97 protein-coding genes, 1 pseudogene and 1 riboswitch (1 of these 99 only partly in view) are annotated in these 102,512 nt (G+C 59.7%); of the genes and pseudogenes, 57 read left to right on the forward strand and 41 right to left on the reverse strand.

All coding sequences use genetic code 11. The annotated features are described in order from the left end of the window. The 15 genes from FYJ85_RS11310 to FYJ85_RS11380 all read left to right on the forward strand — a co-directional run. On the forward strand, positions 1-436 hold the 3' portion of the coding sequence (locus FYJ85_RS11310; RefSeq protein ID WP_154418609.1) for a hypothetical protein. 263 nt of this gene lie to the left of the window's left edge; 436 of the gene's 699 nt are visible here — the last part of the coding sequence; its start codon lies beyond the left edge, outside the window; the stop codon is at positions 434-436. Position 437: 1 nt separating this feature from the next. Then, entirely contained in the window at positions 438-863 is a 426-nt protein-coding gene (locus tag FYJ85_RS11315) for a hypothetical protein (protein ID WP_154418611.1), read from the forward strand. Between the two features lie 45 nt (positions 864-908). Beyond that, entirely contained in the window at positions 909-1,271 is a 363-nt protein-coding gene (locus FYJ85_RS11320) for a hypothetical protein (RefSeq protein WP_154418613.1), read from the forward strand. A gap of 2 nt (positions 1,272-1,273) precedes the next feature. Beyond that, positions 1,274-1,753, forward strand: coding sequence for a hypothetical protein (locus FYJ85_RS11325; RefSeq protein WP_154418615.1), 480 nt, complete (start codon positions 1,274-1,276; stop codon positions 1,751-1,753). 234 nt (positions 1,754-1,987) lie between these two features. Beyond that, positions 1,988-4,099, forward strand: a complete 2,112-nt coding sequence (locus tag FYJ85_RS11330; RefSeq protein ID WP_154418617.1) for a hypothetical protein — start codon at positions 1,988-1,990, stop codon at positions 4,097-4,099. 1 nt (position 4,100) lies between these two features. Then, positions 4,101-4,802, forward strand: coding sequence for a hypothetical protein (locus tag FYJ85_RS11335; RefSeq protein WP_154418619.1), 702 nt, complete (start codon positions 4,101-4,103; stop codon positions 4,800-4,802). A gap of 1 nt (position 4,803) precedes the next feature. Then, positions 4,804-5,184, forward strand: a complete 381-nt coding sequence (locus tag FYJ85_RS11340; RefSeq protein ID WP_154418621.1) for a hypothetical protein — start codon at positions 4,804-4,806, stop codon at positions 5,182-5,184. A 2-nt stretch (positions 5,185-5,186) separates the two neighbouring features. Continuing rightward, positions 5,187-6,353 (forward strand): hypothetical protein, encoded by a 1,167-nt coding sequence (locus FYJ85_RS11345; protein ID WP_154418623.1) that lies wholly within the window; start codon positions 5,187-5,189, stop codon positions 6,351-6,353. Between the two features lies 1 nt (position 6,354). Beyond that, positions 6,355-7,440, forward strand: coding sequence for a hypothetical protein (locus FYJ85_RS11350; RefSeq protein WP_154418625.1), 1,086 nt, complete (start codon positions 6,355-6,357; stop codon positions 7,438-7,440). Then, positions 7,437-8,438 (forward strand): hypothetical protein, encoded by a 1,002-nt coding sequence (locus FYJ85_RS11355; RefSeq protein ID WP_154418627.1) that lies wholly within the window; start codon positions 7,437-7,439, stop codon positions 8,436-8,438. Before FYJ85_RS11350 ends, FYJ85_RS11355 begins: the two co-directional genes overlap by 4 nt. A gap of 33 nt (positions 8,439-8,471) precedes the next feature. Then, the gene (locus FYJ85_RS23125; protein WP_235903183.1) at positions 8,472-9,746 is read left to right on the forward strand and encodes a hypothetical protein; all 1,275 of its coding nucleotides are present in this window, start codon (positions 8,472-8,474) and stop codon (positions 9,744-9,746) included. Then, complete coding sequence (locus FYJ85_RS11365; RefSeq protein WP_154418629.1) at positions 9,743-11,827, forward strand: hypothetical protein; 2,085 nt, start codon at positions 9,743-9,745, stop codon at positions 11,825-11,827. Before FYJ85_RS23125 ends, FYJ85_RS11365 begins: the two co-directional genes overlap by 4 nt. A 15-nt stretch (positions 11,828-11,842) precedes the next feature. Then, on the forward strand, positions 11,843-12,484 hold the full coding sequence (locus tag FYJ85_RS11370) for a hypothetical protein (RefSeq protein WP_154418631.1): 642 nt from the start codon (positions 11,843-11,845) through the stop codon (positions 12,482-12,484). Between the two features lie 11 nt (positions 12,485-12,495). Beyond that, entirely contained in the window at positions 12,496-13,326 is an 831-nt protein-coding gene (locus tag FYJ85_RS11375) for a hypothetical protein (protein WP_154418633.1), read from the forward strand. A gap of 5 nt (positions 13,327-13,331) precedes the next feature. After that, a complete protein-coding gene (locus FYJ85_RS11380) occupies positions 13,332-13,781 on the forward strand; it encodes a hypothetical protein (RefSeq protein WP_154418635.1) in 450 nt (149 codons plus the stop codon). A gap of 43 nt (positions 13,782-13,824) precedes the next feature. Here FYJ85_RS11380 and FYJ85_RS11385 read toward each other — a convergent pair whose 3' ends face one another. From FYJ85_RS11385 to FYJ85_RS11395, 3 genes are all read right to left on the reverse strand, one after another. Next, positions 13,825-14,025, reverse strand: coding sequence for a helix-turn-helix domain-containing protein (locus FYJ85_RS11385; RefSeq protein ID WP_154418637.1), 201 nt, complete (start codon positions 14,023-14,025; stop codon positions 13,825-13,827). Positions 14,026-14,108: 83 nt separating this feature from the next. Further along, entirely contained in the window at positions 14,109-14,384 is a 276-nt protein-coding gene (locus tag FYJ85_RS11390; protein WP_154418639.1) for a hypothetical protein, read from the reverse strand. A gap of 54 nt (positions 14,385-14,438) precedes the next feature. Then, positions 14,439-14,876, reverse strand: coding sequence for a hypothetical protein (locus FYJ85_RS11395; RefSeq protein ID WP_154418641.1), 438 nt, complete (start codon positions 14,874-14,876; stop codon positions 14,439-14,441). Between the two features lie 526 nt (positions 14,877-15,402). On the opposite strand from FYJ85_RS11395, the gene FYJ85_RS24420 reads away from it, so the two are divergent. Further along, complete coding sequence (locus tag FYJ85_RS24420; protein WP_206213126.1) at positions 15,403-15,711, forward strand: GIY-YIG nuclease family protein; 309 nt, start codon at positions 15,403-15,405, stop codon at positions 15,709-15,711. A 355-nt stretch (positions 15,712-16,066) separates the two neighbouring features. Next, a complete protein-coding gene (locus tag FYJ85_RS11405; protein ID WP_154418643.1) occupies positions 16,067-16,984 on the forward strand; it encodes an aldo/keto reductase in 918 nt (305 codons plus the stop codon). A 252-nt stretch (positions 16,985-17,236) separates the two neighbouring features. Here the strand turns inward: FYJ85_RS11405 and FYJ85_RS11410 are convergent, their stop codons facing one another. The 3 genes from FYJ85_RS11410 to FYJ85_RS11420 all read right to left on the reverse strand — a co-directional run bounded on the left by FYJ85_RS11410 (position 17,237) and on the right by FYJ85_RS11420 (position 21,457). Then, complete coding sequence (locus FYJ85_RS11410; RefSeq protein WP_154418645.1) at positions 17,237-19,657, reverse strand: GH39 family glycosyl hydrolase; 2,421 nt, start codon at positions 19,655-19,657, stop codon at positions 17,237-17,239. Then, complete coding sequence (locus FYJ85_RS11415) at positions 19,654-20,295, reverse strand: DUF1559 family PulG-like putative transporter (RefSeq protein WP_154418743.1); 642 nt, start codon at positions 20,293-20,295, stop codon at positions 19,654-19,656. Before FYJ85_RS11415 ends, FYJ85_RS11410 begins: the two co-directional genes overlap by 4 nt. Before the next feature lie 76 nt (positions 20,296-20,371). Beyond that, positions 20,372-21,457, reverse strand: coding sequence for a substrate-binding domain-containing protein (locus FYJ85_RS11420; protein ID WP_154418647.1), 1,086 nt, complete (start codon positions 21,455-21,457; stop codon positions 20,372-20,374). A gap of 396 nt (positions 21,458-21,853) precedes the next feature. Between FYJ85_RS11420 and FYJ85_RS11425 the strand changes: the two genes are divergently transcribed. The 4 genes from FYJ85_RS11425 to FYJ85_RS11440 are packed head-to-tail and all read left to right on the forward strand — an operon-like array spanning position 21,854 to position 28,929. After that, positions 21,854-22,966, forward strand: coding sequence for a GntR family transcriptional regulator (locus FYJ85_RS11425; RefSeq protein ID WP_154418649.1), 1,113 nt, complete (start codon positions 21,854-21,856; stop codon positions 22,964-22,966). Between the two features lie 13 nt (positions 22,967-22,979). Continuing rightward, positions 22,980-23,585 (forward strand): DUF1559 family PulG-like putative transporter, encoded by a 606-nt coding sequence (locus FYJ85_RS11430; RefSeq protein WP_106054321.1) that lies wholly within the window; start codon positions 22,980-22,982, stop codon positions 23,583-23,585. 29 nt (positions 23,586-23,614) lie between these two features. After that, a complete protein-coding gene (locus FYJ85_RS11435) occupies positions 23,615-27,670 on the forward strand; it encodes a beta-galactosidase (RefSeq protein ID WP_154418651.1) in 4,056 nt (1,351 codons plus the stop codon). Next, positions 27,667-28,929, forward strand: a complete 1,263-nt coding sequence (locus tag FYJ85_RS11440; protein ID WP_154418653.1) for an exo-alpha-sialidase — start codon at positions 27,667-27,669, stop codon at positions 28,927-28,929. The genes FYJ85_RS11435 and FYJ85_RS11440 overlap by 4 nt, the downstream gene beginning before the upstream one ends. Before the next feature lie 123 nt (positions 28,930-29,052). On the opposite strand, the gene FYJ85_RS11445 is transcribed toward FYJ85_RS11440, so the two are convergent. The 22 genes from FYJ85_RS11445 to FYJ85_RS11550 all read right to left on the reverse strand — a co-directional run bounded on the left by FYJ85_RS11445 (position 29,053) and on the right by FYJ85_RS11550 (position 55,122). Beyond that, complete coding sequence (locus tag FYJ85_RS11445; RefSeq protein WP_106054324.1) at positions 29,053-29,790, reverse strand: glycerophosphodiester phosphodiesterase; 738 nt, start codon at positions 29,788-29,790, stop codon at positions 29,053-29,055. 110 nt (positions 29,791-29,900) lie between these two features. Further along, positions 29,901-30,707, reverse strand: a complete 807-nt coding sequence (locus FYJ85_RS11450; RefSeq protein WP_154418655.1) for a helix-turn-helix domain-containing protein — start codon at positions 30,705-30,707, stop codon at positions 29,901-29,903. A gap of 6 nt (positions 30,708-30,713) precedes the next feature. After that, the gene (locus FYJ85_RS11455; protein ID WP_154418657.1) at positions 30,714-33,782 is read right to left on the reverse strand and encodes a glycosyl hydrolase; all 3,069 of its coding nucleotides are present in this window, start codon (positions 33,780-33,782) and stop codon (positions 30,714-30,716) included. Between the two features lie 36 nt (positions 33,783-33,818). Further along, the gene (locus tag FYJ85_RS11460; RefSeq protein ID WP_154418659.1) at positions 33,819-35,489 is read right to left on the reverse strand and encodes an ABC transporter permease; all 1,671 of its coding nucleotides are present in this window, start codon (positions 35,487-35,489) and stop codon (positions 33,819-33,821) included. Position 35,490: 1 nt separating this feature from the next. Beyond that, positions 35,491-37,068: an extracellular solute-binding protein gene (locus tag FYJ85_RS11465; RefSeq protein ID WP_154418661.1), complete on the reverse strand. Its 1,578-nt coding sequence runs from the start codon at positions 37,066-37,068 to the stop codon at positions 35,491-35,493. Positions 37,069-37,081: 13 nt separating this feature from the next. Continuing rightward, entirely contained in the window at positions 37,082-38,119 is a 1,038-nt protein-coding gene (locus FYJ85_RS11470; protein WP_106054329.1) for an ABC transporter ATP-binding protein, read from the reverse strand. A gap of 208 nt (positions 38,120-38,327) precedes the next feature. Next, positions 38,328-39,911 (reverse strand): glycoside hydrolase family 5 protein, encoded by a 1,584-nt coding sequence (locus tag FYJ85_RS11475; protein WP_154418663.1) that lies wholly within the window; start codon positions 39,909-39,911, stop codon positions 38,328-38,330. A gap of 23 nt (positions 39,912-39,934) precedes the next feature. Next, positions 39,935-41,032: a prepilin-type N-terminal cleavage/methylation domain-containing protein gene (locus FYJ85_RS11480; RefSeq protein ID WP_154418665.1), complete on the reverse strand. Its 1,098-nt coding sequence runs from the start codon at positions 41,030-41,032 to the stop codon at positions 39,935-39,937. A gap of 168 nt (positions 41,033-41,200) precedes the next feature. Beyond that, positions 41,201-42,211 carry a GntR family transcriptional regulator gene (locus FYJ85_RS11485; protein ID WP_154418667.1) on the reverse strand — a complete coding sequence of 337 codons (1,011 nt, stop codon included), beginning with the start codon at positions 42,209-42,211 and terminating at the stop codon, positions 41,201-41,203. Between the two features lie 397 nt (positions 42,212-42,608). Next, positions 42,609-42,902: a hypothetical protein gene (locus FYJ85_RS11490; RefSeq protein ID WP_154418669.1), complete on the reverse strand. Its 294-nt coding sequence runs from the start codon at positions 42,900-42,902 to the stop codon at positions 42,609-42,611. After that, on the reverse strand, positions 42,895-44,316 hold the full coding sequence (locus FYJ85_RS11495) for a hypothetical protein (protein WP_106054335.1): 1,422 nt from the start codon (positions 44,314-44,316) through the stop codon (positions 42,895-42,897). Before FYJ85_RS11495 ends, FYJ85_RS11490 begins: the two co-directional genes overlap by 8 nt. A gap of 85 nt (positions 44,317-44,401) precedes the next feature. Continuing rightward, on the reverse strand, positions 44,402-44,950 hold the full coding sequence (gene amrA, locus FYJ85_RS11500) for an AmmeMemoRadiSam system protein A (RefSeq protein ID WP_106054336.1): 549 nt from the start codon (positions 44,948-44,950) through the stop codon (positions 44,402-44,404). Between the two features lie 25 nt (positions 44,951-44,975). Next, positions 44,976-46,298: an LptF/LptG family permease gene (locus FYJ85_RS11505; RefSeq protein ID WP_106054337.1), complete on the reverse strand. Its 1,323-nt coding sequence runs from the start codon at positions 46,296-46,298 to the stop codon at positions 44,976-44,978. A 56-nt stretch (positions 46,299-46,354) separates the two neighbouring features. Then, positions 46,355-47,032 (reverse strand): peptide arginase family protein, encoded by a 678-nt coding sequence (locus tag FYJ85_RS11510; RefSeq protein WP_154418671.1) that lies wholly within the window; start codon positions 47,030-47,032, stop codon positions 46,355-46,357. Further along, entirely contained in the window at positions 47,029-48,951 is a 1,923-nt protein-coding gene (locus FYJ85_RS11515; protein ID WP_154418673.1) for a sensor histidine kinase, read from the reverse strand. The genes FYJ85_RS11510 and FYJ85_RS11515 overlap by 4 nt, the downstream gene beginning before the upstream one ends. A gap of 10 nt (positions 48,952-48,961) precedes the next feature. Then, positions 48,962-49,909, reverse strand: coding sequence for a bile acid:sodium symporter family protein (locus FYJ85_RS11520; RefSeq protein WP_106054340.1), 948 nt, complete (start codon positions 49,907-49,909; stop codon positions 48,962-48,964). After that, on the reverse strand, positions 49,906-50,526 hold the full coding sequence (gene gmhB, locus FYJ85_RS11525) for a D-glycero-beta-D-manno-heptose 1,7-bisphosphate 7-phosphatase (protein WP_338116705.1): 621 nt from the start codon (positions 50,524-50,526) through the stop codon (positions 49,906-49,908). The genes FYJ85_RS11520 and gmhB overlap by 4 nt, the downstream gene beginning before the upstream one ends. Beyond that, positions 50,471-50,887 carry a DciA family protein gene (locus FYJ85_RS11530; RefSeq protein ID WP_106054342.1) on the reverse strand — a complete coding sequence of 139 codons (417 nt, stop codon included), beginning with the start codon at positions 50,885-50,887 and terminating at the stop codon, positions 50,471-50,473. Before FYJ85_RS11530 ends, gmhB begins: the two co-directional genes overlap by 56 nt. A 9-nt stretch (positions 50,888-50,896) precedes the next feature. Further along, entirely contained in the window at positions 50,897-51,259 is a 363-nt protein-coding gene (locus FYJ85_RS11535) for a hypothetical protein (RefSeq protein WP_106054343.1), read from the reverse strand. Positions 51,260-51,307: 48 nt separating this feature from the next. Next, complete coding sequence (locus FYJ85_RS11540) at positions 51,308-52,438, reverse strand: UDP-N-acetylglucosamine--N-acetylmuramyl-(pentapeptide) pyrophosphoryl-undecaprenol N-acetylglucosamine transferase (RefSeq protein ID WP_154418675.1); 1,131 nt, start codon at positions 52,436-52,438, stop codon at positions 51,308-51,310. Continuing rightward, positions 52,438-53,682, reverse strand: coding sequence for an FtsW/RodA/SpoVE family cell cycle protein (locus tag FYJ85_RS11545; RefSeq protein ID WP_106054345.1), 1,245 nt, complete (start codon positions 53,680-53,682; stop codon positions 52,438-52,440). Before FYJ85_RS11545 ends, FYJ85_RS11540 begins: the two co-directional genes overlap by 1 nt. Before the next feature lie 12 nt (positions 53,683-53,694). Then, a complete protein-coding gene (locus FYJ85_RS11550; RefSeq protein ID WP_154418677.1) occupies positions 53,695-55,122 on the reverse strand; it encodes a UTP--glucose-1-phosphate uridylyltransferase in 1,428 nt (475 codons plus the stop codon). Positions 55,123-55,332: 210 nt separating this feature from the next. Between FYJ85_RS11550 and FYJ85_RS11555 the strand changes: the two genes are divergently transcribed. Further along, a complete protein-coding gene (locus FYJ85_RS11555; RefSeq protein WP_154418679.1) occupies positions 55,333-56,055 on the forward strand; it encodes a hypothetical protein in 723 nt (240 codons plus the stop codon). A 35-nt stretch (positions 56,056-56,090) separates the two neighbouring features. Here the strand turns inward: FYJ85_RS11555 and FYJ85_RS11560 are convergent, their stop codons facing one another. After that, positions 56,091-56,825 carry a type II secretion system protein gene (locus tag FYJ85_RS11560; protein WP_154418745.1) on the reverse strand — a complete coding sequence of 245 codons (735 nt, stop codon included), beginning with the start codon at positions 56,823-56,825 and terminating at the stop codon, positions 56,091-56,093. 207 nt (positions 56,826-57,032) lie between these two features. On the opposite strand from FYJ85_RS11560, the gene FYJ85_RS11565 reads away from it, so the two are divergent. Continuing rightward, entirely contained in the window at positions 57,033-57,611 is a 579-nt protein-coding gene (locus FYJ85_RS11565) for a flavodoxin family protein (protein WP_106054349.1), read from the forward strand. 20 nt (positions 57,612-57,631) lie between these two features. Beyond that, a complete protein-coding gene (locus FYJ85_RS11570) occupies positions 57,632-58,510 on the forward strand; it encodes a tRNA-dihydrouridine synthase (RefSeq protein ID WP_154418681.1) in 879 nt (292 codons plus the stop codon). Between the two features lie 48 nt (positions 58,511-58,558). Here FYJ85_RS11570 and serS read toward each other — a convergent pair whose 3' ends face one another. The 4 genes from serS to murI form a co-directional block, all read right to left on the reverse strand. After that, positions 58,559-59,806 (reverse strand): serine--tRNA ligase, encoded by a 1,248-nt coding sequence (gene serS, locus FYJ85_RS11575; protein ID WP_106054351.1) that lies wholly within the window; start codon positions 59,804-59,806, stop codon positions 58,559-58,561. Between the two features lie 23 nt (positions 59,807-59,829). Beyond that, positions 59,830-61,548 carry a serine hydroxymethyltransferase gene (locus FYJ85_RS11580; protein ID WP_273307033.1) on the reverse strand — a complete coding sequence of 573 codons (1,719 nt, stop codon included), beginning with the start codon at positions 61,546-61,548 and terminating at the stop codon, positions 59,830-59,832. Between the two features lie 40 nt (positions 61,549-61,588). Continuing rightward, on the reverse strand, positions 61,589-62,029 hold the full coding sequence (locus FYJ85_RS11585) for a low molecular weight protein arginine phosphatase (RefSeq protein WP_158704141.1): 441 nt from the start codon (positions 62,027-62,029) through the stop codon (positions 61,589-61,591). 92 nt (positions 62,030-62,121) lie between these two features. Further along, on the reverse strand, positions 62,122-62,931 hold the full coding sequence (gene murI / locus FYJ85_RS11590; protein ID WP_154418683.1) for a glutamate racemase: 810 nt from the start codon (positions 62,929-62,931) through the stop codon (positions 62,122-62,124). 180 nt (positions 62,932-63,111) lie between these two features. Continuing rightward, a riboswitch (adenosylcobalamin-variant (AdoCbl-variant) riboswitch) is annotated at positions 63,112-63,187 on the forward strand. 42 nt (positions 63,188-63,229) lie between these two features. Between murI and FYJ85_RS23130 the strand changes: the two genes are divergently transcribed. The 23 genes from FYJ85_RS23130 to FYJ85_RS11705 are packed head-to-tail and all read left to right on the forward strand — an operon-like array spanning position 63,230 to position 85,713. Further along, positions 63,230-64,072 carry a prepilin-type N-terminal cleavage/methylation domain-containing protein gene (locus FYJ85_RS23130; RefSeq protein ID WP_177995096.1) on the forward strand — a complete coding sequence of 281 codons (843 nt, stop codon included), beginning with the start codon at positions 63,230-63,232 and terminating at the stop codon, positions 64,070-64,072. A 3-nt stretch (positions 64,073-64,075) separates the two neighbouring features. Then, positions 64,076-64,477: a hypothetical protein gene (locus tag FYJ85_RS11600; protein ID WP_106054354.1), complete on the forward strand. Its 402-nt coding sequence runs from the start codon at positions 64,076-64,078 to the stop codon at positions 64,475-64,477. A gap of 14 nt (positions 64,478-64,491) precedes the next feature. Beyond that, positions 64,492-65,772 (forward strand): radical SAM protein, encoded by a 1,281-nt coding sequence (locus FYJ85_RS11605; protein WP_154418685.1) that lies wholly within the window; start codon positions 64,492-64,494, stop codon positions 65,770-65,772. Then, positions 65,769-66,698, forward strand: coding sequence for an ABC transporter substrate-binding protein (locus FYJ85_RS11610; protein ID WP_154418687.1), 930 nt, complete (start codon positions 65,769-65,771; stop codon positions 66,696-66,698). The genes FYJ85_RS11605 and FYJ85_RS11610 overlap by 4 nt, the downstream gene beginning before the upstream one ends. Beyond that, positions 66,695-67,705 carry a FecCD family ABC transporter permease gene (locus FYJ85_RS11615; protein ID WP_106054357.1) on the forward strand — a complete coding sequence of 337 codons (1,011 nt, stop codon included), beginning with the start codon at positions 66,695-66,697 and terminating at the stop codon, positions 67,703-67,705. The genes FYJ85_RS11610 and FYJ85_RS11615 overlap by 4 nt, the downstream gene beginning before the upstream one ends. Beyond that, positions 67,695-68,486 (forward strand): ABC transporter ATP-binding protein, encoded by a 792-nt coding sequence (locus tag FYJ85_RS11620; RefSeq protein ID WP_106054358.1) that lies wholly within the window; start codon positions 67,695-67,697, stop codon positions 68,484-68,486. The genes FYJ85_RS11615 and FYJ85_RS11620 overlap by 11 nt, the downstream gene beginning before the upstream one ends. Next, positions 68,483-69,748 (forward strand): sirohydrochlorin cobaltochelatase, encoded by a 1,266-nt coding sequence (locus FYJ85_RS11625; RefSeq protein WP_154418689.1) that lies wholly within the window; start codon positions 68,483-68,485, stop codon positions 69,746-69,748. The genes FYJ85_RS11620 and FYJ85_RS11625 overlap by 4 nt, the downstream gene beginning before the upstream one ends. Next, positions 69,745-70,440 (forward strand): precorrin-2 C(20)-methyltransferase, encoded by a 696-nt coding sequence (cobI, locus tag FYJ85_RS11630; RefSeq protein WP_206213128.1) that lies wholly within the window; start codon positions 69,745-69,747, stop codon positions 70,438-70,440. Before FYJ85_RS11625 ends, cobI begins: the two co-directional genes overlap by 4 nt. Continuing rightward, positions 70,437-71,423, forward strand: a complete 987-nt coding sequence (locus FYJ85_RS11635; RefSeq protein WP_154418693.1) for a nucleoside recognition domain-containing protein — start codon at positions 70,437-70,439, stop codon at positions 71,421-71,423. Before cobI ends, FYJ85_RS11635 begins: the two co-directional genes overlap by 4 nt. Beyond that, positions 71,423-73,957 carry a cobyric acid synthase gene (locus FYJ85_RS11640; protein WP_235903181.1) on the forward strand — a complete coding sequence of 845 codons (2,535 nt, stop codon included), beginning with the start codon at positions 71,423-71,425 and terminating at the stop codon, positions 73,955-73,957. Before FYJ85_RS11635 ends, FYJ85_RS11640 begins: the two co-directional genes overlap by 1 nt. Next, positions 73,958-74,488, forward strand: a complete 531-nt coding sequence (locus tag FYJ85_RS11645) for a cob(I)yrinic acid a,c-diamide adenosyltransferase (RefSeq protein WP_154418697.1) — start codon at positions 73,958-73,960, stop codon at positions 74,486-74,488. It abuts the gene before it with no gap. Next, positions 74,488-75,153, forward strand: coding sequence for a precorrin-8X methylmutase (locus tag FYJ85_RS11650; RefSeq protein WP_106054364.1), 666 nt, complete (start codon positions 74,488-74,490; stop codon positions 75,151-75,153). The genes FYJ85_RS11645 and FYJ85_RS11650 overlap by 1 nt, the downstream gene beginning before the upstream one ends. After that, positions 75,150-76,214 (forward strand): cobalt-precorrin-5B (C(1))-methyltransferase CbiD, encoded by a 1,065-nt coding sequence (gene cbiD / locus FYJ85_RS11655; protein ID WP_154418699.1) that lies wholly within the window; start codon positions 75,150-75,152, stop codon positions 76,212-76,214. Before FYJ85_RS11650 ends, cbiD begins: the two co-directional genes overlap by 4 nt. Continuing rightward, positions 76,211-77,446: a precorrin-6y C5,15-methyltransferase (decarboxylating) subunit CbiE gene (cbiE, locus tag FYJ85_RS11660; RefSeq protein WP_106054366.1), complete on the forward strand. Its 1,236-nt coding sequence runs from the start codon at positions 76,211-76,213 to the stop codon at positions 77,444-77,446. Before cbiD ends, cbiE begins: the two co-directional genes overlap by 4 nt. Continuing rightward, on the forward strand, positions 77,443-79,239 hold the full coding sequence (gene cobM / locus FYJ85_RS11665) for a precorrin-4 C(11)-methyltransferase (protein WP_154418701.1): 1,797 nt from the start codon (positions 77,443-77,445) through the stop codon (positions 79,237-79,239). The genes cbiE and cobM overlap by 4 nt, the downstream gene beginning before the upstream one ends. Then, positions 79,232-79,981: a precorrin-3B C(17)-methyltransferase gene (cobJ, locus tag FYJ85_RS11670; RefSeq protein ID WP_106054368.1), complete on the forward strand. Its 750-nt coding sequence runs from the start codon at positions 79,232-79,234 to the stop codon at positions 79,979-79,981. Before cobM ends, cobJ begins: the two co-directional genes overlap by 8 nt. Then, positions 79,965-81,359, forward strand: a complete 1,395-nt coding sequence (locus FYJ85_RS11675) for a cobyrinic acid a,c-diamide synthase CobB (RefSeq protein ID WP_206213130.1) — start codon at positions 79,965-79,967, stop codon at positions 81,357-81,359. Before cobJ ends, FYJ85_RS11675 begins: the two co-directional genes overlap by 17 nt. Next, a complete protein-coding gene (cbiB, locus tag FYJ85_RS11680) occupies positions 81,356-82,330 on the forward strand; it encodes an adenosylcobinamide-phosphate synthase CbiB (protein WP_106054370.1) in 975 nt (324 codons plus the stop codon). The genes FYJ85_RS11675 and cbiB overlap by 4 nt, the downstream gene beginning before the upstream one ends. Further along, entirely contained in the window at positions 82,318-82,902 is a 585-nt protein-coding gene (locus FYJ85_RS11685) for a histidine phosphatase family protein (protein ID WP_106054371.1), read from the forward strand. Before cbiB ends, FYJ85_RS11685 begins: the two co-directional genes overlap by 13 nt. Continuing rightward, positions 82,892-83,425: a bifunctional adenosylcobinamide kinase/adenosylcobinamide-phosphate guanylyltransferase gene (gene cobU, locus FYJ85_RS11690; RefSeq protein ID WP_106054372.1), complete on the forward strand. Its 534-nt coding sequence runs from the start codon at positions 82,892-82,894 to the stop codon at positions 83,423-83,425. The genes FYJ85_RS11685 and cobU overlap by 11 nt, the downstream gene beginning before the upstream one ends. Position 83,426: 1 nt before the next feature. Continuing rightward, positions 83,427-84,497: a nicotinate-nucleotide--dimethylbenzimidazole phosphoribosyltransferase gene (gene cobT / locus FYJ85_RS11695; protein ID WP_154418703.1), complete on the forward strand. Its 1,071-nt coding sequence runs from the start codon at positions 83,427-83,429 to the stop codon at positions 84,495-84,497. Continuing rightward, a complete protein-coding gene (cobS, locus tag FYJ85_RS11700) occupies positions 84,494-85,225 on the forward strand; it encodes an adenosylcobinamide-GDP ribazoletransferase (protein WP_154418705.1) in 732 nt (243 codons plus the stop codon). Before cobT ends, cobS begins: the two co-directional genes overlap by 4 nt. Continuing rightward, on the forward strand, positions 85,219-85,713 hold the full coding sequence (locus tag FYJ85_RS11705; RefSeq protein ID WP_106054375.1) for a 2-thiouracil desulfurase family protein: 495 nt from the start codon (positions 85,219-85,221) through the stop codon (positions 85,711-85,713). The genes cobS and FYJ85_RS11705 overlap by 7 nt, the downstream gene beginning before the upstream one ends. Here FYJ85_RS11705 and FYJ85_RS11710 read toward each other — a convergent pair. Next, positions 85,696-86,913, reverse strand: a complete 1,218-nt coding sequence (locus tag FYJ85_RS11710; protein WP_154418707.1) for a hypothetical protein — start codon at positions 86,911-86,913, stop codon at positions 85,696-85,698. The genes FYJ85_RS11705 and FYJ85_RS11710 overlap by 18 nt on opposite strands. A 150-nt stretch (positions 86,914-87,063) precedes the next feature. Between FYJ85_RS11710 and FYJ85_RS11715 the strand changes: the two genes are divergently transcribed. Next, positions 87,064-88,044 (forward strand): LacI family DNA-binding transcriptional regulator, encoded by a 981-nt coding sequence (locus FYJ85_RS11715; RefSeq protein ID WP_158704145.1) that lies wholly within the window; start codon positions 87,064-87,066, stop codon positions 88,042-88,044. Between the two features lie 130 nt (positions 88,045-88,174). On the opposite strand, the gene FYJ85_RS11720 is transcribed toward FYJ85_RS11715, so the two are convergent. Continuing rightward, on the reverse strand, positions 88,175-90,127 hold the full coding sequence (locus tag FYJ85_RS11720) for an ADP-ribosylglycohydrolase family protein (RefSeq protein ID WP_206213131.1): 1,953 nt from the start codon (positions 90,125-90,127) through the stop codon (positions 88,175-88,177). A gap of 62 nt (positions 90,128-90,189) precedes the next feature. Between FYJ85_RS11720 and FYJ85_RS11725 the strand changes: the two genes are divergently transcribed. From FYJ85_RS11725 to FYJ85_RS11740, 4 genes are all read left to right on the forward strand, one after another. Continuing rightward, on the forward strand, positions 90,190-90,558 hold the full coding sequence (locus tag FYJ85_RS11725; RefSeq protein WP_154418711.1) for a hypothetical protein: 369 nt from the start codon (positions 90,190-90,192) through the stop codon (positions 90,556-90,558). Positions 90,559-91,079: 521 nt separating this feature from the next. Further along, on the forward strand, positions 91,080-91,400 hold the full coding sequence (locus FYJ85_RS11730; protein ID WP_106051547.1) for a helix-turn-helix domain-containing protein: 321 nt from the start codon (positions 91,080-91,082) through the stop codon (positions 91,398-91,400). 2 nt (positions 91,401-91,402) lie between these two features. Next, on the forward strand, positions 91,403-92,650 hold the full coding sequence (locus FYJ85_RS11735; protein WP_154418713.1) for a type II toxin-antitoxin system HipA family toxin: 1,248 nt from the start codon (positions 91,403-91,405) through the stop codon (positions 92,648-92,650). An 85-nt stretch (positions 92,651-92,735) separates the two neighbouring features. After that, positions 92,736-95,084, forward strand: coding sequence for an AAA family ATPase (locus FYJ85_RS11740; RefSeq protein ID WP_154418715.1), 2,349 nt, complete (start codon positions 92,736-92,738; stop codon positions 95,082-95,084). Positions 95,085-95,392: 308 nt separating this feature from the next. On the opposite strand, the gene FYJ85_RS11745 is transcribed toward FYJ85_RS11740, so the two are convergent. Beyond that, positions 95,393-95,728: a helix-turn-helix transcriptional regulator gene (locus tag FYJ85_RS11745; protein ID WP_154418717.1), complete on the reverse strand. Its 336-nt coding sequence runs from the start codon at positions 95,726-95,728 to the stop codon at positions 95,393-95,395. 374 nt (positions 95,729-96,102) lie between these two features. Here FYJ85_RS11745 and FYJ85_RS11750 point away from each other — a divergent pair, with 374 nt between their 5' ends. Beyond that, entirely contained in the window at positions 96,103-96,714 is a 612-nt protein-coding gene (locus FYJ85_RS11750; protein ID WP_206213132.1) for a YagK/YfjJ domain-containing protein, read from the forward strand. A 205-nt stretch (positions 96,715-96,919) separates the two neighbouring features. Further along, the gene (locus FYJ85_RS11755; protein ID WP_154418721.1) at positions 96,920-97,576 is read left to right on the forward strand and encodes a hypothetical protein; all 657 of its coding nucleotides are present in this window, start codon (positions 96,920-96,922) and stop codon (positions 97,574-97,576) included. Between the two features lie 75 nt (positions 97,577-97,651). On the opposite strand, the gene FYJ85_RS11760 is transcribed toward FYJ85_RS11755, so the two are convergent. From FYJ85_RS11760 to FYJ85_RS11775, 4 genes are all read right to left on the reverse strand, one after another. Next, the gene (locus tag FYJ85_RS11760) at positions 97,652-97,963 is read right to left on the reverse strand and encodes a hypothetical protein (protein ID WP_154418723.1); all 312 of its coding nucleotides are present in this window, start codon (positions 97,961-97,963) and stop codon (positions 97,652-97,654) included. 117 nt (positions 97,964-98,080) lie between these two features. Then, a complete protein-coding gene (locus FYJ85_RS11765; protein WP_154418725.1) occupies positions 98,081-98,806 on the reverse strand; it encodes a DUF932 domain-containing protein in 726 nt (241 codons plus the stop codon). 4 nt (positions 98,807-98,810) lie between these two features. Further along, positions 98,811-99,614, reverse strand: a complete 804-nt coding sequence (locus FYJ85_RS11770; RefSeq protein ID WP_206213133.1) for a RecB family exonuclease — start codon at positions 99,612-99,614, stop codon at positions 98,811-98,813. Next, entirely contained in the window at positions 99,614-100,045 is a 432-nt protein-coding gene (locus FYJ85_RS11775; RefSeq protein ID WP_154418729.1) for a hypothetical protein, read from the reverse strand. Before FYJ85_RS11775 ends, FYJ85_RS11770 begins: the two co-directional genes overlap by 1 nt. Positions 100,046-100,110: 65 nt before the next feature. Here FYJ85_RS11775 and FYJ85_RS11780 point away from each other — a divergent pair, with 65 nt between their 5' ends. Beyond that, the gene (locus tag FYJ85_RS11780) at positions 100,111-100,392 is read left to right on the forward strand and encodes a BrnT family toxin (protein ID WP_154418731.1); all 282 of its coding nucleotides are present in this window, start codon (positions 100,111-100,113) and stop codon (positions 100,390-100,392) included. Between the two features lies 1 nt (position 100,393). Beyond that, positions 100,394-100,603: a BrnA antitoxin family protein gene (locus FYJ85_RS11785; RefSeq protein ID WP_106052074.1), complete on the forward strand. Its 210-nt coding sequence runs from the start codon at positions 100,394-100,396 to the stop codon at positions 100,601-100,603. 6 nt (positions 100,604-100,609) lie between these two features. Here the strand turns inward: FYJ85_RS11785 and FYJ85_RS11790 are convergent, their stop codons facing one another. After that, positions 100,610-101,893, reverse strand: coding sequence for a hypothetical protein (locus FYJ85_RS11790; RefSeq protein WP_154418733.1), 1,284 nt, complete (start codon positions 101,891-101,893; stop codon positions 100,610-100,612). A gap of 271 nt (positions 101,894-102,164) precedes the next feature. Between FYJ85_RS11790 and FYJ85_RS11795 the strand changes: the two are divergent. Further along, positions 102,165-102,512, forward strand: a pseudogene (locus tag FYJ85_RS11795) (IS982 family transposase); the annotation flags it as partial.

Here is a 102,512-nt window from a genome sequence, read left to right on the forward strand (position 1 = left end):
GAAGAAAACCGGCCGCCGGCGCTCCGCTAAACTGATGAGCCGCGGCGTATTCGAGGACCGGCGCAACGATCCGAACGAGCCGAGCTTTAAATATGAGCTGTTTGCGGCGGAGTGGCGCGGCCGGAACAAGGAAGACCGCAGCGCGGCGGCTATTTCCAAAGCGCTTCAATCCGGTTTGCTCGGCGTACAGGATTTGAAAAAAGTCGGAATCCTGATGGCCGGAGGCACGACCTACGCGGCATTATGGGGCTACCTGGTCGATTTGTTTTCTGCGACTTCGGCCGGTCGAAGTTGGCTGATCAACAATGAATCGGGCTATTGGAAGCCGTACAGCACCTTTTTCAAGGGAAATCGCAAGCAGATCAATGCGGCAACGCCGGAATTCAAATGGAGCGGCCGGCACGCTAAGACGCTGGCGAAACACAGCGGGAAATGACATGAAAACTTTGAATTTTGAATTTCAGCTTGAAACGGACCTGTTGAAACTGTTCGACTTTGCCGTCCCGAATCAATACACCTGGTCGATGCTTCCACCGAAACCGAAATATCCATCACTTGTCGTTCGTTGTGACCGGACGGAGCCGGAACGGGGTTTCGGGGATGCGGGCGTTCATTCGGCCGACATGCTGGTCCATATTCAGACCTATCGCGCAGATGACAAGCAGGGGATCGAGCTGCAACGGCTGCTGAATCAGGCGCGCGGCGTGCTGCTTGCGCCCCGGCTGGCGGAACGGCTGAACGCGGTAAGTGGATGTACGATTTTTGCAGCGGTGAATCTGGAAGGGTATGAAAACCCGGACTCCGAAATCCGAAGCTATACGCTGCAATTGCAAGTAAAATTTTCTCCGACAAAAGCGGACTGATTTTGACGTTTTTCCCGAATCTATAAACAAGAAGGAGATTTTATTATGGCAGGTGAAAGCAAAGTCGTGATTGTCGGCCTGACGGAAGGGCCGGTTTGGGGGTGTCCCGATTTGTCGTGGGGCAAGGGTCAGAGTTTGGATGTCGATCACAACGGCGATTCAAAGACGATGGAGGATGGACAGGGCCAGACCGTCGCCAAAGCCTACTACAATAACAAGGAAACTGTCAGCTATACGGTTAAAGTAGCCGGACAGGTCCCCGGCTTGAAACGCGGTAATGTGCTGCAGGTGGACGGCAAGCCGTACATCCTCGACAGTTGGAAAGACGGGAAGAAATCCGGTGACTTTCAGGAATACACCTTGAATCTCGAATCGTTCGAGAGCATCACGGTTACGGCGGGGGCATAATCATGGCGGAAACAAGATTGCCGGCGGGCGTTGATCCGATGGACCCGAAAATCATTGAAGAGATGCGTTCCGGCGCTGATCGGGTGGAGGCGGAGAACCGGCCGCCTGATTCTCTGGTGGAGGCACAGGACTTGACCGACACGCAGACGATTGCGGGTTTTCGCTGCCGGCCGATGTCGGCGGGGCTGTTTGCGCTGCTGGAACTGGTGAAAGCGCCGATTCTGTCATCCGATGCGGAAAAAGAGGGCGATATGCTGGACATGATGGTTATTATGTTCCTGCTGCTGTCCGATACGACCGACGATGAATTGGTCGAACTGGCCGAAGCTGGCTATCCGGTCTTGCGCCGGGCTACTCTGAAATGGTCGTTCAAGCTGGATATGGCAACGATGAGCGAAATTCAAGCCGCGTTACCGGTAATGCTCGAACGCTTTCAGAGCGCAATGGATTTATACGGCGGGGATGGTGATAAAAAAAAATAAGCAACTGGATTATCGATTACAGTGATATTCTGATTTCTGAATATCATTGGAGCCGGGAATATGTAATTTGGCGGCTGCCGTTTGCGACGGGGATTAAATATATCGCGTCAATCAGCGACCGTCTGACCGGTAAAAATCGACTTGAAGAGCGCTACCGGGAAAAGCTTCTGGAAGCGCTCGCAATTTATCAGGAAGATTTTAACGAGCGTCACGGCTTAGGGAGAAAAATAATAGATGGCAAGTGCAGTTCTGACCGGAGTGACGAAACTTAACATTTCCGGTATGCAAAAAGGGTTCAAAGAACTCAAAAAAACAGTGCAGCAGTTTCGGAAAGAGGTGGTACAGCCGTTTTCCGAAGCTGCCGGCGCATTGATGAGTTTTACGAAAAAAGCGCTTATTGCGGGGGCGGCCGTGGCTGGAATCGGCATCAAGGAGGCATTCGGAGATGAACAGGCGATTGTACAGTTTCAGGCGCTCGGAATGTCGATTCAGGACGCGAAAAAACGGTATGATGAACTGTCGAAACTGGCGCGCTCCCGCGGAGGCTCGCTTTTTCCTACCGGAACCTGGGCGGAGGCATCGCAGACGTTGCGGAACATGGGCGGAGCGGCATTGGACAATAACCAGATGCTTACGCTGCTCGGGGATGCTTCCGCCAAAAGCCGGCGGCCGTTGCTGGACGTGACGAAAACAGTTGGAGAGTTTTACGCGAAATTGTCCGGCGGCCAGAAGATCACCGAAACAGCGATTAAAATGTTTCGGGACGGCATTATCTCCGAAGCTGCGATGAAAAAAATCGTACAGGCGGAAAAGGCCGGTCAATCGCAAGCGGTCATCTGGCGGATGGTGACGACGGAATTAGGGCGTTCCGGCGGCGCTATGGCGCTGATGGCCTCGACCGGTTCAGCGCAGTTTACGCGCCTCCGTACCGTGATCGGGCAGACCTTCGGAACCGTTTTTGAAAAGATGGCGGACCGTGTAAAAGATGTGTTGTACCGGATCAATGAAACGCTTGACCGGCTGTTGTCGAACGGCACATTTGCACGATGGGGGCAGACGATTGGAGAATGGACGGAAAAAATCGTCAACAGTGCATGGCGCATTATTCTTGCCTGGCGGAATCTTGATGAAAACACCCGCACGCAGCTTACAAGTTTGCTCGGCGGATTTGTGGCGTTCCTGGTGGCGTGGAAAACCGGCTTTCTGTCTGCTATGGTGAACGGCATGATTGGACTTGGCACATTCATCGCGGGACACTTTGCGCTTATCCTCGGCATTGTCGCGGCGTTTGCAACGGCATTTCTCGGTTACAATCTCGGTAAAACGATTTATGAAAGTTTGTCGCCTGGCGGACAGGGAATGTTACAAAAATTCATGGCTTCTTTGATGGGTTTTGTTGACCTGATGAAAGCATGTTTTGTGACATTGTGGGAAATGGCGAAAGTTACCGGTGAAAATATTTGGGCGGCCATTACTGGCAAGGGAACCAATTTTTCCGGTGATTTTGATAACGTTATCGACAAATTCAAAAAGGAATACAACCGGATTCTGGATCAATACGGCCAGATTTCCCGCGATATCGACAAGGACACCGAAAAGCAGGACAAGAACAACGACGGTAGTAGTTTTGCAGACCGTTTTCTCGAAAACTTTCAGAAAAATTTCGATCCGAAAAAATGGTGGGACGATTTTAAAAAGTTCGGGGAAGGGATGATACCGGACAGCCTGAAAGAATTTTTCAAGCAGTTGCAGACAATGCAGGGTATTAAATTCCCGAAAATGCCGGAAGTGAAACCGCTGGACCAACAGTTGAATACAAAAGGCGTATTGCGCGATTTGTATATGATGTCCCGGTACACTTTGCGTGGCATCTATTCCATGCTGCCGCGGCCGCCTCGGAAAATAGTGAAAGAGGATACGCCGAGAGACACAAAAACGCAGACGCCGGGAAAGCCGGGCGCGCCGGAGAAGCCGAATACGCCGCCAGCAGTAACTTCGGATAATGAAAATCAAGTCACGTTGGCAAAAGTGGATGCAACGCTTTCTGATATCTGGTCTAAGCTGGACACTCCTATCGGCATTCTGGCGGAAATCCGGGATTCGGTTCGGCGTATTCAGGATGCAGCCGGGGCGTTGCCGCATCTGCCGTCACCTGGGGAAGCGGTAGCAGCCGCCAAGCGCGGCAGTGTCGATAATGTTCCGGCCGGCAGGAACCCCGGCGATGTTCAGCAGCAGGACCATACCGGGGAAGTTGTTGCCCGGCTCGACACTTCAAATCAGCTTCTATCGCAGATCGGGACCGGAGTAAACCGGCTCGGCGGAAAATTAACACCATGTTGGGGATGATATGATGAGCAGTACAGTGGTAGGACATAAGTTTGACACGCCGGTTTCGATGGCCGGTTATCCGTTGAAACGACGGGACGAAAACGGAATCTGGCAGAAAGAAGAGCGTTTCCGCATTCAGACCGGTTTGCAGGGAAATTACATTCCGGCGCATGGAAGTACCAATTCCGAAGGGATGGTAATCAATGGAGTTGAAATCAATGAAGGTTTGGAGGGCTTTCCGGGAATCAGCGAAGTTGCATTGACATGGAAATATCCGGACATCAATTCGACATGGAACGGATCGAGCAATGAATATGGAACGACCTACGAATCTGACGCGACCCGCGCCGAAAAACGTATCGAAGAACACCCGGATTGGCCGACATTGAGCGCCGACGACCAGACAACACTAAAAGGAGCTTTTTCAACGTTCGTACTTGTTACAATCACTTACCGGAAAATTCAGAAAAAGAAAAAGTCATCGTTCCGGTTTACCGAAGAAGAAATTGTCGGCAATGTGAACCAGACGGAAGCGCCGTCAGGATTGAGCGGCGCGACTGCTGCCAAGTGGATGAATTACGGAAAAAGTATCCGGTTCATTAAGGGGGATTCGGTCGAAATAACCGAAAGTTGGCAATATGACTGGTTCAACTGGAAAGGAGCCGTTACGCCGACCATGAAACTGACCGATATTGTAAGTTGGGTGAAAAGGAAAAAATAAGATGTTGACTCCGCCTTTGGTGCCGCGCTCTGGCGACCCTCTGGAAGCGTCCTGGGCCGCGCAATTGATTCAATGGATCAAAGATGCAGTTATACCGCGCAGCGACGGTGTAACGACCCGTGTTGACGGGAATATCATTACTGCGCTCGGCGGAAGTGGAGAAGCCGTTACGCAGAACATTGAACCGAATGTTCCTGTTAGAATCAATGGTGGAAATTCCCTGTCCGGTTATGCTGTCACGGTTTTCGGTAACGGGCTTGACCAGCCGGCAACAGGACAAGCAACTTTGTTTTTGGTTCAGACAAATTTACAGGCCGATGCACTGTTGCCGGGGGAAATTGTGCTTGCAAGTCGCAGCTATATGCAGGTTATCGGGGGCTGATTATGGCATATATTCTGTTGAAACCGCCGGTTCCCTATTTCAAGATCAAGGGACCGAATGGCGTGGAAACTGTGGAATATGCTTCAATATGCAACGATTACACAATGCCATACGTCCAAACAAACGGCAGCTTAGTGCATTACAAATCATCATATTGGGGTGGGCGTTACGTGTTGAGCCAGCTTCGCTATCTTTACCCGGCGTTATCGGTAAATGGTAGTTTTTATCCGTGGTACTTCACTGGGAAAGAAACATATCAATATACGAGTTGTCCAGATATCCCGGACAATTCCAGTTGGAGCGCCAGTTATTGGGGAACCATCGGCGAAATGGATATTACAATGCAAAGCCCGTATCCCGGCTTTTCTGATGCTATGGCCGGAAGTACAATCCGGATACCGGTTGAATTTATCAAAAAATTCAACGACGGTAATTTCGTCTGCGATGCTGAAATGATCGGAGAAACGACAACGCCGGTTATCGTATATCTGAATGTGGAGGCATATTTGCTGGATAACGAGCGGTACGGCAGCAAAGACTATGATTTTGAACGGAAAGCCAGTGAGGAGGAACGCGCCGGTCTGTATCGCTGGTGTGCAGTGAGAAACGGCCAGAAATATGAAAATGCGGCACCGTATGCGATTGGCAATCCGGTACATGGAATCACATCCGGTAAACTGAAAGAGAAGTTTGCTGGCGGTTTCTGGAATGGGGGGAATGGCGGCTATTCCAATATTTCCGGCGTTACCGAAGATGGAAAGCTGATCGGGACTGTCAGTTTCCGGCAAACCAATATTCAGTTAGAGGTTGATTCGCCGTTGATTTATCAGGCATTCCAGAACGCCAATGCAGCAGGAACAAAATTTGAAATACCGTGGCTGCAAAATGGCGTACAATACTTTATCGGGCTGTCCCCGGCTGATTTCACCAGCATCGAAGTATTGCAGCAGTTGAAAGGTCCGGTTTACGCTTTTTCCGGTTACATCAACAGCGATTTCGGCAATATGAAAACCACTTGGACCGGGGTAAATCTGAAGGACGGTGGCGCTTCCGGTGAAACGCTGATTACTGATTATGTCGGTCACACGTTGCGCTCGTATCATAATTGGGAAAGCACTCCCGGAAAATCTCCCGTTTACCTGGCCAATATCCAACAATTCAAGGTTTGATATGTTGCTTTCTACACGATGTGCATTCAATTTGCAGCGGTATAATATTTCCCAGACGCTGTTTTTGTACCTGGAACGCCGAAAGGGGCAAAAAGATCGCGGTTGGATCGGCAATACGGATAATGGTGTTTTCTGGCCGCTTGATCAATATTTTGCCGATGTGTGCCGCGGAAGTTATCTGTTGGAACGGAACGGCAGATATTACCGTTTCATTGCGGATGACGAAACCGCCCGGCGGCGGATCGGTAACAACAACTTTTACAAGGGACAGCAGAATTACGATTGCAAGGAACTTGGCTTGACCTTGCGGAATTGCAGCAATCAGGCGGATCGCTACCACACGGCGACCGGTTGGACGCTTGTGCCGACCGCGCATAAGTGGGACAATGTTTTTTATACTGCGGATTATACACAAAAATACGACCCCTACAACAGTCGGTATTGGCCGGTTGTCATGGATGAAAATTGCTGGTTGTACAATCAAAACAGTAACCGCTATGAAAATGTAGCGAAGAAAGACCCGTTTACGCAGGTGGTATACAACAATACCGGAACAGGATATTATGCAGTTGCCACCGGCACGGACAAGAAAAAGTATTTAAAGTGGATGAATCCATTTTCAAAATATATTGAATTGCCGCCGCCGCCCGGTTACGGGGAACAGGAGTTGTATGATAGTATCGGCGTTCCATACTGGCAGGATACGAGCGACGAAAACAGTTATATCACGATTACGCGAAATTACCTGGCTGACGGGACATGGGAACCGCTGTGCCTTTCCTCTTATCCCGGCAATATCGATGCCGCGTTAGGCGTGACGGGCTTTTATTCCTTTTGGTATAAAGATGAGGTAATCTATTGGGGGGATTCGGTCGATTCGGCAACCTATTTCCGTTGCGGACAGTCGCTTGAAAATTATACGGATTTGGTTTTCGAGCTGGTCAAAGACAAAAATGACAAGCGGGAATTCAAGCGCAGCCGGATTGTTGTTGAATTCAAGGGTTCCAGCTATAACATTGATTCAATTATCGGCCGGAGCAGCTATAAAGAAACGTTTTACATTGCGGGTACGGGTGTGGTGTTATGAAAATATTCGGGATTGATGAAACGTTGGATTGGTCAGAAGAGGCGCTGAACCCGCGTGACTGCCGTTATTGGAACTGGTTATGGGCAGCATTGCAGGAACGTTGCGCGGTGATTCAGCGCAACGATTTACAATCAAGCATCAAGCAGATGGGAGAACCGTTTACGCCCGGTTGTCCGATGAACTTCAACAAAATCGATATGCTGGAAACCAGTTTGATTACCGCCGCGCAAAACTATGCGTCACCGGACTATATCAATGATGACATGATCGGGGATCAAAATATCTGGCTGCGTTCCCCATTGTATTCGTATAATGATTTGTGCAATGAATGCGGCTATCATTTCGGCATGTATTCGGCGCGCTGGATGAGACCGGCTGCGTTAAAACATAAAATGCTGATGCTGAAAAAGCTGGTTCAAATGATGCGGTATTATTGGGATGACAGCAACATGTGCGGGACGGTGGAAAATCCGAATATTGCGATTCACATGAAGCGTACCGACCCGAATAAAATCACGTCATATCCGATTACGTTTCATGACGCAATCACCAAGACCACAGATTATTACGAGACCGGCTTTTTCGGTTTCGGCCTGATGTATAAATACGTTGTTGCAAATCAAGGCAACATCAATTGGAGCGCATATGGGACGTGTGAAATTACCGCGAAATTCAACCGGTACTGCTACGCATTCGATTATGTACTATACGTAATCAGCAGCCAATGCAAATTCAACAATCCGGGCGGCGGGTGGGGGGTGAACGGGAACTATAAAGATAACCTTTACCCGTGGGAGCCGGATAAGAAAGTGTGGGAACTTGCTGCCGGATCATGGCCGGCCGGAGAACGCTTTTTCTATCATGCCGACATGCCGCCGGAGAAATGGCCGGGCAAGCGGATTACTGCCCCGGAAACAATCAGACAAGAAGCTGTACAATACGTATATGCGGACGTTTACGGGTTGCTTGACTTTAAAAAATCCATGACTTATTTTTGACGTTTCGCCCCCTCCTAAAAAGGGGGCTTTTTCATGTTGTATGCCAACGTGGATACCAAACATTTCGTTCCGATTCCCGGTAATAACAATGTACAGCAGCCGGAGCAGCGGGACCAGATTATCTATGGGATGCGTGTCGCACTTCGGTTCAAGTTCTGCAATGACGACGGAACGCCGTTTGTCCTGAATGATTCTGATACGTTCTGTTGCGGCGGCGATATCAATTTCATCCATGACGATGATTTGATGTTTTACGCCGGGCACGATGATTGCCGGATCGTGTCGGCGGCGGATGGGGAAATCGAAGTCATGGTTGATTCGACTTCCGATGTGTTCGGGGCCAAAGCTAACCATAGCAATACCCTGATGTATATTCAGGTGAAGCGACACCGCGCCGGCGACCTCTTGGGCGAAACACTGTTGCAGGATACTGTTTATGCACAACCGGCAGTCATGACAACCGAGGGTGCGCCGACTGCCGCACAGCCGGAGTACACACCGACTGCCGGAATGCTGGCAATCATGCGCGCCGGAGAGGAAACGCAATTCGCTGTTGCTGCTGATGCGCCGGATTCGGAATGGAGCGGAGACGCGACCGCGGAAAGCCGTTGGAAGCGCTCGCGCAATCGTGCTGCCGGCGGGGAATGGAGCGACCCGGAACCGTTGCTCGGCGGACCGCAGGGCGACACCGGGCCGAAAGGCGACAAGGGCGACAAGGGCGACAAAGGCGATATCGGACCACAGGGGCCGAAAGGGGAACCGGGCAAGGACGGTGCAGACGGTGCAGACGGTGCAGACGGTGCAGACGGTGCAGACGGTGCCAGTTTCTATACCTACATTGCTTATGCGACCGCCGCGACCGGCGCAGGCTTCTCATTGTCTCCGTCCGGCAGGAAATACCGTGCCGAGATCGTTTCACCCGTGCCGCTGGACCCGCCGCAATTGGGTGACTTCTCCGGAGCTGAATGGGTGAAATTTGCGGGCGATGACGGTAAGAATTTTCAGGAAATCGCGGTTGCCGACACCGGACAGTCTGTTACGGCGGTTACTCGTATTGTGTTTGAAAATGCGACGGTCCGCGCCGGCGTGGACGGGGAAGTCATTGTCAGCATGAATGCACCCGGTCTGATGAACGCGGCGTTTACCGGGTACAGCCAGCTTAACGGCCGGACGAAATTGTCCGCCTGGATCAATGGCGGCGGCAGCGCCGGCGGCGGCAATTCCTCGATGTATGACAACTGCGACGCGCCGTTGCAGGTGGCAGCAGCGGCCAAAACCAATTATTCAATCTTCAAGGGGGAACTATGATTTTTTCCAATATCGATTTTGCAGTCGTCTATGTTGACCCGTCGAGAGAGACAGCCGGCGACGGCAGCACTCCGGAAACAGCGTTGAAAGACCTGCCGGCGACACTAGCGGAATTTGCGGACGGAACTTGTTACCTGATTCGGCGGACTGCCGCGGGCGCGTGCGTCATGCCCTCCGGGACCCGTTCGGATATTCTGAATCTGATCGTTGCTGGAATGCCGAAACCGGATGATTTGCTTTATGACATCGTTCCGGATGCAGCAAAAAGCGCCTGGGGAATGGACAGCGCCGAACATGCGAACGTCAAGAATATATCAGGCTCATCCGCCAGTTTCGGGAAAATTCGCAACTTTCTACTGCATCGGGTTTACCTGTTCCGGGAGAACTCAACCGCCAATTCGTATATTTTTAACTTCACGGAATCAAGCAGCTTTTACGCGAATTTCCTGTTTCAGCATTGCCGGTTCGGATATGCCGGCTATGAGTTGGATGCGGCAGACTTCACGACCGCAGCGCCCTACAACGCCGCGCGGATGTGCAACTATATCGGGATATATTACGCGAATTTGTGCAGCATGACCGATTGCGCGATGAATTTTGACGCTTACGCACACGGTATCTACTGTTACTATGCGAAAATCGTGCAGGTTGAAAACGTGGCAATTCAGGCGTTGGCGACCTCCCGCAGTAACAGTTACCGCGCGCTGTGCCTGTCAGACCGGCAGGAAGGCGGAATCGAAGCGACGGTTCGCGGCCTGACTGCGAATATCTGGTTCAACGGAACGGCGCAGTATGTGCCGTGTCTGCTGCAATTGATGGACTACCAGCAATCAGATATTTCCGAAATTACCGTGACGATGAACAAGGCGCTGGACGAAAACCGGCCGGCCTCGCTTATCATGTACGGATATATGTTCTATTTCTACTATCTGCGCGATTTTTCAGTCACGGATGTTTCGATCAGTCTGCCGCACCTATGGAATATTCAATCCGGGGCATCTGTTTTCCGAATGGAACGTTGCTATACCTGTTCGCAGGTCCCCGGATGCGTGCACGAAGTGCGGAACCTGGCGGTTACGCTGGCGGAGGCGGACGGTATCGGGGAATCGAACAGTTATGATGAAGTCAAAAGTTCAAGCAACAGCAGCTATCAAGCCGTCTACCTTGACTTCCGGCAGACCGAAACATCGAATTACTGGAAAGCCGTGGAGGTTGAAAATATCACGGTCAAGCATCCGCGCGGGCGGGCGCTTTATGCGGCGTACTGCCGGCTTGGAAACTGCACCCTGTCCGGTACGGCGGTATTCGTGGCGGCGCTGGCGGATGTCAATTCCCTGTCTAGTTGGTTTCCGGGCTATGCGCTTTATGCGTGCGACAGCTCGACGGTTCGCGTGCGGAATCTGGCGGTCAACCTGTCGAATCCTACCTATCCGGCCTTATCCGGGGACCCGGCAATCGGCAGCACTTACAGCGATTATTCATTTGTTTTCGTCGATGAAAGCAACGTCGCAATCCGGCCGCTGGAAAACAACAGCGATTACCGAGGGAAAAACTACATCGGTTTTGTCGGCAATAACGAGGCGGCGGCCGGGCATTTCGTCCAGCGGAATCCGCTCGGGCTTTGCGACACCTGGAACGTGTCCAGAACCGGCGGTTCTCCGGCGTGCCTGAAACTCTGGAACAATACGTACAACAGTGAAACCGATATGATGATTTTAGGCCGGCGGCCGTTTAACGGCATGGAGCTTTTACCGGAAACGACCGGCCGTCACCGTCTGAAACTGCATATCGCTTACAAAGGCATTGCCGATGCTTCGATGCTGTATCGGCAACTGATGCTTTCCGCGACGGTACAGGGGGCGACGCAACGCCGGGTATTTTGGAGCGCCGCGGGCCAGTGGCAGGAAGATGCGGCGGCGATATGGAACAACGATTCGGATTTGACGCAAAAAATGTTGGTTTTGCCGCTGGAATGGACCGAAACGTCGGTTGTGAATGTGCGGATTTATTTCAACTGGTACAGTCCCGCCGGTTTCGTGTACATCGATCCTGCGGTCGAATTGGAACAAGTAGAACAGTAAAAAGGAGTACGGAATATGAATGAACAGGACAAGCGGGAAATCGGTGAAATCGTAGCGGCGGCCATCGTGCAGCATGGCGGTTGCCCGCACGGAGTGAATGCCGCGACCGCACACGAACTGATCGATTTTGCAACGACCTGGCGACATTGCAAGCGTACCGCTATCGGTGCATTTATCGTTACGCTGATCGGCGCGGCCGGTACTGCGATTTGGGCGGGGGTGAAAGCGCTGGCGCACGTCGGAACGCCGCTGTTCCTGCTGGCCGGAGCGCTGCTGCTGGCGGCGGGCTGCAGCACGGACAAGCTGGTCGAATCGGTCAGTCAAAAAAGCGTCAGCCTGAAAGGTTATGGCGCGGTCAACCTGATTGACACCGGCTATAATCCGGCGACCGGCACGACTACGCCGTCGCTGAATTCCATTGTCGGCAGCACCCATTACAAAAGTACGATTGTGGCGCGGCCGGAGGGGACCGAAACGCCGGATTACATCGACTATGCGCGGGAGGAAAGCGCAAGTTTCTGGAACTCGAAAGCCAAAAGCACGACGACCAGTTTCACGATTACGGCATCCGGCAAAGAGGCGATGCAGTTCTATTTGATGAAAATTGCGGAAATGGAACGGCAACGGGACACGGCAGCGACCGCCGCGGAAAAATAGCCGGAGGCAGGATGATTTATGACCTTGAGAAAAAGCGCTTGGTCGAAGGCCGTCCGACCCTGCGCTATTCGGATAAGCTTGAAAAGTGGGAAATCGCGTTTTCCGGCAGGACGGTTTCACAACAGGCAATTATCTGGCGTGCTGCCGTGGCGCTTGACTATAAGGCAGAGAATGTGTTAATCCGGATTGATGACCGCCACATCATCCGACTTGGGAATATGGTCCGGCTGCTGATCGATACGCTGTACCTGCCGTTTTTGGCTGCGGTCGATGCGCGGCCGGAGGGGAAAACGTTGTATTTTGCACTGTACGGCATGGATGCAAACAGCAGGACGGTGGAATATATCGAGTTTCCAGTGTTGGGGCTTCCGGCGATTGACCCGCCGGGCCTGAATCCGAAGCCGCCGCAATCGGCACGGGATTATTACGACGCACACATGATTAATTACCTGTTTTGCTGCTATACCGCCGGAGAACGCAATATCTATCCGCAAAGCGGGAAAGTTGAATTTGAGTTTTCGCCGTGGGTGGCGCGTTACCGGTTGGACCTGGAAGCGAATACGCCGGCTCTTGAAGTCGTGTTCAGTACCGACACTGAACATATGCCGGAAACAAAAAGTTTCTGGTTCAACATCTGCAAACTTGGAACCGATAAAATTGCCTTTACAGATGTTCGATGGTTCGACAGGGAGAACGGGGCGGAAACCGAGACTTTGCCGCTTGATTTGAGCGCACCGGCAATGTATCGGCTGTTGTTTCACTGGCTGGATGCTTACGGCGACCAGAACGGATACTGGTACAATTGCCGCAAAGACAATAAAATCCAATTATTCACGAGGTGATGACAATGGAATGTTATGGAAAAAATTACGGGCAGATTGGGGAATGTGCCAAATGCAGACTTCACCGGTATTGCAAAACAGCCGCGGACCCGAAACTGTTGTCTGACTGCCGTACAGAAGATCAGGAATTGAGGGATATTATTATGAATAGGCGATTGGCCGAGCGGCGGGTGGTACGTTCAGTAGCGGCGGAAGAAGAGAAGCGTTACAGTCGGGCGGACATGATGGAGGTGATTGGTTTTATGGCGGCGCTTGACTTTCGTTCGCTGCAATTGGTCTGGTTGAAATTGAATTTGCCGAATGCAAATTTGAGTGAACTTGCAGAGAAGCGCGGCGTAAGCCGTCAGGCTATGCACAAAATGGTACAAAGACGGATCAAAGAAATTCCGGAACTGGAAAAATTTTTCACTTACCACAGGCGGAAACGTGCCGAGAGGAAAGTGAAAACCGCCTGAAAATCCGGAGACTATCACAGTCACCTGGTGCCCGTTCCGCCTTTCATCCTTTCGGCGGGGCGGGCGTTTTGGGAAAGCCATGTTCGATGGCATAATCGAGCGCCCGCAGGAAAAATGCGTTTGACTTCGACCATGCAGCCTCACCGGATCGGAACCGGGAAATCTGCGACTGTTGAAACCCGGTCAGTTTGGCGAACTGGTACGCCGTCATTTCGTGTTTTTTCAAAAAATCATCGATTGTCATAAATGGAATGCCCGGATTGGCCGCCGGGCGCGGAGCTGTTTGTTATTTTCGATACTATACCGCGTATTTGCTTGAGATGCAAATTACCCGTTGATTGCGTCTTTCAGCAGCCTGTCCAAGCTGCCGTCATTGAGTGAATAATAGAAATCTTTAAGGGGGGCGCTTATCACCTCTTTGCAATGAACATGGTATTCGCCTGTTCCCACAAATTCATGCGGCGTCATATCGATGTACATGATACGATACCAACCGTTGTTATGGTGGAAATCGAAATAGAATCTGTGTTTAGGGGTACAGCTCATTCTGTGAAGTTTTTCAAGAATCATATTGATCGTCTGAAGCTTTTCTGATTGTTTCATTTCTGCTTATTCCTTAATTGCGCCGGGGCGCGATGCCCGGCCAGTTACTTCCATTTACTTTTTGCGGCTTGAAATCAGGTGATCGACGATTGCTGTTTTGAGGTATAAGAGCTTGGAAAACTGTTCTTTGCGCCGCTTCCGGAGGTATTTTTCAAGCTCCATATTTTCTGTATCGACAATTTCCCGTTCGCATTCGATTATAGCTTGGTCAGCTCCCCAGATGCGTTGAATGTAATTTTCAAAGTCATTACAAAACGCTTCATCCTGAATGACACTTTCCCGATTTTCAGGACGTACCAGCAATTCAAACAGTTCGTCACGGACTTCCCCGGCTTCCGTTCGTCCTTTTTGGAGCGCCTCTTTTGCAAAGGTCAAATCGCAGGGGGTGCCGCCCATATTCAATAATACTCTTTTGGCGCTGCACTGTTTGCGTCCGGCCTTGATAAGCCGATACATCAAAACCTCAAGTTTATTTGTGAGTTCTTTTTCCATTTTATAACCTGCTTTCATTTTAATTTGGGGATAGGGGGCCGCCGGCATGTTACCGGCGGCCGGTTCAGCGTTTACCGTTCATCCGGGATGTACATTGTCATGGTCTTTACAGCCACTTCCAATGCTGCCGGATCGTTAAACGCTTCGCGGATCATTTTGATTATCCGCTTGAGCATTTCCGCTCCTCCTTGATTTTTGAACGCGGCAGGTTATATTAACCTTCGTCGCGTTCGTGGTTGACGCTTCGGGGCGACACGCCGGATTGAAGTCTGAACCACTTCACCCGGCACCTTTTTTCTATTCGATTTTCAATCAGCCTCTTTTCTCTCTCAACAATTATAATATACACTCAATACTTGCTAATATCAAGTATTGAGCATAAAAAAATTCATTTTTTCTTCAAATTTCTTTCCCCCGATATAAAAAACTCAATTCGGATTAGTTCGTTTAGGTCTTTTATGGCCCACCATCCTTCGCTCGACAAAGCCGAGCTACGGATGGCAAGCCATCCTTTTCCGCGAGCAAAGTGAGTCATCATGTTTTACGCTTACTCTATCCCCATCCCGCTGAATGCTGCATCGGAAGTACCGAAGATTTAAAATCACGCTTGATTAAGCATAGCGAAGGTGATGTCCCGCATACTTCTGAATTCACACCGTGGAAAGTGGAAGTGTATTTTGCTTTTGAAACCAGAGAGAAAGCCGCGGCATTTGAAGATGATCTCAAATCCGGCAGCGGTCATGCTTTCGCAAAGCGTCACTTTTCGTTCGAGTCGTTGATAGATTCCTTACAAAACTCGAACCGACTTTCTGAAAGTTCAAGATTCTTGGTATGAGCATGTTTATATTGGGCCACCATTTTTGCTTTTTTTACGGCGTTTTGAGCCCAAAACGAGTTCAGACCACCATTTTTATTTTTTGACCGCACATCATGCAACAAGGCGTTTGGGGTGTTCGTTGAACAGGAATTACGGCATTTTTACGGCACGATTCCGGCAAGCATAAGCTCAAGCAATTTCGGTAACGGCGGTACCGGAGTTCGTGCCCGGTTCCGTCAGGACGGCGCGAGCTGTTTTTCACGCAAAACCGCTCTTTGGAGGAAAAATTCCGGAACTTCACCTCGGGCCGTGTTTGACCGGCACTCCTTTTCGTGGTAGATTAAAACAATATCATTGTGAAAGGGAGTATTTTATGAAAAGCATCAATCTCGGCAACAGTGGACTCAAAGCCTCTGCCGTCGCGCTCGGCTGTATGCGTATCGCGGAACTCGATACCTCCGAACTGGAACAGCTGATCGATGCCAGCCTGGAAGCCGGCATCGACTTTTTCGACCATGCGGACATCTATGGCGGCGGGCGCTGCGAGGAACGGTTCGGCGAATATCTGCACACTCATCCCGATGTGCGTGACCGGATTCTCATTCAGTCCAAGTGCGGCATCCGGCCCGGCTTCTTCGACTTCTCGCTGCCGCACATCCTGCATTCGGTGGATCAGAGCCTTACCCGGCTTCAGACCGACCACCTCGATGTGCTGCTGCTCCACCGCCCGGATACACTGATGGAGCCGGAAGAGGTCGCTGAAGCCTTCACCCGTCTGCACCAGTCCGGCAAAGTGCGCTATTTCGGCGTCAGCAACCAGAATCCGTCGCAAATGGCACTGCTTCAGAAATATGTGCCGTTCAAGCTGATCGTCGACCAGCTCCAGTTCGGCCCCGCTCATACGCCGCTGGTCGATTCCGGACTGAATGTGAATATCAAAAGTCCTCTCGGCACCATGTACGATGGCGGCGTCCTCGAATATTGCCGACTCAATGAAATCACCATCCAGACCTGGTCGCCGTTCCTGTTCGGCTTTTTCGAAGGGGTATTCCTGACCTCGGAACGTTATGCCGGGCTGACCCAGACCCTCGGCCGGATCGGTGAACGTTACCAGCTCAGCCCCGGAGCGGCGGCGGTCGCATGGGTTGCGCGCCATCCGGCGAAGATCCAGACCATCATCGGCTCGACCAAACCGCAGCGGGTTCGCGAGAATACGCGCGGCGCTGATGTGGAGCTGACTCGCGAGGAGTGGTACGAAATCTACCGGGCGGCAGGCAATCGCTTACCGTAAGTTGAATTGTCTCAGGGAAGATGAGGTAGTGAATGCCGCTTCCTTCCGAGACTTGAAAAATTCGTTATTTTGAGGATGAGAGAAGATTTCCGGAAATCCTCAGGATGCTCCGCCATTTATTACTCTTGGACGAACGCGGCGGGTGTTTGAAGAAGAACCGGCCGTGTTCGTTTTTTCATTTTCACGGCAGTTTCGCCTGTGGGATGCGGATATGACTCCGACACCGGCGGCGGGCCGGTGCGGAGTGTCGGATCATAAACGCTCCGCCGGAGCGATTTCCACGCAGGTGACGGAATTGAGTTCCGGTTCCAGATCGATCAGCAGTTTGTCTCCGGAGAAGCGAAACTTTGTTACCGGTTCGGATTTCATCTCGCCGGCCTGCCGAAACGGCGTCACGTCAGGATGCGCGGTTATTGTGGGAGAGCCCGCCTCCCAGTAGGCCGCATGGGAGTTGGCGTGGCGGCTGTCGACGCGGATCAGCCGCGGAGCGATATTCCGGGAACGCCCGGTCCAGTCAAGCTCCAGGCGGAGCTTGGCTGCAGCGGTTTCTTCAGGCCGGCGTTCGTCGAAGGTGGTCAGCAGCACCCGGACCGTGCCGGTTTCGTCGACTCCGGCAATCGCGTCGAACGGATCGTTGGAGGAATTCACCGGCAGCCTCCGGCAGCCTTCGAAGCGGTTCAGGAGCGTCAGGGCGTTCAATACCGGCTTCGGAATCGCCGTTTTGGTGAAAAGGCCGAGACCTCCCTCAAAATGATGGTTGTTTCCTGTCCAGAGATGATCGCAGACGGCGAAAAAATAGGCGCGGGCCACCTTTTCATCCAGAAAAATCCGATTCGCCTTGACGAAGAACGCGGCATTGGTGACGGTATCGAGCCGGGAGTCGCTCATGGTGCTGGCATTGTACTCGGTAATGTATATCGGACGATTTTCCATCGGAGGGTATTCCGACGCAATCCGGCGCATCCGGCCGACGTCTCCGGCGAAGGTTCCCATGGAACCGATGAACCCGGCGTAAAGATGCAGCGACAATGCGTCGATTGCATCCAGTTTCCCGATGGCGCGCGCCTTTTCCAGGCAGCTGAAGAACCAGGGGGTCACTCCTGCCGCGCTCATGGTGCCGATCTGCAGCCTGATGTCGTGCTTTCGTTCAATCTCGGTCAGCGCATCCAGATATGCACCGAAGATTTCGGCGAATTCAGCTTCCGTTCCCTTGAAAAAATAACTTGCATTGGGTTCGTTCCAGCATTCGAAGGTCCATTCTGCGACGCATGCTTTTCCATACCGGTCAATCCAGTGGCCGACAACGGCCTGAAGAATGTTTCTCCAGATTTTCAGATCCCGGGGGGGATAAGGATGCGCGTAGACGTAATCATCGGGTCCCGGCATCACCGATAACTGGTTCGGAGTCGTTTCCACCGTCACCGTAAGCTGATAACCCAGCTCCCTGACGACATAGTCGAAGGTTTTGTCGAGCAGGGAATAGTCCAGTTCGAAGCTGCCGTCCGGCGCAATGCTCTTCACCAGGCGCTGCCCCTGCATGAATTCGCGCAGCCGCAGGTGGCGGACTCCGATTCTGCGGAGCTCCCTGAGGGCATGACGCATCGGCTTCTGGGCCGCATCGCCGGCAAAGGACATATCGGCGCATTGCCAGATCGGTGAAAACACCTCGCCCGGCTTTCCGGTTCCGATCCGGATTTTCCCCCCTTCGGCCCGATAGGGAGGCCGCACGGCGGCTTCTCCCCGGCGGATCACGGAAACGGCTCCGAGCCGGACCGTCCCTGTCGCTCCGGGAAAAATGCGCGACGCGATGGCGAAACTTTCCGTATTACGCGGCCAGCTGTCCGGTTCGAACGTCCGGCAATAGTATTTCCAGGGCAGGGCGCCCGCCTGAATCGGAGTCAGGTCGATGTGGCTGATCTCCTTCCCTTTCCGGTCAAACAGGAGAATCTGGACACAGGCGTAAGCCCATTCGGGCTGCCCCGCTCCTTTGCGCAGGTTCTCCTGCATTCCCCAGAGTCCGATCGTAAGCTGCTCGCCGCGATAGGCGAACCGGGGGGAAACGATCGTTCCCGCATCGGTCATTTCGAGCAGTTTCCCCCGGAAATGGCCGGTGTCGGAAAGAATGCGGCTCTTTCCGCTTTCCACCAGCCAATGGTCCCTTCCGAGTTCATTTTGAAAAAACGGGTCTCCGTTGATCGTGATTCCGTCCCCGGCCGCCAGTTTTATTTCCAGTGCTCTCAGGCGTGCTTTCTTCCCTGGGGCGCCGGAAATCTCGAGCCGGAAGCCGTCGCTCCCGGCGGGAGAATCGGCGACGGGAATGCGGAAGAGGAAGTTTCCGTCCTTTTCCGTCTGAACGGAACGGATTCCGACTTCGGTTCCCGGATCGCGGTGATTTCCGCCGCGGAGAAAATGAATCCGCAGCGTCAGGTTCCCGGCGGCAATGCCCCTCACTTCCAGCTCGCCGGGCGTCAGGGGAAAGTATGGCGTGACAACCGAACTGCCGGCTGAAAGCGAAAGTTCTCCATCCCGGACGGTCGTTTCTCCCCCCTGCGGAGACAGTATCTCGTTCCAGCCGGGGCGGGAGAAATCCATCTTCAAGTGAATCAATTCCGCGGCACCGGCAATCAGCATCGAGCCCAGCAGCGCCGAAACAAGGATCAGTTTCTTCATCATCGCGGATCGTCCATCATGTCTTTTTCTATTTCGTTGACGGCCAGCGAAGGCACATGCCCGTCGGCGAAGAGGCAGTTCATCATCCGGGCATGAAGAAAAGCACCGTAAAGCCGCAGTTCGGTATATTTGAGCGAAGCCCCGTCGGCAGGCACGATCGTGCCGCCTCCGGTCCGGAAAGAGTACTCCATGACCAGAAGCTGGTGCGCCGGGCGCTTCAGCGTATCGAGTTTGAAGAAGTCATCAGTGCTGTACCAGCCGTTCTTGCCCCATTGGCTGTTGCCGACCCGGCAGTAGGTGGCTGCCGCCTGAGCGGGGTCGGCGGCTTCGGCTGCTCCGGTCGGACAGAGCATGATCCCTTTCACTCCCGCCCGGACCGGCGGAATGTAACCCAGCAGTTCCAGATTCCAGAACCAGTATACGGAAGGAGTGTAACCGTCAATCCACCAGCGCAGAATATAAGAGTCGTAATCGCCCTTGTACTGCTCGATTCCAAGGCCGAGCTGTTTCAGGTTGTTGGTGCAGCTGATCGTGCGGGCTCTTTCCCGCGCCTGGTTCATCGCCGGCAGCAGCATCGCAGCCAGTATGGCGATGATTGCAATGACAACCAGCAGTTCAATCAGCGTGAAGAGACGTTTCATGTTCATTCCTTTCAACCTGTTAAGTTTTTCTTGGCTATCGCATTCATTCCGAAAAAATGTACAAGGCTCCGGAGTTTCATCGGCCGATATCGGCGACCGTATTGCCGTCAAGCCGGCGGCAGGCAATGATCCGCTGCGATGTTCCGTCCGGCTCCCGGATCAGGTTTCCGGCGGCTTTGCCGAGTTCGATCAGCGACGGGACGACCCGGGTGATCACATGGTCCGCAACCAGCAGCGGCGGGTCGCAGAAGGCGATGACCGACAGGTCCTCCGGTATTTTCCGTCCTGCCGCCAGCGCGCTTTTCAGGAAGCCGAGGACCGGGGTATTGCCGTAAATCAGGACAGCGGTAAAAGGCGTCGCATATTCCTCCAGCTCCTTCCACATCTTTTCGCCTTCGGCGGGCGTCAGGTTCGAATACTGCGCCATCAGCCGGGCGTCAGGTATGATGCCGTGCTCGGCAAGTGCCTTGATATATCCCCGCCTCCGGTTTTCGCAGGAGGGAAAGTGCGGACCGCGGCGGTCGACCAGCGCGATCCGGGTGTGACCGCGCCCGATCAGGTCGCTGACGACCTCATAAGTTCCCGAAACATAGTCGGTATCCACGCAGGGAACTGACTCGTCCTCGGCCTGTCCGACAGTCACGAAACGGATATTCGCCTCGCGCAGCATGTCGGTCAGCTTTGCGGAATAGTTGAAGCCCGCCAATATGGCGCATTCCCCGGGGAGGATCGTCCCGATGATCGTTTTCATGTCCTCGTATGAGTGCTCCGTGAAGTCCGCGAAATCAAGGCAGAGCCGCCAGCGGAACGGATCAAGCGCCGCGTGCAGTCCCTGCACTAGTCCGCTGATGAAAGGATCGCCTTCCCCGATTCGATAAGGATTGGCACAGATGAAGTGAACCACCCCCGCGGAAGTGCTTTCCGCAAGATTCGGCCGCGGTTCCAGCACGAACGTTCCCTTTCCCCGCACCCGTTCGAGCAATCCGTCGCTGACCAGCGAGGAGAGCGCCTCGCGTACCGTATTCTTACAGATGCCGAGTTCGCGGAACAACACATTCTCCGACAGAAACAGCGAACCGGGCGGATACTTGCCGCTGTTCAACTCCTGAATCAGATAATTGCGCACCTGATCCTTCTTGGACGGTGTTTCCACGATATTCATTCGGGTTCTCCTATAACTTTGCCGGCCTGAGCCGCTGTCTGCTGTTTTTACTCTTTTTTTATCGGTGGCAAGCTCAAATAACAGGTTGTTTGGTTCACCTATAATTATTATACCAAACTTTTCGTCTCATGTCAAGAGGGCAAGCTTTTTTTCCTGAAAAAAATTCAACTTCCTGATTCAGGGAGAAGCACCAGACTGCGGAGCCGGACGAAGGAAGCGGGTTTTCCCGCGCGGTTTGGCCGGGATGTCCGTTCCCGCCGCATCTCCGTTTCCGGTTTTCGCATGTGCGGGAACCATTTTTTTCGATAAAAGTTTGCTTTGCCTCTTGACAACGGTTCCCGTTTTTACTATAATTATATTGACATCAATACAAGTTGTATTTTTCAAGAGGTTCTGATGCTTTCCACATCAAAGTCGAAGTACGAACAGATTCAGACGGAGCTGTCCCTTCAGATCCGGCAGGGGATGCTGCGGCCGGGCGACAAACTTCCTTCCGAGCAGGAGCTGGCGGCCGCTTACGGCGTTTCGCGGCTGACCGTGCGCCAGGCGATCGGCGGGCTTGTGACTGCGGGGCTGGTCCTGCCGATTCAGGGGAAGGGCTCTTTCGTTTCGGAGAAATCGCAGCCCCGGGCGGAACTGAAGACCATTCATCTGCTCACCTCCACGTTCCATTCCCAGGCGGATGAGGACACCTTCGTAACCCCGTTCCTCTTCCATCTGGGAAGTGAAGCGACCCGGCGGGGGTATTCGCTCTGTCTGTCGCTGCTGCCGCGCCATCTTTCGTTCCGCGAGTTTCTCCGGAAGGGCGGAATCCCGCCCACTTTTGCTGACGGCGTCGTCCTGAGCAACATCAGTTACGATGCAGAGGATCTCATCATGCTTGAGCACGAACGCATCGCTTATGTCACCATGCCGTGGAAGGACCAGGTCCTGCGGGGGCCGCGCGTCGGTTCGGACGGCGTGGCGGGAATGCGCATGTGCGTGGAGAACCTGCTCCGGCACGGGCACCGGGAGATCGGGCTGGTCAATTGCCCGGTCGGTTTCACCGACTTTGAAAGCAACCTCGAAGCTTACGGGCGGACACTGGCGGCTTTCGGCGTCGAAATGAATCCCCGGAATATCGTCACCGCCTCTTCCATCAGCGAGGAGGACGGGCGCGCCGCGGCGGAACAGCTGCTGGCCGCCAATTCCCGGATTACGGCGGCGGTTGTTTTCGGCGACCGCGCCGCGGCGGGCTTCCTGCACCAGCTCGCCCGCCGGAACATCGATGTGCCGGGCGACTTTTCGGTGGCGGTGCACGACCGTTACCGCTGGATGGATTCGGCGTTCCCGTTTCGCCCCTCCGGAACCCAGCAGAACATCGAAGGGATCGCCCACGCGGTACTCGATGAGCTCGACCGGCAGCGCTCCTGCGGGGTCACCGGGGACTCCTTTACCCATATCGCTCCGGACTGGGTCGACGGCAATTCGATCGCCTTTACTTCATTCGGCATTTCAAACCTCTTATGAAAGGACACGCAAGATGAAGAAGCATTTCACGTTGATTGAGCTCCTTGTGGTGATTGCGATCATCGCAATCCTAGCGGCCATGCTGCTTCCGGCGCTCGCCCGGGCGCGCGACAGTGCGAAACAGAGCAGCTGCATGAACAATCTCAAGCAGATCGGCCTCGGCGTGACGCTTTACGTCGATCACTATGCGGGGATGCTGCCGCGGAAGTATTACGGCGCCGGCAACGACAACTACTGGGCTCACAATTGCATCAATTTCGTGATGGCGGGGCGTTATCCGCTCTATGACGGAGCCAAAGGCGACAAAATCTGGTCCTGCCCCGGTCAGGTGAAGACCTATTCGCTTCCCAACGTCAACGGCGAATATCTCGGGGCGACGAATTACGGCGTCAACCTGAATCTGGACCGGGACATGAATATGAGCCAGATGACGGTGTCCGCTTCGCAGGGAATCATCTTTCTCGACAGCCTGCATCAGGAGTGCAACCCCTGGATGGACGTTCGGAAACCGGCCCGGAACCATCCGGCCGGCAGCGCGGTTCTGTACCTCGACGGTCATGTGGCGATGGAGAACACCGAGCGTCTTGCGGGCGTCACCAGCCTCTTCAAACTGCGGTAGGCCGTTCAAGGCCGGGGAGCTTTTCAAACATGCGTAAATGGTTTTCTTTCTGTATTGGGCTTCTCCTGTTCGGCGCGGCGGCGGCGGAAGAGAAGCTTTTTGCCGAGTTCGGGGAGCTCGAGGCTCCCGTACTGTTTCCGAAGGGGGCGCCGGTTACGATCGATGCGCACGGCAACTATTGCCTGGACGGCCGGCCGCGTTTTCTGCTGGGGGCTCAGGTTCCGAACAAGATTGTCGGAAGCATGGCGCCGACACAGGGGTATCCCGATTCGCTGAAATGGCTCTACGAGCAGGTGATCGACTACGAAGCGGCGCAGCGGGTCGGTTTCGACACGTTGAGCTTCTTTGCCTCGGAGAAGTGGGTGAAGGAGATCGACGGCGGTTACGAAAGCTTCCTCTTCGACGATGAGACGCGCGATGCTCTGGACAGGCTTCGCCGCGAAATCGGCCTGCCGCTTCAGGTCGATTTCACCTGCGCGCCCTGGTCGCACGGCCTGTTCCTGGCAGCAAAGGAGAAATACAAAGATCAAATTCCGCTCTCCGCCTACAATTCGCGCGGCAGCATGAGCGACAGCAATCATTGGACTCCCTACTGCCTCGCCGATCCGGCCGGACGGGAGCTCTACCGCAAGATGTGGCGTTCCGGAGCGCAGGAGCTGAAGGCGTCGGGCGGCCGCGCCCTGATGTACGAGCTCTTCAACGAACCGGCCTATCATGATCCGTGTCCCGCCAACCGGAGCCGTTTCGTCGCATATCTCAGGGAGAAGTTCAAGACGGTCGATGCGGTCAACCGGTGCTGGGGCAGCAGCTACGCGACGCTGGAGGAGATCGGGGAGTTCCGGGACCGCACTGACCAGCCGGGGCTCTATGTCGAGTGGTCGAAATTCATGGAGCGGGAATTCCTGAATCTCTGCCGGGAGGGGATGGAGATCATCCGCTCGATTGACCCCGAGGCGCGGTTCTGCATTCAGCCCCCCGGCGCGGACAACTACCGGACGCTGCCGAAGAATCATGTCAACCTTTTTGAAATCAATAAATTCTGCGCGACGGTATCGACCTCGACCGGCGGCGGCATCTCGTTCGGGCGCGGTTTGCTGCGGAAGAGCGATGCGCTGATCGACACGCCGATGCCGGAGCCCGCTTTCCGGGAGGATCTGCTCCAGCGCCGCTTCTTCCGCGCCATCGCCGACGGCAAACCGGTGCATGACGGCGAAACCTATACCAAACAGGATTACGCTTCGCTTCACGGCACGCTCTGGCTGCAGTTGGTGCGCGGCGGCAATGCCGGCTATCTCTTCCTCTGGTGCAAGCGGGCATGGGATCCGCGCTGGACGCCGCCCGGCTCGCCGGAGGGAGGCAGGCGGCTCGCCGAACTGATGCAGTTCCACATCCTCAATCCCTGGGCCTTTCCGACCGAAGGGCTCAAGGCGATCATGGATGTCAAGAAGGAGATGCTCGCGCTTGACGACCTTTTCGTGCCGCGCCAGAACTACCGGCGGCCGGAGATCGGACTGCTGCTCTCGTACCCCACCGAACGGCGCGCTCCGGCGATCGGCAACACGGTCAAGAACGAGGTGCGCGACACGGCGACCATGCTCGACTTTCTCCATTACCCCTACGGCGTGCTGCTGGAGGAGCAGACGGAGCGCTTCACGCCGGAGCGGTTTCCGGTCCTGATCGCCTCCGGCATCCGCAACATCTACCCCGGAACCGAGGCGCTGCTCCGCCGGTATGTGAATGACGGCGGTATCCTCATCGCCTCTCTGGAGGCGCTGCCGGAGGATGAGTACGGGAAAAAACTGGAGTGGCGGGGAATTTTCGACTCCCTGAAGACGGAGCCCGTCAAGGCCGGCTCCCCGCAGACGCTGGAGTTCCGGATTCCGGCGTCCGTCCGAATTCCGGGCGCGGTCCGGGTGCGCGATTTCGCCGCGATTACGGCCGGGAAGGAGTGGCGCGTACTGGCGTCCGCCGGCGGCCGTCCGGCGATCGTCGAGCGCGACTGCGGCAAGGGAAAGGTGATTTTCATCGGCGTTCAGAGCCTCGACTACCACCTTGCGGCGATCTACGATGCGCTGCTCTCCTCCGCCGGACGCCGGCCGATGGCCGAACTTTCCGCGCCGGGCGGAAACGAGCTGGTTCCCAATGTCGAGCTTCATCAGGTGAATCACGACAGTCTCACCGGCTGTTTCGCCTTCAACCTCGACCGCTATCCGAAGCTGGCGGAGCTGAAGCTGCCCGCCGGAGAGGCGGCGATCGACCCGCTGACCCGGGAGTTGCTGCCGGTGACGTCCGGCCGGGCGCTGGTCTATCTGCCGCCCCGCTTCCGGGCCCTGGTGGTGACCGGGAGCGAAGCGGCGCTCCGGAAGCGTTTCCCGGGAGCGAAGCGGATCGGGGCCGGCATGCTGGAAGCCCGGCGTGCCGAAGCGGATAAGCAGCTGGAGAACGAGCGCAAGCCGCCGGAGGCGGAGTTCCGCCATTCGCCGGATTCGCGTTTCACGCGCATTCTCGACCTGCGCAAATTCTGCAACCGCCCCTTCACCGATTCGGTTGCCGGCGACGGCCGGGGCGGCTGGACCGATCAGGGGGCGGAGAACAGCCTCGACGGCGTGCCGTGGGGAATTCAGGAGTTCTGCGGAGTGCCGACCGAAATCCTCCGGTTTGACGAAACCGAAAACCGCACCTGCATCGTGCTTGACTCCCGGAATCTCGCGCCCGGTTTCGGGGCGAAGGAGGTTCGGGGCATTCCGCTCGGCGGCCGGTTGAAGAATCTCTATTTTTTCCATTGCACCGCCTGGACGGACGACAAGGAGGCGTATCGCTTCATCGTTCGCTATGACGACGGAAGTTCGCTTGCGGTTCCGGTGGTCTGCCGGAAGCAGGTCGGGGACTGGTGGCTCGGCGTGACCCCGCACGCGGGAACGGAGTTCCGCCCCGCCTTCCGCAATACGCTCGGTCGCGGTTTCCATATCTGGAAATGGGAGAATCCGGCGCCGGAGAAAAACGCCGTGGCCATGGATATCGTCTCCGCCGGCGGCGCTTCGATTCCGGTCATTGTCGGGATCACGGCGGAATTCGTCGATCCGGCGGCGGCGCGAAACACCCGCCTCTCCTGTGAGGGCTGGACCGGCTACGGCTGGTTCGGCTGCAAGGCGAAGTGGAGCGCAGGCACACTCGAAGTCGGGCTTGATGAGCAGAAAAAGGATTGGTGCGGCTTCAATCTTGCGCTGCCTGAAACGGTGAAGCTCGACACCCGGAAGATCGATCCCGCCGCCGCTTTTCTCTCATTCCGGATCAACGGTTCCGACGACGCATGGGGGCGCCACACCGGGGGGCAGAGCCTTCAGGTCAGCCTTGCCGGAATCCGGAGCGGCGCGGATTTCCGGTCGGCACAGGCCCGGATCGGCGGGTTTCTGACTGCCGGCGATTCCGGCATCGACGGAGACCCGGCGACGTTTCAGGAGGTCAGGATTCCGCTTGTGAAATTCTTTCCGGACGGCATGCCGGAGCAGATCAAAAATATCAGCTTCCAGTTCACCGGGATCGCTCCGGCCGCGGGCGTGAAAATCCGCGAACTGGCTCTCGAGCTTCCGGCGGAGGCGGTTCTGCGCCAGGCGCCGCCGGAGGAGTTCCGTTTCGAAGAGTGGGGAACATCCGGTTTTCTCGGCTGCCGGGGCGTCTGGAACGGCGGCCGGCTGCAAATTCAGCTGGACGGGAAGGCGAAACAGAACTGGTGCGGCCTCTCCCTCCGGGCTCCGGAGAACCGGCCGGCAGGTCTGGAGGGCGCCGACCCGGCACTTTCCTTCCTCCGGTTTCGGATCAACGGCGGTCCGTCCGGCGGGCAGAAACTCCAGGCCGCGTTCTCCGGGGAGGGCATGGAGTCGCAGAAGGTGTGGATCGCCGATTATCTGCCCGGAAAAAAAATAGACGGCGATTCCGCGACGTTTCAGGAAGTCCGGATTCCGCTTCGGAAATTTTTCCCGGAGAAGCTCCCCGCCGAGCTTCGGCGGCTCGTGATTCAGTTCATCGACGTTCCGCCGGCCGAAGGGGTTGAAATCAGCGAACTTGTTCTGGAGGTGCAGAAATGAATGGAAACGACAAAGCGGAACTTTTCCGCACCCATCCCGATTATGTCATTTATGTGCCGGACGGGCGGGGAACGGGCGGGCTGCCCGATGTCGCCAACGAGCATTTCCTGGTCTTCCGCCGCGGCGACGGAACGCTGGCGGCGGTATGGACTCAGTCCGGATTCGAAGGGGAGTGCAACCAGCATATCGTCTTCGCTTCCTCCGACAGCCGCGGCCGGGTCTGGAGCCCGCCCCGGATCATCGCCGGCGGCAGTCCGGACCCGGCGACCGGGCGCGGCATGTGCAGCTGGGGATTCCCGCTGGTCAGCCGTTCGGGGCGGATCTATGTGCTGTACAGCAAGCACATGGGAATCAACGATATTTTCACCCACACCACCGGTCTGCTGCACGGGATTTTCAGCGATGACGGCGGGGAGAGCTGGAGCGCCGAGGAGGCGGTGACGCTTCCCCGCACGATCTGGGACCATCCGGACCCGGCCGTGCCGCCCAACTGCATCGTCTGGCAGAAACCGCTCCGGTTCGGGGACGGCCGTTATCTGGCGGGCGTTACCCGCTGGGTCAGCCCCTCGCGCTATCCGGGCCCGGCCGAGGACGGCTGGTACAATGACGACAGCGTGGTCGATTTCCTCCGGTTCGAGAATCTGGACGCCGATCCGGACTGCGGGGATTTGGAGATCACGCTGTTGACTCCCGACGAACAGTCGCTCCGTTTCCCGATCGCCGGTCACCCCGAACGTTCGCTGGTTCAGGAGCCGAGCATCGTCGAACTGCCGGACGGAAGGCTGTTTGCCGTCATGCGCTCGGTCTCCGGCCACCCGGTCTGTGCGCAGAGCCGCGACGGCGGCGAACATTGGAGCCGGCCCGAAATCCTGACCTACGGGGACGGCCTGCCGCCTCTGGCACACCCGCTGAGCCCGTGTCCCTGCTACCGGTTGAATGAGACGGAATACCTGCTGTTTTTCCACAACCACGGCGCCGATTTCGGTCCCTGGCGGAACCATGACGGGCGCGGAAGGCGCCCCATCTATCTGTCGCTGGGCCGGTTTGCGCCGGGCGATGGTCAGCCGTTGCGGTTTTCCGCTCCGATCTCCCTGATGGACAGCGACAACGTCGAGCTGAACCGCCGCAGCGACCTTGCGCTCTACTCGAGTTTCGAGGAGGTGGATGGCCGGCCGGTGCTCTTTTATCCCGACCGCAAGCACTTTCTGGTCGGCCGGATCATCGGCCCCGAGCTGCTGGACAGGGCGGTCTTTCCGTGATGAGGCGAAAATCCGCGCGGCCGGGAACGGAATTGTCTGGAAATTCTGCGGCTGCGCCGACAGCCCCGGAGAACCGGCCGGGCGAACGGTCCGGCATCCCTTGTTCATTCCGGGGCGCGGAGCTCAGCGCAGGCCGCGCTTTTCGAGCAGCGGAATCATCGTGTGGGCGGCGTTCGTCGTGATCGAATCGATGTCGAGCGCGAGCACTTTTTCCAGCTGGAGTTCATCGTCCACCGGATAGACGTCGACTTCGATTCCGCGTTTGTGGAACTCCTCGACCTCGGCGGCCGACGCCTCATGGTTCCAGATGCAGACCTTGTCGATGAAATCGTAAAGCTCCGGGCACGGAATCTTCAGGTAACGGTGCGGGAAGCCCTGCAGCCGGATGCCGGGCTCGAGCTCGCGCAGCAGCTTGAGCTGGCGCGAGTGGAACGACAGCACAAGGCTGTTGCCGAGCAGGTTCCGGCGGCGCAGCACGTCGAGCACCATGCGGGTGCACGCCTCGCGGTCGTCCTTCAGCTCGACCAGAAGAAACAGCTCCGGGCGTTTGGCATGGATCGCATCGAGCGTTTCGTCGAGCGTCGGAATCCGGGTCCCCGCGAACTCCGGCGATTTCCATTTGCCGAAATCGAGCGCTTTGAGCTGGTTCAGCGTGTAGCTGTTGACGTCTCCGGTCCCGTTGCTGCAGCGGTTCACGGTCGGATCGTGCGTGACGACCAGCTGTTCATCGCGGGTCATGTGCACGTCGAACTCGATCGCATCGACCCCGGCCTCAACCGCTTTTTCGAATGAAATCAACGTGTTTTCGGGATAGGCGGCCGCAATGCCGCGGTGTCCGATGACGGTAACGTTCTTTTTCATGGATCAGCCTCCCTGCAGTTATTTCAACCGGTAATATAACCGGCCCGGCCGCCCGTGTAAAGAGCCGGAGCGCTGTTTCTTCGGAATTTTACTGAAAATAAACAGTCGAATCAACTCCGGTGACGGCGGCGGAATTCGCTCGGCGTGATTCCGGTCAGCTGCCGGAAGACGCGGCTCAGGTGGAATTCGTCGCTGAAGCCGCATTCGCGCGCGATGTCGTGCAGCTTCTCCGCGCTGCCGGCCAGATAGTGCCGGGCGCGTTCGACCCGTTCGGCCTGCAGCAGACGCGAAAAGCTTTTGCCGAACAGCTGTTTCACCACGAAACTCGTGCGCGAACGGGAGAGCCCGAGCTCCCGTGCGAGGTCTTCGAGGCCGACCGCGGCGGCCGCATGTTCGCGCAGGAAGGCGGCGATCCGTGCGCTGCGTTCATCCGGCACCGTCTCGAGCAGCCGCGTTTTGAGCAAATGCATCATGACGCCGTCGGCGGCGAGACGGCAGAGCGCGAAAAGCGCGGCCATTGACTCCGGCAGTTCGGGCAGCTGCTCCCGGCTGCGGTAGAAATCGCCCGGCAGCCCGGAGGCGGTCTCGCCGTTCCGCCAGAGCCCGGCGTAGAGCATGCCGTAGTGTACATTGCCGTACCGCAGCGGCGTGACGATCTGCGCCAGCCCCTTCCAGCATACGGCGGTGAACGGCCCCTCTTCCGCCAGGCAGCGGCTGTTCATCGCGTAACGGCAGTGCCGGATGCACCGTTCGTCGAATCCGGCCCGGCAGGCCGGATGCTTGCGGTGGCTGCAGCGCATCGGATCGAACACGGCGCGCCGGTTGAAGAAATGGGCGTTGTCGATCACGGTAACCGGGAGCCCGAGCAGCTGCTCGAACGCGCGAAAGCCCGCTTCCGGTCCCGGATGACGTTCCATTTCCGGTTAAACCAGTTCGACGTCCCGGATGCCGAGCCGGACCATGCTGTAGCCCGGATCGTAGGCCGGCGGTTCCCAGCTCACCGCGTTCGCTTCGCGGTTGAACGACAGCGTGTGGACGCTGTAGCTCTCCCCTTCGGCGAGGTGATGCGGCCCGAGCAGATTCCGCAGCGAGGTCGTAAGCTCGATCTCGAGCGTGTTTTTTCCGGCATGGATCAGCTGGGCGACCGGGAAGGCGGCAAAACCGTACGACCAGAATCCGGCCTCTTCGTTGTTGAGCCGGATGCGGTACGAATTCGCTCCCACCGGTACGAAGCGCAGCAGCTGGATCTTTTCCGCTTCGCTCGCGGTCAGCTCGAACTCCTGGCGCAGCGTGAGCTTGCCGGCGAAGAACGGGAAGCCCTGCCGGACAAGGTCCGACGCATCGAGCTTTCTGCCGGTTGCCGGCGCGCCGAGTTCGAAACTGCCGCAGAGCCGTTCCGCACCGCGCAGCAGCGGCTCGATCCGGCCGGTGTGGCGGACCGAGAAGTCGCCGTAAAGATAGATGCTTTCGATTTCGGAATCGTAGGTCAGCATGTTGTACTCGGTTTCGAAGCGGCGGGCCCGCTCGAGCCGCGCGTAGACCTCCGGGTTCTGGTGGTAACGCATTTTCATGTAGATCACGTTGCGGCCCGCTTTGAGGTTGCCGGGCAGCATGATTTTACGGAAGGCGCTGTCGAAGAGATAACCGGAGTCGACGCCTTCGAACGTTTCGCCGTTCAGCGCAAAGGAGAACGCCTCCGGCGTTTCAGTCAGCATTGCGAGCGGTTTCGAAAAATCGTAGTCGTCGGCGAGGTCGAAGCCGTACTCGATCTCGAGATCGCAGTCGCGCTCGAGCTTGAGCAGCCGGCCCTGAATGACGCTGACGTCGTCGGCGATCCAGCCTCCCTCGTCGACGCGGTAGCGGCAGCGGTCGAGGGTCAGGAGGTTTCCGGCGGCAGCCGCGAGCGTGAACTCATCCGGCAGGCGTTTTTTCGCCGGTTCCCGGAACGGGTCGGAGACAGTCAGCTTCGCCGCATGCTTTGCGGGATGCCCGGCAACGTAGAACATCGCGGCCCCGCCCGCCGCGAGCGGATAGGCGAAGGTCAGGTGTTCTCCGCGGCGGTGAACGCCGGAGAGCACCGAAAAGCTGCCGTTCGCCGGGTCGATGACCTCGACCTGCCTGCCGCCGTTGCGGGGCAGCGAGATTTCAAGGTCGCACGGCTGGTTGTACGAGACGTTGGCCACGAAGAAGAAGCGTCCGGCCCGGCCGTCGAGGTTGTCGAAGTCGCGGAACGTGCTGACGATCCGGGTGGCCGGAACGCCGTTTTCGGTGATGACCGTGCGCTGTTCGGCCAGCTCCGCCGCCGCTGCGGCTGCTGCCGCCTCTTCGGAGTCGAAGGCCGGGAGCGCGCGGAACCAGGCGCGCACCTCCGCCGGAGCGGTTTCGCCGTCGACAGTCAGCTTCTCCGGCTCCAGCCGGTTGCGGACGGTCAGGACCCTGCCGCCTGCCGCCGCGAATTTCCGCAGCAGTTCGAGCACCGGCTTCGAAAGGTTCGTGATCTGCGGAATGATGACATAACGATAGCTCTGCAGCCCGATCCGGATCGCGCCGTGCTCGAAGGAGCCTTCGGCCGCGACGATCTGCTCGTCGGCATAGTTGTGGGCGATCTGGTGGACATCGAGCGCACGGGTGATCCGTTCGAGCGTCTTCGTGTAGAAATCAAGATGCGGATTCGATTCGTCGCCGGTGAAGTGGCACCAGGCCGACGAGAGCGGGTGCAGCACGAGCACTTCGGCGACGGCTTTGCCTTCGGCGAGCAGCATGCCGACCCGCGCGAAATAGTCATTCACGCTCCTGTAATCCTCCCACCAGGGCTGGTGATAGAAAAGCGAGGCGGGGTAGTCGCGTTTGCGCAGCCCGCGCAGCGTGTAGCTCGACAGATGCGGGCAGACGAGGTTCACGCCGTGTGCGAACTGCTGCTGGAACATCCAGCGCAGGCCGAAAAAGTTGATGTTCCAGCCCGAAAGCGCGAAGCTTTCCGAGAGAATCTGCTTCTGCCCGAACTGCATCGCGACCGAAACCAGCTGCGTCATCGCGACCGGCGACGGCTCGGTGCGGCAGAGGTGATCCATGCCCGGAATATGGTAGTACCGGTACTGCGGCATGATCGCGCCGTTGCTGGCGATCTGCGCCTGACAGGTCTCCTCGAGGACGTGGTGGCCGGTCAGCAGCCACCCTTTTTCACTGCACCAGTCATGGATCTGTTTCAGGAAGTTTTCGGCGAAGAGCCGGGCGACGAGGCTCCAGAAACGGACGCGCACGGCATCGCTCTCCGGCGTGCCGAGGAACAGCAGCGGCAGCTCTTTCAGGAGCTCGCAGCGGTACGCTTTCCAGTACTCCTCCTCAAGAATGAACGACCAGAGCAGCCCGTTCCGCGACAGCTGCGGCTCGTCGGTGAAGATCCCCTTCATATGTGCGAGCAGCGGCTTCGGGATGTTGTCGTAGTAGTACTTGTGCGTGACCTTCAGGAATTCGCGCACGACCTTCGGGTCGAGGTTGTCGACGTAGAACGGGTTGACCTCGTAGTAACAGCGCAGCAGCCGCCCGGCGGTTCCCTTCGGCAGTTTTTCGCCGAGCAGTTCGAGCGTGGCGGCGTCGTACCAGGCGATGGTGTTTTCGCGTTCGGAGGCTTCGAGGTCGGCGGCGTCGAGGTATTCGTGCCGCAGGTATTTCTGCTGGTATTTGACGCCGAGCCCGTTGACGAGTCCGCCGCCGAAGCCGGAAGGCCAGCCGTTTTCGTCATAGAGCCAGCCGTCGATGCCGCATTTGCCGGCTTCGTCGAGACAGGCGTTCACACACTCCATCCACTCGTCGGAGAGGTAGGCGGTCTGCAGGCCGCCGCGCGCGTGCATGAAAAAGCCGCCGAGTCCGGCCTTCTTCATTTCACGGATCTGCCGCCGCAGCTCTTCCGGGTCGAGTTTGTCGTTCCAGCTCCAGAATGGAATCGGCCGGTACTGCGCCGGCGGATTGGTCAGGTCGGGGGAATTCATCATGATGGTTTTCTTTCTTGATATGATCTGTTGCTGTTGTCAGAGTTTGAAAATGGAACCGATCCGGCTGCCGAGCATGGCTCCGGCGGCCGCCAGCGTCGCGGCGAGGAACAACATCGCCCAGACGCCGAACGCACACGCGATATACGGACCCGAACCGAGCACCTGCGACAGATCGTAGATCGCCCGGGTGATCGGATAGAACTGCGCCTTCTGGGCGAGGATCAGGGAGTCCGACACCTCCAGCATCGAGAAGCTGAAGGCGAAGAGCGCGCCGACGATCACGTTTGCGAAGACGAGCGGCAGCGTGACTTTACGCAACGTCGCAAACGCGGTCGCACCGAAGCTGCGGGCCGCGTTTTCGAGCTCCTCCGGCGTCTGCTCGAGTCCGGCCGAAACCGAGCGCACCACATACGGCAGCCTCCGCACCGCGTAGGCGATGCCGAGCAGCAGGAACGGGTTTTCCACCGGGTTGAAATATTCCGCGGCAAACTTGAATCTGACCGACATGCCGAGGTAACCGAAGGCGATGATGATGCCCGGCACCGCAAGCGGCAGCATGGCGAGCAGGTCTGCGAGCGTGCTGCCCCAGAGCTTCCAGCGCACCGCCGCGAGCGACACGAGCACGCCGACCGCGACCGCGATGACCATGGCCAGCAGAGAGTAGTGCAGACTGTTCACGATGCTCGGCAGCACGATTTTGTCGGACAATGCGTTCTCGAAATGGAGCAGCGTGAATTCGCGCGGCAGGATCGTGTTGTACCAGCGCATCGAGAACGAGGTCAGCACAAGCGCGATATGCGGCAGGGCGGCGAGCAGAGTCACGAAGAGGAAGACGCCGGTCGGCACGAAACGCCGCCAGCCGGCGCGGCGGACGGCGCTCGCTCCGGCCGCCCCCTTGACCGTCGTGTTGAGCGGGGATTTGCCGAGCGCGAATTTCCCGGCGAGGTACATCGCGCCGGCGAAGAACAGCATGACCACCACGAGCGCATACGGAACCGGGTTGCTCTCGAGCTCCATGATCCCGTTGAAGATCTGGACCGAAGTCACCCGGTTGTAGCCGAACATGAGCGGGGTGCCGAGCTCCGTGAAGCTCCAGACCAGCACGATGCTGCCGCCGGCCAGGATGCCGGGTTTCATGAGCGGGAAGGTGATGCGCCGGAACCGCTCCCACCGCGTTGCGCCGAGATTCCGCGCCGCCTCGTCGAGCGCCGGGTCGAGGTTGCCGAGCGCGGTGACCAGATTCAAATAGAGGATCGGATACAGATGCAGCGCTTCGATGAGGCAGACCGACCAGAACCGGCCGCTGCCGCCGAGGAAATCGACCGCCGGGAGCCCGCAGCCGGTCAGGATCGTATTGACCACGCCGTAATGCCCGAGGATCTGCTGGAAACCGAGCGCGCCGACGAACGGCGGCAGGATCATCGGGATCATGACGAAAAGATGCGTGAGATTCTTCCCCGGGAAGTCGTAGCGGTCGTACAGGATCGCGAGCGGGAACGCGATGAGGAACACGAAGAAGGTCGTGACTCCCGCGATCGCGAAGCTGTTGATGAGCCCTTCGCGGTAGATGTAGTTGCTGAACACCTCGGCCAGCAGCCGCCGGTCGAGCCCGACGCCGACCACCGTGAAGATCGGCGCGAGCAGGAAAGCCCCGAGGAACGCGATGACGGCCGCGAGCAGCAGATATTGAACCAGCCGGTTGCCCATTTTATTTTCCCTCCTTCGCGAGCCGTTCGGCTTCGAGGTAGTTGAGCCGCGCCGATTCGCTCCAGCTCCGGATGACGGCGGCGACTTCGACCGCGTCCCGGCGGAGCGCCCGGTTCGCATCGGCGATTTCCGCGTAGGGGAACGGCAGACGGTTGAATGCCCGCATCGCCTGCGGCACCTTTTCGGGGCCGCCGGCGTCGATGATCGCCTTCCAGGCGCGCTGGAGTTCCGGCTGCGGATCGAGCGCAATGGCCCGGATCAGGATGCGCAGCAGCCCGTAGTAGGGACCGGTCAGCTCGGGCCGGTAGACGAAACTGGCGCCGGATTCATACGGGTTGTAGTTCGGATCGGAGCGGTACTCCCGGTATTCGGGGGCGTAGAGGTCGCGCCGGATCGGCGGCCGCCGCAGCGCATGCCTGGCCGGGCCGCCCGGAGTGCCGGTTTTGAAGGCGTGCAGCTTCTGCCCCTCGACGCTGAGCAGGAAATCGATGAACGCTTCGGCCGCCTTCCGGTTCGGCGCGCCGCGCAGCATCTGCACGGGGTCGGCCGAGACGGCGGTTCCCCCTTCGGGCGGAACGTAGAAGAAGTGCGGCGTTCCGCCGAACTGGAGCTCGTTCCACTCCTGCTCGGTGAAGCCGTAGGTGTCGATCGCCATGCCGGCCGCTGCGTTCCCGGCGGCGACGTCGCGCGGAATTTTCCCCGCCGAGTCGGTCAGGTTCCGCGCGTTGCCGAAAATCCGCTTGATCAGGTTGAGCCCTTCTTCCCACCCCTTGTCCGGGCTGCCCGAATCGGCCATGCACTGCTGGATCAGAATTTCGAAGCATTTGTTGGCCGAACCCGATTTCGACGGGTCGGCCAGCGCGATCGTATTGTAGAAACGGGGCGCGGCGAGGTCGGCCCACCGTTTCGGCGGCGCCGGGTCGGCGAGTTCCGCGATGCGGTCCGCATTGTAGCAGATGCCGAACGTGGAGAGCACGATGCCGTAGTAGCGCCCGTCCTTGTCGTACAGCTCGTCGCCGCCGAAACTGCGGGGGATCACGTCGTCGGCGAAGTACTCCGGGTGGCGCTTCTGCGCGCCGCCGTCGACCGCGAAACCGCGCTTCGCGTGGCGCTGCATGTCGAAGGTGCCGCCGCCGGCCATGAGGTCGATGCCGATGCCGACATCCGAGGAGAGGAAGAGCTTGCGGGCCTTCCGGACGGCTTCGGGAGCAGTCGGATCGTTTTCGACGCCGGGCTCCGCGAAACGCTTGGCGATTTCGGGCGTCCACTCTCCGTTGGCCGGGTCGGATTCGAAGAAATGCCGGAATTCGGCCTCGTACCGGTCCGCAATGTATTTGACGATGTCGGAAGTTCCGCCGGGGGAACGGAAATCGAGCTCGATATCGCGGCCGAACCGGTCGCGGTAGTATTGGCGGAACGCCCGGTCGTACTCGTATTTGATCGATTCGTTGTGGGCCGAGATGATCACGAGCTTTTCGGCCGGAGCATCGCTTGGGGCTCCGGAGGCCGGGCGCAGGAAAAACGGGATGGCCAGCAGAACGAAAATCGGCAGCGCGGCAACCAGGATCTTCTTGAGCATGATCGGCCTCTCTTCACCGCATCCGGATCAGGTGGCCGGCCGGAAAATGGAGCAGGTAGTTCCGGCCGGGCGTCCGCTCCGGAGGAGCGCTTTCGATCACGGTGAATTTTTCCCCCGCCGCCTCGAACTCCCACTCACAGCTTTCGCCGGTGAAGCTGCGGCCGGTGAGCCGGGCTTCGATCACATTGTTTCCGGGGGCGTCGGAAAAGCGGATTCGCTCGGGCCGGATCATCGCGGTGACGGTTTCGCCCGGAGCGCCGGAGATCCCGTCGGCGTCGAGCGGTCCGAACGCGGTCTGCCAGCGGCCGGCGGAATCGATTTGCCCGCCGATGAAGTTCGCATCGCCGAGAAAAGAGGCGACGAACTTTTCGCGCGGGGCGTTGTACGCCTTCTCCGGCGTGTCGATCTGGCGGATGACGCCCTGGTCCATGACGGCGAGGCGGTCGGCCATGCTGAGCGCCTCCTTCCGGTCGTGCGTCACATAGATTGCGGTCAGTTTCCTCTCCTTGCAGATGCGGCGGATTTCGCGGCGCATGGTATCGCGCAGCCGGGCGTCGAGGTTCGACAGCGGTTCGTCGAGCAGCAGCAGCGCCGGCTTGACCGCCAGCGCCCGGGCGAGGGCGACGCGCTGCTGCTGGCCGCCGGAGAGCGACGGGATTTTGCGTCCGGCATAGCCGTCCATGCGGACGAGTTCAAGCGCGGTTTGGACCTCGCGTTCGATTTCGGCCTTCTTTTCCCCCGCGGCGCGGAGTCCGAAGGCGACGTTTTCGAAGACGGAGAGATGCGGCCAGAGCGCGTAGTTCTGGAACACCATGGCCGCGCGCCGTTTTTCGGGCGGGAGCCGGGTGATATCGACGTCATTGAAACGGATCGAGCCGGAGTCGGGTTCGACGAGTCCGGCCAGGATGCGCAACAGGGTCGACTTGCCGCAGCCGGAGGGGCCGAGCAGAAAAAACAGTTCACCGGGTTTGATCGCCAGATCGATCGGTTTCAGCACCGGCACGCCCGGCTGATAGGATTTCGTGATTCCCTTGATTTCAACACTGGTCATTTTGTCACTCTTTCCTCCGGGTGCGGGAGCGAGCCGTTCGTCTGCCGAAGCCGGAGATGTTTATACAATATAACCAGTTGGATACAAAAATTCCAGTTGATTTCGCGTTTCGGACGGAATCAAAACCGAAATTTTGTCATAAGAGCCGGTTTCGCCGCGAAAACGCCCGGTGCGCCGGTCCGGACCGGCACGCCGCGGGACAGCCGGGTTATTCCGGTTTTTCGTTTTTCTCGAAATAACGCAGCAGAACGCGTTTGCGGTCGGTATCCTCATCGGCCGGAACCGGATGGGCCCCGTCCGGGCCGACGTGTTCGACGCTCCAGAAGTGGGATTCGCGGAAGGCGTGGTAGCTCCAGTCCCATCCGTATTCTTCGAAAAGCGAAATGACATCCTCGAGCCACCGGGCCGCGCCGGGCGCATAACGGACGGCGGAGAATTCGCCGACATAGATTTCGGCTCCATATTTTTTCTGGAATTCGACCACCGGTTTCATGAGCATTGCGAGTCGTTTGCGGTCCGTATATATGCCGCCGATCACGCCGGGATATCGAGTTCCGATTTTTGAGTTCCAGAACACTCCCTGGTGGGTATACTCGCCAGGGTTGTAGAAGTGGGTCTGGTAGACGATGTTTTTAAGCGGCAGCGGAGTGAAATCAAGGAATCCGTCCGGGCCGCCCCAGTGATTCGGACTGATGATAATCATTCGTTCCGGATCGATTTTGCGGATTTCGCGTGCGGCGTCATATTGAATGGAGAGATAGTCGTGCGGCATATCCAGCGTCTGCATCGGTTCGTTGAAGAGATCGTAACCAGCTATAATCGGATATTTTGAGAAGCGTGCAGCGATTCTTCGCCATGTTTCGAGGTAGGCGCGATAATATTTTTCTTCGGCAAGCGCCCGATTGCCGGCGGCATTTCCGTAGATTGCCGTGGCTTCTTCCCCGGCAGTTCCGAGGGGGCCTGAGCCGTCCAGGCGGCCGCCCGGCAGCAGGTGCATGTCGATGATTACGTTGATTCCATTCCGCTCAAACGCAGGCAGGAGTTTTTCCAGATGGTTTAACTGGCTGTCGATCAGTTTATCGTAGATATCGAGATCGACTGCCTGCGCATTGCTTCCCTTGAGCTGCCAGCGGATGTTGGTCGCTCCCCAGGAGCCGAGATCGTCTACATCCTTTTCGGTCATCTTCAGGGGATCGGGACTCATTACGCCGCGCGTCACCGGGCGGGAGAGGAATTCTTTCGTATATTCGCATTTGAAATTCGGCGGCAGCTTCACCGGAGGTTTCAGGAATCCCCCCTGGCTGATCTGGAAATTCCGGAAGGATGCCTTGCCGCTTGCCTCCTGCAGGCCGGCAACAAGCTCGCCGGAAAGTGCATCCCGAGGTATATTGACTTCAAAATAGGATTTTTTCCAGTCGAAAGTTCCGCGCATGGCAGGAGCCTGCGGGTAAGACATTCCGCTTTCACTTTTGATGATGAGCATATATTTCAGCCCGAAATAATATGCCGGGGCTTTTGAGATTTTCTCTCCCTTGACGAAGGTGGTGAACAGCAGCTTTTTGCCGCGCAGGCGCTTCAGGTCCAGCGATTTCACTGTCACCCAGTGGGAACCTTTCCTGCTGTTCTCCGGAACGGTTACGACGACCGCTTTGCCGGACTCGGTTTCCTCGACCCGGACGAAATCCCGTTTCGGCAGTTCATCGAGATCGATCCGGAGCAGATCGACGAGGGAGGAGTCGGCGTACAGGCATGCCGCTGCGGTCAGCAACAATAATAGAATTGTTTTTTTCATATGGAGTTTTCTATCTGTTGTCGTTATTGAATTTTTATCTGCAGACCGTTCGAGCCGGGGAGAACGCAATATGCGCCCTGATAGTTGGCCAAATCATCATATCGCTGAAAGGTCCGGTGGATCAAATCGCTGAAGTTTTCTTTTGCGGCGGCCGCCGCATGACCGTCGGCGAAAAGGAGATTTCCGCGGCCGCTGTGACACAGACCGAGCTGTCCGAACCGGTAAGTTCCGCAGTCGGCACCGGAAGCAGAGTATTGGATCGTGTCTCCTGCGATGATGAGCTCGCTGGCGCTTTTTATTCTTTTGAAGTTGATCAGCGAATCGCCGCCGGTGAATGGAGAAGTGCCCGTGGCAAGCGGCTTGGGCAGCGTTCGGGCTGTGTTTCCTGCATAGGTGATTACTCCGTAAGGATAACTCCATTCCCAGTTGGCGGCTGGAAGCGCCAGTGCCGGGCAGTACAGAAATGATTTGTTCTTCTGGGGAACGGCGGGTGTGTAACCGTGCGACGCGAGTCCTCCTGCCCAAGTAGTGAGCTTGCCTGATGAATTTTGCAGGGCGGAGCCGAAAAGGTCTTTGTTTGCATCCCGGTAAAATGTGATGATCTGCCCGATCTGCTTGAGATTACCGATACAACTGCTCGCCCGCGCTCTGGTACGCGCCTGATTCAGCGCCGGCAGCAGCATCGAGGCCAGGATCGCGATGATGGCAATAACCACCAGAAGCTCGATCAGTGTGAACGGTTTGCGCATAATACCGGGTATGTGAAACGAAACAGCATTGCCGCCCGGCGAAAAAGCGCGGTATGCGCCGCGCAGCGGATGTGAACGGACTGCACGGTTCGGCGGCAGCCGAAGCGGGCAGCGAGGAGCAGGTGCGACGAAGGTGAACGCAGCGGAGCGAAGGCCCTCTGCCGCAGCCCGCGAAGCGGGCGGTGAAGAGTTGGCCGCCGCAGGCGGACAAGTAAGGAGGACAAAGTCCTCCGCCGCGGGCGGTAAGGGCGCAACCCGCGGGAAATGAAAGCCCGGCACAGAGTAAGAAATGGGGGTGCGGGGGAAATGTATTTCCCCCGCGAATCCCACGGCAATGCAGACGGGCGAGACCAGGAAGAGCAAACAGAACAATTCTGCCGCCAGAGGCCGAATAGATTCATTCAACGAAAAGGAGTTATATCATGACAGACCGTACAAGGAAACTTCACATACCCGGTATTATGCGCAATTGCAGTTATGTAGTGACATATTCGCCGGCAATTCGATCAGCGTGAATTTTCTTCCCATGGGTTTTTCCTTTCAGCTTTGGCTATGGTGGCGGCATAACTTATGTTCCAGAATCCGTTCGAACGGCGGTCGGGCTTCCCTGCATCCGAGAAGCTCCGCCAGCCGGGCGGCGGTCAGCCGGGCGGCCTCCTGCCGCGGCATGGCCAGATAGAAGCAGTCGGGGAAATCCGGGTAGATGCCGTCGTCGATGGCGACCAGCCGGGGAATGGCGTCCGGACGATTGCGGCCGAAGAACTTGTGAATGAATGCAATGTTTTTCGAGTGGGTGATGACGCAGTCATGGTCGCCGCCGCGCAGCAGCGGTTCGAGCTCTCCCGCCGGGACGGACCCGGAGCTCCCGGAGCAGCGGATACGTCCGTCGTTTTCCAGCGCCTGCCGGAAGCCGTCGATGTTGCGCGAGTCGTTGAGCTGGAGCACCCGCGGAGAACGGCGCGCGCCGCAGAGGAGTTCCGCCAGCTCCCGTCCGGCCGCCTCTCCCCGAAAGACCACGCTATCCGTTTCCGGGCAGGGATAGCCGATGTTGACGGCCGGCATCCGGCTTGCGGCGAATGCGGTCAGTTCCGGTTCGACCGAAACGGTGACGAGGGCGTCGATATGCGAGTGGCGAAGTTCGACGTCGAGCTCTTCGACGGTCGTGCAGCCCGCGGTCAGCATATGAACATTGCAGGGGAAGGCACTCAATGCGGACATGAGTTCGGCGATCATTTTCATGAGTGTCGCATCGTAGAAATAGGCGTCCCCCTGATAGAGCTTGATTCCGACCAGCGGCAGCTTGGTTTCCGGGAAGAAATACTGCTTCGGATTCGTGAAAACCCCGACTCCGTGCCGGGAAACCAGATATCCTTCCCGCTCAAGGCGGTCGAATTCCTGCTTGATGGTGGAGGCCCCCAGACCGAATTCGGCGGAGAGGGTCCGCAGGGAGGGCAGCTTCACTTTTTTCCCCTCGCTCTGATAGATGATGTTCATGACGAAATGCCGGATTTTCTGCAGTTCCGGCATCACTTGTTTCGCAGGTCTTTTCATGGCGGCTCTTGTTTTTTTTATGAACAGTTGTGAACAGTTATAATTATGAAGAACTTTTCTGAAAAAAGCAAGAGGCGGAACATAAAAAAAGCAAAAAAATCACCGTTTCGGCTCCGGCAAGGCGGCATCTCCGCCGCCCGGGAGGGCAGGAAGGGGAACCCGCTGAGGGGGCGGAAGAAAACGGCGGCGTGTTTGAAGGGGCCGGCAGAGGCGATCGGACAGCACAGGATCGACGACGCGGCGGAGGAAAGCTGTTTCGCCGGCCGGGCCGGATTTCTCCGGGTTCGTTCCGGCAGCAGCCGTTCCGCGCCGGGAGTGTGGGGGGGGATGCCCGGATACCTCCCCCTCCGCCGCACCGGCAGCGCCGGCGCGGCGGAGAGCCGATGCCGGGCCGCGTTCAGCAGACGGTGCAGCGCAGCGCCCGGATCGTTCCGTCCAGGTCGCGGCACGGTTTTACCGCTGCGACATCGTAGGTCGTGCCGCGCCAGGTCAGCCGGCTCCCCGGCGGGAGCCGGAATCTGCCCGGCAGCAGGAATTCAAACGCGGCTGAGGCGCCGTCCTCCGGCCGGTAGCCGCGACTTTCGATGACGACCGCCGTTGCGCTGCGCTCTTCGTAACGGACCTCGCCATCCGCAAAGCCCGGCTGAAGAATCCGCAGCGTGACCGGTTCGGTACAGCGGAATTCATCCATTGTCCACCTCCTGCCGCAGCGACTGCCAGGATTCGATCTCGCGCCGGATCAGTTCGCGTCGCGCCGGATCGATCTTTCTGACCTTTTCGAGCAGGAAGAGCGCGGTTCGCGCGACTTCGCGGCGGTATTCGATGCCGCCCGAGAAACGCTTGAGTTCGACCAGCGATTCGATGGAGGACTTGAGGTCGGTCACCGCGAATTCGCGGTTGTAGGCGATGCGCGGGACCCGGATGCTGCGGTCGTAGCGGCGCATGAGCTCCCAGCAGTGAAGTTCGGCCTGCTCGAGCTGGTCGACCCGGCTGGCGAGGAATTGCTTGATCTGGTGGTGGTCCCACGCTTTCGCCTCGGCGGTCTGGGCGGCGCGCGAGGGCTGGATCAGCGCCATGCCGACCACGTCGAAAAGCTCGCGTTTCAGCGCGTCGTTCTCAGCCCGGATCGCAGCGGAGTCCGCGCCGGAGGGGGAGATGTAACGGCTGATGCCCTTCTCCTCCGGGCTCTCCCAGATTGCGGCGGAGCGGGCGAGCAGGTGGCTGAACTTCTCCCGGCCGTCCGCGTTTTCTCCTCCGGCCGGGTGTGCGCCGCGGGCGAAGCTGTCGGAGATGACCAGAAGCCCGAACATCTGCTTGACCACATTCATCTGCGCCTCGGACTCGTTGTTCAGAATCGCGTCGGAGATGCGCACGACGTCCTCGAAGTAGTGTCCGCCGTCGATGCCGAACCCGTCCGGTTCGAACGAGAGCAGCGCCGGGACGCAGCCGAGCTTGTGTCCGGCGCGCGAGAGCAGCATGGTCCGCCCGGTCCCGGCCTCCCGCTCGAAGATCATCGTTTCGGTCCGCGTGAAAAGTTTGCGCCGCAGCGCAGGGGAGGGCGGCTGGAACGGGCCGTTGTCGGAAAGAATCCGTTCCTCGAAGATGATCCAGTCGAGCTGCCCGTCCGCGCCGCAGGACCAGTCGGCGACCTCAAGCGGCGACCAGGCGCGGACGGCGGGGCGGATGCGTTCGAGCTTTTTGCGTTCGCAGTCGATTTCTCCCGAGAAGTACGGCATCTCGACCGACAGGGCCGCACCGCCGTAGATGTTGAGCAGGGTCGAGAACTGTCTCATGACCTCATTGGCGCGAAGCCCGGTGCGGGAGAAGTCCTCGACGAGCTCCGGTTCCGCCCCGTCGCGCTGCGGCTCGACCGACAGGATGAACTGCGTGATGAGCCGCGCGAGCTTGCGCGGATAGTTGAAATAATATGCGCGGCGCAACCGCTCCTCGAACTCTGGTTCGACCTCCGACACGTGCCGCACCAGAGCACGGCGGATGTACGCCTCGCCGCCGTAGTAGGCGGCGCGGGAACGTTCCCATACCTCGCGGTTCTCCCGGTGCAGCGCATGGCGCCGCCGGAACAGATAGTCGTAATCCTGCTCCATCCCATATCCTTTCCGTTTGCGCTTCCGGCGTGAATTTCCGGAAGCTGCAAACAGCGGGATATGTCAACTTTTCCGTTCCGTGCGGCTATTCTCCGAACACTTCGGCGCGGAAGGTCTGGAAAACGGTTCCGGGCTGCTGCCAGCCGTTGGCCGGGAGTCCGGCTTTGCGCGAAAGGTATTCGAGCGTGGTCCGCTGGTCCCAACCCTGTTCAAGCGCGACCTGCGGCAGAAACACCGCGCCGCGCGACCCCTGCCGCAGGATGATGCCGTCGACGCCGATCAGAAAGGCCGTCGGGTCTTCGATCGGGCGCGGCGGCGTCAGGATCGACAGTTCGATCAGCGTTTCGCCGAGTTCATCCGGTTCAAGCGGCGGAAAGCGCGGATCGGAGAACGCCGCATTCAGCGCATTGCGCCTGAGATTTTCCCCGAGCGGCTCGAACGCCTCGATGTTGCCGATGCAGCCGCGGAGCCCCCCGGAGCAGTCGTGCAGCGTGACGAAGCAGGCACGTTCGACGGCAAGCTGGGGAATGGCCGGAGCCGCCGGCTGTTCCGCATTGCTGAATTCGCCTGCGATGACTTTACGGACGAACGCGAGCAGCTCGCGCCGTTCCCGAGGAGTGAATTCCGCCGTCATATGCCGTCCTCCCGTCTCTGCTGAATCAGTTCCTGTCGTGATAGATGCGCCATGCGCCGCAGGCGATGAATGCCGCCGTCGGCGCCAGCCCCGCGAACATCGGGTTCAGAATGCCGGCTTTGCCGAGCACGAGAAACACCTGCGCCACGACGATATAGACCACGATGATCACCATTGCCGTGATGATCGCGAGCAGACTGCCGGTCCGCTCGTTCTTGGTCGCCAGCGGGATGCCGAGGAACACCGCCAGAAAGCAGGCCCACGGAAACGCCAGCCGGTAGTAGAACACCGTCATATAGATCGACTTGACCCGCTCCGCCATGTTCGGCGAACGCTGCACCAGGTCCCAGATCACCCAGGTCGGCAGGTCGTCTTTCTCCTTGACGGCGTTCAGGATATCGTTCGTGGCCTCCGGAATTTCGTTCTTCGGAAAGCGCAGCTCCGTCAGCGGAATCTGCTCGTGGATTGCGGAGGTGCCGGTGCTGGCCGAGAAACGCGTGTCATCGTTCCGGTCGTAGGAGATGAAGTTGCCGTTGCGGAAAATCCACGTTTCGTTTTCCGGATCGTACGCGGCTTCGCGGCCGTAGAAGTCGACCTTGCGGCCGACCAGCTCCCGGCGCACCTGCTTCTCCATCTCGGCGCGCGAGAGCGACAGGAGCCGCTCCGCTTTGCCCGGGAAAATTTCGAGGATCATTCTCCGGCGTGCCGCTTCATCCGGCACAAGGACAAGCGAATCGATCATGCCGTCGGTCCAGAAGGTTTTCAGCGTCACGTCGTTCTGGATGTTGCCGGTTGTGAAATTGTTGAACAGCCAGTGACGCTGCTGGTCGTTGCTGCGGTAGGTCAGCAGCCCGCGGACGTACCGCCGCCGCTCCGTCGCGTTGGAACGGATGATTTCAGCCGAACGCTCCGTGAACGGCACCAGCGCCTCGTTGAAGTAGATGTTGATGAAGGTGACTGCGAGCCCGACCACGAAAATCGACCCGCCGCAGCGGAACAGCGACACGCCGGAGGCGCGCATGGCGGTGATTTCCATATTCTTGCCGAAGGTCGCCATGGTCCACATGCAGCCGAGCAGCATCGAAATCGGCAGGATGAAACGGATGTTGCCGGGCTGCTTGTAGGCCAGATAGAGCAGAATGTCGGAGACGGACGCCTTGTTTTCGAGAAAGTCGGAGATGTCCCGGTATACGTCACCCAGGATGAACAGGATGATGAATACGAGCAGGAGCACGCTGTATTTGATCAGGAACTCCCTCAGAATATAGAAATCGAGCCGCGGCAGAGGAAACCACCGGCGCGGCAGCAGAGTCAGGTCTTCGTAACGGGTTTGATGCTTTTTGTCCATAATACTCCCTAATATACACCGGGAACGCAAACAAGGAAAGTTCCGAATTCATATTTTTAAGGAATTGTTGCTTCTGCAAAGGGGCGGAAGGCCGCAAGCAGCGAATCCGGCGTGAGCAGCGGCTCGAGCTTCAGCAGCCTGACCCAGTCCGCTTCGCGCGAAATGGTGACGAGCCCGGCACGGGCGAGCAGATGCCGCAGCACGGTTTTCCGGTCCGGACCCAGCGCTTCCGCCGTCAGCAGGTAATCGAGGTCGAGGTCGAAGATGAACCCCTCCTCCGGCGCGAACTCCGCTTCCGCCAGCCGGGTTGCGAGGAAATCGTCCTCGAAGACGCGCCGGGCCAGCGGTGCGAAGCGGACCGGATCGTTGAGCAGAAGCTGCAGGTCCGGCCAGCTCCGGTCGCAGACCACCCGGATGCGGTCGTTTGCGCAGCCGGGGTGGTCCGCATGGGCGACGATGACCGCCCGGCTGACCACTCCGCCGCGGAGCGCCAGGTCGATATGCTCGTCATGGCGCAGCCGGGAGAGCGCTTCCGTTACGGAGTCGTCGCGGCGAAAATCGAAGGCGGCGACCAGCTCCCGCCGCTCCGGTTCGCTCTTTGCGGCGCGCCCGAAAGCCGGCAGCGTGTCGGTGTGGTGGTCGAAAGTCAGCAGGGACGGCGGAGACGGAAGCGTCCGGCGGTAGCGGGACCACTCCGCAAGGGCCTCGTGATGTTCGTCGACGATCCGGATCAAGATTTCACCTTCCCCTGGCCGGCAGGCAGGAAGAGGTAGAACGTCGTTCCCTCACCCGGCGCGCTTTCGAGCTGAATCCAGCCCTGATGATTCGTGACGGTTCCGTAGACCATGGCCAGCCCCATGCCGGTTCCCTTGCCGACCGGCTTGGTGGTGAAGAACGGCTCGAACAGCTTCCGCTGCGTCGCTTCGGTCATGCCGCAGCCGTTGTCGGAGACGCGGATGAAGAGGTAGTCGGCGGGATTGATGCCGGCCCGTTCCGGCGGCGGCTCAAGCGGAACCGGCGAGGCGTCGGCCGGCCCGGCCGTGATGGTCAGAATCTGTTCGCCCTTGTTGTTCGCCATCGCGTCGATCGCGTTGATCATCAGATTCAGCATGACCTGCTGGAGCTGGAGCGAATCGGCGCGGACCGGTTTCAAATCGTCCGGCACGTCGACCGAAACCGAGAGGTCGCGCTGCTTGCGCGGCCCGAGCAGCCCGAGGCTGTTTTCGAGGAGCTGCCGCAGGTCGAGGTCGGTGACCTGGTATTTCCCTTTCCGCGCGAAACCGAGCAACTGGCTGGTCAGGTGCCCGGCCTGTTCGGCGATGGTCGAGATTTTTTCCAGATGGTTCAGCACTTCGGGATCATCCGGCTGGTGCAGATAATTGATGACGTCGATGTGTCCGAGGATCGCATGAATATAGTTGTTGAAGTCGTGTGCGATGCCTCCGGCGAGCATGCCGAGCGCTTCGATGCGCTGCGAATGCACGAGCTGTTCGGCCAGCCGCGCCTTCTCTTCGGCGAGCTTGCTCTCTTCGGTGACGTCGCGGCCGATCAGGACCAGCAGCAGCTGCCCGCGAATCCGCATCGGCGAAAGCGAGCAGCTGAGGAGCTTGCTCTCCGGCGATTTCTCGTCCAGCCGGCACTGGAACCGCACCGGGCCGTCGAGTTCCGCGCCGAGCGTCAGGCCGGGCCGGTCGAGGACGCGCATGCGCGGAAAGAGCCGCCGGTTGGTCAGCTCGCCCGGATTCGCGCTGCCGAGCAGCCGGGCCGCGGAGAAATTCGCGTCGATGATCCGCCCGTCGCTGGTCAGCATGACGATCATCTCGCCGGCGTTCTCGAGCACGAGGCGGTAGCGGTCGGTCCACTCCCGCAGGTTCGCTTCGAGCTCTTTCGAACGGCTGTAGCTGCCGACGAAGGCGAACAGGATGTCCAGCGGACTTTTGCCGCCGGAACGGATGTCCACTTCGATTTTTGCAAGATAGATTCCGAGCATGACTGCCAGCCAGAACCCGGCGATCAGCCGCGCGATGAAATTGCCGTTGAAGAACGAGGCGGGCAGCCCGTAGATGAGCGCGATGATCTGGCTCAGCAGCGCGCCGAGCAGCAGCGCGGTCAGCAGCGCACCGAGAATGCAGAAGAAGCGCCCGAGGCCGAAGTTTTTGAAACGGGTATAGGCGATCGGCAGCACCAGGAAGTCGAAGAGGTGCGAAAGCGCCACGAGGTTCATCGAATTGCGGCTGCCGCCGAGCAGATTGTCCAGCGTGACGGCTTCGGTTCCGCTGGTCAGCGAGAAGCCGTACCAGTTGCATTGCAGCCGGGTCAGTTCGCCGAGATACAGGTAAAGCCCGAACAGCACGGCCGCGCCGATGATGATCCGCTGCGCCGCCAGCGTTCCCTCCGTAATGTACACCATGAGGTAGGCGGTCAGGATCGGCAGGAAGATCACGATGCGGCCGACCTCGAAATCGATGGTGCCGAAGAGGACCGTGCGGATTTCGGCAGCACTGACGAAGTGCGAGAAGAGGAACAACAGCCCGAGGGCCATGTAGAAGGGCGCTTTGCCGATGGCGCGCCGCTGGCTGTACAGCATGCCGAGGCCGACGAAAATGAAGGTCATTTCGAGAAAGGTCAGCAGCAGCGCGTGGAAATGTTCCATTCTTTATCCCTCAGTCGTTGGTTTCCCGTTCCTGCGGCGGATTCATCCGCTGTGCCTGCTTCAGCCGGATCTCCCGCAGGTGGCGCCTTCTGCCGTACCGGTGCAGCTGCCAGGTGTTCCAGCCGTTGTGCCAGAGCACGTAGAAGGTCGGGCCGAGTGCCACGAGCGGGTTCGCGTTGGCCAGCGCGAGATAGATGGTCAGCGTCGTGTTTTTCTGGCCCAGCACCTGACTCGACTCCCGGCGGAATTTCTTCCCGCCGAGGAACTGCCCGAACCAGAAGTTGAAAGCGCAGATCGCCAGCGAAATTGCCGCGATTTCGAGCAGTACGGTTTTGGGCAGGTGGCTCTGGCCGTGCAGGAACGCCGAAGCATTTGCGATGATCAGGAAGATCGCTCCGACCCAGAGGAAGAATGAGAAATTCTTGAGTTTTTTCGGCAGCTCCGTCGCTTTTTTACAGAAGAGCCGGATCGGAACCGCCGCCGCCAGCGGAATTCCGATGACGACGAGCAGACTCCGGATGACGTCCGCAAAAACGGTCGGCGCCGGATTGCCGATCGCGACCGGGATCAGGAACGGGAGCAGCAGCGCCATGCCGAGATTTGTGGTCAGGAACGCGCTGACCGCATATTCGACCCTGCCGCCGAGCAGGTGGACGATGACCGCCGCCGCCGTCGCCGTCGGCGTGATGCCGGTGAAAAAGGCGGCCATGGCCAGTTCGCTGCTCCCGAAAATCCTGCACAGGAACCAGCTGCCCATGCCGATTCCGATGTTGGCGAGCAGGATGTTCAGGTGCCCGAGCCGCAGCGTCCGCCAGGAGACCCTGACCTGCAGGAAAACGAGGAACATCATGATGACGATAAGCCAGCGGATCAGTCCGTTCAGCGCCGAAGCCCACGGACAAAGATAACCGAGCACGAAGGCCGCGATCATCGCAGAGGTGCGCAGGTGCTGCATCATTCCGCATCCTGCTCCAGTTTCAGGAAGCGGTTCACCGCGTCCTCCAGGTCTTCGGCCACCTCGATGCCGCTGACGTCCTCGTTGCGGAGAACTTCGGCGCCGTAGCCGGTTTTGACCAGGTAGCAGGCCCGGCAGCCGGCGGCCCGCCCGGCCGCGATGTCGCTCAGCCGGTCGCCGACCATGGCTGAACGGGCCGGGTCGATGTCGAAGTCGCGGCAGCCGGCCAGCAGCATGCCGGGTTCCGGCTTGCGACAGCCGCACGGGGAGCCGTATTTCGGGTGGTGCGGACAGTGGTAGAAGCCGTCCACCCCGGCACCTTCGGCGGCCAGCAGCTCCCGGATTCGTTCATGCACCGCATGCACGTCCTCTTCCGCATACATGCCGCGCGCCACGCCGGACTGATTCGTGACCACGACCGCCAGGAACCCGTGTTCGCGCATGCGCTTCAATGCCGGGACGACCCCGGGGAGAATCACGACCTTGTCGGGTTCGAAGAGGTAATCGACCTCCGCGTTGATCACGCCGTCGCGGTCCAGAAAAAATGCTTTGTTCATCGTCGTTCTATTTCCTTCTTGAGAGGCTGCCGGCCGGAACCAGCCGGATCTCCCTGATCTCATCACTGCCCACCGCCGCCGCGATCCGCGCCAGAAACAGATCCAGCGACGGCGTCAGTTCGCGCACCAGCGCGCTGTGGCGCACCTCGAGAAAGAGCACACCCTCCCGGCAGCGCGCCGGCCTGGCGCATGCCGCGAGCTTGCCGGGAATGATCTCCTTCCAGCGCGTTTCGAGCGTGATGTAGAGCGCCACATCGCGGTCGATCAGATTCTCGCAAAGCTCCTTCATGACCTCGGCGGCGCTGACCGGCCCGGCGGAGTGGGCCGACAGCTCGAGCGTGCCGCGTTCGCGCCCGTACCAGCTGCGGAACAGCGGCAGCAGCGTCCGGCGCTGCCGGAACTGTTCTTTGCGCGACTCGGCCATGCTTTCTCTCTAGATGTTGATGTTGACGCCGAACAGCATGACCGGCAGGAGCAGCGTGTGGACTATGAGCTTTGCAGGCGCTATTCCGCCTTTTATGACATAGACCAGGCCGTGCTTCATGCTGCCGAAGCACATGTAGCCCAGCCCGTACGGCAGGTAGAAGATCTGAAAGACGTCCTTGCCCATCTGAAGCAGGCATTTCCCGGCGTTGTAGACGCCGCGGTAGATGTAAGGCGCGGTTTTTTCGGCCGCCTTGATGGCGATGGGGGCGAGGATCGCCAGCGTGACCGGGTCGATCGCTTTCGCTTCGGGCATCGGAAATGCGACGGTTACCATGGCGACCAGCAGACAGATTGTGATGATTCTTCTCATGATCTTCCTGAAATTACGGTTTCATATCGTTCACTATGTCAATAACACTCACGGCTGCGGCGACAGCCGGGTTGCGATTTCTGCGAGCAGCCGTTCGGCGGCGGCCGGTCTGGCGAGCTCCGCGGCGAGGGCTCCGCGCTGTTTCAGCCGCTCCGGCTCCGCGAGGAGCCCGGCGAGCAGCCGCTCGATCCGTTCCGGCGTGCATTCGGCGTTCGGGAGCAGTTCCGCCGCACCGTGTCCGGCCAGAACCCGGGCATTGTCGTACTGATGATTCTCGGCCGCGTACGGGTACGGAATCAGGACCGAAGCTTTGCCGAACCGCGCGAGTTCCGCGACCGTGCTGCCGCCGGAGCGCGAGAAAACGAGGTCGGCGGCGCCGAGGAACAGCTCCATTTTTTCGCTGCTTTCAAGCAGGAGCGACGGGAAGACGACGTCGCCGTAGGCGTCTCTGACCTCGGCCAGCTTCTTCGGCCCGGCCAGATGGAGCACCTGAAACTCGGTTTTCTCCTGCAGCTTCCGAAGCGCCTTCGGCACCGTTTCGTTGAAGATCGAAGCGCCCTGACTGCCTCCGAAGATCAGCAGCGTCGGGATCGCGGTGTCGAGCTCAACGCCGAATTCGCGGTTGAGCCCGGCGATCGCCTCTGCCCGCGTGATTCCGGCCGCCTGTTCGAGCTCCGGACGCAGCGGCATGCCGGTGACCAGCAGCTCGCCGCGGCATTTTTCCGCATTGCACGTTGGAAACGCCGTGGCCAGCAGCTTTGCATGCCTGCTGAAAAAGCGGTTCGCCTTGCCGACCCGCGCGTTGCCGTCATGCAGGAATACCGGAATTCCGCTCCGGCGCGCCGCCAGAATCGCCGGCAGCGATGTGAAGGAGCCCATGCCGAGCAGCGCCTGCGGCCGCAGCGTGCGAAGCTCGCGCCGCGCCGCATGGTAACCGCCGAGCGCGCCGCAGCCGAATTCAAAGAGCGTGCCGATTCCGCGCGGAGACGGCATGCGCGGCAGCGCCACGGCCGGGACGCCGAACGAGGCGGCGATGCTTTTCTGTCTGGCGGCATTGGTGCCGGAGAGCAGCAGCAGCGCCCTGCCGCCCCGCTTCTGCAATACGCGCGCCACGGAGAGCCCGGGGTAGAAATGTCCGCCGGTTCCGCCGCAGGTGATGGCCAGTGTCAGTTCGGGCATCACAGCTCCTCCTTGCGCTTCCGGTACTGGCGGAACCAGGGCAGGAAGGAGAGCTTCGCCCGGATCGAATTCTGATACTGCATGTTGTAATTCGGGTATGCGTTGTCGAAGGCGATGGAGGCCAGGATTCCGACCGCGATCAGGCTGGCCATGATGTTGCTGCCGCCGTAGCTGATGAAGGCTGCCGGCATTCCCTTGGTCGGCGCCGACCCGGTGACCACCGCGATGTTGATCGCCGCCTGGACTGTGATGCCGAGCGTGAGCCCGCACCCGAGCAGCATGCCGAGGCGCGACCGCGAATTCATGCTGATCCGGAGCCCGTACCAGGTGAAAAAGGTATAGAGCGCCAGGACGCCGAGCATGCCGATGAGGCCGAGCTCTTCGCCGACGATCGAAAGAATGAAGTCCGTGTGCTGCTCGGGCAGGTACTTCTGTTTCAGGCGGCTCTCCATGAAGCCGACGCCGGTCCAGCCGCCGGAACCGAAGGCGAGCAGCGAGTTCCAGAGCTGGTATCCGCCGCCTTCGCGCATCTCCTCCGGCCGCAGGAAGGTCGTGACCCGCCCGAGCCGGTTCGCATCGAAGAAGACGACGTAAAGCCCGGCCAGCACGACGAGCGTTCCCGGAATGGCCAGATAGTACCAGCGCAGCCCGGCCATGACCGAGATGGCGACGGCGACGGTCAGCACGAGCGCCGTCGTCCCGAAGTCGCGGCCGATCAGGATGCCGCAGATGACCGCCCCCGCGATGCCGACCAGCGGCAGGACGCCGCGGCGGCCGAGGAAGTTGTTGAAGGTCCGGATATTCTCCGAGCAGTATTTCGCCACGAAGAGCGCCACGGCTATCTTCGCGAATTCGGAGGGCTGCAGCGTCATGACCAGACCCGGCAGCCGGATCTTGATCCAGCGGTTCGCCCCGTTGATTTCGGGAAAGCAGAAGGCGGCGATGAGGAGCAGCAGGAAGACGCCGCCCATCAGGAAGAGACTCCACGACGCGAGCTTGCGGTAGCCGATGACGAAAGCCGCCGCCCCCCCCAGGCCGCCCATGGCGGCCCAGATGATCTGGTTGCGGAAATACTTGAGCCCATCGGTGTTGTAGCTGGCCGAATAGAGCATGGTCAACCCGAAGACGACGATCAGCGTCACGACCAGCAGCAGCCCGTGCATCGCGTTGACCGATGCCGCGCTCTCCCGCGTATCGAGCTCCACCGGGGCGGCGGGCTCATCGTTCAGGAAAATGCTCCTCAAGGGCCGCCTCCGTCAATCCAGCGAGAGTTCCGCGCCGCGGGCGATCTCGGTGAGCCCGTGCGAGGCGACGTAAGCGGCTGCGTCCTCGTCGTCGAAGACCGCCAGCGGCGAAAGCTCGATTTTCGCATCGACTCTGCCGTCGGCCGTGCGCGGAATCCGGACGCCGGCCGCTTCGAGCCGCTTCGCGTCGCGCTCGATCAGCATTTCTCGGCAGCTTTCGACCGAATCGACCCCGGTCGGATTCTTGGTCGGAGCGAAAACGGAGCTGCGGTCGCCTTCGAGCACCATGGTCCGCTTCGCGAGCGGCATTGCATCGAAGATGAACGATTCGAGCTTGACCGCATTCGGTGCATCCGGCTTGATCAGGCAGCCGGTGTCGTCCACGTACGGGACCTTCTTGTCGGCACGGTGCCACGGCAGCTTCAGGCTGCCGCCCACGGTCAGCTGCTCGATGAAGCTGCGCGAAATCATATGGATCGCCGGGCTGCCGGCGATGAAACGCAGCGATCCGTCCGGATTCCGGCTTTCGGCGAGGGCGGCCGGCAGGTCGCTGTACTCGATGATTTCGAGCCGGCCGTTGGTCACGCAGAAGTTGCCGAGCTTTTCGAACGGGCCGGTTTTGGCCAGCATGATGGCGGACATTTCGGACTGTTCAAGGTCATGCAGCCCGAGGAACAGCGGGGAGACCACCGGAACCAGCGGATTGTCGACCTGGAAGTAGGAGAGATAATCGACTCCCTCGGATGCCATCCGGTCGAGCGCGCCGGATTTGCGCAGCGCGAGCAGCGTGCCGCCGTGTCCGTCCGGAGAAAGCGAGAGCGACGACTTCGAAGCGAGCAGCAGCTTGCCGTCGTAACCGCAGGCCGGCATGGTTCCCTGCGTGAAGAAGAACACCTGCTCCGGCGCGAGCCCGAAAAATCCGTTCTCTTTGAAAAACGCCTCGGTCGCTTCGCGGTTCAGCAAACTGGTCATGATGTACCAGGTCAGCGGCCGGCCGAATTTTTCGCCGGCGCGCCGGATCGACTCGGCGAAGTACGCGAAAAGCGGCCGGCCGGTGACCGGGCCGATCGGGTAAGTCCCCTTCGGACCGTCGAAGCCGAGCCGGGTGCCCTGGCCGCCCGCGACGGTCAGGCAGCTGACCTTGCCGGCTTTCAGGAGCTCGACGCCGCGTTCGGCGGCGCGCTTGTAAAGCGCGGCCTGTTCCGCGTCGCGCGGCTTCAGCGGGAAATAGGGAGCCGGGCCGAGATCGTCCGGAATCGCCGTTTTCGGCTTGCTGAGCACGTAATCGCGGATCAGGTTCGTCATTTCGGGGAAATCGATCGCTTCGATCTGCCCGGCGAGTTCATCCTTCTCCGCGGCGGAAAGCTCGTTCCAGAAGCGCAGGAGCTGATCCTGCCCGGCGGCCGCGGTTATGTTCAAAAGTTTCTGATAGGCGTCCATGTTTCAAGTGCTCCTTCGTATGAAAACGTCGTCGAAAACGTGTATGATGAAGCGGCTGAAGCCGCCGGATACAATATAGCCCGCCTCGGCGTTCTCCGCCACTGTTTTTACGATAATTTTGTCATCTTTTGCCGGAGCGGATTGCAAGATGCCCGGATGACGTGTATCTTTAACCGGCAGAAGCGGAAACAAATTCGGGGGGACGGGCCTGTGGCGAAGAAAACGGAAACGGATGGAAAGAGGAAAAAACGGCTGTGGATCATTCTGCTGCCGGTTCTCGGAGTATTTGCGGCGCTGTTCGTCGCGGCGTTCTGGATCGCGGCGCTCCTGTTCGGCGGCGAACCGCAGCTTCCGGTCGAACCGCTCAGGCCGGAGGATTTCAAGCTGATCAGCAAGCTGACCGCCCGCTTTTCAAACGAGTTCCTGAACGGGAAGCCGGAGGAATCCGAGCTGGTCCTCACTCCCGGGGAGATCGCTTCGCTGATCCGCGTCTCCGACAACGGCGCGCTGCTGAGGATGTTCGGCGGCGGCAGCGGCGGTGGCAAGACGAAGAATTACGACGCGCGTTTCGAGAACGGACGGTTCGAGATTCTTTCGCCGGTCCGGACCGGGCTGACCTGGCTGCGGGGCGGCGTCATCATGGTGGATATGAGCGTGCGGCCGGAGAAGGACGGCGACGAACTCACGCTCGATATTTCGCGGATCAAAGCCGGTTCGATCGCGCTGCCCGGCTTTCTCGTCGACCGGATGCGCCGCCAGTCGCTCGAAGAGGCGCGGAACCTGGAGGAGTACCGGCTGTTCGACCGCTGCGTGAAAAGCCTCCGCATCGACGAAGAAAACAATCTGCGGATCGTCTATCGCCCGGCGGAACTGCTGAAGCTGATGCCTCCCAAAGTGCAGCAGTTCCAGCAGATGATGCGCCGGGGGCGGTGAGGCGGCGCCGGACGCCTCACCCTGGCCGGAGCGGGTCAGTATTTCTTGTAGAAGCTCTTGAAGGATTTCTCCGCATTTTTGAGCATGGCGGCCTGTTCGGTGTTCACGTGGCCGTCCAGATAGCAGACGTTGGCGAGATTGTTTCCGCCGTGGCGGTAGGCGACATAGTTCGATGCGGCGGGGCTGGCGTCCCAGTAGCCGTATTCGTTGACCTTGAGGTAGGTGCTCGGGTCATCCCCTTTGCGGTAGACGGCCCAGTCGCAGCTGTCGATGAAGCCGATGCGGGTGCCGGGTTCGACCACGCGCGGAAGCTTCCAGGCCAGGATTTTGTCGCTGGAGTCGCTGGCCCAGGCGCCGATGGCGAAGTCGTGGGCCGGGATTCCGTAGCTGCGGGTGAGATCGTGCAGCCCGCCGCTCGTGTGCCTGGGGGAGAAGGCCGACGCCGCGTTCGGACAGATCAGCCCGGATGACGTGTAGCCGTCCTGCATATTGTCGGCTTCGCTGGCGCCTTTATAGGCTCCGCCGAGATACTTCATCCAGGTCAGGTTCCGGTACCAGGTGATGTTCATGTGCCCGGGCACCCAGTAGTCGTCGTTCGCGCCGGCGTACAGGTGCGATGCGGTTCCGAACTGTTTCAGAATGCCGGTGCATTTGATCTTCTTCGCGGTTTCCCTCGCCTGGTTCAGCGCGGGCAGGAGCATCGAGGCCAGAATGGCGATGATCGCAATCACGACCAGAAGCTCAATCAAAGTGAATCCGTGCTTTTTCAATTCTCTTTCCTCCTCCGGGTAGTGAAATTACTGGTCAAGGAGCGGTTAATGCGTTAACCGGCTTTCTTTAAATATTATACCAAAAAAATTCCGGAAAGCCAACCCTCTTTTGCCGGAAAGCGGAAAATTATTGCCAAAACGATTGAATCGCGGGTCGTTTACCGATACATTATAGATAGTGTTCACTGTTTTACCGGGGAGGATCGAATGTCGAAAAAATTGCTGTTTGTCATTGCCGGCCCGCGTCTGGCGGGCTGCACCGCGTTTGCGGCCCGCACGGCGGCGGAAGCCGCCCGCGCCGCGGGCAGCGAGGTCACCATCGTCGAATTGCCGAAGGTCAAAGGCGGCACGACCGGGTGCATTAGCTGTTACGGCTGCCAGCGCTCGGCAGAGTACCGGTGCGTACTCGATGACGGGATGAGCGAGCTGGTCGCTTCCGTGCCGCAATATGATGCAGTCGTGATTGCGAGCCCGGTGTTCTTCTTTTCGATCTCCTGCCAGGCCAAGGCGTTCCTGGACCGCTTCTTCTGCCTGATCAAGCATCGGGAGGACGGTTCGATCGCAACGCCGCTCGGCCGGGTCGGACTCGCGTTCATCACGACCTCGGGCGGGGATGAGGACGACAGCGGCGTCAGGAACATTTATGGCACGATGCGCGACTGCGCGGCCTTTCTGGGCTCCGGCGAGCCGAAGTTTCTCTATTACGGGCTTTGCGGAGACCCGGCCGTTTTCAAGGCCGACCCGGCCAACGCTGAAAAAGCGGCGGCGTTCGGCCGCTCGCTCTGAGGAAGCGGGAGGAACGCGCCGTGGAATATTGGCCGGGGCCGATGGAGGGAGTCATGACTCCCGCGCTGATTCGCGCCGCGAATGAATTGGAGCTGGTTTCCCGCTGGATGACTCCGTTTCTGCGGATCACCGCCGGGGCGCCGAAGCGGCGCATTCTCGACGCTTTCCTTGCGCCGTTTTCCGGGACGGTTCCGGTGACGGTTCAGTTGATGGGGACCGATCCGGCGGCAGTGGCGGCTTCCGCCGCTGCACTGGCCGGGCTCGGCATCCGGGCGTTCAACCTGAATTTCGGCTGCCCGAGCCGTCAGGTGACGTCGGGCGGCGCCGGGGGCGGTGCGCTGCGCGATCCGGCCGGAATGCTGCGGATGGCGGAGGCGGTCAAGGCGGCGGCGCCGTCGCTTCCGCTTTCCGCCAAGCTCCGGACCGGCTGGAGCGATCCGGCGGAGCAGGAGACGTTTCTGCCCATGCTGGCCCGCAGCGGATGCGTCGATCTGTTTTTCATACATTTCCGGACGGTGGCGGAGCAGTACCGTCCGGTCGGAGGACGGCTCGAACGGCTCGGGCGCGCCGTGGAGCTGGCCGGGGAGGTGCCGGTCGTGCTGAACGGCGACGTCGATACGCTTGAGGATGCGGAGCAGCTTTCCGCCGCGCTGCCGGGAGCAGCCGGAATCATGTGCGCACGCGGCTGGCTGCGCGACCCGTACCTGCTGCGGAGGCTGGAAGGGCATTCCGCGCCGGAGCCGGAAACCGGGCGGGAACGGTTTTTCCGCACGGTCGTCGGGAACGGATTTCCGGTCAATAAATCGATCGAGCTTTCGAATTTCATCTGGGGCCGGGAACGGAATCCATACTTCCGGCACCTGGTCACCCTGCCGCCGCACACGCAGTTTCGCCCCTGAAAACGCGAGAGAGCGGTGCCGGCGAATCCCGCACCGCTGCCGGAAGCGTTATTTACCCGCCGGGGATATGCGGTCGAAGCCGCAGAGCGGGCGGAGCACTTCCGGGATGACGACGGTGCCGTCTTCCTGCTGGAAGTTCTCCATGATCGCGATCAGGACGCGGTCGGTGACGGCCGTGGCGCTGATGGTGTGGACATAGTCGCGGGTGTCGCCGTCCTTGTAGCGGATGTTCAGCCGGCGGCTCTGGAACGAGGTCAGGTTTGTATTGCTGGTGACTTCGCGGTAGCCGCCGAAACCGGCGAACCAGGCTTCGATGTCATACTTCTTGTACCCGGGCGCGCCGAGATCGCCGACACAGACGTTGACGACGTGGTACGGGATGCCGAGCTGCTGGAGGATATACTCCTCGTTGGCCAGGCACATCTCATGGTATTTCACCGAATCCTCCGGCTTGCAGAAGACGATCTGCTCGACCTTGTGGAACTGGTGGACGCGGAAGATGCCGCGCGACGCCTTGCCGTAGCTGCCGGCTTCGGTGCGGAAGCAGGGCGTGAAAGCCGTGTAGCAGAGCGGCAGCGAGGCGCCGTCGAGCACGTCGTCGGCATGGTAGCCGACCAGGGTCTGCTCGGAGGTGCCGATGAGCGCGAGGTCTTCGCCTTCGAGGTTGTAGGTCTGGTCTGCGAAAAACGGCAGGTAGCCGGTGCCGAAGAGCGTGCGTTCCTTGGCGACGCACGGGGTCATGAACATCGTGAAGCCGCGTTCGACGAGGACGCGCTGGACCCAGAAGTAGAGAGCCTGCGCGAGCATGGCGCCCTTGCCCTTCCAATAGTAGAAGCCGGCGCCGGCGACTTTCGTGCCGCGCGGGATGTCGAGGATGCCGAGCAGCTCCCCGAGCTCCTGATGGTCGCGCACCTTGAAGTCGAAGGTCGGGATCGTGCCCTCTTTGCGGAGTTCGACGTTGCCCGAGTCGTCGAGCCCGTCCGGCACGTCCGGAGCGAGCATGTTCGGCATGCGGATGACGACCTGATGGATCTTGTTCTGGATTCTGGCAAGCATCTCCTCCTTCGAGCTGAGGACCTCCTTGAGCTGCTTGACCTTGTCGCGGGCGGACGGGTCCTTGGCGCACTCCTTGCTGAGCCGGTTGCGTTCGGCGCGGAGCGCCTCGGCTTCCTGCGAAAGCTGCCGCGAGTCGGCGTCGAGTTTCAGGAGTCCTTCCAGGTCGATCGGGAAACCGCGCCGGACGCAGTTCGCCTTGACTTCCTCCGCATGTTCACGGATAAATTTGATGTCGATCATTTTCTCAAATCCTTACAGATTATTCAGAACTGCGGCATCGGGAAAGCCGCCATGAACTCTTTTACTTCGTTGCCGAGGCTGCGGAGCGCCGCTTCGTCCTCGCGCAGTTCGACGCCGCGTTCGATGAAGTCGGCGACGCGCACCATTTCGGCCTCTTTGAGCCCGCGGGTCGTGATCGCCGGGGTGCCGACGCGGATGCCGCTCGTGACGAACGGCTTTTCGGGATCGAACGGAATCATGTTCTTGTTGCAGGTGATGCGGGCGAGGTCGAGCGCGTTCGCAACGGCCTTGCCGGTCGCCTGCTTCGGACGCAGGTCGATCAGCATCAGGTGGTTGTCTGTGCCGCCGGAGACGATGCGGAACCCGCGCTTCGCGAGCTCGTCCGCCAGTTTCGCGGCGTTCAGTCTGACCTGGTGCTGGTAGGCCTTGAAAGCCGGGGTCAGCGCTTCGCCGAAGCAGATCGCCTTGCCTGCGATCACGTGTTCGAGCGGGCCGCCCTGCATGCCCGGGAAAACCTTGGAATTGATGGATTTGATATACTCCTCCCGGCAGAGGATCAGCCCGCCGCGCGGCCCGCGCAGCGTCTTGTGGGTCGTGGTGGTCACGACGTCGCAGTACGGCACCGGGTTCGGGTGTTCTCCGGCCGCGACGAGGCCCGCGATGTGGGCCATGTCGACGAAGAGCTTCGCGCCGACCTTGTCCGCGATGGCGCGCAGCCGGGCGAAATCGATGACGCGCGGGTAGGCGGAGGCGCCGGCCAGAATCATCTTCGGCTTGTTCTCGACGGCGAGGCGTTCGACTTCATCGTAGTCGATGAGCTCGGTCTCGCGGTTCACGCCGTACGGGACAATGTTGTAGAGCATGCCGGAGAAGTTCAGCGGGTGGCCGTGGGTCAGGTGGCCGCCGTGATCGAGACTCATGGCCAGCACGGTGTCGCCCGGATTGACGAGCGCCATGTAGACCGCCTGATTCGCGCTCGACCCGGAGTGGGGCTGCACGTTCGCGGCTTCGGCGCCGAAGAGCTTCTTCACGCGCTCGATGGCGAGAGACTCCATTTCGTCGACGAATTCGCAGCCGTTGTAGTAGCGCTTGCCGGGGTAGCCTTCGGCGTATTTGTTGGTCAGCACGGAGCCCTGGGCGGCGCGGACGGCGCAGGAGGCGAAGTTCTCGCTGGCGATGAGTTCGATGCCGTCTGCCTGGCGTTCGGCCTCCCGGTCGATGATTTTCGCGACTTCGGGATCGGCATGGCGCACGGCGGCGATGTCATCGTAGGTCTGCGTTTCGATTTTCGAGAGGCGGCGGATGTGGCGCTCGTCGCCGCTGAACGGCGTGTCGAGCCACGCTTCGACGACCTTCTTCATCGCGTCGAAATCGAGCACGTCGCCGGGCAGGACGAGGACGTTCGAGCAGTTGTGCAGCCGGCTCTTCTTCGCAAGCCCGGCGTCGCCGGCGCACACGGCGCGGACGCCGTGGAAACGGTTGGCGAGAATCCCCATCCCGACGCCGGAACGGCAGATCAGCATGGCGACGTCGGCTTCGCCGCGGGCGACCGCCCGGACCGCCGGGACGCCGAAATCCGGGTAGTCGTCGCCGTCGTCATACGTGAAGGGGCCGCAGTCGAGGACCGTGCAGCCTTTTTCCTCGAGAAACGCGGCGAGTTCCGGTTTCTGCCTGTAACCGCCGTGATCGGTTCCGATCGCGACCCTGAGATTCTTTCCGTACCAGTCGGTGATTTCCATCATGATGTCTGCTCCTTAAAGAAATATAGAATGATGCAATCGATTATGCTTTATCTCCTGAAACCGCGCGGAACAGGGCGTCGAGCGCGGGCTTCATCGCTTCGAAGACCCGGGTGTAATGCCCGACGCTGCCGCCGAACGGGTCCGGCACGTCGCCGTCGGCCAGAAGCCGGATTTTACCGGCTGCGGACGGGGCGATTTCGACCATCGCCTGCCGATGGGATTCGGTCATGGCGACGAGAAGGTCGTATTCGCGGGCGAGCTCCGGCGTGAAACGGGCGGAACGGAAGCCGGAGGAGTCGATGCTGTATTCCGCCATGACCGCGGCGGCCTGCCGGGAGATCGGAGAACCGTCCCAGGCGAAAATTCCGGCCGAACCGGCCTCGAGGTCGTCGCGCCCGGCCTGCCGGCAGAGGGCGTTGAAATAGAGGTCCGCCATCGGGCTGCGGCAGCTGTTGCCGGTGCAAACAAATAAAATCCGCATATCGACCTCCTTGTTCAGAAAGCGGTAATATACACCCATCTCCCCTGTATTGAAAGTCTTTCCACGGGCAATCTTCAAAAAAAGCCCGATGCTCAGGTCAGGCTGATCCGTTCGACACGGCCGGGAGGGGCTCCGAGAAAGCGGGTCGCATGGCGGTGGAACTCTCCCGGCAGGTCGGTCACGAAGCAGCCGAACGAAGGGGTGTTGTCCGGCCGCGCGGCCATTTTTTGCTCCTCGAGGAAGCGCGCGGTATAGGCGGCGCAGGCAGTCGCGCTGTCGAGAATCCTGACTTTGCCGGAGAAATAGTCCGCGAGCGCCGCCGCGAAGAGCGGATAGTGCGTGCAGCCGAGCAGCAGCGCATCGGGCGGATCGTCCCTGAGCCTGCCGAGATAGGTGTCGAACACTTCGCGGGCGATGACGCCGCCGGTGATCCCCTCTTCGGCCAGCGGCACGAGCAGCGGACAGGCGATGCTTTCGACCCGGATCGAGCGGTCGACGGCATGGATGCCCCGCCGGTATGCGTCGCTGTTGATCGTCGCGCGCGTTCCGATGACCGCGACGCGCTCGGCGCCGGAGTCGATGACCGCGCGGACGCCGGAGTCGATCATGCCGAGGATGATTTCATCCGGATAGTCGCGTTTCAGGCTGTCGAGGGCGACCGCCGACACCGTGTTGCAGGCGGCCACGATCAGCTTCACGCCGCGCGACAGCATGAATTCGACGTCCTGGTGCGCGAAGCGGATGATCGAATCGACCGATTTGTCCCCGTACGGCACGCGCGCCGTGTCTCCGAGATAGGCGACCGCTTCGCCCGGAAGCGTGCGGCGCAGCGCGGCCGCGACGGTGAGCCCGCCGAGGCCGGAGTCGAAAATGCCGATGGGCCGGTTGTCGAATGGTTTCATGAACTGTTTCCCCCGTCCGGCTAATATATCGCGTAAAATCCGGCATTGCAAGGGGGAGTCCGCTTGAAAGCGGGCGGAAAGATCGGTATATTGAAAAAGCGGCGAAATTAAAATAAAGCAAGAGCAGGACAAGTAAAAGAAACCGGCTCCGGCATTTGCCGCTATATTATTTCGTATACCGGCCGCTTGAAACGGTGAATCACGGTGAAAATCCGTGGCTGTCGCGCAACCGTAAAAGCCGGACCCCGTGGCGGCCGGTCGAGTGGACAATTGTGCGCGCAACACAAAGGACTGAAAAATGCAAGCTTTCCGCCGGTTCCTCCGTCTCCGAACGTTCACCCTCATCGAGCTCCTCGTCGTCATCGCGATCATCGCGATTCTCGCGTCGATGCTGCTGCCCGCGCTGAACCAGGCGCGCGAGAAGGCCAGGACGACCACCTGCCTCGGCAACCTGCGCCAGATCGGCGCCGCGAACCAGATGTATGCGAACGACAACGACGACATGTTCGTGATCTACTGCAGCAGCGCGACCGCGACGAATGCGAAGAACGCCGATTACTGGCTCGGATATCTCGGCGCGAAGAATTACGACCTGACGAAGAGCAATCTGCTCGGCCGTTATTACGGCGGTTCGCCCCGGGTCATGGTCTGCCCCGGCGTGATGCTGAAGAGCAAGCAGGGCAACAACGGCAGCGGAGACGAGCTGACCGGCGATCTGACCGACCTGGCCGGGGGCGGCGGTTACGGTTACAACGGCAACTGGCTCGGGCAGTATATTCTGGACGGCGTCCGCTACAGTTTCAAGCGGAGCCGCATGAAGCAGACCTCGAACACGGTCGCTTTTGCGGACTGCGCCCGTTCGAAGATGGGCAGCACGATGTACAATCCGGTACGGGTGACCCCGCTTCTGTACTGCAAGATGAAGCCGAATGGCGACGAGTACGAGGCCGAATCGAGCGGGACGACCCACTTCCGCCACGGCAAGATGGCGAATGTCTCCTGGGTCGACGGGCATGCGGGCACGGAGCACCCGGGGTCGATCAACGACGACAACGCCGCGCAGGCGGATCTGGTCGGCTACGTCGGCATGCTGAAGCAGGATCTGTACAATCCGATGCGTGACAAGGATGAACTGGAGTAGACGATGAAAAAGCTTCTGATCATCGCCGCGGTTCTGGCGGTTTGCGCCGGAGTCTGGTTCATCTGCTCGCGGGAAAAAGTGCCGGCCGCGGCCGAAACGCAGGCGGCTCCGGCGGCCGAAGCGGAGAGAGCGGCCGCGTTCGTTTCGGAATTCCGGGCTGTCCTGGCCGCGAACGATCTTGTGAAATTGAAGGCGCTCTGCGACAATCCGAAATCGGGGGACCTTGCGGCACAGCTTGAACTGCTGCGCGGCGCCGAATTGCCGGAGAAGCCGGAACGGGTCGAATTCCGCACCGCCCGCAGCGACAGCTGGTCGCTCTGTTACCCGGTTGACGGCGGCATGATTCAAATTGTGCTGCGCCGGGTGGACGACGGTTCATTCCGTTTCAAGAGCGCATACCGGTGAAGGGAAGGGCGGCCATGATGAAGCAGACGGTACTGCGCGGCATGATGGGGTTCCCCTGCCGGGAGCTGCCGGAGCCGCCCCGGGTGTGGGAGGAGGCGCTGGCGGCCGACACCGCCACGCGGCGGACGCTCTATATCCATATTCCATATTGCCGGAGCCGCTGCCCGTTCTGCCCGTTTTATTTCGGCGGCGCGGGAGAAGAGGAGACGGCGGAGTATGTCCGGCTCCTGCGGCTCGAACTTGAGCGGTGGGGAGAACTTGCCGGGCGTTTTCCGGTCAACGCGGTTTACTTCGGAGGCGGTACGCCGAGCGACCTCGGCGCGGAGTCGCTTGTGTCGCTGCTTGACGCGGTGCGGAAGAATTACCGCCTCGCGGCCGACTGCGAGATCACCGTCGAGGGGCGGATTGACGGTTTTGAACCGGAAAAGGCCAGGCGGCTTGCCGCACACGGCGCGAACCGGCTCTCGATCGGAATCCAGACCTTCGACACGGAACTGCGGCGCAGGCTCGGGCGGGTTTCGGACCGCCGCGCGATTCTCGGGCGGCTCGAAGCGCTGGCGGCGATCAATGAATTTTCGCTGGTCATCGATTTGCTCTACGCCCTGCCGGGGCAGACGGCAGCCCGGTGGGAGGCGGATCTTGCGACGCTGCTTGCCGCGACCCGGGTTTCGGGGCTGGACCTCTACCGGCTTAAAGTTTCGGACACCCTGCCGCTTGCGGCGGCGATCCGCGCCGGAAAACTGCCGCCGGTGCCGGACGATGAAACGGCCTATGCGATGCATCTGGCCGGTGTGGAGGCGATGCGTTCGGCCGGGGCTGTGCGGATTTCTCCGGTCCACTTCGCGTTCGAGGCGCGGGAGCGGAATCTGAATAACACGGTTTCGAGCTCGAAACAGGTCTGTCTGCAGTTCGGCATGAAGGCGGTCGGCCGCCTGGCCGGACGCCGCTTTATGCAGCACAGTGAGTTCCGGTCCTACCGTGAGCTGGTTTCCGCCGGGAGGAAGCCGGTGAAGAGCGCCGGGCTGCTGCCGCCGGACTTCGCGGCCTGCGGCGAATTGGCCGGGCAGATCTACCGCCCGATGCGGATTTTTCCGGGCCGGGTGGCGGCCGCCGCTCCGGCCACGGTCCGGGAACGGGTCGAAACTGCCGTCCGGAGCGGGGCGGAACATTGGGCGGAGCGCGGATTCCTGACGGCGGAGCCGGGGGGAGGATTCGCGTTGACCGAACGGGCGAATTTTTCGCATCGGGAGATGGCGTCGGACTTGATGGAACGAATAGCGGAGGCGTATTCATGAGACGGGTTCTGCTGCTGGCTGCGGCGCTGCTGCCGCTCTGCGGTTTGTTTGCCGAAGTGCTTTCGGAGAGTGCCGGGGCGGTCGTGTTCCGCCAGCCGGACGGAAAGGCGGTGACCCTGCGCAAGAAGCCGGAGCGGGTGGTGGCCTGCTACGCCTCTTTCGTTCAGGTCTGGTACGCGGCCGGAGGAAAGGTGGTCGGCATTCCGCTGGTCCGGAGCCGGGAGGCGCTTCCCGAGGCGGCGCGGAAGCTCCCTGTGGTCGGCGGCCTGACCACTCCGAATCCCGAAAAGGTGCTTGCGCTCAAGCCGGACCTTGTGCTGCTGCTCGACAAGTTCGAGAAGCATCGGGCGGTAAGTGAGGTGCTGAACCGGGCCGGCGTCGAAACGGTGCTGCTCGAGTGCGGCAACTACACCGACTTCTCCGGTCTGCTCGACCTCTTCTGCCGTTTGAACGGGACGACCGTTGCCGCGCACCCGGAGGGGAAGCGGATCACGGACGAGGTCGCCGCCGTCTGCCGTGAAGTTTCCGCCCTGCCGCCGCCTTCCGCCGCGATCGTCTTCGCCGCGACCCACGGGTTCAAGCTCGAGGGCGACGAATCGAATACCGGAACCATGCTGAAGATGCTCGGCGCCGGAAACATCGCTTCCGGCATCCGGGGTGTCCGGGCCGGATTCAGCTTCGAGCGGCTGCTGGTCGAGAATCCGGATGTGATTCTGGTGGTCACCATGGGCGATGCCGAGGCGCTGAAGGAGAAGTTCCGGCGTGAAATCATGTCGCAGGAGGCGTGGAAGGCGTTGAAGGCCGAGAAGGAGAAGCGGGTCCACTTTCTGCCCGCCGACCTGTTTCTGTATCAGCCCGGCACGCGCTATCCGGAGGCGTTCCGTTATCTGGCGAAGCTGCTTTATCCGGGATGGGAGGATAAATGACGCGCGTTTTTTCTTCTCTCCGCACGACTGCCGGCCGCTTTGCGGTGAACTTCGCGCTGCTGGCGCTGCTGGCGCTCGTCATGCTGGTCAGCATGCGCTTCGGTTCGCTGAAACTGACTTTCGCGGAGATCGTCGGGACGCTCTGGAACCGGCCGGACGGAATCAACGGCCAGATCATCTTCAATATCCGGCTGCCGCGCATCCTGCTCGGCGCGCTGGTCGGCGGCAGCCTTGCCGCGGCCGGCACGATTCTGCAGGGGGTCATGCGCAATCCGCTCGCGTCGCCCGGGATCATCGGCGTTTCGGCCGGCGGCGGACTCGGCGGTATTCTGGTCATGCTCGTGCTGCCGCAGTTCGGTTATCTGCTGGTTCCCGCCGCGTTCGGCGGGGCGCTGGTCACGGCGGTACTCGTCTATCTGCTGGCCTGGAAGCGCGGCGTGAACCCGGTGCGGCTGATTCTGGCCGGCGTGGCGGTATCGGCCATGCTCGGCGCGTTCAGCAGCACGATCCTGATTCTGAACGCCGAGAAGGCGGGCGGCGTGCTCGATTTCACGATCGGTTCGCTTTCGGCCCGGAGCTGGCCGCAGATCGAACAGGTCGCGCCGTATATGGCGGCCGGTTTCGCCGTCGCGCTGATGCTCGGGCAGAAACTCAATATCCTGACCCTCGGCGATGAGGTTGCGACCGGGCTCGGCATGCGGGTCGAGCGGACACGCTTCCTCCTGCTCGCCGTCGCGGCGCTGCTGGCGGCGTCGGCAGTCAGCGTGGCCGGACTGCTCGGCTTCGTCGGGCTCATCGCTCCGCACATCGTCCGGATCGTGATCGGCTCCGACAACCGGTTCCTGATTCCGGCCTCGGCGCTGTTCGGCGGAATCATGGTGGTCGGCTGCGACACGGTCGGCCGCATGGCGATGGACCCTTCCGAACTGCCGGTCGGCGTCATCATGTCGCTGCTCGGGCCGCCCTTCTTTCTCTGGCTGTTGAGGAGGCACAGCTATGAAGCTTGATGTGAAATCCGTTTCAGCCGGCTACGGCGGCAAGCTCGTGCTCGACGGCGTCGACCTGACCGTCCCGGAGGGCGGCATCCTGACGCTGGTCGGCGCGAACGGCAGCGGCAAATCGACGCTGCTGAAGGTCATCGGCCGGCTGCTCGAACCGCGCGCCGGGGAGATCGTGCTGGACGGCAGGGCGATCCGCTCCTACGGCACAACCGAGCTGGCCCGGAAGATGGCGATCCTGCCTCAGCTGCACCATGCTGCGGGGGAGATCACGGTGGGCGAACTGGTCGGTTACGGCCGTTTTCCGCACCGGCGCGGCTTCGGGCAGCTGAGTGCGGATGACCGCGCGGTGGTCGACGAGACGCTGAAGCTGACCCGGCTCGAGCCGTTCCGCAACCGTCCGGTCGGCACGCTGTCGGGCGGAGAGCGCCAGCGGGCGTGGATCGCCATGACGCTTGCGCAGCAGCCTCGGTTCCTGCTGCTCGACGAGCCGACGACGTTTCTCGACGTGCGCTGTCAGTTCGACATCATCGAACTGGTCTGCGACCTGAACCGGCGGCTCGGCATTACGGTGCTGATGGTGCTGCACGACCTGAATCTCGCGGCGCGCTGTTCGGATATTCTGGTTACGCTGAAGGAGCGGAAGATCCGTCACATCGGAACTCCGGCGGAGATCCTGCGGCCGGAAATCCTGCGGGATATTTTCGGCATCGAAGCGGAAATCAGCACCGGAACGGACGGCATCCCCTACTGCATTCCGACCGGAAGCGTAAAGGAGGATCAAAGATGAAATGCCTGGTGGTTTACACGAGCCGGAGCGGCAATACGGAAAAGCTCGCCCGGGCGATTGCGGCGGCGCTGGGGCCGGAGTGCGTTCTTGCGGCGGCCGCCGATGCGCCGCCGCCGGAGAATTTCGATTTCATCGCGCTCGGGTTCGGCGTGTACGGCGGCTGGCCGGACGGCGATCTGCGCAGCTATATGAAACGCTGCCGCCGGAAGAACGTCGGCCTTTTCATGACGCTCGGCGCATGGCCCGATTCGGAACACGCCTTCCTCTGCATGGGGCGCGCCGAGGGACTGCTGGAAAACTGCACGACGCGGGTGAAATTCATCTGCCAGGGCGGTTACACGCCCGAACACCTCGCGCGGATGAAGAGCCGCCCGGCCGATTCCCCTCACGCCTGGGACGCCGGGCGCGAGGCGCGCGTCGCCGAAGCGATGAAGCATCCGGACGAAACGGATCTCCGCATCGCCGCCGACCGTTTCCGGGCCGCCGCGGAGAAGCTGCGGAACGCGCCGCCGCGCCCGGCGAAGCCGCCGAAGCGGGCGCAGGTGCTCGCCGTGTTCGGCAGCACCGTGCCGGGGGCCGAAGCCTCCTATCGCGCGATCGAAGACGCGATGCGCGAACGGCACCCGGAGCTGCCGCTCTTCCGGGCCTGCACCTCGTACGCGGTCCGTTCGAAGTGCGCCGCCGCCGCGCCGTCGCTGTCGGGCGTATTGATGCGCCTGGTGCGCGAAGGGTATGCGGCCGCGAATCTCGTCGTCGGCTTTTTGTCGGCGGGGGAGGAATATCACAAGGTCCGGAGCGAGGCTGCGGCGTTCGGCCCGCAATTGGAGCTCTGCGTCACACGGCCGCCGCTGTCGGACCGGGCCGGACTGCGGCGCTTTCTCGGTGCGGTGCTCGCGGGGCTGCCGGAGCGCGCGCCGGACGAATGTGTGCTCTTCATGGGCCACGGCCACGCCGGCGGCCGTTCGGATTTTCAGTACATGGCGGCCGCGTCGGAACTTGCCGGGCTCGACCCGGCGCTGCATCTGGCCTGCGTCGAGGGGGAGCCCTCCTTCGACCCGGTGCTGCCGGAACTCCGGGGGAAACGGGTCCGCCTGGTCCCGTTCATGCTCGTCGCGGGCGACCATGCGCTGAACGATATGGCGGGCGACGGGCCGGAGTCGTGGAAAAGCCGCCTCGAAGCGGCCGGATATGAAACGGAATGCGTTCTGCACGGTCTCGGGGAGAATCCGGCCGTCGCGCGCTACTTTGCGGAGCTGGTATGAAAAAAGGAATGTTTTACGGTGTCGGGCTCGGTCCCGGCGACCCGGAGCTCGTCACTTTGAAGGCGCTCCGCGTGCTGCAGGGGGTCGGCCGGATTTACGCCGTCGCCTCGCGCCAGTCGGACAGGAGCGTCTCGGGGGCGGTCATCGCGGCGCTGCCCGGCATCACGGCGGAGCTCGTCGAGCTTGAATTCACGATGTCCACCGACTGGGGCGAACGGCTTGCCCGGATCGACGCGCATGCGTCCGCGATCCATGCCGAACTCGCATGCGGCGCCGACTGCGCCTTCGTCTCGATCGGAGACCCGATGACTTACAGCACCTGCTCCTATCTGCTGCGGAGCCTCCGCCGGCTCGACCCCGGCCTCGCGTTCGAAATCGTGCCCGGCGTGAACTCCTGGAGCGCGCTCGCCGCAAAGTGCGGTGAACCGCTCTGCGAGGATCGCGAAATCCTGCGCATCGTGCCGAGCTACTCGATCGCGGAGGGAGAAGCGCCGGAACTGCCGGAGTGCAGCACGACCGTGCTGCTCAAGACCTACCGGACGCGGAACCGGCTGCTCGAAGCATTGCCGCCGGAGGCCCGGGTGCTCTACGGAGCGAACCTCGGGCTGGACAACGAAACGTACAGCTCCCGGCGGGATGAGATCGACGCTCTGCCGGAGGCGTATCTGTCGATGCTCGCGGTAAAGAAGTGAAGAAGCGCGCCGGCATCATCCTCTCAGTTGCTGCGACGGCGGGCGCCGTGGCATGCACGCCGCCGGCAGAGCTGCCGCGCGCGTTCCTGTCGCTGGGCGGCATCATTGCGATGGTGCTGGCGATCTGCGTTGCGGCCGGGGTGCTTGAATACCGCTGCTGGCTGCACCGGATTGCGGTGCTGGTCCGGCCGCTCATGCGTTTTTCGCGGCTGCCGGAGCCGTGCGCGCTCGCCTTCGTCGCCTCCTTCGCCTCCGGCAACGTCGCGGCGCTGATGCTGGCCGACAGCCGGAAGGAAGGGGCCATCGACCGCCGGGAAATGATTCTCGGGGCGCTCTGCAACTCGGTTCCGTCGGCTTTCATGTTCACCTGCTATCTGGCGCTTCCGGTCATCGGCATTCTCGGGCGGGCCGGAGTGCTTTACTTTGCGGTATCGTTCGCGATCATGGCGGCGGCGCTGTCGGTTTTTCTCGTCCTCTCCCGCCGGCTGGCGCGCGGGAGGGTGCCCGCGGGAGGCGTCGCGGCTGCCGCTCCGCCGCTCGCGTGGAGCGAGGTCCGGCGCAAGGTGCGGCGCCGGGCCTGGAGCTTTCTCGTCCGGCTGCTGCTGCTGACCGTGCCGTTCTACCTGTGGACCTCGTGTGCGATCCGGCACGGCTGGCTGAATTTCACGGCGCCGAAAAACTTCGAGGCGTTCCTGTCGCCCGCCGCGCTGACCGTGATCGGTTCGCGCGTCGGCGGGCTGCTCGCCTCGTCCGGCACCGCTGCTGAATTGCTGAAACAACAGCAAATTACCGTAATTCAGCTTGTAATTGCGCTTCTGGTCGGCAATATTTTAAACGGGTTTACGCGCCTGGTCCGCCGCGGTCTGCCGGTTTCGATGGGAATCTATCCGCGCTGTGACGGCGCGGTGATCGCGGTGGCCGGCGTCGGCACGCGGATGGTGCTGACTGCGGCGGCGGTCGTGATTTTATGGAGATTGCAGTGATGATCGAACATGGCGGAAACCTTGCGAAACTGGCGGAACTGGCCGGGTGCGAACCCGGGGAAATTCTCGACTTCAGCGTGAATTTGAATCCGCTCGGGCCTCCGCCCGGCGTTTTCGAACCCTGCTTCCGCAGCTTCGACCGGCTCGGGGAATATCCGGAGCCGTATGCGGAGTCGCTGGTTGCGATGCTGGCGGAGCGGTGGCGCCTCCCCGCGGCGCGCATCGTCGCCGGGAACGGGTCGAACCTGCTTTTGAACCTGCTGCCGCCGCTCACCGGCGCGAAGCGGGCGCTGATTGTGACGCCGGGGTATCTCGGGTATGCGGAGGCGTGCCGGAACGGCGGTCTGCCGGTTGTCGAATTCCGGCTGCGGGAGGAGGAGGACTTCATCCTCGATCCGGCGCGGCTCGGCGACGCGGTCGAGCCGGGAGATCTGGTCATTCTCGGCAACCCGGACAATCCGACCGGTTATGCGCTGCCGCGCGCGGAACTCGAGCCGTTCGTCGCGGCTCATCCCGGAGCGCTGTTTCTCATCGACGAGGCGTTCATCGAATTTTACGGCGAGGCGGAGTCGCTGGCGGGCGTCATGCTGCCGAATCTGGTCGTCAGCCGTTCGTTCACGAAAATCTACGCCGTTCCGGGGCTCCGCATGGGGGCGATGAGCGGGCCGGAGGAGCTGATGGCTCGTCTCCGGGCGCGGCAGGGGGAGTGGGTGCTCTCCGCGCCCGCCGTCGAAACGGCGAAGTTCCTGCTGGCGCTGCCCGGCGGATTTCCGGAAGAAACCCGCCGGGAGACGGAGCGGTTGCGCGGCGAACTGGCCGCCGGGCTGGACGGCCTGCCCGGTTTCAAAACTTATCCGTCCTGCGCGAACTATCTGCTGTTCCGGGCGCCCTGCGCCGATCTGCCGGAACGGCTGCTGGCGGAGCACCGCATCGCGCTGCGGAGCTGCGCCGCCTATCCGGGGCTCGGGCCGGAGTTCTGCCGCGTTGCGGTGCGCCCCGCGGAGGAGCGTGAACGGCTGCTGGCGGCCCTGCGGGGGAAGGGGCCGTACCTGCCGAAGAAGCGGAAGACGCCGGCCCTCATGCTGCAGGGAACCTGCTCGAATGCCGGGAAAAGCGTGCTTGCGGCGGCCTTCTGCCGGATTCTGCTTGAAGACGGTTTTTCTGTCGCTCCGTTCAAGGCGCAGAATATGGCGCTCAACTCGTATGTGACGCCGGACGGGGGAGAGATCGGCCGTGCGCAGGCCGTGCAGGCCGAGGCGTGTCGCCTCGACCCCGATGTGCGGATGAATCCGATCCTGCTCAAGCCGGACAGCGATCTCGGCAGCCAGGTCGTCCTGAACGGCCGCGCGATCGGCAACTTCAAGGTGCGCGAATATTTCCAGCGCAAGCCGGAGCTCTGGGGCGAGGTCGCAAAGGCCTACGATTCGCTCGCCTCCGAACATGACGTGATCGTGCTCGAGGGAGCGGGCAGCCCCGGTGAAATCAACCTCAAAAGCGGCGACCTGGTGAATATGCGCATGGCGCGCCATGCCGGCGCGCGGGTCCTGCTGGCCGGGGATATCGACCGCGGCGGGGTCTACGCTTCGTTCGTCGGCACCTACGCGACGCTTGAGCCGTGGGAGCGCGCGCTGCTCTCCGGCTTTCTGGTCAACAAATTCCGCGGCGACCCGACGCTGCTGGCCGATGCGCATGCATATGTCGAGCGCATGACCGGCCGGCCGGTGCGCGGCGTGATCGACTACCAGCGGGACCTCGGGCTGCCGGAGGAGGATTCGGTCAGCTTCTCGTTCGTCCGCCCGGCGGAGAAGGAGGCGAAGACGCTTGACATCGTGCTGATCCGGCTCGGGTACATCGCGAACTTCACGGATTTCACGCCGTTCGAGATCGAGCCGGATGTGACGCTGCGCAAGGTTTCGTCGCCGGCCGATTTCGGCGCGCCGGATGCAGTGATCCTGCCCGGCAGCAAGAGCGTCGCGGCCGACCTCGCGCGGTTGCGGGAGAGCGGGCTTGCCGCGAAGGTGGCCGAAGCGGCGGAGAGCGGCGTTGCGGTCGCCGGCATCTGCGGCGGGCTCCAGCTGCTCGGAGAGCGTTTGCTTGACCCGGACGGGATCGAATCCGCCGAGCGCGAGGTGCGGTGCCTCGGCCTTCTGCCGCTCGAGACAGTCATGCGCCGAAGGAAGACCCTGCGGAGGACGCGCGGATTCCGGCCGGACGGCACGGAAATTTCAGGTTACGAAATTCATCACGGCGAAACGGTGCCGACCGGGCCCGGACTCGGAATCATGCGCGATACGGAGGGGCGCATGATCGGTTTCGAACGCGGCGGCCTCTTTGCGAGTTATCTGCACGGCATTTTCGATGACGACCGTTTCCGGCGGCTCTGGCTCGACGGCCTGCGGCGGAAGAAGGGATGGGCGCCGAAGGGAGGCGTTACGGCCTCGTACGGCGTGGAGGAGGCTTTGAACCGGCTGGCGGCGCATGTCCGCAGCCGTGTCGATATCGACGGATTGTACAGAGAGTTGGGGGTGCGCTGAATGCTGAAGGAAGAGGACAGGACGAAGGGGCTGCTGCTGAACCTGACCGGCGACGGAAAGGGAAAGAGTTCGAGCGCCTTCGGGATCGCGGTTCGTGCGCTCGGCTGGGAGTGGCGCGTGGCCGTGCTGCAGTTCATCAAGGGGGGACGGCCGACCGGGGAACGCAACTTTTTCCGGAAATATGTTCCGGGGATGATGTTCGAGAGCTGCGGGCTCGGGCTCACGAAGGGGCCCGGCGACCACGCTTCCGCCGCCGCAGCCGGCTGGGAGCGGGCGAAGGAGCTGCTGCGCGGCTTCGACGGCGAACTTCTGATTCTCGACGAATTGAATATCGCAGTCCGCCACGGTTATCTCGATGCGGCGGAGGTCGCGGCCGCCCTGTCCGGACGGCGGGCCGGGCTCAATGTGATCGTGACCGGGCGCGGTGCCGCGCCGGAACTGCTGGAGATTGCGGACCTCGTATCCGAAATCCGTGCGGTCAGGCATCCGTTCCTGAACGGGGAACCCGCCAGAAAGGGGCTGGACTACTGATGAATCCTTTTGACTCCATCGTCTGGGACCGCGACGGCGGCGCGATCGAAAGCGAGAGTTTCCGCCGCATCGATGCGGAAGCCGATCCGCGCATGCGCGGCCGTTTTTCCGACGCCGAGTGGCGCGTCGCCCGGCGGCTGGTCCACACGACGGCCGATTTTTCGATCCTGCCGGAGCTCGAATTTTCCGGCGGGGCGGTGGAGGCGGGCCTCGCCGCGCTGCGGCGCGGAGCCCGGATCTACTCCGATTCGAACATGATCAAATCCGGACTCTCGATTCCGAAGCTGAAGCGTTTTTTCCCGGGGTACGAGCGTGAATCGATCCTCTGCCCGGTGGCCGATCCGGAGGTCCGGGAATACGCTGCCGCGCGCGGCATCACCCGCGCGCTCGCGGCGGTCGAACTGCATGCGCCGGAGCTGGAGGGCGCGGTTTTCCTTTGCGGCAACGCGCCGCTGGCGCTGGCCGGCGTGGTCCGGCTCGCGGTCGAACGCGGCGTCGTTCCGGCGCTGATCGTCGGCATGCCGGTCGGCTTTGTGAATGTGGTCGAGTCGAAAAAACTGCTCGATCTGGTCGATATCCCGTTTGTGCGGATCAACGGCCGTCGCGGGGGCAGTCCGCTCGCCGTTGCGGCGCTGCACGGCATGATGGAGGGAGAGCTGCAATGAAGACGGCCGGGGAACTGCGGTCGGGTTTCACGACCGGGAGCGCGATGACGGCGGCGGCCGTCGCCGCCTATCTCGATCTCCGCGACCGGGTCGCGATTCTGCTGCCGGGCGGCGGAACGCTCGACATTCCGATCGCGCGGCGGTGGCCGGACGGCGCCGCGGTCGTCAAGGACGGCGGCGACGACCCGGATGTGACCAGCGGCTGCGAAGTCGCGGTGACGCTTTGTCCGTTCGACGGACCGGAGACGGAGGCCGACCATGTCGAACCGTGCGGCGGCGGAACGCTCGTCGTCCGCGGCGCCGCCGGGGTCGGCCGGGTGACCCGGCCCGGCCTGGCGTTGCCGGTCGGCAAAAGCTCGATCAACGCCGGGCCGCGCCGCATGCTGGCCGAGAACATGGCGCATGCCGGTTTCGGCCGCCGCGAAGGCGAGCGGCTGCTCCTCTCCGTATCGGTCACGGGCGGGGAGGAGATCGCCCGGAAGACCCTGAATCCGTCGCTCGGCATCGAGGGCGGAATTTCGATTCTCGGGCACAGCGGGATCGTCCGCCCGTTCTCGAATGCGGCCTATGCCAGAACGATCGTGCTGCAGCTGCGGAGCATCGCCGCCAACGGCGGCCGCATGGCAGCGCTGACGACCGGCAACCGGACGACCGGGGCGGTCCGGCGCGACTACCCGGAGCTCGTGCCGGAGGGGATCGTGCCGATTGCGGATTTCATCCGCATCGCGGTCCGTGCGGCGGCCGCGGCGAAACTCGAGACGCTGGTGGTCGGCTGCATGGCGGGCAAGCTGTTCAAATATGCGTGCGGGCTCTGGAACACGCACGCGCACCGGAACCGGCTCATGTTGTCGCAGCTGCGCGATTTCGGCATCGGGCTCGACGGCCTGCCGCTGGAGGAGATGGAGACGATGGGGGAACTCGCCTCGCGCCTGACGCCGGAGCGTTACCGCGAAATTCTCGATGCGGTCTACGAACGGGCCCGGCAGGTCCTGCAGGAGTGGGCCGGCGACACCCGGATTGTGCTCGCGCTCTACGACAGCGAAGGGAGGCGGCTTCGATGAATCCGGTATATGTGATCGGCTGCTGCGGCTCCGGTTTCTCCGAAGAGGCGCGGGAGATTCTGCGCGGTGCGGAGCTGGTGTTCGGCGGGAAACGGCTGCTTGCGGCCGCCGCGCCGCTTCTTCCGGAGAAGGCCGAATGCGTTGAACTCGGCGCCGGCCTGGTCGATGCGCTTGAACGGGGACTGGCGGCGCGCGGCCGCCGCCGGACGGCGGTTCTCGCCTCGGGCGACCCGCTCTGCTGCGGCATCGGCGGCACGCTGCGGCGGATTGCGCCGGGAGCGGAACTTCGTTTTCTGCCGTCTCCGACGGCGTTTCAGCTTTTCTTTGCGCGGCTCGGGGAGCCGTGGGAGCGGGCCCGGTTCTTTTCGCTGCACGGCGATGCGGCTTCGCTGCCGTTCCGCGCGCTGCTGCGTTCGCCGCTGGCCGTGGTGTACGGCGATGCGAAGCGGAGCGCCCGCGCGATTGCGGCGGAGCTTGTTGAACGTTTTCCCGCCGCCGCCGGCCGGCGCGCCGCGGCCGGCTGCAATCTCGGGCTCGACGGTGAATATATCGCTGCCGGGACGCTTGAAAGCGTGGCGGCCGACGCCGCGGCGGAGTGTTCGCTTTCGATGCTTGCGCTGCTGCCGGACCGGACTGCCCCGGTTCCGGAGCTGCCGCTTGGGCTGCCGGACGGCACATACCGGCATTCGAAGAATATGATCACCCACCCGGAGGTGCGTGCGATCGTGCTGGCCAAGCTGCGGCCCGTCCCGGGGGTGCTCTGGGATCTCGGCGCCGGGAGCGGTTCGGTCGGGCTTGAAGCGGCCGGGCTCTGTCCGGAGCTTGAGGTCCACGCCGTCGAGCGGAATCCGGAACGGCTGGCGGAACTCGAAGCCAATTTCAGGCACGAGGGATTGCGGAATCTCCATGCCCATGCCGGAAGCGCGCCCGACCGGATTCCGGAGCTGCCGGAACCGGACCGGGTCTTCGTCGGCGGCGGCGGCCGGGAGCTGCCGGAGATTCTTGCCGCCGCTTTCGCCCGGCTGCGTCCGGGCGGCGTGCTCGTCGCCACGGCCGTGCTGGCCGAGAGTGCTGCGGCGCTGGTGAATGCGCTCGCCCCGTATCGGTGCGAGCTTCTGACCGTCAACATCAGCCGCGGGGAACCCCTCGGCGGCCAGACACTGCTGCGGGCGGAGAACCCGATCACGATCGCGGTCTACCGCAAGCCGGAGAAGGAAACAAGGTTGTCATGAACGGAAAAATCACATTTGTCGGGGCCGGTCCCGGCGCGGTCGACCTGATTACGCTGCGCGGCGCCGCCGCGCTCGACGAGGCGGAGCTGGTCGTCTACGCCGGTTCACTGGTCAATGAGAAACTGCTTGAACGCGCCGCGAAGGCCGAGCTGGTCAACAGTGCGAAGCTCTCTCTGCCGGAGGTCATCGAGATCATGGCGGCGGCCTGCCGGGCCGGGAAGCGGGTCGTGCGGCTGCATACCGGGGACCCGGCGATCTACGGCGCGGTCTCCGAGCAGTTCCGCGAGCTCGACAGGCTCGGCATCCCGTACGAAGTCGTTCCGGGGGTTTCGAGCGCGTTTGCGGCGGCGGCCGAGCTGAAGGTCGAGCTGACCATGCCGGAGCTTTCGCAGAGCGTGATCCTGACCCGCATGGCCGGGCGTACTCCGGTGCCGGAAAAAGAGGCCCTCGAACGCCTCGCGGAACATGGCGCGACGCTCTGCATCTACCTGAGCGCCGGAGATCTGGACGGGCTGGTCGAAAAGCTCGCTTCCGCCGGGCTGCCGCCGGAGACTCCGGCGGCTGTCGTCTACCGCGCGAGCTGGCCGAACCAGAAGATCGTGCGCGGCACGCTGAACGATATCGCAGGCCGGGTCCGGGAGGCCGGCATCAAGCGCCAGGCGATGATCGTGGTCGGCCGTGTGCTCGGCCGCGACGGCGCGCTGTCGAAGCTCTATGACGAGAGCTTTTCGACCGGATTCCGCGCGGCACGGAAGAGCGACGGTTTTCGCGGCCGCACCGCGATTTTCGCGCTGACCGCCGCCGCCGCGCACAAAGCGGCCGAGATCGCGGCCGGGCTGGACGAGGCGATGGTGATCCTGCCCGAAAAGCATGCCGGCGCGGTCCATGCCGCGCGGCTGGTCACCTACCCGGAGGGGGATTTCGCCGGCGCGCTCGGCCGGGCGTGGAATGAGTACGACGGCCTGGTCATGGTCATGGCCGCCGGAATCGTCGTCCGCCATATCGGGACGCTCTGCCGGAGCAAGAGTTCGGACCCGGCCGTGGTGGTCTGCGACGAGGCCGGGAACTACGCGGTCAGCTTGCTTTCGGGGCACCTCGGCGGCGCGAACCGGCTTGCGGCCGACGTGGCGCGCATCACAGGCGGCCGGCCGGTCGTCACGACGGCGACCGACGTGCAGGGGGTCATGGCGTTCGACGAGCTCGCCGCGCGGCGCGGCTACCGTATCGTGACGCCGGGAACGCTGAAGCGGGCCGCTTCGGCGCTGCTCGACGGTGTTCCGCTCGAGCTTGAGATGCCGGGCGCGCTCTACGAGGAGTTCTACGCCGGGAATCCGCGTTTTCATCTCGCGGCCGATACGCCGGACATCACGGTGAAGCTGCCGGGAGGCGGCGTGTTCCGCATGGTCCGGCGGAGGTATGCGCTCGGCGTCGGCTGCCGCCGGAATGTTCCGGCGGAGCGGATCGAAGCGGCCGTTTCGGCTCTTCTGGCCCGCTATGGCATCGACTGGGAGCAGCTCGTTTCGATCGGCACGGCGGAGCTGAAGCGGGAGGAAGCCGGGCTGCTCGCCTTTGCGGCGGAGCATGGCCGGGAGCTCCGGTTCTTCGGTGCGGATGAGTTGAATGCGGTCGAGGTTCCGAACCCGTCCCGCATGGCGGAGGAGCATGTCGGCATCCGGTCGGTTTCCGAAGCGGCGGCGCTGCTGGCCGCCGGGCCGGGTGCGGTTCTGGTGGCGGAAAAGGCCGCGGCGGAGTGTGTGACCGCGGCGATTGCGGAGGTGAAGGCGGATGAGTAAAGTATTTGCGGTCGGCATCGGGCCCGGCAGCCCGGAGCTGCTGACTTTTCAGGCCCGGCGGGTGCTCGAACAGTGTACGGCGGTGGCCGGTTACCGGCTCTACCTCGATCAGATCCGGGAGCTGCTCGACGGGAAGAGGCTGATTCCGGGGGCGATGCGGCAGGAGATCGCGCGCTGCCGCGAGGCGCTCGAAGCCGCGCTGGCCGGAGAGACGGTCGCGGTGGTCTCCTCCGGCGACGCCGGGGTCTACGGCATGGCCGGACTGCTGCTCGAACTGACCGAACTCGAACGCTATCGTTCCGTCGAGATCGAGGTGGTCCCCGGCATCACGGCGGCGCTGGCGGCGGCGGCGCTGATCGGGGCGCCGTTCATGAACGACTTCGCGGTGTTGAGCTTGTCGGATCTCATGACGCCGAAAGAGCTGATTCAAAAGCGGCTCTATGCGGTCGCCTCCTGCGATATGCCGGCGGCGCTCTACAACCCGCGCAGCACCAGGCGCCATGAACTCCTCGAAGAGGCGGTCTCCGTTTTCCGCGACGCCGGCGGGGATCTGCCCTGCGCGCTGATTCATGACGCCTGCCGCGATAAGCAGCGAATCGAGCTGACCACGCTCGGAACGTTTCCGTTTGAACATGTCTGGATGACCACGATCGTCATCATCGGCAACTCCGCAACCATCGTCCGGGACGGCCGTTTCTACTGCCGCCGCGGTTACCGGGAGAAACATGAGTTCGAAGCGTAGCATGTCGCGTTTCCTGATCGCGGGGACCAATTCCGGCAGCGGAAAAACCACGCTGACGCTCGGTATCCTGCGTGCGTTCGGCGCGCGCGGCCTTACGGTTGCGCCGTTCAAATGCGGGCCGGATTACATCGACCCGCTGTTTCACCGGCAGGCTGCGAAACGGACCTCGGTCAATCTCGACGGATTCCTGGCCGGTGCGGAAGGGGTCCGCAGCAGCTTCGCACGTCATGCGGCCGGTGCGGATGCCGCCGTGGTCGAGGGGGTCATGGGGCTCTTCGACGGGAATGCGGCGGCCGCGCTCGAAGGCAGCAGCGCGGAGATCGCCGCGCTGCTCGAACTGCCGGTCATCCTCGTCGTCAACGCGCGCGGCATGGCCGGGTCGATTGCGCCGCTTGTACGCGGTTTTGCCGGATGGCATCCGGCCGTCCGGATCGCGGGGGTGATCGCGAACAACGTCGGCTCCGCGCGGCATACGGAACTGCTGCGCGGTTCGCTCGCGGCGGCCGGGCTGCCGCCGTTGCTCGGCGGCGTGCCGCGCGACGAACGGCTGACTTTGCCGGAGCGCCACCTCGGCCTCGCCACCGGTACGCTCGAAGCGTCATGGCTCGACCTGCTCGGCGATACGGTCGGGGGAGCCGTCGACCTTGACCGGCTTCTTGAGCTGACCCGCGAACCGCTGCCGGAGTCCGGGCCGTGCCGGCGCGAACCGCTGCCGGAGTCCGGGCCGTGCCGGCGCGAACCGCTGCCGGAGCCGGAGCTGCGCCTCGGCGTGGCCTGCGACGAAGCTTTCAATTTCCACTATCGCGAGAACTTCGATCTTCTGCTGCAGCTCGGCGTCGAGCCGGTCGGCTTTTCGCCGCTGCGCCAGCCGGAGCTGCCCGGCGACCTCGACGGACTCTGGTTCGGCGGCGGTTTCCCGGAGCTCTATGCGCAGGAGCTTGCGGCGAATGCGGCCATGCTCGATTCGATCCGGAGTTTCGCCGCGTCAGGCCGTCCGGTCTACGGCGAATGCGGCGGCTACCTCTATTTGCTCGAGGCGCTGACCGGTTTTGACGGTGTCCGTCATCCGCTGCTCGGTCTGCTGCCGGGCGAGGCGGTCATGCGCGACAGGCTCGCTTCGCTCGGTTACCGCGAGGTCGAAACCGTTTCCGATACCGTGTTCGGTCCGGCCGGGACCCGGCTGCGCGGCCACGAGTTCCACTATTCGGCGCTGGTGGCGGAGCCGGGCGGGAAACCGTTGTTTGCCGCGAAGGATCTGCGCGGGAACGTGCGTCCGGCAGGTTCGGCGCGCGGAAACGTCTGCGGCAGCTATATCCATCTGTATTTCGGGTCGAACCCGGCCGCCGCGGCGGCGTTTGCGGAGGGCATGAGGCGATGACGATGCTGTTTGCCGTGATTGTGCTCGCGTTTGTGCTTGATGCGCTGCTGGGAGATCCGCACGGGCGGTTTCACCCGGTTGCATTGTTCGGTTCCGCCGCCGCAGAGGTCGAGCGTTTCTGCCGGGCTTCGGCCGGGGACGGCGTCGGTTCCGGTCTGATCGGCTGGCTGCTGATGACCGGCAGCACGGCGGCGGGCGCCTGGGCGCTCGTGCGATTGCTGCTGGCGGTTCATCCGTGTGCGGGGCTGTTTGCCGCCGCCGGAATCGTCTATCTGACCATCGCGCTCCGCAGCCTCGTTTCGCATGCCGAAGCGATCCGCCGCCCGCTTTTGCGCGGAGAGCCGGCTGCGGCGCGCCGGGCGCTCTCGATGATCGTGAGCCGCGACACCGCGGCGCTCGGGGAGTCGGAGATCGTGCGCGGCGGCATCGAGAGCCTCGGAGAAAACCTGATCGACGCGGTGAACAGCGCGGTATTCTTCGCCGTGCTGGGCTTTCTCTTCGGCGGCCTCCCCGGTGCGGCTGCGGGCGCCGTGTTCCTGCGGGCGGCCAATACGCTCGACGCCTGCTGGGGATATCGAAACGCGCGTTATCTGCATTTCGGCCGGATTGCGGCGCGGGCGGACGACGTGCTGCATTTCGTTCCGGCCCGGCTGACGCTGTTTGCCGTTGCTCTGGGCGCGCTGTTCTGCGGCATGCGTTCCGGCGCGGCGCTCCGGGATGGAATCCGCCACCGGAACGACCACCCGAGCCCGAATTCGTGCTGGGGCATGGCCGCGTTCGCCGGGGCGCTCGGCGTCCGGCTCGGCGGCCCGACCGTCTACGGCGGGGAGGCGGAGGCGTATCCGTACTGGGGAAACGGGCGGGCGGTGCTGAGGCCGAATGATCTGCTTCGGGCGGAACGGCTTGCCGTCGTATCCGCTCTGGTGTTTGCGGCAATTGTCACGGGAGTCGGAGCCTTATGTCTGCAATGAAAATTCTGCTGATCCGGCACGGCGAAGTCGGGGATGCGTACCGGGGGCGGTTCATCGGCATTACCGATCCGCCTCTTTCGGAGTCGGGGCGCGCCGGCTGCCTGGCGCTGCGGGAACGGGTGGCGGCCCTGTCGCCCGCAAGATTTTTCGCAAGTCCGCTGCGGCGCGCGGCCGAGACGCTGGAGCTGGTGATGCCTTCCGGCGCGGAGGCGCGGTTCGACCGCCGCCTCGCCGAGATCGATTTCGGCGAGTGGGAGAATCTGCCGTTCGACGATATTTCACGGAAAGCGTCGCCGGAGGAGCTGCGCATCTGGGCCGAGGAGCCTGAAAAGATGGTGTTTCCGCGCGGCGAGTCGTTCGCAGCGTTTGCCGCGCGGGTCGATGCGTTCGGGCGCGAACTTCTGGCCGATCCGTCCCCGGCCGTCGCGGTCGTGACTCACGGCGGCGTGCTGATGCGGCTGATCTCGGTCTGGAAGAATCTGCCGGTTTCGCGCCAGCACGAGGTGCTGCCGCCGCGCGGATCGCTCACGGTGTTTGAATTTGAAAATGGAGAGCTGCATCATGTCGAATAGAATTGTCCTGGTCACCGGCGGCGCCCGCAGCGGAAAGAGCCGCTTTTCGGAGGGGCTGGTGCTGCAGTCGGAAGGGAATCCGTTTTACATCGCCACCTGCCCGGTCCTCGACGACGAGACGGCCGACCGGGTCCGCCGCCACCGCCTTCGCCGCGAAGCTGCGAACTGGACCACGATTGAAGAGGAGCGCAATCTCGTCGGAGCGGTCCGCCTCGCGGCGGCGGAGGATGCCGGAGCCGTGCTGATCGACTGCCTGACGCTCTGGATCAACAACCTTCTGTTCGAAGACCCGGGACTCTCCGAGGACGGCATGGCGCGGAAGGCGGAAGAGCTTGTCGCCGCGCTGCGTGAGGGGCCGCCGGTCTGTGTTCTCGTCATCAACGAAGTCGGGCTCGGCATCGTGCCGGAGTCGCCGCTCAGCCGTCGTTTCCGCGATCTTTCGGGGAGGTGTGCGCAGATTGTCGCCGCCGCCGCCGATGAAGTTTATTTTACCGTGGCCGGTATTGCAAAAAGGATCAAATGACATGAAACTGCTCGAAGAAACCCTGGCCGGAATCGAACCGGCGGACAGTGCGTGCCGCGAGGAAGCGCGGCGCTACATCGATACGCTGACCATGCCGCGCCGGGCGCTCGGCCGGCTGCTCGACTTGGCCGAAGAGCTCGCCGCCATGAACCGGACGCTGAAATTTTCTGCCGCGCGCAAGGAGATCGTGTTGATGGCCGGCGACCACGGCATCGTCGCGCAGAAGGTCTGTCCGCAGCCGTCGAGCGTGACGACACAGATGGTCTACAACTTCGTGCGGGGCGGGGCCGGGATCAATGTTCTGAGCCGCGTCGCGCGCGCTCATGTTTCGATCGTCGACATGGGGGTCGCGTCGGATCTGTCCGGACTGGTGCAGGCCGGAGCCGTGATCGACTGCAAGATCGCTCCCGGGACCGCCGATTTTTCCCGGGGGCCGGCCATGAGCCGCGAGCAGGCGGTCGCCGCGCTTGAGGCCGGAATCCGGGTCGCGCAGCAACTGGCGCCGAAGGTCGATGTGTTCGCCACCGGCGAGATGGGGATCGGCAACACGTCGCCCTCGTCCGCGATCGTCGCCGTGCTCTCCGGCCTCACCGACCCGGCGCCGTTCGTCGGGCGCGGAGCCGGGCTCGACCCGTCGAAACTCGCGCACAAGGCGGCCGTGATCCGGCGCGGCATCGAGCTGAACCGGCCGGACCCCGCTGACGGCGTCGATGTGCTGGCGAAGGTCGGCGGCTTCGAGATCGGCGGCATCGCCGGCCTGGTGCTCGGGGCGGCGCGGCTGCATAAGCCGGTCGTGGTTGACGGCTTCATTTCAAGCGCCGGGGCATTGATCGCCGCGGCGCTCTCCCCGGCCTCGCGCGATTACATGATCCTCGGTCACGGCAGCGCCGAACCGGGTCATGTCGCGATGGCGAAGCTGCTCGGCAAGCAGCCGCTGCTGGATCTCGGCATGCGACTCGGGGAGGGGACCGGCGCCGCGCTCGCGCTGAACCTGCTCGACGCCGCGTCGGCGATCATGAATGAAATGGCGACCTTCGAATCGGCCCGGGTGACCGAGGAGGGGCTGAAGTGAGGACTTTTCTCGCCGCCGTCTCGATGCTGAGCGCACTGCCGCTCGGGCGATTCTGCCCGACCGAAACGGAGCTGCGGCGGTCGCTGAATCTGTTCCCGGCCGCCGGGCTTCTCTTCGGGGCGCTCTTTTACGGGATCGGCTGGTGTCTCGCCGGATATTGCGCGCTGCTGCCGGCGGCAATGCTTCTCGCGCTGCTGCCGGAGGCGCTGACCAAGGGACTGCATCTCGATGGACTGGCCGATACGGCCGACGGTTTCCTGTCGGGCCGTTCGCGGGAGCGGAAGCTCGAGATCATGCGCGACAGCCGGACCGGCTCGATGGGCGTCGCGGCGATCTTCGCGCTGCTCGGCATGAAGTTCGCGCTCTTTGCATCGCTGCCGCCGGAGCTGCTGCCGGCGGCGGCAGGGCTCATGATGCTCGGCGGCCGCTCCGGGATCGTGCTCTACATCGGCATGAGCCGTTATGCCCGTCCGGACGGCATGGGGGCGATCTGGTACCGGGAGAAGCCTTTCGCGGGGATTCTGCTCGCTCTCCTGCTGCCTTCGGCGGCAGGCTGGTTTTTCTTCGGCGTTCCGGGCTGCTTTGCGGGGCTGGCGCTTGCCGTGTTCGCGTTCGTCTGGAGCCGCATTACGAAGCGGGTCATCGGCGGCGCGACCGGGGATACGATCGGCTGCTGCGAGGAGCTCTCCGAACTGCTGATTCTGGCCGGGGCGCTGGCCGTATGCTGAAACCGAAGGTCGGCATCAGCGCCTGTCTGCTCGGGCGGCGGGTCCGCTACGACGGCCGGGATAAGTTCGACCCGCTGCCGGCGGAGGTGCTGGCCGGCCGGATCGAATGGGTGCCGGTCTGTCCCGAGGTCGAATCCGGGCTGCCGGTGCCGCGCGAACCGATTCAGCTCGAGGGGGACCCGGCTGCCCCGGAGCTGCGCGGCGTGCGGTCGCATGCGGAGCTGACCGGCATGATGTGCGCCTTCTGCGAACGCCGCGCGGCGGAGCTGGATGGGCTCTCCGGTTTCGTTTTCAAGAGCCGCTCTCCCTCCTGCGGGCTGGCGGTGCCGGTTTACGGCGCGGACGGCGCTGCGGCGGGTTCCGCCCCGGGCTTTTTCGCCGCCGCCTGGCGGAAGCGGTATCCCGGACTGCCCGCCGTCGAGGCCGAGGCGCTGCATGACGAAACATGCCTGCGGCGGTTTCTGGCGGCTTTACAGATCGAGAAGTGAACCGTTCCGCGATTCGAGCAGGAGCCCGAGCGCGATCGGTGCATTGGTCCAGCCTGTGTAGATGCTGCCTGCGCCGCCCTCGTAACAGTCGCCGCCGCCCCATCTCCCGGCATGAAGATCGAACATGCCGCGCCAGCAGCCGTGGAAGAAGGCGCTTTCGCTCCGGTCCTGAATTGAGAGCAGGAGTTCGAGCTGTTTCTCCTTCGCCGCGGCGATCTGTGCGTCTCCGGTCAGTTTCGCCGCCATCTGCAGCGCGAGGAACGACCAGTTGACCGTATAGACCGTATCGACCAGGTGCGTTCCCTTCGGTGCCTCGTAGTGTTCGGCCGGAATGTTCCCGGTCTCCGGGTCGAGCTTCGAGAGGATCAGGTTCGCGGCCCGTTCCGCAAGCGCGCGGTCGGCCGCTTCGCCGAAGGCGCGGAACGCCGTTGCCGCCCCGAGCAGGGCATAAGCGTGCTCGCTGACCGTGAATGCTTCGAGCGTTTCCGCCAGATAGTCGTGATAGCGCCGCACCTGCTCCCGATAGTCCGGGGCCGGTCTGCACAGGAAGGCGCGCGAGAGCGCCATCGCCGCAAGCGACCCCCAGTGCGGCAGTTCGAGCCTGCCGTGCCAGCGCTGCTCGGGGTCGCGCCAGGTGCCGGGCTCCTGCGGGTTCTCCGCGCCGAATGTGCGCCGCATGGCCGGGACAAGCGAGTCGGCCAGTATGAGCGCCCAGTTCCGCAAATCGTATTTCGCATCGAACTCCGGGCTGCGGTCGGCCAGCGCGAGCGGGATGAAGATGCACCAGGCGTTGTCGTCGAAGTAGACCACATCGCGCCATTTGATGTGCGACCAGTTCCAGCTTCCCGCCGGGAACGCCGGATCGCAGCGGTTCAGCAGCCCGCTGCGGAAATAGAGGTAATCGAGCAGCTTCTCCCCGATTCGGCCGGCCTCTTCCGCAATGCCGTACTCCGCCGCAATGCGGAAGAGCAGCGCGGCTTCGAAATTGCAGTCGGCCCGGCGCTGTTCAAGCACATAGCCTTCCGGCTTCCGGCTCCACGCCGGGAACTCATTCAGCATCTTTTCCAGCGCCGGACCCTCCGCAACGCTCAGCCGTTCGGCGACCCCCCAGCCGCCGTCGGCCGGGTCCATGACGCCGGAGCGTTCGAACCACTTGAGATTCCGTCTTGCCGCTTCGGCGATTCGGGCATTCCGTTCCATCGTATTTTGTCTCCTGAATGTTGCTGAATCATTTTAGTTTTATTTTGTTACCATAGCCCCGATAACCGCAAAATGCAAGCCGGCTTCTTGCAAAAACGGGACGGAAGGATTATTTTAGTAAAACGGCAACTGCGGAAGGGGAGGTGTTTCATGGCGAACAAACGGGCGAAACTCAGCGATATCGCGCGGGAGGCCGGCGTTTCGCTGACCGCCGCCTCGTTTTATATCAACGGCAAGGCGAAGCAGTACAAGCTTTCGCCCGCGACCTGCGAGCGGCTCGAGGCCGCCGTCCGCAAGTATGACTACGTGCCGAATCTGTTTGCCCGGGCGATGCAGCAGAACCGGACGTTCCTGATCGGGCTTCTGGTCCGCGACCGGATCAACTCGTCGTTCTGGAGCGACATCATCGCCGGAATCGAAAACGGCATCGCGGCATCGGGCTGTCATCTCGTGCTGGCCGGTTCTCATGTCGATGCGGCCGGCGAGCTTGACGCGATCCGGCAGATGCGTGCCAAGGGGGTGGACGGCTATGTCGTCAGTCCGGTCATCGGCGGTGACGGCGGTTTTCCGAATCTCTCCGAATTGCAGGAGCTCGCCGCCTTCCGCCCTGTGGTCGGGCTCAATGCGGAACTGCCCGGCATTCCGTCGGTCTACAACGACGACGTCATCGGCGGACGGCTTGTTGCCGAGTGTTTCCGGCGGCATGGCCATCGGCGGGTGGCGCTCCTCGGGAGCGGCGGATATTTCGCTCTGCCCCGTTTTCGCGCCTTCGAAGCGTTCTTTGCGGAGCGCGGCATTGCGCCGCTGCGGTTGTCCACCCCGGCCGAAGCGCTGGAGCGGTGCAGCGAATTTTCAGCGGTCTTCTGCGGCAACGACTATCTGGCCGCCGCACTCTGCAGCAATGCCGCCTCCGCCGGAATCCGCATCCCGGAACGTTTCTCCGTGATCGGCTACGACGGACTCGACTGGCTGAAGCTCCTCTCGCCGCGCCCGGGGACCGTCGTTCAGCACAAGGGCGAACTCGGCGAAGCGATTGCGGCCCAGCTCCTGCGGGCGTTTGATTGCGGCAGTTGCGAATCCGTTCGTTTCGTTCCGCAGCTTGAAATCGGCGATACGGTCGGCCCTGCCTGATCGGTCTCGCCGATAGGCCGTGCGGGCCGGCGGGGCGTTTCACCCCCCGGTTCCTCCCGCGCCGCATCAGGGACTTATCCCGAATCATGAAATCGTTCTTCCCGCGTTAAACTCACGCTCGTCCTTCCGGTCAGGCCAGAAACTCCAGCCCGACCACGTGAGCATCCATGCGCTCTCCGGGGCGGAAGCTGCATTTGTAGTTGATGCTGAGGGTCGTTCCGGCCCCCTGGCGCACGACTTTGAACACCGCGCGATGTTTTCCCGCCGGGAGCTCGACGATATCCAGGTTCAGATTTTCCGGTGTGCGGAAGGTTTCGAATTCCGCACGGGCCAGCTCCCGGCCGTCGAGCCAGAAGACCAGCGGGCAGCTCCGGCCGATAGAGATCGGCATTTTCATCGGCTCCTTCGTTATGAATTCCGAAACCAGGTAGAAGACGGCCGGCCCCTGAAAGCCGAACGCCTCGTCCACCGGGATCAGGTCGTCAAACGCATTGATCCTGCCGTGCGGCGCCGGTTCGAAGGTCCCGGCCGCGAGTCCGGCTTCGTCCGGTCCCTGAAGATCGAGCCCGGCCCGCATGTTCAGATGGTAGTTGCGAATCGCCGTGGAGCGGTTCCGGAAGCAGCCGGCCGGAATGTGCTGCTGATACGGTTCTTCGCCGAGCCTGACCTGCGGAACGGTCGCGAAATTGCCCCAGTAAGGCCCGTAGATCCGCCACGGGGTCGCCGCCGCGAATCCGAACTCATAAACCGCGCCGCAGAATTCAGCTTTGATCGGATCGCCGTCGAGAATCCGTTCCGGGTTGAGATGGCGGACCCGGACCGGCACTCCGGCATTGCCGCCGGCAGGAATTTCGACCGTTCCGTCATATTCCAGCGCGAAATTTCCGCTGCCCGTCAGGCGAAGTTCGCCCCGGCGGGTCTGGCCGGAGAGGTTGCAGATGCGGAGCACACATCTCGCTTCTCCTCCGGCGGCGATCGCCGGGAGCCCCTCGTATTCGACTTCGAAACGGAAATCACGTTTGCGGACCGGAAGCCGGAAAGCTTCCACTTCGGCCGGAACCCCGGTCAGCCGCAGCTGCCGGTTCCAGAACCGGCCGGCTTCGGGCCCCAGCCTCGCGATGTCGGCGGCCAGGTCACGGATTCGGTCGGAGCGGCGGTGCACGTCGAAATTAGTGACGTAACCTGTGTCGATCACGCCGTAGTTCCGCTGGAGTGCTTCCGCCCCCATCACGGTGCCGAGGATCGCACCGGCAATGCCGCAGGTGCAATCGGTGTCGAAGCCGCTGTTGAGCGCGATCAGCGTCGCCTGCTCGAGATCGCCGCCGCTTTTGAGCAGAGCCATCAGCGTAATGCCGATGTTCTCGAACATATTCGTACAATCCGGATGGCCGTAGTGGCGGAGAATCCGCTCGTGGACGACACGCCAGTCGGCCTCTTCCCGGCAGAAGCGCCGGGTGTCGCGGACCAGCCGCGCCAGTTTCGACTGCTCCGGAATGACCCGCAGCCCCGCATCGATCAGCCGGTCGATGTCGCTCTCCGCAAAAGCCTCGGCTTCCATCGCCGCGATGAAGGCTTCGGAATAGACCGATTCCGCCGAGTGGTCGATCTGTCCGTCCCGGCGGCAGATGCGCCCGGCCAGCTCCGGATCTCCGGCAGCGAGACACGCCCAGATTTCCGCCCGGATGCAGCAGCCCATGCCTTCATGATAGAAGTGATTGTTGTAGGTTCCCGAGGCCGGCGGATGGATGCCGCGGCGGAAGTTGCGCTTGAAGTAAGCATATTCGCCGGGATTGTAGGGGACTTCGGCGAGGAACGCCTGCGCCAGATCGTCCGCGTCGAAGTCGAGCCCGATCGTTTCGAGCACATTGAGCCAGAGAATCTGCAGTTCGAGATCGTCGTTCGGCTCCGTGATCAGCCAGAATGCGGGATCGAACGCATAATCGAAAAGCTGCTTGCAGCCCTCCAGCGGGGCGCCGATCGACCCGCAGATGCACTTGCCGAGCCAGCAGCCGTAAACTTTATCGAAATAGGTGGCATAATCCATTTGCCGGACGGTTTTTTCCGCCGTATTGTCAGTGTTCATTGTTGATCCTTTCGCCTGTTTTCCGGTTTCTGTCATATCATACACCCGTTTCCGGAAAATAATTGTACGGGATCACCGATAATTTGTACGATTCGACGATATCGGCCGCTTTCCCCGCCGCCGGGAAGGCTGAAATTGTTCGATCGAGTGCAGAAACGATTGCTGAGGCGATTTCAATTATCCGAAATAAACAGCAGGAAGAACGTTCGCGGAGGCAGCCGGAAATCGATCGGGTTGAAGCGGCGATTCGGCAATGTGAAAAAGAAAAGTCTGCTTTGCTGGATACTCTGATCGCATCCAGAAGCAACCTCAATGCTGAATTCCTGAGTGTGCTGAATGAAAAAACAGAACGTGTTTCTGTCGAGATGGAGCGCTTGCCGGCGAAGCGCGATATTCTGAATCAAGAACTGCCGCCGGAAGAAGATTTTTAATAGTCGAGCGATTGAGATTCTTCGTCAGCTGCGTTACGTTTCAGACAATCTGGTAACAGCAAACGATCCGTTTGCGCTTCGACAGGTCTTGCTTGCTGAAATTGAAAGAATTCAGCTGACCCGCGACGGTGATTTCCAAATATACGGCAGTTCGCCTGATTGTAAAGGATGGTACCCGGGACGTGAGACGTCACCGGTGCCGTTTTTTACCTCAAGATTGGCTGCAACAGATTGATGCACAATAAAAAACTATCGTTCTGATCCGATCCCATGCAAGGCATCTTGAATTGTCAAAACGGCACTTTTTGGCACATTTTCATCTTCAAACGGCACAAAACGGCACCATTGAAACGTGTGGTACCCCGGCTCCAATCCTGAAATCAAACAACTGATTTACTATAACTCTTCATGTTCGTCATTGCAAGCCGGTTTTTAATATTTTCTTTTGAAATAATGTAAAATATTATTGACATTCATCATGATCTGTGATAGTTTAAATTGGCATAACAAAGGAGAAAACAATGGCGAAGCGTACCACAGTGCTGTTTCCGAAAACAATTGAGCTGCTGCAGGAGTTCGGCGAGAACCTGCGCTTGGCGCGTTTGCGCCGCAATATCACCTCTGCGCTTCAGGCGGAACGGGCCGGAATCAGCCGGGCTACGCTGTCGCAGATAGAGAAAGGCTCGCCCTCCGTTTCGCTTGGCAGCTATGTGCAGGTGCTGGTTTCACTCGGATTGGAACACGATCTGCTGAAGGTTGCGGCCGACGATGAGCTTGGCCGCAAGTTGCAGGATGCCGGACTATCCGTCCGCAAGCGTGTCACGTCCAAAAGGAACAAGTGAAGATGGAACGAAAAACCGTTTATGTTTACAGTGACTGGCATGCCGATGCGACTCCTCAACTGATGGGTGAATTGCAAATTCAGATTGTCCGAAGGAAAGAGATTTTTGCGTTTGAGTTCAATCCGGCCTGGTTGAAGTCGAATGACACGCGCATCCTCGATCCTGATCTTCAACTGTTCGCCGGTCCGCAATACGCTGCCGGTGACAAGAACAATTTCGGCCTGTTTCTCGACTCGTCCCCGGACCGCTGGGGGCGGCAATTGATGCGGCGGCGGGAGGCGATCCGGGCACGCAATGAAGAGCGTTCACCGTCGCCATTGCAGGAGTCCGATTATCTGCTGGGCGTTTACGATGAAACCCGCATGGGAGCGATCCGCTTCAAGGTATCACCCGATGGAGAGTTTGTCAACAATGACCGGGCGATGGCGGCTCCGCCCTGGACCAGTCTGCGCGAACTGGAAGCCGCCAGCCGTAATTATGAGGATGAATCGCAATCCGACAACGAACATGAGAGATGGCTGTCGATGCTGCTTGCTCCCGGCTCTTCATTGGGAGGCGCACGTCCGAAGGCGAATGTACTCGATCCGGAAGGCAATCTCTGGATTGCCAAGTTTCCGAGCAAGGCGGATTCCGCCGACACGGGAGCCTGGGAAATGGTCGCACACCAACTGGCAAGGCAAGTCGGCCTCCGCCTGCCGGAGTGTCGGCTTGAGAAGTTTTCCAGGAATGGCTCTACTTTCCTGACCAGGCGTTTCGACCGCAACGGCAACCGCCGTATCCATTTCGCTTCGGCCATGACGCTGCTCGGCAAAACCGATGGGGCCGATTATCAGGACGGAACCAGTTATCTTGATATTGCCAAATTCATCATGCAGTACGGCGCTCAGCCTGAAGCCGACTTGCGGGAACTCTGGAAACGGATCGTCTTCAGCATAGGAGTAAAGAATACCGACGACCATCTCCGCAACCACGGTTTCCTGCTGACGCCTCAAGGCTGGATACTCTCTCCGGCCTACGACATCAATCCCAATCCGAATGGCACCGGTCTTGCTCTCAATATCTCGGAAAACGACAATGCCCTTGATTTCGATCTCGCGCGGGAAGTCGCGCCGCTTTTCCGAACTGACACAGACACGGCCGATTCTTTCATTAAGCAGACCGAAGAAAGCATTCTAAACTGGCGTAAGATCGCCGATCGCTGTGCGCTCAGCCGTTCCGCGCAAGACGATATGGCCTCGGCATTCGATTAGATAAGCGATGAATTGCAAAATTATTTAGTCTTATTTGTATTAGATGCAATGTAATTCTTTATCATAACTGCGAGAGGAGAATATCATGGGACAAAAAATTCATAGAGAAATCCAATTGCAACCTCAAGAAGCATTCTGGTTGGATTTGATGCAACTGCCTCACTGCATTGAGCTCGAAAAAGAAATAATACTTGATGCCAAGTTGCAATTGCTATTTTCACCGCCTTATCTCGGTATCGATCTTGAGAAAATTTTTCAAACCACTTTGGAAGATGGCTGGCTACTTCCCATCAATGGGACTCGATTTGCGGTAAAAGAGAAAACGATTTATGTTGAAGTACACGATTCTGTCGCAGAAAAATTAACGATCTTGCAAAAGCAGAAGAAAGAGTTAGAGCGCGAGATTATCCAATTAACAAATTTAATCTGTACACAAAACTCTAAAAGAATCCGTGCCAAAAGAATAGAAGAAAACCAAGATTCAAATTCCTTAAACTCAATTGGTAGTAGTAATATCTCTTATACAAATATTCCATCCATGAGAGCTGCGGATATCAGTACCTTGGAAACTTATCGGAATGAAAAAGCAAATGAACTTCAGCAACTGCAAGTTTCAATCAATCAGTATAAAAATAGTTTAAATTCCTGCCAAATCAATAAAGTTGCTTTCGTTTTTCCGCTTGGATGCAGCGTTCCCAATAATTATGAACAGATTTTAAAATGCCTTTACGTTCATCATAATTATTGTCAAGACAATTGTTGTTCTTACAAGCGAGATTGTGCATATTTGCAGACACTTGCCAATATAAACCTCGGAGTTTCCACATCTGCAGATGTCTTACATCAGCAGAAAGTTTCACTTTATAATCTCTGGCACCAAAACTATCCACATATCAGTGATCGAGCGCAGAAAGCCAAAGAATGGGGAATCGATATTGATCATCCAGAAAAATTGTCAAATAAAACAAGCTATTGTTATCAAATATTTAATAGCAATCCCAATGTCAATCAGGGGTCAATTATATTCAATACGACAAAGAATCAACCTTTTTCTACCGTAAATTTTGGGAGCAAAGGAACTTACAAAATTGCAAACGTTATTTCTGTTGTAAACAACCAATTCCAAGAACTTCCTATAATTCCTGCAAAATTATTAAATCTTGACAAAATTGCTGAAAATCGTGACGTACCAATATGCTTTACTGATAGTTTGGAACTCGCTCGTGTTGCCCCGCAGGCTCTCATAGGCCCTTGCATCTTTACTTCGTACTACGGAGCGCAGTTTGATGGATTTGAAATAGATTTTTATCCTTTCCGCGATCGCACTGTGTATTATGTAATAGTGGAACATTCAGGTTTAACGCGAGAACAGGTGATGGATAGGGTACATGCCAATTACCTGCAGATGAAAGCTCAAGTAAAAAATATCAATTTAAATTTTGTTGAACTCAATGGATTTCGGAAGGAGGAAGATTCTTGGCATTTTTCCATGCAGAGAATTTCAGAACAAAATTTTTGTGAACGTTATTTTTCCTCTTCCGCACCTGATAAAGTAGAACCTCCTTCTGTGTCATTGTCTCGTCCGACCAAAGAATCAAAATCCTCAACACCTCCTTTATTGGGTCCGCTGATTGAAGCCGGTCGTTATATTTTGCTGGTAGGCGGTAAACATAGTGGAAAAACAAAGTTTGCAATCGCGGTTGCTGCGGCAGTCGCCTCCGGAAAAGAGTTAGTGCAGATATTACGTCCGGAGAGAACAATGAAGCATGATGTGCTTTATTTAGATTTTGAGTTGGGAGAAAAAACTTTCGAAAATGATACTCAAAAAATCTTGAAAAATTTCTTTGGTGATGTTGCCAATCATCCGTTTCTTCACATAGAGCACCTGAATGGTCAAGGTATAAATATCCACTCGCCTGACGGAATCGAAAAAGTTCGCAATGTAGTTGAGAAGTATCGAGAAAAGGATTTGAAACTTTTGATCATCGATAATATTACTGCTGTATCCGGCCATGCGGTGGCTGATAATTCAGGCTGGAACCAGTATACCTATCCCTTTATCACCGAGCTGACCAATGCTGGAATGACCGTGATTGTGATTGCACATATTGATGCGGGTTCTCTGCGTGGAGGCAAACAAAAATTTTACAACGGAACGGAATGTATTCTTCTGTCCAAGACACCTGGGAAGAAAATTCCCAAACAATATTGGATTACGATAGAGCGCCCATATGTCATTTCCAAATATCCATACGCAGAACATCACCCGATGACGATCTGCATAAACGAGGAAAATGAACGTGCTAAAATAAGTTTTGACAAATCTTATTTAGAAAATATTTTATCTAATAAATCCATCTCAGCTCATGACTTGGGATTCTGGTTTAATGTTACTCAGAAAACAATTCGAGAATGGCAGAAAAAACTAACGTGAGGCCGGTTACTTCTCAACCGTAAACACGTTTATTTTGATCTGAGAAACGTTTATCTTTACCGGAAGAACGTTTATTCTTCAAAGATAAACGTTCCTTTCTTGTTTTTGTAATAAAATGTTTATTAACAAGTAATTGCATTCGTTCGTGCGTAGTTTTGACTGCTATAAAAGTACAGTTCTTCCATGTTTCTTGCGTATATAAAAAATATTCTTTGATATTTATTGTTTTAGCCAGTTTGGTGGATTCGAGAATAAACCTCGAATCCACCAAACTGCAATATGCTTTGGGGCTAGATAATCATTTACTGTTATTCTACTTCTTCGCTTGTTAAAATAAATCTGATAATATCGGAATTACGATATCTGACGCTGGTGCCGACCATCTTCCGCTTGAATGGGAAATAGCCTTCCCGCTCAAGCCGTTTAAAGTTGGCAAGACTGATACCGAGCATGGTTGCGGCTTCGGTCTGGTCAACCAATTTAGGAATTACCGTCGGCAACGGAGTTCCTTTGTCAGCCAGATGTTTGAGCTGAGCGATGATTTCCCGGTATTCCGGAATCGTAATCAGATTGGATTCAGTCAGTGGATGAAGTAATTTTCCGATGAGGCGGACGGTCTGATAGCGGATGGGATTCTGATCCATGTATGCGCCCCTCCTTTTGAGCGCATACGATTGCGGTCTATGAATATTTTTTTACCTTTGACTCTGCATTATCTTATACGATTCCCTAACTGTAAAATTCCCTCCATTCTGCATTGCCGACAGTCGTCTTATGAAAAGCCGTGGAAATGCGAGCGACAGACAGCTATCTCCAGTTCGGTTATTAGAAATAGCGAAATAATATCCAACATATAAGCAGCAGTATTTGATCTCCACACTCAGATGACAGCCAGAATAAACAATCCATATTCCCGGAAGTTGATTTCTGATGATTGTTCGAATCCATCATGAGAACAATTACTGAACAGAAATCAACCATACTATATTCAACAGGAATTTACTCGAAGGAAGAAACCATGCCGAAAAGACACCATCACACGGAAAGCCGGTTAAACAATTTATCCGTAAATGCCGATCCGGAACATCCTGTTTATCGTGAAGCAGCCACCGAGATTCAAAAACGATTGCGATATATGACCGAGAAACACAGCCAGGTATTTGTGGGGCATTTGGAGTTTCGTTTCCCTCCTGAAATGGAACCCCAGAATGACAATCGGCATATTTCCAATGCGGTACGCAAATGCCGGATGAAGTTGAAGCGGGAGGGGATCGACGCCCAGCTTGTCTGGGCACGGGAACAACGTAATTCCGCTCAACCGCATTATCACTGCTACCCGATCTGTGACGGCAATAAAGTACAGCATGTTCAGCGGGTGGCCGGATTCTTCAATGAGATCTGGTCCCGTGAGATTGACGCATCTCCAGAATCCAATTATGTACGGTATTGCCCTCCGAAGGAACAGGCGGACAACGATACCGGCATACGGATTCGCCGTCATGGTTCAGATGCGGAAACGCAACTGCATAATGCCTCACACTGGATGAGTTATGCCGCGAAAGTGAATGAAAAAGAGAAGACACCGGAGGGATGTCGGATGTTCGGATTTACGCATATACCGAAGGCATGATTGAAACGGCTGTAAAAAAATACAGAGAATCTGCTATGATATGAGAGTCCGGCAGGGGCCGGCTGATGATAATTGGATTACCGGCTCGTGTGCGGTAAAACGCACCGGCCGGACATCCCCAAAAATCTTTTTATTTTTGGAACAACAATATTATGACAGGCATCCTCCTGTCGTTTACTCATAACACTCCAAATGAGGTAAAATCATGACCAACGCAGAACTGAACACATTTCTCGACCTGGAATGGCACTGTGCCGCTTTTACGCCGGAAGAAGCATCCGTTTCAGCGCCCTTATCCCCGAAACAGTGGGCGCGCATTCTCTCACGGCATCCGGAGCTTCAGGAGTTTTGTCCGTTTGCGGAGTTCACTCCCGGTGACTGGGTTGTCGTCCTTGAAAAACAACTGCCCTTTGCATGGCGCTGCTCCTGCTGGAAAGATTTCACCCCGCATCAGTGGCAGCGACTGTTACGGCACCAACCGACTTTGCTCCATTACTGTGAAATACCGGATCATCCGGCTGTGCGGAGTGGGTTGCTGGCGAGTGACTGGCCTTTTGAAAAAGAGATCGATACGAGTGATTTTACGCTCGGTGACTGGTTCTGGACCGTCAAGCATAATCCGAGCACGTGGTTTCAATGTCCCTGCCGGGAACAGTTCACGAAACCGATGTGGTGGAGCATCCTGTACAGTTCAGCCGACCTGCTGCCGGATTGCCCATGCCTTGACAAATTCAGTGACGAAGACTGGCGTCGTCTTAACATCATTCCGAAATTAAAGGACCGGATACGTACTCGTGAACAATTCCGGAAATTGATCGACCTGACCAGGTATCCGTTCCGCAATTCCAGATTCGACGAATGATCCATCCGATATTCCGGCATGAATCGAAAAAAGAGATACGCGTCGTTGCTGCGTATCTCTGAAGTCTTCAGTCATCTACGCCTTGAACCGCAGATGACATTTCGGACAGCGATACAGACCGATTACATTTTCATCGATCAGTTTGCCAGCCTGAGCGCCGATCACACCCCCAGAAGTGATTCCCCAGAGGAGATTCAACACGGCTCCGGCTGCCGCACCGATGGTCGTGCCGACAACTCCCAACGCACTTCCGGCACGTGCACCGCGAACCATGCCGACAATCACGACAGCTCCTCCTGCGGTAATCCCGGTTGCGGTTCCAACCGTACTGGCCTGATGAAGCGGGTTCGCAATCGAAGCACAATTCGGACAAAAGACTTTCGCCATAGTAACGACTCCTTCTTTCAAGTGATAAAACCGGCGACCGAAGCCGCCGGGGTGCATGATACTCCGGAAATCGCACCACTTTTTTCCGGAGGGCGTACCAGGGCAGAGCGCCGTGGACTACTTCCAGAGTTCCGCCGGTTTGCCGTCCAGTCCAAACAGTCGGGTCAGGCTGCGGTAGCACTGGTCGGCACGGGCGGGACTGTACTTTTTGGCGGTTTCGGTGAAGGCGTTCAACAGGCTCCACCGGGTCGGCTCGACGAACTCCTCATGCCGGGGATGTTTGAACTCCTTCCAGACGGTCAGAATATCACATGACGGAATCGCCTGACGTTCCGCCGCCACCACCAGCGAAGCACGAACTTCATCATCATTGAGTTCATCGATCTTCAACTCTTCTGCTACGTTTTCCAAAGTCAAAAACTCCAGCTCCAGAGCGTTCACTGCTTCCAGAACCAGACCGTTCAGTTCGATCCGGGAGGTGTGACGCCGTTTCAGAACCATGCTGCCACCAAGACATAAATTGCTGCAGCAAATGACCGAGAGCCCCGCCGCCAATCCCACCGCCAGCGTGCGATCATGGCTGTTGCGGATGCCGATACAGCGCGACCACTCCGTGCTTGAAGTCCGATTGATCCGCATGACCCCAAACATCCGCTGACCGTCACGGGCCAGACCGTATTGCTCGTCGAGAATTTGCCAGTTGTGCGCCTTGACCACATCGGTTACGGCGTCGATCACCTCACAGTGCGGTACCGGTTTCCAACTCGCGGTAGCGGTCGGCGTCGGAACCATTGCGATCTCGTCACGCCCGACGAACTTCCCTTCACTCATCATCAGTCCCATGATTTCACCTCCATTTCTTTAAATGCCACTGTCTGCAACGGTCTCGATACGGACACTCCGCACAGGCGAATGATGTTTCATTCGGCAGGAACACGCCTTTGTTGATCGCGTACTGCGCCCGGTTCGCCAGCGCCTCGAAGCGCCGGAAGTCGTGGAATCCGCGACTGGTGTAATGACTCTCACAGCCCGGATTCTTTGTCTTGGTGATGACATCGAACCGAAAGAGTGGAGCCGTTCCGTTCTGTTTCTCGTAGGCATAGCTGAACACCGTTGCCTGAAGATCGCGGTCGGCTTTCCCGGCTGGCCAGCGGTTCGCGGAGGTTTTCCAATCCACGATGCAGACATCCCGTCCATCCTGAACCAGTAAATCCCATTCACCGATCAGGGGCTTGTTCAGTCCGGGAACGTCAATCTTGAACGCTTGTGCCACACCTTTGACCGTGTAGTAATCCGACCAGTTCGCCAGCGCCGCATCCAGCATCTTCGTTGCAAGGTCGATCACCGTATCGAAGTTCTCGCCCTCCTTGTAGATCAGGTTCGGGGTAGCTTCGGCTTCGATCTTGAACGCCTCTTCAAACTGTCCGACGATCTCATCACGGGTCAGCGAACCGCCCATCATGCACTCCCACGCCTGAGCGGTCAATGCCGAATGGAATGCCTTGCCGAATGGCAAGCAGACCGAAGTCCGTTCAACCTCGGCCTGATCCACGTACCGGTACATGAATTGCGCCTGACAGATATTGAGGTACGTATTCAACGCCGAATACGACCAGTGCGGTTCCTGCCGCAGTTTGTCGATGGTCGCCATTACGCCGCCCTCCATTCGTCGATCTGATCCGAACACTGCTGCCGGGTCAGATGCTGGATGTCCGGCACCTGAAACCGCGCCGCGATCTGCTGCGGAGTGATGCCGCGCTGCCGGGCAAGGTCGAGCAGATATGAGAGCTGCTTCGGACTCGCCGGAGCCTCATTCTGACGTACGCCAGACCTGCTGCGTTGAGAACCGTTTCGCGGCGCTCCGGCAGCCGGACGACCGCCGTAATTCGCGGGGCTTTTTCCATGTAATTCGGCTTCGACGGAATTCCGTACCAGATCGAACGTTTCATGAATACGGGTCTGCAACTGATCTTGCGTGAGACCATCCGGCAGCTCCACTTCGACTGACGCATGATAGCTCTGGCTCGAATATTCCTCACCAGCCGGAACCTTCTTTGAATATGACGCATTGAGTTTCAACATTTTTTCGATTTCCTATTGAAATATTTTGTATTTACGTTATATTGATACCGACGAAGGAGGCGCGAATGAATTTTGAATGGGATGAAAATAAGGCGGCAACCAATCAGCAAAAACATGGAATCACTTTTCAGGAAGCTGCAACGGTATTTCAGGATGAAGATGCGCTGCAGATTTTCGACCCCGACCATTCGGAGGGTGAGGACCGTTTCATCCTGTTGGGAATGAGTTCCATTTTGCGGATTTTAGTGGTCTGCCACTGTTATCGCGCCAATGACGATGTGATTCGGATCATTTCCGCACGGAAAGCAACCCGGAACGAAAGTTCCACCTACAAGAGGAGGAAATGAAATGAGAGCGGAATACGATTTTTCCAATGCAGTCAAAAACCCTTATGTGAAGCCTCGGAAAACTGCGGTGACAATCCGGCTTGATCCGGCGACCGTGGAGTATTTCAAATCGCTGGCAAGCGAAGTGTCACTGCCGTATCAGACGCTTATCAATTCGTTTTTGACTGACTGCGCCAAGCGCAAGGTAAAACCGAATATCAAATGGAGTTGATGAATTTCAGATTGCCATTCTGATCCGCTCAATGGCGCGTTTCGCCTGAATGAAATCCCGCTCTTTCTGCTTTTGCGCAAGCTGAACTTCTTTGACCTTGCGTACCAGCAAGGTCGATTCGTCCAGAGCGAGTTTGAGTTTATTCCGGAACGTATCGATGGTATTGTAGAGTTCATCCAGCGGATTGGTTTCGGGTTCATGGTTCGGGGCGACCGTCTGCACCTGAGCTGACACCACTTTGTTTTCGACGTTTTCCATTTTGTTTGTTTCCTTTTCTGGTTGATGTTTGGGTAATATGTGAATCGGCATCGCAATATACCGGCCGCTGCCGCCCTCGGCGATGACCGGTATCCTGCCGTCCGAATGCGCCCGGAACTTCGTGTAGCCCTGCTGAAGCATCCGCAGCAGGATATATTTGTTAAGTGCCAGCACCGCACGGGGCTGAACACCGATTACCGTTGCCTCCAGCCGCAGTTCCATATCCGGGAAGTTGTTCGGAACCACGGCCACGCCGCCCGGAACCACGTTCAGCTCGACAGCGTGAAACGGCGGACTGTCGGGAACCGTTTTCAGGAACGTGATGATCCGTTCCGGCTCGTGAATCTCGATCCGGTAATCCAGCGTCTTGTCGGCGGGAATCACCTGCTTCCAATCGGGAAAGTTGCCCGGCAATGCCTTGCCCTGCCACTGGAAACCGCCGATTACGATACGGAACAGCCGCTCATTCCGGCTGCGCCAAAGGTGCAGCGTTCCAGCTTCTTCCGGTCGAGCGGTCAGCAGCGCCAGCGGAAACGGCAGCGTCATATCTTCCGGGATTTTCAACGGACACGGCAGGTTGAGCAACTCTTTACCGTTCGTTGCGGTCAGGCCGTCACGGGAGAGGTTGATGCCTCGCAACACGAGCCGTGCTTCGCGCAGATCCACCACCGGAGCCGCCAGCGCCAGCAGGTTGCCGAAATCCGGCGGCAGTTCGACCGTCACCGCGTCATCCGGGACAACCTCCGTTTCCGGCCAGTCGAGCCGCTTACCGGTCACTTCGACCTCGCCGCCGCGCGTGGAACGGATCAGTTCACGCAACGCCTTATACTCGACCGCAAAATCCTCCACATCCTCGGCCTCGCCAGTCACTTCGACCGTGACGGATTCCACTCCGTCAGTCGCAGTCAGCCAGACCTGTTCCCCGACGCCGAGAAACCGCACCGACCGCTGAACCTCCACCGGAGAAGTCTGCGACACCACCTTGCCGAGCACCTTCAACGCTTCTTGCAGCACACTCTTTCTGATCTTCATTTTCATTACCTCCGTGATGTTAAAACATAACCGGCCCCGGCAGTCTTACGACCGCCGGAGCCGATAACGAACAGGATTGTTCTGATTGCACGAAGGTAATATATAAGTGAAAATCCGTTGAACTACATGAAGCGGAAACTGCTTTCTTGATAAATAACGCCGTGTGCAAGTTTTATTGGTAAAAAACGAAAAAGAGCATGCTTGGGCTATTAATAGCCGAAATATCGATTAAGTTAGGTTAGCTACAACCAACTTAGAAAGGTATTCAAGCATGCTCACGGAAGACTATATCACCGAAGTGTATTGTTTCATAGACAACATGATGAAAGAATGTTGGAAAAATATCAGGAAGCGTGGTCCAGGTCCGAAATTATCGGATGCGGAAGTAATAACGATGGAAATTGCGGGAGAGTCGCTGGGGATGGATTGCGACAAAACCATTCACCGTTACTTTCGAGACCATTGGCGGCACTTGTTTCCGAACCTTGGAACTCGAACCACCTTTTTGCGACAGGCGGCCAATCTTTGGAGAGTCAAGCAGGAAATTCGGAGAATTCTGCTCACCCGTCTTTTGCCGAATGGCAGCCAAATCAGCATTGTTGATGGGTTTCCGATGCCG

Source organism: Victivallis lenta (assembly GCF_009695545.1).
Classification (GTDB): Bacteria; Verrucomicrobiota; Lentisphaeria; order Victivallales; family Victivallaceae; genus Victivallis; species Victivallis lenta.

Bases quoted from the DNA above. Each gene is read 5' to 3' on its own strand.
- FYJ85_RS11645 (WP_154418697.1), top strand. From the start codon at position 73,958: ATGCTGAAGGAAGAGGACAGGACGAAGGGGCTGCTGCTGAACCTGACC.
- FYJ85_RS11410 (WP_154418645.1), bottom strand. From the start codon at position 19,657: ATGATGAAGAAACTGATCCTTGTTTCGGCGCTGCTGGGCTCGATGCTG.
- FYJ85_RS11625 (WP_154418689.1), top strand. From the start codon at position 68,483: ATGAAATGCCTGGTGGTTTACACGAGCCGGAGCGGCAATACGGAAAAG.
- FYJ85_RS23125 (WP_235903183.1), top strand. From the start codon at position 8,472: ATGTTGTATGCCAACGTGGATACCAAACATTTCGTTCCGATTCCCGGT.
- FYJ85_RS11430 (WP_106054321.1), top strand. From the start codon at position 22,980: ATGAAGAAGCATTTCACGTTGATTGAGCTCCTTGTGGTGATTGCGATC.
- cbiD (WP_154418699.1), top strand. From the start codon at position 75,150: ATGAAGACGGCCGGGGAACTGCGGTCGGGTTTCACGACCGGGAGCGCG.
- FYJ85_RS11705 (WP_106054375.1), top strand. From the start codon at position 85,219: ATGCTGAAACCGAAGGTCGGCATCAGCGCCTGTCTGCTCGGGCGGCGG.
- FYJ85_RS11450 (WP_154418655.1), bottom strand. From the start codon at position 30,707: ATGGAACGTCATCCGGGACCGGAAGCGGGCTTTCGCGCGTTCGAGCAG.
- FYJ85_RS11530 (WP_106054342.1), bottom strand. From the start codon at position 50,887: ATGGCCGAGTCGCGCAAAGAACAGTTCCGGCAGCGCCGGACGCTGCTG.
- cbiB (WP_106054370.1), top strand. From the start codon at position 81,356: ATGACGATGCTGTTTGCCGTGATTGTGCTCGCGTTTGTGCTTGATGCG.
- FYJ85_RS11420 (WP_154418647.1), bottom strand. From the start codon at position 21,457: ATGAATATCGTGGAAACACCGTCCAAGAAGGATCAGGTGCGCAATTAT.
- FYJ85_RS11470 (WP_106054329.1), bottom strand. From the start codon at position 38,119: ATGACCAGTGTTGAAATCAAGGGAATCACGAAATCCTATCAGCCGGGC.
- FYJ85_RS11340 (WP_154418621.1), top strand. From the start codon at position 4,804: ATGTTGACTCCGCCTTTGGTGCCGCGCTCTGGCGACCCTCTGGAAGCG.
- FYJ85_RS11650 (WP_106054364.1), top strand. From the start codon at position 74,488: ATGAATCCTTTTGACTCCATCGTCTGGGACCGCGACGGCGGCGCGATC.
- FYJ85_RS11715 (WP_158704145.1), top strand. From the start codon at position 87,064: ATGGCGAACAAACGGGCGAAACTCAGCGATATCGCGCGGGAGGCCGGC.
- FYJ85_RS11710 (WP_154418707.1), bottom strand. From the start codon at position 86,913: ATGGAACGGAATGCCCGAATCGCCGAAGCGGCAAGACGGAATCTCAAG.
- cobT (WP_154418703.1), top strand. From the start codon at position 83,427: ATGAAACTGCTCGAAGAAACCCTGGCCGGAATCGAACCGGCGGACAGT.
- FYJ85_RS11330 (WP_154418617.1), top strand. From the start codon at position 1,988: ATGGCAAGTGCAGTTCTGACCGGAGTGACGAAACTTAACATTTCCGGT.
- FYJ85_RS11390 (WP_154418639.1), bottom strand. From the start codon at position 14,384: ATGAAACAATCAGAAAAGCTTCAGACGATCAATATGATTCTTGAAAAA.
- FYJ85_RS11730 (WP_106051547.1), top strand. From the start codon at position 91,080: ATGGCGAAGCGTACCACAGTGCTGTTTCCGAAAACAATTGAGCTGCTG.
- FYJ85_RS11485 (WP_154418667.1), bottom strand. From the start codon at position 42,211: ATGAAAAGACCTGCGAAACAAGTGATGCCGGAACTGCAGAAAATCCGG.
- FYJ85_RS11520 (WP_106054340.1), bottom strand. From the start codon at position 49,909: ATGATGCAGCACCTGCGCACCTCTGCGATGATCGCGGCCTTCGTGCTC.
- FYJ85_RS11600 (WP_106054354.1), top strand. From the start codon at position 64,076: ATGAAAAAGCTTCTGATCATCGCCGCGGTTCTGGCGGTTTGCGCCGGA.
- FYJ85_RS11675 (WP_206213130.1), top strand. From the start codon at position 79,965: ATGAGTTCGAAGCGTAGCATGTCGCGTTTCCTGATCGCGGGGACCAAT.
- FYJ85_RS11535 (WP_106054343.1), bottom strand. From the start codon at position 51,259: ATGAGAAGAATCATCACAATCTGTCTGCTGGTCGCCATGGTAACCGTC.
- FYJ85_RS11775 (WP_154418729.1), bottom strand. From the start codon at position 100,045: ATGTTGAAACTCAATGCGTCATATTCAAAGAAGGTTCCGGCTGGTGAG.
- FYJ85_RS11345 (WP_154418623.1), top strand. From the start codon at position 5,187: ATGGCATATATTCTGTTGAAACCGCCGGTTCCCTATTTCAAGATCAAG.
- FYJ85_RS11375 (WP_154418633.1), top strand. From the start codon at position 12,496: ATGATTTATGACCTTGAGAAAAAGCGCTTGGTCGAAGGCCGTCCGACC.
- FYJ85_RS11785 (WP_106052074.1), top strand. From the start codon at position 100,394: ATGAGAGCGGAATACGATTTTTCCAATGCAGTCAAAAACCCTTATGTG.
- cobI (WP_206213128.1), top strand. From the start codon at position 69,745: ATGAAAAAAGGAATGTTTTACGGTGTCGGGCTCGGTCCCGGCGACCCG.
- FYJ85_RS11325 (WP_154418615.1), top strand. From the start codon at position 1,274: ATGGCGGAAACAAGATTGCCGGCGGGCGTTGATCCGATGGACCCGAAA.
- murI (WP_154418683.1), bottom strand. From the start codon at position 62,931: ATGAAACCATTCGACAACCGGCCCATCGGCATTTTCGACTCCGGCCTC.
- FYJ85_RS11405 (WP_154418643.1), top strand. From the start codon at position 16,067: ATGAAAAGCATCAATCTCGGCAACAGTGGACTCAAAGCCTCTGCCGTC.
- FYJ85_RS11640 (WP_235903181.1), top strand. From the start codon at position 71,423: ATGATCGAACATGGCGGAAACCTTGCGAAACTGGCGGAACTGGCCGGG.
- FYJ85_RS11780 (WP_154418731.1), top strand. From the start codon at position 100,111: ATGAATTTTGAATGGGATGAAAATAAGGCGGCAACCAATCAGCAAAAA.
- FYJ85_RS11465 (WP_154418661.1), bottom strand. From the start codon at position 37,068: ATGCTCAAGAAGATCCTGGTTGCCGCGCTGCCGATTTTCGTTCTGCTG.
- FYJ85_RS11685 (WP_106054371.1), top strand. From the start codon at position 82,318: ATGTCTGCAATGAAAATTCTGCTGATCCGGCACGGCGAAGTCGGGGAT.
- FYJ85_RS11605 (WP_154418685.1), top strand. From the start codon at position 64,492: ATGATGAAGCAGACGGTACTGCGCGGCATGATGGGGTTCCCCTGCCGG.
- FYJ85_RS11490 (WP_154418669.1), bottom strand. From the start codon at position 42,902: ATGGATGAATTCCGCTGTACCGAACCGGTCACGCTGCGGATTCTTCAG.
- FYJ85_RS11355 (WP_154418627.1), top strand. From the start codon at position 7,437: ATGAAAATATTCGGGATTGATGAAACGTTGGATTGGTCAGAAGAGGCG.
- FYJ85_RS11620 (WP_106054358.1), top strand. From the start codon at position 67,695: ATGAAGCTTGATGTGAAATCCGTTTCAGCCGGCTACGGCGGCAAGCTC.
- FYJ85_RS11385 (WP_154418637.1), bottom strand. From the start codon at position 14,025: ATGACAATCGATGATTTTTTGAAAAAACACGAAATGACGGCGTACCAG.
- FYJ85_RS11370 (WP_154418631.1), top strand. From the start codon at position 11,843: ATGAATGAACAGGACAAGCGGGAAATCGGTGAAATCGTAGCGGCGGCC.
- FYJ85_RS11495 (WP_106054335.1), bottom strand. From the start codon at position 44,316: ATGGAGCAGGATTACGACTATCTGTTCCGGCGGCGCCATGCGCTGCAC.
- FYJ85_RS11380 (WP_154418635.1), top strand. From the start codon at position 13,332: ATGGAATGTTATGGAAAAAATTACGGGCAGATTGGGGAATGTGCCAAA.
- FYJ85_RS11475 (WP_154418663.1), bottom strand. From the start codon at position 39,911: ATGAAAAAAACAATTCTATTATTGTTGCTGACCGCAGCGGCATGCCTG.
- FYJ85_RS11580 (WP_273307033.1), bottom strand. From the start codon at position 61,548: ATGATGGAAATCACCGACTGGTACGGAAAGAATCTCAGGGTCGCGATC.
- FYJ85_RS11440 (WP_154418653.1), top strand. From the start codon at position 27,667: ATGAATGGAAACGACAAAGCGGAACTTTTCCGCACCCATCCCGATTAT.
- FYJ85_RS11735 (WP_154418713.1), top strand. From the start codon at position 91,403: ATGGAACGAAAAACCGTTTATGTTTACAGTGACTGGCATGCCGATGCG.
- FYJ85_RS11770 (WP_206213133.1), bottom strand. From the start codon at position 99,614: ATGGCGACCATCGACAAACTGCGGCAGGAACCGCACTGGTCGTATTCG.
- FYJ85_RS11445 (WP_106054324.1), bottom strand. From the start codon at position 29,790: ATGAAAAAGAACGTTACCGTCATCGGACACCGCGGCATTGCGGCCGCC.
- FYJ85_RS11425 (WP_154418649.1), top strand. From the start codon at position 21,854: ATGCTTTCCACATCAAAGTCGAAGTACGAACAGATTCAGACGGAGCTG.
- cobU (WP_106054372.1), top strand. From the start codon at position 82,892: ATGTCGAATAGAATTGTCCTGGTCACCGGCGGCGCCCGCAGCGGAAAG.
- FYJ85_RS11435 (WP_154418651.1), top strand. From the start codon at position 23,615: ATGCGTAAATGGTTTTCTTTCTGTATTGGGCTTCTCCTGTTCGGCGCG.
- FYJ85_RS11765 (WP_154418725.1), bottom strand. From the start codon at position 98,806: ATGGGACTGATGATGAGTGAAGGGAAGTTCGTCGGGCGTGACGAGATC.
- FYJ85_RS11740 (WP_154418715.1), top strand. From the start codon at position 92,736: ATGGGACAAAAAATTCATAGAGAAATCCAATTGCAACCTCAAGAAGCA.
- serS (WP_106054351.1), bottom strand. From the start codon at position 59,806: ATGATCGACATCAAATTTATCCGTGAACATGCGGAGGAAGTCAAGGCG.
- FYJ85_RS11455 (WP_154418657.1), bottom strand. From the start codon at position 33,782: ATGATGAATTCCCCCGACCTGACCAATCCGCCGGCGCAGTACCGGCCG.
- FYJ85_RS11750 (WP_206213132.1), top strand. From the start codon at position 96,103: ATGCCGAAAAGACACCATCACACGGAAAGCCGGTTAAACAATTTATCC.
- amrA (WP_106054336.1), bottom strand. From the start codon at position 44,950: ATGACGGCGGAATTCACTCCTCGGGAACGGCGCGAGCTGCTCGCGTTC.
- FYJ85_RS11320 (WP_154418613.1), top strand. From the start codon at position 909: ATGGCAGGTGAAAGCAAAGTCGTGATTGTCGGCCTGACGGAAGGGCCG.
- FYJ85_RS11585 (WP_158704141.1), bottom strand. From the start codon at position 62,029: ATGCGGATTTTATTTGTTTGCACCGGCAACAGCTGCCGCAGCCCGATG.
- FYJ85_RS11755 (WP_154418721.1), top strand. From the start codon at position 96,920: ATGACCAACGCAGAACTGAACACATTTCTCGACCTGGAATGGCACTGT.
- FYJ85_RS11460 (WP_154418659.1), bottom strand. From the start codon at position 35,489: ATGGGCAACCGGCTGGTTCAATATCTGCTGCTCGCGGCCGTCATCGCG.
- FYJ85_RS11745 (WP_154418717.1), bottom strand. From the start codon at position 95,728: ATGGATCAGAATCCCATCCGCTATCAGACCGTCCGCCTCATCGGAAAA.
- cobJ (WP_106054368.1), top strand. From the start codon at position 79,232: ATGAGTAAAGTATTTGCGGTCGGCATCGGGCCCGGCAGCCCGGAGCTG.
- FYJ85_RS11350 (WP_154418625.1), top strand. From the start codon at position 6,355: ATGTTGCTTTCTACACGATGTGCATTCAATTTGCAGCGGTATAATATT.
- gmhB (WP_338116705.1), bottom strand. From the start codon at position 50,526: ATGAGATCAGGGAGATCCGGCTGGTTCCGGCCGGCAGCCTCTCAAGAA.
- FYJ85_RS11335 (WP_154418619.1), top strand. From the start codon at position 4,101: ATGATGAGCAGTACAGTGGTAGGACATAAGTTTGACACGCCGGTTTCG.
- FYJ85_RS23130 (WP_177995096.1), top strand. From the start codon at position 63,230: ATGCAAGCTTTCCGCCGGTTCCTCCGTCTCCGAACGTTCACCCTCATC.
- FYJ85_RS11790 (WP_154418733.1), bottom strand. From the start codon at position 101,893: ATGAAGATCAGAAAGAGTGTGCTGCAAGAAGCGTTGAAGGTGCTCGGC.
- FYJ85_RS11720 (WP_206213131.1), bottom strand. From the start codon at position 90,127: ATGAACACTGACAATACGGCGGAAAAAACCGTCCGGCAAATGGATTAT.
- FYJ85_RS11365 (WP_154418629.1), top strand. From the start codon at position 9,743: ATGATTTTTTCCAATATCGATTTTGCAGTCGTCTATGTTGACCCGTCG.
- cobM (WP_154418701.1), top strand. From the start codon at position 77,443: ATGAACGGAAAAATCACATTTGTCGGGGCCGGTCCCGGCGCGGTCGAC.
- FYJ85_RS11565 (WP_106054349.1), top strand. From the start codon at position 57,033: ATGTCGAAAAAATTGCTGTTTGTCATTGCCGGCCCGCGTCTGGCGGGC.
- FYJ85_RS11315 (WP_154418611.1), top strand. From the start codon at position 438: ATGAAAACTTTGAATTTTGAATTTCAGCTTGAAACGGACCTGTTGAAA.
- cbiE (WP_106054366.1), top strand. From the start codon at position 76,211: ATGAATCCGGTATATGTGATCGGCTGCTGCGGCTCCGGTTTCTCCGAA.
- FYJ85_RS11610 (WP_154418687.1), top strand. From the start codon at position 65,769: ATGAGACGGGTTCTGCTGCTGGCTGCGGCGCTGCTGCCGCTCTGCGGT.
- FYJ85_RS11395 (WP_154418641.1), bottom strand. From the start codon at position 14,876: ATGGAAAAAGAACTCACAAATAAACTTGAGGTTTTGATGTATCGGCTT.
- FYJ85_RS11760 (WP_154418723.1), bottom strand. From the start codon at position 97,963: ATGGCGAAAGTCTTTTGTCCGAATTGTGCTTCGATTGCGAACCCGCTT.
- FYJ85_RS11505 (WP_106054337.1), bottom strand. From the start codon at position 46,298: ATGGACAAAAAGCATCAAACCCGTTACGAAGACCTGACTCTGCTGCCG.
- FYJ85_RS11515 (WP_154418673.1), bottom strand. From the start codon at position 48,951: ATGGAACATTTCCACGCGCTGCTGCTGACCTTTCTCGAAATGACCTTC.
- FYJ85_RS11550 (WP_154418677.1), bottom strand. From the start codon at position 55,122: ATGGACGCCTATCAGAAACTTTTGAACATAACCGCGGCCGCCGGGCAG.
- FYJ85_RS11540 (WP_154418675.1), bottom strand. From the start codon at position 52,438: ATGCCCGAACTGACACTGGCCATCACCTGCGGCGGAACCGGCGGACAT.
- FYJ85_RS11615 (WP_106054357.1), top strand. From the start codon at position 66,695: ATGACGCGCGTTTTTTCTTCTCTCCGCACGACTGCCGGCCGCTTTGCG.
- FYJ85_RS11415 (WP_154418743.1), bottom strand. From the start codon at position 20,295: ATGAAACGTCTCTTCACGCTGATTGAACTGCTGGTTGTCATTGCAATC.